Origin of the sequence: Brevibacillus brevis, assembly GCF_022026395.1 — a bacterium.
Taxonomy (GTDB): Bacteria; Bacillota; Bacilli; order Brevibacillales; family Brevibacillaceae; genus Brevibacillus.
In genome coordinates, this window is the sequence record NZ_CP041767.1 from 6019040 (window position 1) to 6134382 (window position 115343).

The following is a 115343-nucleotide window of genomic DNA, read 5'->3' on the forward strand; positions in this document are numbered from 1 at the left end:
GGAGCTGACTACCAAAAACGAACTGGTTCATTACATGTTCATTGACGATAACAAAGACCCACTATCCAGTACACTCTTGGCCGATTTCGAGAACGAGAACAAACGAACCGTCATCCTCAAAAACACAGACGATGATACGTATGTCCGAAATGAAATGACCCATTACTGGACGGAACGAAATATTTGGAAAGTAGCGCAAATGAAAGATACGATTATCTCCTATGCGCTCAAAGAGGGTTTCGATTACCTGTTTTTGATCGATTCCGATCTCGTTTTACACCCTCACACCCTGCAACAATTGCTGCAAGCCAATAAAGATATTATCTCCAACATTTACTGGACACGCTGGCAGCCTGATTCGATTGAGCTTCCTCAAGTTTGGCTGATGGATCAATACACGCTGACACGCGAAGGCGCGTCCGAATCAGCGGAGAACCAAAACTTTTTAGAGATGCTGCGTAAGCCGGGGGTGTATGAGGTAGGAGGCCTCGGTGCATGCACGTTAATCCATCGAAAGGTCTTGGAGGCAGGCGTCAATTTTAAACGAATAGCGAACTTGTCTTTCTGGGGAGAAGATCGACATTTTTGCGTTCGGGCTGTAGCTATGGGCTTTTCTTTGCATGTGGATACACACCTTCCTGGGTACCACATCTACCGTCAGTCGGATCTGGCAGGAGTGAGCGCGTATCGCAAAAAAAATGGCATGACAGCGGGGAAAGCAAATCAGATTTCTATCAGCTTATGCATGATCGTTAAAAATGAAGAAGACGCTCTGGAGCGTTGCCTCTCCACCGTTGCGGATCTCGTCGATGAAATCATTATCGTCGACACGGGTTCAACCGACCGCACGAAAGAAATCGCGTCTAACTATGGCTGCACCATTTATGATTTCGAGTGGATTGATGATTTTTCAGCTGCACGCAACTATACATTCAGCAAGGCAACATGCCCTTATATTTTGTGGCTGGATGCAGACGATATCCTTCTGGAAAAAGACCGCCAGCTCTTCCTCGAGTTGAAGTTTACATTGAATTACAGCATCGACAGTGTGACGATGAACTACAACCTTTCTGTAGACAGCAATGGGAATGTGGGATACAGCATTCGCCGCAATCGCCTCGTAAAACGGGACCGCGGTTTTCGCTGGATCGGACCCGTCCATGAGTATTTGGAAGTGAGCGGAAACATCATCAACAGTGACATATCCATCACGCATAACAAGCAAAAGGAATACACGGACCGCAATCTGCAAATCTATCGACGCAGGGATGCCAAAGGGGAAGAATTCTCTCCACGGGACTTATACTATTATGCGAATGAATTACGCGACAATCAGTATTATGAAGAGGCCATTACTTTTTATACGAAGTTCCTGAACACCCAACAAGGCTGGGTAGAGGACAACATTAACGCTTGCTTGAAATTGGCGAGTTGCTATTCCCACCTCTACGAGAGACAAAATGTTCTGTCGTCGCTATATCGTACGTTCAACTACGATCGCCCACGGGCGGAAGCGTGCTGCCAGATTGGAGCCATTCATGTCGAAGATAAAAATTGGCTGCTGGCCATTTTTTGGTATGATCTTGCAACGAAAGTAGAGCGACCGGCTGAAAAGCTCGCACACATCGACCACGTTGCCTGGACCTGGCTACCTCATCTGCAACTCTGCTTATGCTATTCTCAAATCGGGGATAACGAGAAATCACGTCACCACAATGATATTGCTTACTCCTACAACCCCACTCACCCTAGCATTCTCTACAACAAAAGGTATTTTGAGTCTCTGACCTGATTCCCCTCGTGATCATGAAAAAGTTACCCACCCTGTGGGTGAATGTATACATGCCAGAAGCAATGGTGGTCTATTTTTTGATGAGCACGGTGCTTACCAGTAAACACAAAGGTCAATCTGGAAATCAGATTGGCTTTTTTCTGTTTCCATACAGCCAGGCACGCGCACAGATAAATTCTCATAGCATAGTAATAAGTTTTTGAATGTAACAGGAAGGATGAATGCCATGTCTCAAGCCAATATTCCCAATATTACTCCCACCATTACTGTAACGAGAGACGATGCTATCAATCTCCTCCTTACTTCCATCGCCATCGAAGAGCTCAGCCTCGGGCATATAATGAATGCAGAAGCAGAAAAATTGGAATATGCCATTGGTACACTACCAGGCTTGACTGTTCCTGCTTCGGTAAGCGATCTCCTTCTGGTGAATGCAAGCGTTCGCCAAACCTTGCAAGACGTTGCAAAAAAAGAAATGCTCTTGCAATCGAAACTGGAAAACATCCTGTCTGTTCCATCCAGCAGCACAGGTGGCATAACGGGAGCTACGGGCGCGACAGGAGCCACGGGCGTTGGTATTACTGGAGCTACGGGCACGACAGGAGCCACGGGCATTAGTGTGACGGGTGTCACCGGGGCGACAGGTACGACGGGGAATACTGGACCTACGGGTGCCACTGGAGAAACGGGCGCGACTGGGGCCACGGGCGCGACTGGACCTGCTTTCACCACTGAAAACTTCTCAGCCTTCTTATCAACGGTGACCCTTAACGAATCTTCTCAATTAGTTGACTGGTCAACAGCCAGCCCCTATTATGGCAGTCCAAGTTTCAATCCGCTAACTGGCACTTATACAGTACCAGCGACTGGAACTTACGCCATAAAAGCAACCATTAATTATGAAACGACCGCGACCATTACCGATAATTTAGGCCCAGAAATCACCCCTGCATTTGAAGTACAGAGAATCACCCCTACTGCAACAAGTCTCATTATCGGTGACTTCCCAATTCTCAACGTAAACATTGCTCTCGTACTCACATTGAGAGCTATTCTGGGTGCTGGAACCATCACACTCGCAGGTGACGTTCAACTCAATGCAGGTGATACACTCGGTTTGTTCTATGTTGCCAATGGATTGACCATCGACCTCAACTTAGGTGGAGGCGGCGAGGGCATCGTCTGGTCCATTCATCGTCTCACCTAACAAGACCTTGCCTTTATGCAAAAAGCTGACTGCAATCTACCATGCAGTCAGCTTTTTCCTATCCGTTACATTCTCGGCTTACACCTTTTTCACAAATTCCGATTTCAATTTCATTGGACCAAAACCATCGATTTTGCAGTCGATATCATGGTCTCCCTCAACCAAACGAATATTTTTAACTTTTGTCCCGATCTTCACGACCAATGAAGTCCCTTTTACCTTGAGGTCTTTAATGACGGTTACGGTGTCGCCATCGTTCAAGACGTTCCCATTCGCATCCTTGATAACCTTGTTATCTTCACCGTTGTCGCTATCTGCTTGCAAAGTCCACTCATGGCTGCATTCCGGGCATACCAAGGAGCTTCCATCCTCGTACGTGTATTCTGACTGGCATTTTGGGCAATTTGGCAATTGACTCATCTTTGATATAACCTCCATTCGATACTGTCCATTCTACCATAACTAGCCTGAAAATCTGGCCATCTAACCAGTAAGCCCTTCGTCCCGTGCTTTTTTAACGGCCTCTTCGCGATTTTTTACACCCAGTTTTGCATAAATCACTGTGGTGCAATTGCGGACCGTTCCTTCAGAAAGAAAGATTTTCTCCGCGATTGTTTTCATGCGAAGCCCCTCTACTAACGAGGCCAGTATGCCCCTTTCCCGTTCGGTCAACCCATAGGGACACTCGCGCCCTTGCTTTTGGCGAAGTCCAATCAGCTCTTCTTGCTGCAAGCGCATTTCTTTGAAAAGGACATCCGCAATCTTATGGTTAATCAACGCTTCACCCTGATGAACAACTCGTATCGCCTCTACGAGCTCGACCGGACTAACCGATTTTAACAAGTAGCCATTCGCGCCTCTCCCTAGCGTTTCTGCTGCAAGGGCTGTTTCTTCGAAGGTCGTCAACATAATGACACGCATATCCGGCCACCGTTCACGTATCGCTTGTAGTGTCTTCGCCCCGTCCATAACAGGCATTTGAACGTCCAAAAGTACGACGTCGGGCTTTTCCTTTGGAATAATGTCCAGTGCCATCAAGCCGTTCTCTGCGATCCCGACCACCTGCAAATCTTGCTGATTCTGTAAAACGAGCTGCAAGCTTTCCCTCACAATGGGCTGATCATCGACGATCAGGATACGTATGCCTACACTTTGTACAGCCTGCTTAGCTGGCAGACAACAAATGACCGTCACACCTCCTTCGTCCATACAATGGATCGATAATCGTCCCTGAAGAGCTTCCAGCCTTTCCTTCATCGATTGCAAACCAAATCCGAATTCGATCGCCCCATTTCCTTCTCCATTATCTTCGACCTGCAATCGGATCTGGGCTTCTTCAAAGTAAAGTCCCACTTGAATTTGTGATGCTTTTCCGTGTCGCACAGCATTGGTCAGCGTCTCTTGCAAGCAGCGGTACAAAGTCAGCTTCATGGACCGGCTCAATGCATACTCAGCGCCGTACATACGCAGCTTGACGGACACCCCTGTAGCCTCTTGAAATTGCTCGATCAGTTCAACGAAGGCGGACTCCATGGTCGTAGTAGATTCATAGCCATTCTGAGCCCACTTGTGGAAAATCCCTCTGGACTCGTCCAAACCTTGTCGGGCCATCTGCAAAAGCATATCCAGCCGACTAGCCTCCGCATCTGGTATTTTAGACCGAAGCATCTCCATCCCCATAATGAGTGATGTCATCGTGTGTCCGATCGTATCATGCAGCTCTCTGGACATTTTGTTCCGTTCTTCCAGCAGCGTGATTTCCTCCACTTGGGAGGTGTATTGCTCCAAGATTTGGTTCTGGTGTTGAATAATCAGGCCTTGCTTGTGCATACGGCTAAGCAATTGAAAGGCAAAACCAAGTGCATATGCCGCGAAATGATACACAATTAGATCGCTTACGGCTATAGGCTCGAAATCAAACCCAATTGCCTCGCCCACAAGAAACGGAATCGCCAAAATCGCCAATGGTCCCGTCCAGCGATAAGATCGTTCCACACTGTGATATCCGATGAGAAAAGCGATGGGGATGAACTGCCATCTTACTCCTTCAAAAAAGAAGTTCAAGGCAATACACAAGCTTCCACTCACTATAATCTCAGCGAACAAATATAGGTTACGAGAGTATCGACGCAAACAACTGGGGACGACAAGCACGAAGAACAAAACGATCAATGTCATCACTATCGGATAGGGCAATTGATCGTGATGGCGGACAAAGCCGAGAATAATCGTCAATCCCCACATAAAGTGGATGATGAAGATCATCCAGTCGACCCATAACCATCGTTTAACAAATGCAAGCAATTGGCACACCTCATCTACACCCAAACTTTCTCTCCATTATATTCTCAGATGACGCCCAGCTACTATCACGATAAACAATGACATTCCGTTACTTCTCACCGTGACACTCATCCCCCTATACTCATCCCTGTCGCTGGCTTACAACAATTGACGGACGCAAAACGCGAAAGGTGATGAACATGACATTATTAGCTCTACGAAATTGGTTTGCCGTTCTGCTCGTATCCTGCCTCATGCTGATACAGCCCCTATCTGTGGTCAATGCTCGCTCCCCTCTTACCGCTCTTTCCATCGAACAAGTAGTTGATCCCGTCATGAAAAATGAAATGAACAACTTGCATATCCCGGGCGCAGCCATTGTCATTACCCAGGGAGATCGCATCATTTTTGAAAAAGGCTATGGTTTTGCCGACGTCGAACAGCAAATCCCCGTTGATCCTGAGCGTACGGTGTTTCGAATCGGTTCCGTGACCAAGTCGTTTACTGCTACTGCAGCGATGCAGCTCGTGGAAAAAGGCAAGCTTTCCTTACGTGAAGATTTGAATACCGTCCTAAAAGACTACAAAATTACCAATAATCGTTACGGCCCGATCACACTCCACCACCTGCTCACACATACAGCTGGCATAGATGAAAAGATTTATAAAAGAGATAACCGCCAGAGTGTGATACCGGAATTCTCGACCGAAACCGTAAATGAAACGCTTCAGATGCAAGAGACGATTTTCACGCCAGGCAGCAAATTTCAATACAGCAATGCGGGCACCGGATTGTTAGGAAGTGTAGTCGAACAAGCTTCCGGTCAATCTTTGCATGACTATATGCGGGAGAATATCTTCCGCCCGCTAGGTATGGATTCCGCCGAATTGTATCTCCCAGAGGACAGGAGCAAGCTGGCTAAAAGCTATTATTACGACGGAAACGGCTATCAAACGATTCCTTACTCGGGGATTATTTTCCCAGGGAGTGGTGCCGCTAATATGACACCAGTCGACTTCGCCCCCTATATGATCTCCCATCTTTCTGGCGGCAGCTATAACGGCACATCTCTGCTCAAACCAGAAACTGTCCAGCTTATGCATGCCCAGCAATTCGCGGCTCATAAGCGCATGTATGGGATCGGCTACGGCTTTTTTAAAGGAGAGACGAAAAACGGCATTCCTACCCTATGGGCAAACGGTGGGATTGATGGCTTTATCTCGAAAATGGTGCTGCTTCCCTCAGAATCAATCGGCATCTTCGTTACGGTGAACGCCACGCATCCGGGCTTGGAGCTGCACAGCAATGTCGTGAACGCGTTTGCCGACAAGCTACTGACAGAGCAAGTCCGAAAGCCCCTAACTCCTGTTGATGGCACCATAGACGAAATGAAAAAGCTGGAGGGTCAGTATCTACTTACCCTGACGCCCGAGAATGGCTGGGGCAAAGGGCTTCGTCTGCTCAGTAGCTACCCTTACACAGTGAAGGCATTGGATGGGCAGACAATATCCGTAACTGGTTTATTCCAGAATGAAGGACAGCAATCCCTTGAGAAAAAGTTTGTGCAAGTAGACGAGCATTTCTTTCAAGAGATCGACGGTGAGGAACAGCTATATTTTCACGAGGAACAAGGGAAATTTTATATGACAGGACCGATGAACTTTTCGCTCCCTCGTATCTCCTTCATCGAAAGTCCACCTGTTCTCTTGGCTCTGTATGTGATTCCTGGAACCATGTTCATCCTTCTTTCGCTCGTCTGGATCGCTCGTTTCGGGCTACGCAAATGGCGCAAACAATCGCACGCTATTTCGAAGATCGTTCCGATTATGGCTCTGCTTCATAGCTTGTTTTTTATCATCCAATTCACCTATGCAAACGCAGAGCTTGTCTATGGCTACCCGGCATTCTACCAAGTCGTTGTCGCATCCCTGCCGATTGTTTCGTTGGCCGCCGCTGCTTATTTGCTCCTGCGAATTGGAACAGCCAAGGAACGGGATCGCTGGAAGGTAGCGAATAGCGCAGCAGCGTTACTCTCCATCCTGTATACTGGCTATTTATTTTACTGGAACTTTCTTTCGATTCATTACTCATAGGACTCCGAGGCCGCAACTGAGTTTTACAGTTGGGGCCTTTTTTGAAGCATAATGTTTGATCCAAAGAACTACCATTAAACAAAGCCGCATAAGGAGGAACGAACCATGAGTACTTCAAGCTTAACAATCGGGATTATTCTGGGCAGCTCTCGCCCAGGCCGAGTCAGTCCCCAAGTAGGTGCGTGGCTCAAAGGAGTTGCCGATCAACGAGGAGATGCAGCGTATGAAATCGTTGATATTGCGGACTTTCACTTACCGTTCTTTGGCGATCCAAGTGGTGAGCAACAAGTAGCCGCATGGGCGGCAAAGCTATCCAGCCTAGATGGATTTGTATTCGTTACCGCCGAATACAACCACAGCATCACAGGGGTATTAAAAAACGCACTCGACCTCGCCCGCAAGGAATGGTACAACAAGGCGGCTGGTATCGTCAGCTACGGTTCATCAGGCGGAACTCGTGCAGCTGAGCACTTACGGGGAATCCTGGGAGAATTACAGGTTGCCGACGTCCGTACACAACCTGCCTTCAATCTTTTTAAGGATTTTGAAAATTACACTGTTTTTAAACCATCGGAATTGCACACCCCACATGTAAACGACATGTTAAATCAAGTGATTAGTTGGTCAATAGCATTAAAATCGGTTCGGGACTAATAAGAAAACCTCTATCGAGGCCTTTTCAAGGAGGAGCGACCGCGTTTTAGCGGAAAGTTTCCATGCGCTCCAGAATTTATTTTATAAATTCCTATACGACAGAAAAATGACTAGCAGCGATTTCTGCTAGTCATTTCTTTTTCGTTCCTCACTCATATCGCAACGCGTCAATCGGATTGAGCCTCGCCGCCTTATGAGCCGGATAGAGCCCAAAGAAAATACCGATGGCACTGGAAAACCCAAAAGCGATTACGATACTTTCCCACGATAATAACGGCGGCACATCGACATATTGCGAGGCAAACATGGCTGTCCCGATGCCGAGCAGCACGCCAATCGTTCCACCAATCAGGCAGACGATCATCGACTCGATCAAAAACTGCAGCATAATATCTCCGTAACGCGCCCCTAACGCTTTGCGAATGCCGATTTCCCGCGTCCGCTCCGTGACGGATACGAGCATGATGTTCATGACGCCAATCCCACCGACAAACAGCGCAATCCCGGCTGCGACACTAAAAATCGTGGTGAGCGTACCGGAAAAGGAATCCATCTCCCCCAGTGCGTTCTCGATACTATCGATTTGGTAATAGTTTTCGCGATCGTGCCTGCGGTTTAAGTATTTCTCTGTCTGCCTCTTGGCTGCTTCCATTGTTTCCTTCGACTTGGCTTTTACGGTTATCGTTTGAACGTATTTGAGCCCGTCCATATTGTGCAGAAAGGTAATCGGCACATAGGCACCCTCGGATCGACCAGCGTCAATCATCAGCTTGGCTTCCCTTACCACGCCAATAACGATGACTGATGCTGTTTGGTAAGTCAAACGCTTGCCAATCGGGTCTTCACGTCCGAAAAGCCCTGCCGCTAGCTTTTCGGTTAAAACGATAACCGGCTTCCCCTCTCTTACTTCCTTCGCAGTAAAATATCTGCCTGCAACAATTTTCAAGTTGGGTTGAACCTTTAACAGATCCTCATTTGTTCCTTGTATATATGCGTCCTTCCCCTTTTTCGGGCCTCGAATCGTTCCAAAAAGATCTAAGAACGGCACGGCCTCTTCAATGTAGGGCGATTGTTGGGGAAGTGCATAAGCATCCTCCACTGTCAAATCAGTAATCTTACTTCCTTGGCCCCACCAAATAGTAACACTGAAATTAGTAGCACCCAGCTTCTCCAACTGATCGGTATAGGCCTGCTGACTGCCGTTTCCTAGTGTAATCACAGCAATAACAGACATGATTCCGATGATGATCCCAGACATCGTCAAGGTAGCTCGGAGCTTATTTGTCCCAATCCCTTCCAGAGCCGTACGAAAGCTTTCGAGTAAATTCACGTGAGGATCACCTCCTCGGACGGAGTAGCAAACAAACGATTCTCCACTCGCTCATCTCGGATGATATGACCATCTCGAAACGTAATGACGCGCTCGGCATGCTGAGCGATATCCGCCTCGTGCGTGACGAGCAGAATCGTTACCCCTTGCGCATGCAACTCCTGAAAAATCGCCATGATCTCAATGCTGGAACGACTGTCCAGATTCCCTGTCGGCTCGTCAGCAAGTAAAATCGCAGGCTGGTTGACCAAAGCTCTGGCAATGGCTACCCGCTGTCTTTGACCACCGGACAGCTGCGTTGGTTTATGATCCATCCGCTGGGCAAGTCCGACACGCTGCAACGCCGCTTTCGCTCTTTTTTTGCGCTCTGTCATGCCGACGCCCGCATACATCATCGGCAACTCTACGTTTCGCAGCGAAGTAGCACGTGGCAACAGATGAAACGATTGAAAGACAAAACCGATTTTTTGATTGCGTACCTGCGCCAGCCCACTATCCTTCAACTTCGTAACATCAATCCCATCCAAGACATACGTGCCCGTGGTTGGCCGATCCAGACAACCCAGCATGTTCATAAACGTCGATTTTCCGGAACCAGAAGGTCCCACGATCGCCACGAATTCACCTTGAGCCACGTGGATATTGATATTTTGCAAAGCGAACAGCTCCAGCTCATCCGTCTTGTACTGTTTGGTTAACCCCTCAATGTTCAGCATATGCATCCTCCTTTACTCCGCAAACTCTTCGGGAGATGCTTGGAAGATCACTTCATTTTCTTGCAAGGTTTCCGGTGGATTCGCTACCAATTCTTCACTGCCATCCAATCCGCTTTCAATTTGGATAAACAATTCACTTTCAATTCCAGTCGTCACTTTTTTCTTCTTGGCCTTGCCATTTTCCGCTACCCAGACAAAAGAAGATCCATCTTGATCCGTCACGACTGCCTCAATGGGGACTTGCATGGCGTTTGCTGCTTTTTGCAGGACGATGTTCACATCCACGTGAAAACCTGGCTTCAAATACTCCCTCGTCTCATTTAGATGGACAGCGACCGGCACTCCCGTACTCTCTCCACCCGGCTCTTTGCTGGTTACAGCCATAGGGGATATGCGCGACACCTTACCTTGCAACTGTTCTCCGCCTAAGGAAATGCCTGAGACCACCGCATCCTGTCCGATTTTGATTTTACGCAAGTCAGTTTCTCCGACTGCTGCTTCGACCATAACATCATTGGTATCTCCAACCGTGAGAATTTCCTCGCCTTTACTTAGGTACTTCCCTTGTTTCACCTTCATGGAGAGCACCGTCCCGTCAATCGGAGACACGATACTGCTTTGCACACGTTGCTTTTCATATTTTGCTTTTTCCAAATTCAGCTTTTGAATTTGTGCCTCGTAGGAGCGAATCTCTGCCTTGTCTGGCCCTTTTTGCTTCAAAAGTAAGTCTTGCTTCGCGACCTTTACTCTTGATTCCGCGGTCTGTAGCTTTTGCTTCGCCTCCTCTACAGCCTGTTGGGTAGACACGCCTGCGGTAAACAGCGATTGCGTTCGCTGGTAATCTTTTAATGCCGTTTGGTATTCCCGTTCATGCTGGGAAAGCTGCTCCTGCATTTTCGTGACTTCCTCGGGTTCCACACCTTTGGAGAGCCTTGCGATATTCGCTTCCTGAATGGTGATTTGCGCCTCGATATCCATGATTTCATTGCTGACATCGGACATGTCGATATTGCCGATCACCTGTCCTTTCGTTACTTTGTCTCCCTCCTTGATGGAGAAATTCCGCAGTTCGCCTGCATAGTTGGCGAACAATGTATGTTCATTTCGTACTTTGACCATTCCCGACGTCAAAATCGTACTTTCCAAGTCGGCCGTTACCACCGTTGATAACGTGACAGGAACGCCACTCTTCTTTTCGCCCGAAGAAGCCGCATAGCCGCCAAGCCCAGCGGCAAGTACGCCTACCCCCAGCCAGATCCACAAACGTTTTTTCATATTCCTTACCTCCCCAAAAACTTTAAACCCCGACCATTCTTAGCCAATCAAAAAACCCCACTTTTTCTATTAGGTTCCACCCTGGCTCGTCACCCGATCAGGATAAGGAAAACTTTTAAAAGAAAAAGTGGGGTAATCCTTAAATTTTTTTAAAGTGAGGGAGTCTGTTCGTAAGGTAAGCGTATTTCAAAAACGGTGCGGATCAAATTGCTCTGCGCAGAAATCGTCCCTTCGTGGCGCTCGACGATATTTTTGGCGATAAATAGCCCGAGACCTGTACTTCCGTTTTGATGGCTTCGGGCCTTGTCACCTGTATAAAACACCTCGAAAAGATGCGGCAGATCTTCCGGGGGAATCTCGTGACCATAATTGATAATCTGCACAACGACCTCGTCACCCGCAAGAAAACCGTTGATATCAACAAACTGACCATCGTGCCCGTAACGGATGGCATTTGTCATGATGTTCTCGAAAACGCGTGCCAAGAGCTCGCCATCCCCGCAAACCGTCAATCGTGAGGCCACATTCATTCTCGTTTCCAACTGATTTTTCTCCAAGGAAGGATATAGCTCTTCGTTTAACTGCATGAGCAGTTCACTCAGGTCAATCAGGTTCTGTTGGATGGTGAGCATGCCGTAGTTCATTCTCGTAATTTCGAAGAGCTCATCAATCAGCTTTTCCAAACGCTGCGACTTGGTAAAAGCAATATTCGTGTAATGTCGGGCTTGTTCCACCGTTAACTGCTCGTTCCGCAAAATGATGTCCAAATACCCTAAAACAGAAGTCAGTGGCGTCCGCAGGTCATGCGCCAGGTTTAAAACCAACTGATCCTTGCTGCTTTCGGCAAAATCTCCTCTTTGTACGGCTTCCTGCAATTTTTCACCCGCCAGATTGATGTCCTTGGCAATATCTCCAAATTCATCGTTTGACGGTATTTGAACATGATGGGTAAAGTCGCCGTTTGCAAGATGATGAATTCCTCTTGAAATCTCCTGAAAGTAGACGGCATAGCGTTTGGTTAGCAAGAAGAAAAACAGTATGGCGAGTGGAACAAAAATAATCAGAAAGAAGTAAATGTCCCCTATTTCTCGCATAAAATGACGAATCGGCGCTAAAATGCTTTCCATTTTCACCTGTGATCGATAGTAAAACTGTAGCGCTTTAAAGATCACATAGGTAACCGAACCAGATAGAAGCAAACTTATGCCCAATAGCTTGACCATTTGGAACCGAAAGCTTCGTATCATGCTATCCATGGAATGAATACCCGACGCCCCAGACCGTTTTGATCCACTTGTTTTTGGTTTTTTCTTCTCCCAGCTTCTTTCGCAAGGTGCGAATGTGCACCATGACTGTATTGCAGCCTTCATAGTACGCTTCGCCCCACACCTGCTGGAAAATATTATCCGCGCTAAACACCTTCTTTGGATAGCTGGCCAGCAGGTAGAGAATATCAAACTCTTTTGGCGTTAACTCAATCGTTTCTCCGTACAGGCTCACGGTTCGCTGCTCTGGATAAATGATAAGTCCACCTGCCTCTACCACCTTGTTACTCGCTACTGCTACTGCCGGTTGGTTCAGCTGCTTAAAGCGTCGCAGCTGGGCATTCACACGAGCGACCAATTCCATTGGGTTGAATGGCTTGGTCATATAATCATCTGCGCCCATCACCAATCCCGAAATTTTATCCAGATCAGACGTCTTGGCACTCAAAAAGATAATCGGCATATTGTGCTGTTCGCGAATGAGACGGGTGACCTCATAGCCATCCAGCCCAGGCATCATAATATCGAGAATCGCCAAATCAATCGAATGCGTCTGCACAGCTTGGAGGGCTTCCTTTCCATCCGCTGCAATAATTGTGTGGTAACCTTCTTTTTTCACATGCAAGGCAACGAGCTCCGCAATCTCCGCTTCATCGTCGGCGATCAATATGGTGACATGCTTCATCGTTTTTCCCATCCCTTGTATACATTTCCTACCATTATAGCAGGTATAAAAAGTCTTTTCTGTTATCTAACCATGATATCATTCATACAATTATGGATAATAATTACTTTCGGTTTGTTTTGACTTTGCAGACTTTTCTATATTAATATATTCATGTCCATATCATATCTAATATAAATATACTTGGGGGTAATTTATGAGAAAACTAATGCTTGCTGTGGTTTCTGGTTTGTTGGCACTTACGGTAAGTGCGTGTGGCACTGGCACAGATCAGGCTGCCTCAACATCTGGGCAATCCGGTGCAAAAAAGTACGTGTTTGGTACAGATGCAACATACCCTCCCTTTGAATTTGAAAAAGACGGAAAATACGTGGGAATTGACATCGATCTGATCAATGCGATCGCTAAAGAAGAAGGCTTTGAGGTAGAAATTAAGCCGATGGACTTCAAAGGAATCATTCCAGCTGTTCAAGCGAAGCAATTGGACGGTGCCATTGCGGGGATCAGCATCAATGATAAGCGCAAAGAAATTTTGGATTTCTCTGAACCTTACTATCAAGCAGGTCTTTCCCTGGTCGTACGTGAGGACAACACAACGATCAATGGAGAGGCAGATTTGGCTGGCAAAACGATTGCGATCAAAAAAGGCACGACTGGCGCGACCTTTGCTGATGAGCTCGGTAAAAAGTACGGAGCGACTGTCAAATACTTCGACGATAGCCCTTCCATGTTCCAAGAGGTTCAAAACGGCAACGCAGATGTAACCATCGAGGACTATCCGGTCATCTCTTATAAAATTACGGTAGACCCTGCTTCCAAGCTGAAAATTGTAGGTGATCGTCTCAATGGTGACCACTACGGCATCGCGGTTTTAAAAGGGAACAAAGAGCTGCAGGACAAACTCAACTCCGGTCTGAAGAAGCTGAAAGAGAACGGGAAATACGACGAAATCATCAACACATACTTGAGCACGAAAAAGTAAAAGGCGCAAGACGCGCCTTTTTTTCAACTTAGAAAGAATGGAGTTGTCCAAATGAGCAGTAGTTGGGATGTCATTGTCGATGCTCTTCCTGTCTTGGCCCAAGGCTCTGTGGTCACGTTAAAAATAACGGTCATTTCCCTGTTTTTCGCTCTCTTAATCGGATTGCTTTTTGGGTTAATGAGCACCAGCCGCTCCAAAATACTCCGCGGTATTGCAACCGCTTACGTTGACTTTCTCCGCGGCACACCGCTGTTGGTTCAAATCTTCTTTATTTATTTTGGTTTGCCGCCTGTCCTTGATATCAAAATTCCAGAGACAACCGCAGGTATTCTTGCGCTCAGCCTCAATGCCGGAGCGTACCTGGCTGAAATTTTTCGCGGAGGGATTCTCTCCATCGATAAAGGACAGATGGAAGCTGCTCGTTCCCTGGGACTCTCGCACGGAAAAGCCATGCGCCTGGTTATCTTGCCACAGGCTGTTCGCCGTATGATTCCTGCTTTCGTCAACCAATTCATCGTGACGCTAAAAGACACCTCGCTCTTAACGGTCATCGGTATCCGAGAGCTGATGAACAGTGGCGAGATTATCATTTCTAGCAACTTTCGCTCATTCGAAATTTGGGCTGTAGTAGCGGTCTTCTATTTCCTGATGATTTACATCCTCAGTCTGCTGTCCCGTTCCCTTGAGAGGAGGTACGCGAAATGATTCATGTAGAGAATTTGAAAAAGAGCTTTGGCTCGTTGGAGGTCTTAAAAGACATCTCAACTACTATTCAAGAGCGTGAAGTTGTCTGTGTCATTGGTCCCTCCGGCTCGGGAAAAAGTACGTTTCTGCGCTGTCTGAACCAGTTGGAAGAAGTAACGTCTGGCAAAATCACCATTGAGGGCATGGAGGTTACTTCCCCCAAAGTGGACATTAACAAGCTGCGGGAGCGTGTCGGCATGGTGTTTCAGCGGTTCAATCTCTTCCCGCATCTCACTGTTTTGGAAAACATCATGCTAGCGCCCAAGCATGTCAAAAATTCAGAGCGCCAGCAAAATGAACAAAAGGCGCTGCAACTCCTCAAAAAAGTAGATTTGGCGGACAAGCGAGACGTGTACCCCGATCGGTTGTCTGGTGGTCAACAGCAACGCGTAGCCATTACTCGTGCGCTCGCCATGGACCCTCACATCATGCTGTTCGACGAGCCTACCTCTGCACTCGACCCGGAAATGGTCGGAGAGGTTCTTCAGGTGATGAAGGATTTGGCCAAAGAAGGAATGACGATGGTCGTGGTTACGCATGAGATGGGCTTTGCCCGTGAAGTAGCTGATCGCGTGATTTTCATGGATGGCGGATATATCGTAGAAGAAGGCACACCAGCCGAGCTTTTTGACAATCCCCAGCATGAGAGAACCAAGGCGTTTCTCAGTAAAGTGCTGTAGACAAGCAACGGGCATGATGCGATTTTTCATCCATCATGCCCGCTTGTTTTTTCCTATGAAACTACTTTACACATACTCATGCGCCAACATCAAAAACACACTGGACGTCCACGTAAAGGCCCGGTCCCTCAAACCATCACCTGTCAGCGCATCGAAGTTTTCCGCCATGCCACTGCGTGCTGCCATTCGGCAAAAACGTCTGGCAATCTCCTGAGAAAATTCTGCTTCACCTGCTCGCCGCAATCCATCGACCAAAAGCATCGTCACTGGCGCCCAGATCGGGCCTAGCCAGTAGCCATCAGCGCGGTAGAAAGAGCTGGTTGGACTCTCCGTAGCCAGTCCATTCTCGGTCAAAAACCGCTCCTGCAAATCGGCAATCAGCTTGGCCCGGATGTCCTGCGGCAGCTTTTCGCCAAGCACGAGAGGCATATAGCGAATCAAGCTGTCCCCTCGGGTAGGCTGGTCGCTGCCGGAGTGGGTCGCGAAGAAGTTTTCGCCATTCCAGTGCTTCTCCAGCAGTCGTTGCAGTGTCATTTCGGCCTTTTCCTGCCACTTCGCCGCCTCTTCCGAACGCCCCATCCTCTTCGCCAAATCCGCCAGCAAATCCGTTTGCAGAATCAAATACGCAGGCAAATCCGGGCTTTCAATCGGCGCCCCATCGAGGAAAATCGTGCTGTTGTCCCAACCGCAGTCATAACCGTGATTGTACTGCGGAATCCCGTCCTGATCATCATCGCGGTAACGGAACCACCAATCGGTCCATCGACAAAGCGGCTCGTACACCTCTTCCAGCATCTCGTTTGTAATTGCGTCGTTCCGATTCAGCATCCAGCGCAGCGTCCAGCCGTGAATCGGAGGCTTGCAGCAATTCCACAACGCATACCGATCATTGATAAAATCGGGGAAAACACCACTCTCATCCTGCCTGTCGATAAATATCATGAGCTGATCCCACGCCAGCGGCAAGTTTGCTCGCGTCAGTGCCATCGCATTGAAGCAATGATCCCAGCTCCAGATATTCGTCATCCAGTTTTTGGACATGTACATCGCGGACCGTGGCAGATAGCCTTCAGGTCTCACCACACAAGACCAGGTGATGTAGGCCGCGAGTTCTCTTGCTTCGTTCAAGCCTTCGCCATGCTCCTCAGATACAGAGAGTGTCCGTTCCAGCCACTCGTCGTACTCTTTTTTTACCTGCTCCCATCCATCGGCAAAGGCAGGATAGCTGCGCTCCTTCCATACCGTGTGGAACTCCTCCCATACGCCTTCCAATACACCCGTTTCCTCGTCGGGAAGAAAGGTTACGGCGACTTGCTGTTCACGCGATGCCTTCGTAAGGTTGACAGCAAGTGATCCAGCAAGCGGAGTCAATCGCAAGCGAATTTCTGTGGAAAAGTGATTGATTTCCCAGCATCCGGCTCCAGCTTGAATCGCATAATCTGCCGCTGTCGATTCGAGCACCAGGCGCAAACCAACGCCTTGACCACGTACCTGCACCAGCTGCGGCTCGCTCATGCACAGCTTCACTTCGCCTTTATCCCCGTAAAGACGCAGCAAGGTTGGCGTAGCCTCCGTTTCAAATGGAATCGCCACATCATCGGCTACCATTTCGATTCGAAAAATCGCGCCATCGTGGTTGTCTCCTCCACGAATATTGCGCAAATATAGTCCTTCTTTTCGCTTGGCGTTACCCAGACGCGAGAGTACGAGATACGACCCGTATCGGCTAAAAGGAACCATTCCCAAATCAAACTGCATATGTCTCACCTCGAGGTTGCTTCGTCGATCGTGTACGATCGCGCTTTTCCAGCAGACGACTCATTCTGGCGTTCATCCACCAGACGGGCAGGCTCGCTCCCAACAAGATCGGCAAAACGGGAACCGCCAGCAAAAGAATCAAGAGAAGGAGCAAGCCTCCCATCGTGACGAGCGAATGCAACGGAAAGGCCGCGACTAGCCAAAACGATTGCTTGAGCGTCCGCTTCACGTCTGCATCCTCCCGAACAAGCAGGGAAAAAGCGTGGCAAGAAGTAGCCGCATGCAAGAATCCAATCCCCGCAAAAACGGCCGCAATCGAGAGCCCCCACAGGGTGCCCATTCGAAGGAAAAACACCACATCGACCCACAGGATTGCCCCCGATAGCACCGTCCCTACGCCAAGCCATTGGCTCCTCCAGAAGTAGTGGCGAAAAGCATGCCAGAAAGCGGACAAAAGCCCACGGTCATTCCACTTGCCGCTAAGTACGTCGTGTAGAGCAGCTGTCGCTGGGAAGATTCCAAAGACGATGCCTCCCAAGAGCGTGCACACCACCCACATGAGATGCGCTGCCGCCATCCGCAACAATCGCTCACCAAATTGATGAAATGACCATGCCCAGCCTTCCCACTTCGCCCGATTCCCCACTGTAGCTCCCTCCCTACTTGATAACTTCTTACTTAATGGCAACGCCAGCTGAATTGTCTACGATATATCGTTGTGCGAGGAAAAAGAGGAGTAACGGCGGAAGCGAAATCAGGAACGTTACCGCCATCAGCCCGGTAGCCTCTACTTCATACATCCCTTTAAATTGCGCCAGTCCCAGCGTCAGCGTGTACTGACTTTGGTCATTCAAGAAAATGAGTGGACCCAAATAGTCGTTCCATGTGCCCAAGATGTTGAATACACTCACCAAAATCAGAGCAGGCATCATTAACGGCATAATAATCCGGGCGTAAATCTGAAACGAACCAGCACCATCAATACGCGCCGCTTCATCCAGCTCACGCGGAATGGTCAAAATAAACTGCCGCATGAGGAAAATATAAAACGCTGACCCAAAGAACGAAGGCACAATCAACGGCTTGAGCGTGTTGATCCAGCCCAGATAGTTGAACTCCATGTACAGTGGGATCATCGTCACTTCCCACGGAATCATCATCGTCGCCAGAACGACCATGAACAGGAAGTCCCTTCCTTTAAACGTAAACCGGGCAAAGCCGTACGCGACCAGCGAAGACGAAATCAACTGGCCAATCGTGGTCAGGATCGTCACCGTCAATGAGTTTTCCAAATACAGATGAAACGGCTGTGACATCCACGCATTCCCGAAGTTCTCCCAATGCAGCACATCCGGAATCCATTTGGGTGGATACTGCAAAATCTCATCATCCGACTTGAGCGCAGTAGAGATCATCCAGTAAAACGGTGCGAGAAACAGGAAAGAGAAAAAGATCAAGCTCGAATAAGCGATCGTTTTGCGTATCAAGCTTCTTCCCCTCCCCTTCGGTTGTCGCCCTCGTAGTACACCCATTTGCCGGACGTTTTAAATACGAGGAAGGTCAATACCAGAATGATCACAAACATAAACCAGGAGTTCGCCGAAGCATACCCCATCTTGAAGTATTTGAAGGCGTTGTCATACGCGTACATGGCATAGAAATACGTAGACTGCAACGGTCCGCCTCCTGTGAGCAAGAGTGCTAGACTCAGCTGCTGGAACGCACTAATGATCGTCATAATCAGGTTGAACAAAATCGTTGGGCTGACCATCGGCAGTGTAATGCGGAAAAACTTTTGCACCGCCCCTGCCCCATCAATCGAAGCCGCTTCATACAAGCTCTCCGGGATACTTTTGAGCCCCGCCAGGAAAATCAATACCATGGAGCCCTGCCCCCACAGACTCGCAATCACCATGGCAACGAGCGCCCACGACGTATCGTTTAGCCAATCTGGACCTGTAATTCCAACCAGACTGAGCAAATAGTTGAAAATGCCGTATTCCCCGTCGTATACCCACGCCCAAATCATCGCCAGCGCCACACCGGAAATCACGCTCGGCAAGTAAAACACTGTGCGGAAAAAGCCGCTGCCTTTTACCTTCTGATTCAGCATCATGGCCAAAAACAACGCGATGAACAAATTCAACGGGACAAACAACAGCGCAAATTTAATCGTGACCCAGAGCGATTGCCAAAACAATGGATCATCCGTAAACATATTGACGTAGTTGTCCACGCCGACAAACGTAACCTCACCAACGACAGGCCAATCAAAAAAGCTCATGACGAGTGAAAACAGCATCGGTCCCAGTGTAAAAGCGAGAAAGCCGAGAATCCAAGGCAAGATAAAAAGATAGGGCGTAAGAAACGCCCTTCCCTTGAGTTTTTTCGGTTGAACGGTCATGGCAGGCTGTTTATGTGTCACAACACTCTCTGTATTCAATTTCCTGACCCCTTCCCGTTATTTCAAGAATTTCTGGGAGTCTTTGACTGCCTTGTTCAGTAATTCCTCGGCGTTTTGTCCCATCATGATCGCATTGACCGCTGCGGAAAGGTTCCGGTTGATTTCGTTCCAATGCGGATTCAACAGGAAGGCAGGCGTGTCAGTCGATTGCTCCAATGTCTTGTAGAACGGCGCGTAGAGCGGGTCCTGATCGAGCTTCTTCTCTTGTACGACACTAATACGGACAGGCAAATCAGATGTACGCATCTTGATCGCATCGCTGGAAACGAAGAACTTCAAAAACTCCCAAGCAAGCTCTTTGTTTTTGGAATCCTTGGCGATCGATACAGAGGAGGTTGCAATGACACCCTTACCAGGCTTGCCAGGGAATTGCGGCATCACGACCGTACCAAAGTCGACATTCGCCTTCTTGTACGACTCGAGCGACCATACGCCGTTGTCATACATCGCGAGCTTGCCCGCTTTGAACAAGTCATTCCCGCTCTGCTGGTTTTTGCCACCAACGAGCAAAGCGCTCTTGTCTTTCGTCAAATCACTGAAAATTTGCAGGGCTTCTGCCGTTTCCTTGCTGTTCATGTAGCCTTCGATTGTTTTTCCATCAGGACTGATGAAGCTGCTGCCGTTACTCCACACGAACTGCTGCAAATCGTACGTATCCGGCTCTGAACGAACCGCGAAGCCGTACTGCTTCTTGTCGCGAACGGTTAGCTGTTTGGCTGCCGATTTGAAATCCTCCCACGTCCAGTCGTCTGTCGGAAGTGGTACATTTGCTTCGTTAAACAGCTTTTTGTTGTAGAAGACGACCCGTGTCGAGAAGCCCGCCGGGAGACCGAACAATTTTCCATCGAAGCGATTATAGTTTAGGAGGCCTTGGTAAAAGTCGTCGATTGCCACGGATGGGTCCTTCTTTACGTACTCATCCAATGGCTCGAGTGAGGCGTGGTACGTGGGGAAATCCCACATGTACATGACATCGGGCGGGTTTTTGGCTCCGAATGCCGCTACCAGCTTCTGATCAAAACCATCTGCATATGCCTCTACTTGTACCTTCACACCCGGATTTTTCTGTTCGAATTGTTTCGCGATATCTTGTTGGATCTTCAGCATTTGGTCCGTGTCCCATGTCGCGAAACGCAATGTAACCGTTTCCTTTTTATCAGACGACGCTGGCGTTGTCGTACCTGTGTTGCTAGACGTGCCGTCTGATCCTGCTGGCTGGGCTTGTGAACAACCAGCTACGACGGCCAATAGAAGTGCCATGCCAGCTGCCATCCATTTTGACGCAACCTTTTTCATCTGTGATCCCCCCTAGATTTACCCCTCATTTTTCTTTATTTTAATGAAGGGAAAAAAACGGTGAAACCGCCAACTGTTCGCAATAGTGTGTGAATTTGTTTCCTTTTTTTCGCTTCGTTCAGGTTTGCGCGGTGGAGTGGACGATTGTTCGACTGGACTCCTCCTTTTGTTTGAAACGGTAGTGGCTCGGGGTCATCCCTGTATATTTTTTGAACCACTTGCTGAAGTATTTCGCGTCAGGAAGACCGACTCGCTCTGCTACCTCCTGAATGGACAGAGCTGTTTCATCCAGCATCGCTCGGGCCATTTTTACCCGGCGTTTGTCGAGGAACTCCCCAAAGCTCTCGCCCACTCCCTTTTTAAACATCACACTAAAATGACTGCGGCTCAGTCCCACCTGTGAAGCTACCTCACTGACCGTCAATGGGGTATCGAGACGATCGAGTGCGTAATGAACAGCCCGCTTGATCGGTTCCTGCCACGGGTCTTGAATGACGCCGTACTTGCGCGCCCGCTCCTTGCGCTGGTAGAGCATCCGTACTGTCTGCATCCACGGTTCGAGTCCAGCAAACGGGCTTGTTGTCTCCCAGCTCGTCACTTTTCCTGCCAGCTTCCACTCCACGAGCAAGGATTCTACCTGCCTGCCAGTACCTGCGGGGGTCAGCAAAAACCGGATATCGCCACATGCAATCCATTCCCATTCGCCTTCCAGCTCACTTGCTACCCATGCGCGCTCCTGCTCCTCCCGGTTCGCACTGCCCATCCCTTCCAAGAGCCATACACGCATGGAATCGTTCATCCACGACCAGTGTGATTGCAGGAGGGAGGCCAAGCTTTGCTCGAAATCCCGGCTCAAGCCAGTCAACCACGCACCGAATTCCCGCTTCCATTCATCAGGGCGTTCACGAATCTGCTCGGGTCGCGCACTCTCGCCTGCCAGCTCATTCCGCAGCTTTTCCAACAACGTACCCCATTCCTCATCCTGGAATTCGGTCTTCAACAAATATCCCGACACCCCGAGAGAGATTCCCTGCTGGGCAAAAGAAAAATCGCGGTGACAACTGAGCAGAAGCACCTTTGTTTGTGGTGCGTGCTCCTTCACCCGCCTGCACAGCTCCAACCCATCCATTTCCGGCATAACGATGTCCGTAATCACCAACTCGGGCTGTACTTGCAAGAAAGCCTCCCAGCCTTTCCGACCATTCGGTGCATCCGCCACCACTTCCATCCCATAGCGACTCCATGGCACCATTGCCTTCAGTCCTCTTCGCACCAGCACTTCGTCATCCACAATCATTACCTTGATGCTCATCAGGAAGTTCCTCCCTTTTCGGCCATGTGATTTGAATTGTGGTTCCTTCTCCTCTGACAGATGAAATCTTCATGCCGTGCTCCATACGGAAATGAAGCTTGAACTTCTGATCGACGTTGTACACGCCGAGTCCCCGTTTGCTAGAACGCTCCAGATCAGGATCGAGAAGTTTGGCCAATCGCTCCGGTACAATTCCTGCGCCGTCATCTTGCAACAGCAGCGTCACAAGCCCTTCTTTTTCACTGACACTGATCCGAATCGTTCCCTGCCCGTCTTCGAATGCGTGGAAAAAGATATTTTCCAAAAGCGGCTGAAGAGTCATTCGCGGGATCAAATAGCGACGGCAAGCCTCTACTCCAGTCTGTTCAAATTGAAAAACAGGCCCGTACCGCAGCTCTTGGATTTGCAGAAAATGCTCGACGGTTTGCAGTTCCTTTTCCAATGGGACGAGCTCCTGCGTGATGTCGAGATTGCCCTCCAGCACCTTGATGAGATGATAGAGCATATTGCCGATTTCATTGGCACCAGATAATCTTGCTTTCCACTGGATGGAATTGAGTGTATTGAACAACAGATGCGGATTGATTTGGTAGTGAACAGCTCGCAGCTCTGCTTCCTTTTTCAACTGCTCGGTGCGACTCACCTCGGCGATTAGCGTCTGAATCCGCCTCACCATTTGGTTGAAGCTCACCCCTAACCGCCCCAGCTCGTCTTCCGTGTCTACTTCTGCTCGCGTCTGCAGCTCGCCTGTTCCTACCAGCCGCATCGTTTCTTGAAGCCGTTTGATTTTTCCTGTAATTCTTCTGGAAAATAAAAACGCCAAAAGGAGTGCCAGCACTGCCGAAAGTATCAGCGCAGCGATAAAGAAGGATTGAATCACCTCCGCAGAGCGGTTCATTTGCTCGTAAGGCAAACGCACTTGAATCATCCAGTTGTTGGACTCCAGCGGTTTGTTCCAGACGATATCGCTCTCTTGCTGGACGAACGTACCCGCAGTCTGGTAAATCAGCTCGCCACTTTTGGCTGTAATCGTCACATGCGCACTCATGTCCTTTTCCAGCTGAGAAAACAATTGAAACAGCTTGCCCGCTTTCATCTCGATCAAAATCCGGCTGTCCTTCAACACGCCATAACCGCTGAGAACGGGAACGACCAGACCAAGCACCTTCTCCTGATTGCGCAGCTCCGCCTCATCCTGAAACCCGACATAATGCCGTGGTGTGTAAAAGCCGATCCATCGCTCCTCATCCAGCTTGGCGGGCAGTGCCTTCCACCACGATTCCCGCATCAGATCCTGTCCATTGATGACATTTTCCCCGAAAAAATAGCCCGAGGGCGTCACGATAAAAATGCCTTTTGTATCAAGGTTGCGGTGCGCCCCCAGGTATCGCTCGAAGTTTTTTTGTTCCAGGAAGCCCGTGTAGGTCTTCGGCTGTTCCTCCCGCATGACGACCAATGTCGGGTCTGACACGTACGTATTGATGTCATAGGCCATGTATCTCATTTGACTCAGGTAGTTATCGATCTGAATTTGCAGCTGTGTCGCAATATACTCGCCTGACTTGCTAAATTGCTCGCGAACGACCATCGACGATTTCCAATACGCCATACTCCCCAGAGTAATCAGCGGAATAATAGCTGCAATCAGCATAAAAGCGAGCAACTTGGCATGAATGCTTCTGCGCGGGAAGAGCGACCATGACTTCATGTGACAAACCACCACCGTATTCCGATTAGTTGCACTATTCAATCTTTAACTAGATTGTACAACGTTTCGGCGATGCCTTCGAGAATAACATCGTTAGTCACACAAATTCCGCTTATACAGCTGAACCGGAGAAATCGTATCCTTCGAAAAAGGCGTCAACCTCATCTGGAACTGGAACTCCTCTGGACGCAGGGCATGCTGCTCGGATTGCTTGGGTCCGCAGCTATTGCTACCCAGCCCGTTTTGTCGATAATCGAGATGCAGTGTGACATACTCCCGTTTTACGAGATCTGTCGTGTGCTTTGCTTGCTCCAGATCGTCCGTATCATAGCGAAGTGCGCTAAATTCCAGTGTCGGTTGACCCATCGCGAAAAGTCCAATGCCTCGCTGATCCGTGATCGACATCCATTTGACGTCCGTGCGATTGCCATTTTCCTGTGGAAATACATATGGCGTGTACAACTCATCCACTCTCGCGTTATACACCCCGATACGATTGGCTTCCTTGCTGTCGATATACGCCTCTCCCGGACCACGACCATACCACGAGACGCGCTCCATATCTTTGGCGACCAATAGCTTCAAGCCGATTCGCGGCAGCATCGCTGGCGGGGTGCCTTTGGGTGTGCCTTGAACATTTACTTGCACTTCGCCATTTCCGAACACGGTGTAGGTATAGCGGCACGCAAATCCCCAGTCGTATACAGGCGGAGCAATCCGCACATCGCAGGTAATGACCACACGATCTTCTCGATCCTGCTGGATGCTTACATGCTCCACCCGGTTTTGCAAACGATCGAGGTACACCTTGCGCCACTCTTCCACTACGTACATGTCATTGTCAATCGGAGCACGCCAAAACGTGAGACGAGGTCCTGCCACCAACAGCTCCTTGCCTGCAAACACCCAGCTCGTCGGCACACCGCTCACTTTGTCAAAAACGAATTGAAAATCTGCTCCAGTTAGAATCACGTCCGTTTTCGTTTCTTTTCTATCCACTCTGCCTAACACAGATTGGTACGGAGCGACCGTAACCTGTTGCGCAGCAGTCATTGGCAAGGCAAATTGTGCCCAAGCCAGCTCATGTCCAGCCTGTACCCAGCTCTCATCTTGATCCAGCACAAAGGAGAGCGTCAGCCAGTAGTCGGTTCGATCCTGCACCTGCACAGGCAAGGTATACGGAACTGCTACAATCGTGTGACTTCCCGCTTCTGTATGTGGCAGCGACAGCGTGCCGCTCTGCACCACTTGTCCGTCTGCTGTCACACTCCAGACCATTCTCACGTGCGCAAGCGTACGGAAATCATAACGATTCGTAATGGTGACGAGACCGCTTTCCAAATCAGTCGCTTCTACGACGATCGGCTCAATCACTTTTTTGTATTCGAGCAGCCCTGGAGATGGCGTGCGATCTGGACGAATCAGTCCATCGATGACGAAGTTGCCATTCGTCGGGTAGTCCCCGAAGTCTCCCCCGTAGGCATAATACTCTCGCCCATCCGGCGTATATTGGCGCAAGCCGTGATCAATCCATTCCCACACAAAACCGCCCTGCAAGCGTTGATATTTGTCAAACACATTGGCGTAGTCGCGCAAGCCACCGGGTCCATTCCCCATGGCATGAGCATATTCGCACATGATATGCGGCTTTTGCAGATGTTCATTTTCACCATGCTGGATCATTTTTTCAACCGAGGAGTACATGGTGGAAAATACGTCGCACACTTCTGCTTCGCGATCCTCCTCGTAGTGGATGAGACGAGTCGGGTCCGCTTGTCGGCACCAAGCTGCCATTGCCCGGAAGTTGCAGCCGAAGCCGGATTCATTGCCAAGCGACCACATGATGATCGACGGATGGTTTTTGTCGCGCTCCACCATGCGCTCCATACGCTCCACGTACGTCTGCTCCCACTCTGGATCATCGCTCAGTTGACTAATGTTGCCCGTCAACTGGAAGCCATGTGTCTCCAAATCGGTTTCGTCCATGACATACAATCCGTACTGGTCGCACAAATCGTAAAAACGCGGATCGTTCGGATAATGCGCGGTACGAACAGCGTTGATGTTGTGACGCTTCATCATGAGCACATCTTCGCGCATCGTTTCATACGGGACTGCTCGCCCAAGATCGGGATGATGATCATGGCGGTTCACACCGTTTAGACGAATCGCTACACCGTTTACGAAGAAGTTGTTTCCTTTTACTTCGATCCGTCGGAAGCCCACGCGGATCGGGATGACTTCTGTCTTTTCGCCCGACTCCTGCTCAATCGCAAGCAGCAGGTGATACAGGTTCGGCTCCTCCGCCGACCATTTTTTCGGCTCCTGCACCGGAAGCTCCAAGGTCACGACCTTTTCCTGTCCGGCTGCCAGTTCGCCTGCTTCGGTGTCGGTTAGCGAAGCGATAGGCGTGTAGGATTGATCCAGCAGCTTTGCGGTCACGCTCACCCCGTCATAGGCAGCAGCGGAACTGTTTTCTACATGGACACGTACGCGAAGCACACCATGGCGAAATTCATCATCCAGATCAGCCACGACTGCCAGATCACGTACATGCAACTTCGGTCTGGCAATCAGGGAAACATCCCGAAAAATCCCGCTCAAGTACCACATATCCTGATCCTCAACATACGTGCCGTCCGACCATTGGTACACTTGAACAGCCAAGCGGTTCCTGCCTTCCTGCAACAGCTCCGTCACATCAAACTCAGATGGCAAGCGGCTTCCTTGGCTATAGCCGACTTCCTTCCCGTTCAGCCACACATGAAAAGCGCTGTCGACCCCTTCAAACCGCAGGATCACCTGCTGATTTTGCCACGCAGACGCTACCGTAAACTCTCGCAAATAGCAGCCTGTCGGGTTATCTGACGGGACATGCGGCGGATCGACTGGAAACGGATAGTACAAGTCCGTGTAATGCGGTTTTCCGTACCCTTGGAGCTGCCAATGCCCCGGTACCTGAATCCGGGCCCACTCGGTCGCATCATAATCGGTAGCAAAAAAGTTTTCCGGCACACGCAGTGGTGATTCTGCGTATGCAAACTGCCAATGCCCATTCAACAACTGAAACCACGGTGTCGCTCCTCTTTCATACGTCAGTGCTCCCGACTCTTCCGGGTAAGACAAAAAGTAAGCCCGCGCCGCCAAGCGATTTCGCTCTAGCAGCTGATGATTTGCCCAGTCATACCGTTGCTGCATCGATGTACACTCCTCTTTTTACATTTTCACGGTTCCTTGTTCCCTGTTCATGCCTTGCAGGGCCAAGGCGCCAGCACCGAGCATGCCTGCATCCGCACCGAGCTCGGCCAAAACGATTTTTGTCTGTTGATGAACGACTTCCATGGCGTACCGTTGTACACTTGCTTGTACGGGGGCCAGCAATAGCTCTCCAGCCCGGCAGACGCCACCGCCGATCACTACGAGTTGCGGGTTGCACACGTTCACCAACACAGACAAGGCCCAGCCAGTTACTTCACACGCTTCGTTCCATGCGCAGGTCGCCACCGCATCACCTTGTTCCACTGCCGTAGCCACCTGCTCAGCCGTAATCCGCTCGATCTGTCCATCGCATAGAGTAAACAGAGGAGAGGCTTTTGCTTGCTGCGGATTTGCATCGAGCTCCTGGTCCAAGCGCTCACGAGCCAATCTGGCAATACCTGTGGCAGATGCGACCGTCTCCACACAACCGAGCTTGCCGCAATTGCATGGAGCGGTAAGCCCTGGATAACGCACATGACCAATCTCTCCCGCGAATCCGTGACTGCCCCGAACGAGCTTGCCTTCGTTTACAATCCCTGCCCCCACCCCTGTACCAAGCGGCACAAAAATGAGGTGGCTTACCTTCCTGCCCGCACCGAATATGGCTTCTCCGAGCGCAGCCGTCCGTAAATCGTTTTCAAAAAAAAGCGGCAGCTCCACCAGCTTCGCGAGTGGTGTCCGCAAGTCTGCCTGATGCAATTGAAAGTTGGGCGAGTGAACCGATATCCCATTTTCCGCATCAAAAGGACCAGGAAATCCGATCCCTACTGCCTCTATTGGAACGGGTGATTGAACCCGCAGCTCTTTAATCAAGGCAGCCATTCGCTCAATCAAGATGGGCAAGTTGTTATGGACTTTTGTCTCCTTGGCAGCCCGGAGGAGAATTTGCCCATTCTCGTCTATGACCGCCCCTTTCATTGTCGTACCACCGACATCGAGGCCAATTACATGACGCATGCTACTCCTCCCTTCTGAACCAGCTATTCTACTCGACTCGCTCCACATGCATCGGCTGACTCCTCAACTGCTGCACATCATCGAGCTCGATCATGCCTGCTCCAAACGACCGTGTATTCGCCGCGCCGCATGCCATCCCCAACCAAATCGCATCTGGCCAAGCCAAGCCCCGCAGCTTTCCGACAAGGACACCCGCAAGCATGGAATCACCGCAGCCCACTGTATTTTTCACTTCGGCATCTGCTAACGGGATCGCGGAAATACGCCACGTCTCCTGGCCATCACCAAACCACGCGCCCTCCTCCCCTAACGAGAGAAGGACTCGCTGCGCACCGCGCTCACGCAGCTCGCGTATCGCTCTGCAACGTGCCTCGTCGCTATCCAGCGAAAATCCAAGAATCGCTTCCGCTTCCGGTCGATTGGGCTTGATGAGCGTGGGCGTTGCCTTTATTCCTTCTAACAGTGCCTGACCGCTCGTATCCAGCACGCATGCGGTTCCTTTCCTGGCGACACCTCGAATGAGTGCAGCGTATGTTTCGGCTGGAACGCCACCTGGCAAGCTTCCGGAAAAAACCATGTACTGTGCCTGATCCGCCAGCTCGATCAAACGCATTTGCAAGCGACTGATCTCTTCTTCACTGGGCAAGGGACCCTGCTCTAGCACTTCTGTCACCGTTTTTTCCTGTTCGTCGAGAAAAGCGAGACACAGTCGGGATTCTCCGCGCGTTTCGATAAACGAGGACGTGATCCCCTCACGTTCGCAGCCTTCCGCGATGAACCTCCCGTTATGACCGGCGACAAAACCGCTTGCGACTACATCCTGCCCCAATGCTTTCGCTACACGCGCTACATTTATCCCTTTTCCGCCGGGCAAGCTCAGTACATCCCCCGTGCGGTGTAGCTCTCCAGAACGAAAATGCGAGAGGCGATACGTCTTATCGATGGCCGCGTTCAGCGTTACCGTTACCAGCATGCTATCTCACCTGCACAGTAACGAGCGGCTGCCCCATTTTTTGTTTGAACAAATTGATCACTTCTACCGGGGTTGGATCGACGCCGCGAATCAGGGCAGCGTACAGCGACACGAAGTCAGCCAAGTACACGATAGAAAACAAACGAGCCATTCGGGACACGCCGTGGGAATGAACCACGCTTACCCCACCAGCGCGCTCACGCAAAATGTCAGCGCTGATCTCTACACGTTGGATCGTCTTCTCGCTGTCCTCCAGATCGCGAATGAGTGTAAAATGAACACCCTTCAGCAGAGCAGACGGCGAATCCCAACCCACAGCCTCGTCGTGGTGCAGGCTCGGTATGGCGTTCCAAAATGCCATCAGTTTGCTGTTTTCCCCTAGCTGGTTTTTCCAACGCCACGCAGGGGCATCGAAAAACGGAAGCGTTCCATACACGACAGGTATCAGCCCATCCATCTCGATAGCGATTTGTTTGGCTTCATTTTTCGCGATCGGAGAATCCGTTCCGTAGATGTGCTTCCACTCCTCGAACAGGGCAATCGTCTCCTCGACCTCCGCACGCTTGTCGGAAATCAGCCCGAGCTTCGTCAGGATGGCGAGAATCGGCAAGAAAATATAGCCGAGTACGATCCGCGGCATCATTCCGCCTGGCACGAGCAAGCACGCATGATTGTGTTCACGGGCCATCTCCAATACTTTTCCGCCCGCCGTAATGACAGCGATTTGTGCTCCTTTGGCGATAGCTGCTTCGTAGCCGCTGACGACTTCTTCTGTATTGCCGGAATGGCTAACGACGATGACGAGCGTCTTCGCATCCACAAAAGCCGGGATCGTATACCCTTGATTTAACTGAAGCGGCACTTGCAGCTCGTCAAACAAATACGACTTGATCAAATTGACGCTCGCAGCCGAACCGCCCCCAGTGCCAAGCACCACAATATTTTCAATTTTAACAGAAATATTAGACACATCTAAACTATCAGATAATTTTAAGCCTGTTTTAAACTGTTCATCGTAGCTTTCCGTATCTTGCAGGGCAGAAATCGTGTCCAGTTCGCGCAACGCTTTCGCATCATCGAGGTTTATACGCATGTAAAATCGTCCCTTCCTGTCTTTTTGGATTAACGTACATTCGCTTTTCCGATACAACCGCACATCTCCATTTTGGCGAGTGCGACTTCTTTAACCGCCTGCTTGGCCTGCTTCATATAGGTGCGCGGGTCGTTTTCCTGCGGGTTGTTGTCAAAAACGCCCTTGATCGCTTGCGAAAACGCGATACGCAGCTCTGTCGCTACGTTCATCTTTGCCATGCCGAGCTGAACCGCCCGCTTCACCTGCTCCTCGGGAATTCCCGAGCCGCCGTGCAACACAAGTGGCACAGAAACACGACGGGCAATCTCCTCGATGCGAGCAAAATCAATGCGCGGCTCCCCCTTGTAAATCCCGTGAGCCGTACCAATCGCCGGTGCCAACGTATCCACGCCAGTCAACTCGATAAACCTCTCGCACTCAATCGGGTCAGCCAGTGCAGCATCTGCATCATCGACGACAAGATCGTCCTCCACGCCCCCAACCTTGCCGAGCTCTGCCTCCACATTGACACCGCGCTCCCGAGCCAGCTCCACTACACGCCGCGTCATCTCCGCATTTTCTGCAAAAGGATGCATCGACGCGTCGATCATGACTGATGTATAACCCGCTTCGATACATCGCATGATCAGTTCCTGTTCATGACAGTGATCCAAATGCAGGGCAATCGGCACCCGGGCCTCTTCTGAGGCTACCCGGGCGATTGCTGCTACATACTCCGATCCAAGATGCCGGACCGTTCCGACTGTGGTCTGTAAAATGAGCGGTGCGTTTGCTTCGCAAGCCGCCTCCACTACTGCTTGGAGCATTTCCATCGTGTGTACGTTGAAGGCGCCTACACAATATCCTTGCTCCCTTGCTGTGCGCAGCATCTGTGTCGATGATACCAACGCCATATCGATCCCTCCGTTTCTCTCTGATCTGGTAGTTTACCTAGTTACGCCCTGCAAGCTCGCCAGCTCCAGGTTGATGCCCAGCTCCGCATACTTACTGACAAGATGCTGTGCCGCCGCATCCGTAATAATCCGATCGACATCGGACACCCCAGCGAACTTCGCCAAATGCGTCTCTCCGAACTTGCTATGGTCAGCGAGCACATAGACTTTTCTGGCGCGTTCCATCATGACTTGGTTAATTTGCGCTTCGGCCAGATTGAGCGTCGTCAGTCCATTTTCCGGATGAACCCCATCTGCCCCGATAAAGCATTTGAAAACAGAAAGTCCTCGCAAATTGTCCGATGCGACAGAACCAACGAGCGCAAATGACTTGTGGCGCATCTCTCCCCCGATCAAGATGACGTGATGCTTGCCTTGACTGTTCAGCTCCATCGCGATATTGACCGCATTCGTCACGACCGTCAGATCATTCAAGCCGCGCAGCAGCTTGGCGAGCTCCATCATCGTGGTCCCTGCCCCGAGAATAACCGTGTCCCCCGGCTGTATGTGCGACAGCGCTTGATGAGCAATCGCTTGCTTCTCTTCGCTTCTCTCTTCCAGCTTCTCTGTGAAACTGCGCTCCAATGGCAAGAAATTCGTAATCGTCGCGCCCCCGTGAATGCGCGTCAGCAGACCATCATTTTCGAGTTTGATCAAATCTTTTCGGATCGTTACTTCAGACACATCCAGCGCCAGACTTAATTGGCTGACGGTTACGCTCTGTTCTGCCTTCAATTGTTCGAGGATCTTGCTATGCCGTTCGGCTGCCAGCATATTGCTTCACTTCCTTACGATCATAAATTGTATGGTTTCGTTTTGTTTCTTTTTATCTTTCGTTTAATTTCACTTCGATCTTAGCATTGTAGAAAAACGAATGTCAATTCAGTTATGTAATTTTCAGAAATTTTCCCAAACAGTCATGCAATGAAAACGTTTTGCCGATTTTACATCAAAAGGGAATTGCACGAAAAATCCGTACAATTCCCTTTTTCTTACTTTCTAATTTTTTTCATCCACCGATTGTGCTTTTATTAACTCAGCGACAATATCTTGTTGCTGTGGAATGTCTTCAATAAACATTACCTGGTAGCACAAATCATTCTCTACCCAAAAATAACTGATATTGTCGTGCTCGTCTGGGGAACTCAATGCTTCGTCTATTTTATATTTTTCTGTTTTAAATACTTCCTTCCCCTCTAGTTGCAGACGAGTTGCTTTCACGTTGAATTTTTGACCATCTATCCTCTCGAAAGTAGCACTGCCGTTCTTTTTGATCTCTTGAAACATGCTGGTGTCCTTATCTTGATCAACATAGAAGCTTTCTTTAAATTTTGCTTGCTTATTGGTTCTTTCATAACGTACGATAAATCCCTTTGATGTATGGTCCGTATCTCTGTAGTATACATCGGCACCTATCGCTTTAAATGTCCCAAGCAGTTGCAATGGCATCTTAGGAGCAAATCCGAGTGATTCCTGAGCGTAGCGCAAATCCTCTGTGTCATAGACAGGTGTTTTGAACAGGTCATCCGTTTTGTATCGCTTTAACATGTTTTTATCCGGCAATTTCATGGAAGAAATCACGTTTAGCATTTCTTGCTGGGGATTAGATGCAGGACCATCAAGCTTATACTGAAGGCCTTGTTCCTCCCAGAAATATACAGAACGCGAGAACGAATCTTCATTATCCGTCAGTTTTAGGATTTTCAATCCATTCAGGTTCAGGGTTTCCTTCTTGATTTCTGAGGATTGTCTCTGCGTCCATATGATGTCGTTATGCTCAACACCACTTGGGATCACCACGACATCAAAATAAGTCCTTGCATCCCTTCTAAAGTCCATTGCCACCCCGGAAAACTTTTTCCCCGTTAAATCCAGACGAACTGCTTTAAGCTTTAACTCTGGCAAATCGGGCACTTTAAACGCAGTAGGAGATACCTTAACCGCTTTCTCCAAATTGTTATAGATTCGGTGAGAGGAATCAAAGAGAATTTGGTCTCCTCCCGTTTGTGCAACACTGTCAGAACTGCTTGCCGGAGCTGATGTGGCAGCGTTGGTTAACGTCGCTGAACCCAGACCGATCATGCAGACTATCGCGAGCGCAGAAAACTTATACGAACCCTTTTTAAATGTTTTTATCATGGTGATTCTCCTTACCATTTCATTTTGGTTGTTTGTTCCCCCGAAATACAGCAGTTGGGGGTGTGCGGATTTGGACGAAAACAGCTTCAAAAAATCAATCATCGTCAATCCATAAGGAGTAGCTTCATTTTCTCCGAGAACATCCAGCACGTAGGCGTCGCATGCGATCTCCCTGTCGGCTTTCATTCTCTTTATACATATCCAAACAATCGGGTTCATCCAGTGAATCGCCAGGACAAAGCAACTGAGCACATTCCACCACGTATCTTTTCTTTTCAAATGGGCCAGCTCGTGCGAAAAAATATGCAGCAGCTGAGTGGAGGTCAGCTCTTTTACGACTAATTCAGGAACAAATATCCACGGATGAATCAATCCAGAAATACATGGGCTTTTTGCATAGTTACCTGTATACAACGGGACTGGCTTTTTGATGTCGAATTTCCTTTGACATTCTTCCAAGACTGACAAGATCCGCGGGTCTGTTACAAGGGTGAGCCTTTTCGCTCGTTTTCTCATCCTCAAAAGATAGGAGCACAAATAGGTGATTAACGTAACTGTCCCACCAAACCATATTGTTGATATGATTGGCAAGACTAACGGATATATATCGGAAAAGGAGAGGAGTGGTTGCTCTACTTCCTGCACTGATAACGTTTCAGGTATGGCATGATTTATTTCCGTTGCCATGTTAAGATCATTTTGTTGTATTTTTTTCTCTTCGCTGTTTCGAGAGATTTCATTTGATGAGTGGTATGCATCCAAATGAATGATCGAAACGGCATTTTTTATGTGTAAGGCAACATTAAATATACTTGCATCGCTATTGGGGAAATCCGGCAATAGCAGTCTGACCAACACAATGAGCCACAGTGCATGCTGAAGGCGCGCACTCAAATGATGATGAAACAATTTTTGAATGGCTATCACTAGCAGGGCAACGGTACTCGCCGCTAGTGTAGAATAGAAAAACCATAAAAAAATGTTGCATAGGATCTCCATGTTTGTTTACCTCTAACGATGGACTCTAGGAGGTTGCAATCTATGTAGCTGCTATCGTTTTTCTTCCTTTTTTTCTTCCAGTATCTTTTGTAGTTGCTCAATCTCCTTCTTGGACCAATCCACCTCTTCCAAAAAGTTGGTTACCATCAGCTTTGCGGCTCCGCCAAACACTCGGTTTAAAAAGGATCTGCTTTCCGCTTTGACACAATCTTTTTCGGAAACTAGCGGGTAGTACAGGTAGCTTCTTCCCGACCGCTCAAACCTGATCGCCTTTTTTTTCAGCAGTCTGTTCAGAAAAGTACGGACCGTCTGATCGCTCCAATCGATATCATTCGGCAGTTGAACAGCGATTTGCTCAGCGGTAATCGGATTTTGCTTCCAAATCACCTTCATAATTTCCCACTCAGAATCAGATATTCTCGGAATATTGGACATTGTCTTCACCTCCTATCACTAGGCAATTTTGATTTACAAATGTAAATGCAAATAACGATGTAAATTTTACAAATGTAATTTTATTTTGTCAAGCAATGCAGCATCTTCCAACTGAAACCTCTATAAAGCATTGCTGCGGAATAAAGCCAGCCTGCTTAGGTTTTCATACCCAAACAGGCTGGTTGCTTGCCTCTCTACTCTATATCCCGACTTTCCAGCATGAAATCAATAAACTTCTTATGCGCCCGTGAAAGCCATTTGTTTTTATGGTAGGCAATTTGCGCATAGAACAACAGCTCTTCCTCGCACGCTATCATTTTCACTTTTTGCTCATTCAACAAGGCTTCGACACTAATATACGGCATCAAGCTCACGCCTAGCCCGTTTGCCACGCTCTGCTTGATCGCTTCCATACTGGAGAACTCCAGGTGATGCTTCGGCTTGATCTCCCTTTTTTCCAAGAAGCGTAGGAAAAACCGCCGCAGAGCACAATGCTCTCCACTGAAAATCATACATTCCTCGCCAGCATCCTCTATTTTTTCAAACGAATGATCCCGCCCACCGATAAAAACCAGTCGCTCGGTAGAGAACGGCTCCACGACCAGATTCGGATCATCGAGCTTTGGCTCCAGCGTGATCACGATATCCAATAGACCATCATGCAGCTTTTCCCGCAGGCGAATGCAGTCGTCCATTACAAATGAAATATTCACGCCCGAATAGCACGCTCTGTACCTGGACAAAATGTCACCCAGCCGATAGATCGTGATCGTCTCCGAGGCCCCGATGCGTAACTCGCCTTGCAGTGATTGCTCATTTGCCGATATATCCTTGATCTTCGCATACGAAACCAGCAGCTCCTCGACGTACGTATACAGCTCACGGCCATAAGCAGTTAACTGAATTTTCTTCCCCAGTCGATCAAACAGCGGGACACCCATTCCTTCTTCCAGCTGCTGAATATGGGATGTAATCGTCGCCTGTGAATATTGCAGTGCCTGTGCGGCCTTCGTAAAGCTGTTGAAATCGACGACTGCCTTAAAGGTTTGAAACTGGCGAATCTCCATCCCGGCTCCCCCCTGCTCGCATGTTTATTATTAGAAATCCTGAAGATCATCTTCAGAACTTTCATTTTTACTAATAACTAATGATAGCATATGATTCTTGATAAGTACCGGTACGGCTTGAACGATTCGAACAGAGGAGCTGATTTTCTATGAAAAAAGTGTGCTTGTTATTACCGAATGGCTTTGAGGCAGTAGAGGCTAGCGTATTTACAGACGTAATCGGCTGGAACAAGGAAGAGGGCGACGGAACAACGGAGCTGGTGACGGTGGGCACGCGCAAGGAGCTGAAATGCACGTGGAATTTTACTGTGATCCCCGAGATGGTGATCGACGATGCGGATGTAAATGACTTCGATGCGCTGGCACTGCCTGGCGGTTTTGAGCATGCAGGCTTTTATGAAGATGCTTATCGCGAGGACGTTCTTGCTTTCATACGTGAATTTGAAAAGCAAGGCAAAGTGATTGCCTCCATCTGCGTGGGTGCTCTGCCCCTCGGGAAAAGCGGGATTTTGCAAGGACGAAACGCAACGACCTACAACCTGAACAACCAGTTGCGGCAAAAGCAACTAGCTGCGATGGGTGCCAATGTCATCCCTGACCAATCCATCGTCATCGACAACAATATCATCACCTCTTACAATCCATCGACCGCTTTTGATGTGGCATTCACCTTGCTAGAGTCGCTGACATCCCGCGAAAACACCGACCATGTGAAGCGCTTGATGGGGTTTCTTGTATAATAAAACCGGCATTTTGCCCAATGCTCTTGGGTAAATGCCGGTTTCTTTCTGCTATTTAACGAACAAGCTCGCCAGCGCTCACTGTGTCTAAATGAATGAGAATATCAAATGCTTGCCCAAGCGAAGTTGTTATCGTGTTTGGTTTGCTTGGATCAGCAGAACCGAATCCGATCAAAAACGGCCGTTCTTCCTCTAACCATTTTTGGGTGAGACCTGTAGCATTCCGTAAATCAACAAAGTATTGATCCTTTGAGACTTGATCCAGAGTATGATTGAATGTTTTTGGATCATTCAATTGAATGGTAGCTGGAACAATTTTATTTTCAAGGTTAAACGCGTTATAATCGCCTTTCCCGAATGAAGTTCCAATCGTTACATATTCCTTTCCATAATGCTCCAGTAAATACTGACCGGCGAGCTTCGGGTATACCTCTTGCAACATATTGTTCTTTGCGATGTGCCCATTGTGACCCCATACGATTGTTTTTCCTAGCTGTTCATGAGCCCACTTCGCATTCTCAAACATCGCGATATCATGCTTCAAAAATAAATCAGATGGATTCTCCGAGAAGTTGAAATACATGCCAGTAAATTGCTCAATGACCTTGGCGTGTTGCTTAATCCTTGCGAACTCCTTGGATTGGCCGTTCAGACTGCTTTTGTTTTGTTCCAATATTTCCGTGATTTCTTTCGCTTGCTCCTGATGTTTTTTCTGAATGGCCTGTGGCAAAGCTGAATAGGTTTCCAGGTCCTTCGTAACTTCGGCAAGTTCCTTCATTTTATTATTCACACGGGGCAGCAGGTCAGGCTTATATTTTTTTATATACTGTCTGATCTCATCGTATACATTTTCGCTGACATTTTGTACATCCATTCCGACCACCCGCAGTTTCGTTTCGTTCTCGGGATCGGCATTGTACTCACGCATCCATTCCAGCATGTCTACGATTTCTTTTGTTTGAAATATAGGCATTAGGAATTTACTCGGATTCCCTTCTCCTGTGAGAACGTAATGATCAAGTTTCAATGCGTTGCCCCAGTTTTCTTCTAATACAAGGGTGGTAAAGCCCATTTCCATGACGAGAAATTCAACAAACCGGTGTTTCATCGTATAAATTTCACGACTTCCATGATTTGCCTCACCTAAACCTACGATTGAAGCAGAACCGATCATTTGGCGCAGCGGTTCAATATCTTTAAAATCAGTCCCAGGCTCAGCGCTATTCAATTGAAAAGAGTTCAGCTCTAACCATTCTTTTGGACTTAGATTTTCTGCCTTCTTCCCTTGTTGTTGTTCGCTGTCCGTCTCGGTTAATGGAGCTGTATTCGTGCATCCTGTTATGAGTAAACCAAAAATCGATACCGCGACGATGCTACTTCTGTAAAAGGCCGTCAAGTTCATTTCTCTTTCCTCCAAACAACTTTGTATGCTCAAAGTATGGCCCGGGCACTGCCTGTACAACAAGTAACGTTTTGTCATAAGGTTCAGACGCCCCGTTACCAACGGTTTCTCCCTACCCCATATGACAATTTGTCATCAAAAAAAGCACCGGATCTTGAAGATCGGTACTTTTGAAATAGCATTTCCTATGTCATATGCTGCAATCGGGGATAAGAATAAGCCATCCATCACACCCTACTGGCAAAAGGAGTGGTGAATCATGGAGAAAAAGCGAGGTTCTGCCGAGCACGAGCCCACAGTAGCGCCAAGCATGTACGGTCATGATCCTTTGGAAGTAAAGGCGACGGAAAAAGAAGTGGAAAAAGGGGATTACACAAAGGTAACGCGGCTGTTCCTCGACCGAACGCCGGAAGAGTAAAGACGGGATTTCTCCCGTCTTTTTGTCATCTATAGGATACTCTCGGTTCGTGCCAGTTCAATTGCTTCTTCCCGGTTGCTGACACCGAGCTTCGAGTAAAGAGTGGAACAGTAATTCCGTACCGTTCCCTCCGATAAATATAGCTTGGTGGCAATTGATTTGTAGCGAAGCCCATCCGTTAAAAGCTGTAAAATCTCCCTTTCCCGTTTCGTCAATCCATACGGATCATTCGGGCTGTACTTCTCTAATTGCTCACGTTGGCGCTTCATCTCTTCAAATACGCGTGTAGCGATCGACTGATCAAGCCACGTTCCCCCGCTATAGATGAGCTTCAGCGCTTCCATCATCTCTTTTGGACGAGTAGACTTCAGCATATATCCTTCCGCCCCGTGCTCCAACGCTGATGCTGCCTGTACCGAATCCTCGAACGTTGTCATGACCACAATCTTCATGTTCGGCCAGCGTTCTTTCATTTGAAGGAAGGTCTCCAGTCCGTTCATCCCTTGCATGTGCACGTCCATTAACACGATATCCGGCTGGTGTCGCTCACACTGTTCCAATGCTTCTCGCCCATCACTTGCTGTACCCACAACGATAAAGTTGTCCTGCTGGCTTAAGATTTGCTGTAAGCTGTCGGCAATCATCACCTGATCATCAACAATAAGCAGACGGATACTTCCCTGTCCAGCTTCTGCCTGTATGGGAACATTACAAATGACAACGGTCCCTTGCCCTGATTGTGAATGAACGGACAGCGTACCTTGCTGTTGCTCAAGCCGTTCTTTTATTCCCTTTAGTTCTAAGCCGAATTCGCTGGATTCTAGTCCGTTGCCATTATCTTCGATTTGTAAACGGAGTTGCTGACTTTCGAAATACAGATCAACAGCTATCACACTTGCTTGGCCGTGACGAACCGCATTTGTAAGCAATTCTTGCAGGCAACGATATAAAGAAATGCTCATTTTTTGCATAACGAGCGTCTCACTGCCGATCACACGGAAGTTGACCGTTACACCTGTTGACTTCATAAATTCTTCCGTCAGTTCCAGGAGTGACTCACTTAACGACTGGTTGAACCGAGCATGAGCATGAGAGAGCTGATGCAAATGCTTTCTGATATCATCCAGGCTGCCCTGTGCTATGGAGACAAGTTTATCAACTCGTTCGACCTGTGAATCAGGAACCGAGGATCGGAGCGACTCAACGCCAACAATCAGAGAGGTTAGCGAATGGCCAATCGTGTCATGTAACTCATGTGACAACCGATTACGTTCCTCGATCAGTGTCAGCTCCTCGATTTGCTTAATATGCTGCTCCAATAATTGCTTCTGTTCTTGAATGATACGGCCTTGCTTATGAGACTCAATTAATATACTAAATGCCATCCCCATCGCAAAACCAAAGCTGCAACTAAACATGAACTCGTACGGGAGACGATTGGTAATCAACCCGTTCAAAACCGGAAAAATAATCCCACTAGAGATGCCCGTCCACATATACGTTCTGCGACTACTGGCCACACCAATAATGATTACTAGTAAAACGAAAGGCCAAGTCCATCCAGGTGCTACAAAGGCCACAAATAGATAAAAAAAGCCTGTCATTACGACTTCGACTGCTAGATACCAATCTTTTTTTCTATATTGAACGATCAATGGAATGGCATAAACCAAAAAAGCAATTAGGATGATGACTCCGAACGGAACGGCTATCATTGCCGGATACATAATATCTGCGATGACGAAGATACCTAGCCAAATCGTTCGCAAGGCAAAAATCACCCAATTGTACCAGAACCATTTTTTTATCATAGATAACATTTGTCATGTACTCCTGCTCGTTTGAATGGTAAGGAATTTCCCGAATGTTTCTGACTCATCATGCCTCACCAATTCCCGATTCGTCAAGCAAAATGCGCCGTGTCATATAGCCTTTATGACATTCTATCATGCCGTAAATATGATCGGTTAGCACGATGTCATACATAGATCGAACGGTATTGTCACTATGTGATTTTACAGCCCTGAGAATAAGGTGGATGTGTAAAGGCAACACAAATCAACTTACAGGAGCGATGAGAAATGAAACCATTCCCTATGCAAAAAGGAGCGTCCCTTACGTTATCTGCACTATTAATAGGGACACTGATACTTCCTACTTACGGTTGTGCGGAAGCAAGTGTGGACCAAGCAATCACGCAACAAAAGAAAACGGATCATGCCAAAATAAAAGAAGCGATTGATAAAGCTGCTGCCAGCGAAAACATTCCAGGTATCCTCTTTGCAGTAAAGAAGGGAAATGATTTCTGGTCGTATGCTTCCGGCGAAGCGAATATAGAAAGTAAGAAACCGATGGAAGCCGACTTTTCATTTCGAATCGGGAGTATAACGAAATCGTTCGTCGGTGTAGTGACCCTGCAACTAGCTGAGGAAAAGAAGCTAAGCCTCGATGACTCGTTGGAAAAATGGCTGCCAGGTGTCGTCCAAGGAAACGGATATGATGGTAACAAAATTACGATTCGTCAGTTATTAAATCATTCGAGTGGAGTGGCAGACTACTTAGATGATGAACTCAAGGAAAGTATAATCCAGAACTCCACTCAAACGTTTACAGCTGAACAACTCATTTCTCGCGCATTAAAGCAAACACCGACCACAGGTGGCTATTCGAATACGAATACAGTGCTGATGAAACTCATTATCCAAAAGGTCACAGGAGAAACGGTTGCCGAACAAATCAAGAAACGAGTGATTGAGCCGCTTCAACTAACAGAAACGTTTTTCCCGGAAAACTCTCAATCCATTCCGAAAAACAGTCCGAATGGATACTTTAACAATGCCGGTACATTAATGGATATAACTGACCTTAACCCTTCGTTTGCAGACGCAGCAGGGGCTATGATCTCGACTACGAAGGATTTAACAACGTTCTTTAGCGCTTTATTGAGTGGAAAATTGTTAACACCTGAGAAGCAGAAAGAAATGTTAACCACTGTTTCTAATCCACACGGAAAATTCGGACTCGGTATTCAGGAAGTAACATTGCCGAATGGCACTACCATATGGGGCCATCAAGGCGGTATTCCTGGATTCACCAACTTCGCAGGTGGAACAAAAGACGGCGAGCACGTGATCGCGATGAGTATCAATGCATTAGGAGATACTGTTTCTCATATGGAGAACATCCAGATGACTGAATTCTCGGGACAAGCCAAGCAACCATCCACCCCGGATCAAGCAGCTCAAAAACATGGGGAAGAAATGAAGGACTTCATTGATCAGAAAGCAAAAGTCGAGGGAGTCCCTGGAATAATTGCCGCTGGGTTAAGAAACGGAGAATACTGGTCTTATGCAGCGGGTGTAGCCAACCTCGATCATAAAAATCCGATGGAACCAGACTTTACTTTCCGTATTGGCAGTGTCACAAAGGCGTTTGTTGCTACCCTTGTCTTACAGTTGGCTCAGGAGAAAAAGCTGAATCTGGAAGACTCGGTAGAAAAATGGCTCCCAGGTGTGGTAAAGGGTAATGGGTATGATGGTAACAAAATCACGATTCGTATGTTATTGAACCAAACGAGCGGGATTGCAAGCTATACGAATACAGACATGCGGTACGCTACCTCATTCCCTCAATATACCGTTGATGACCTTGTACGTATGGGACTGGCTAAGCCGCCAGTATTTCAACCAGGGGCTGGCTTTGACTATTCGAATACAAATACCGTACTGGCTGGTCTTGTTATTCAAAAGGTGACAGGAGAAACGTACGATGTGCAGATGAAGAAACGGATCCTCGACCCGCTTCAGATGACAAATACATCCTTTAGTGGTAGTAATCCAAAAATCCCGGGCCAGCATGCCACAGGCTATAGCATGAATCGGGCAGGGAAACTGTTTGATTTCACAGAGTATAATCCTTCATTCGCGAATGCTGCGGGGGAAATGATTTCGACAGGGAAAGATTTGACCACCTTTTTTAGTGCGCTTTTGGGTGGGAAATTATTAAATGACGAGATGATGAAGCAGATGACAACAGGTGTGGAATCGCCTTTTGGCAAATATGGATTGGGGATTTTTGGGGTGACACTGCCGAACGGAAAGACCTATTGGGTTCATGGAGGCGGCATTCATGGGTTTGAAACGTTAGCGGGTGGTACCTTAGGCGGGAAGGATATTTTGGTGACGAACATCAATGCGGTCGGTCCAGAACCTGTCGTCACTAACCAAGCCATGTTCGAAAAGGAATTTAGTCGTTAAGTTAAAATGGAAAAATGATAGAAGGCTTTTGCCTTGGGAACTCCAAGAGCAATAAGCCTTTTTCCTTTTCAATTATATCGATAAATTTATTTATGTATACGCTATTAAAACATAATTTGTTTTATCGATAACTCGACCTTAGAATAGCAACTGTATCCCAATCAAAAAATACAGGAGGCAATATAGTATGACCCCATCAATTAAATCAAGTCCCGTAAAATCAGGGTGATATCTATAACATTCTGAAAGATGACTGCATTCGCTACAAGATCGTTGTACTTGATGCGTTTTTCCTGTTCTTCTGGATCATTCTCAGCGATCACGCCATCTCCCCCGTCTGATTTGTTCTTTAGTAGGCCATCTATTATGTAGACAGCTTCCCATACTCCGCAGGGAATGAAATGACTAAATAAAGCAATGTAGGTATCTGAAATATGATGATAAGTAATTCCGCCATACCCACCATAACGAATATGATATTCAGATAACAAATTTTCTTCGTACAAATCGAACTTCGTTCCGTCTTTAGCAGCTGTCTTCCCGTCTCCCCATAGTTTAGGCAGGCTTAGTGTATTGTATTGATTCAGAATGTCACGTATGGCTGCATCGATCTTCTGGGCAGTTACATGTCGGCGGTTTACAAATGAGAGCATATGGGGTGTAACTAAACTTCGCATATGTTTGGGATGTTTGGGCTCCGAGATGGCAGCAAGCTGGCACCGGAATAGGAAATTTCCAGTGCCAGCTTGCTGGTGTTCTTAATGTGATGAAGAGCCAATGAGTTGCTCGGCAATGCTTTTGGAAAGAGTCAACGTATTAATTTCAGAAGGCATCGCATTGATATTAAGGGTTTGTACATAATCCCCGCCGCGAGTTCCACCTGTGAACGTTGCGAATCCTGGACAGTTGCCGCCATGCCCCCAAATCGTAATACCATTCGTCAGCTTTGTTCCAAGGATCCCCAAGCCGTATTCACCTACTGGAGTTTCAACCCCAGTTAACATCTGATCTAAAGTAGCTGGTTTTAATAGCTTGCCACTAAGTATAGCACTGAAGAATGTATTCATATCATCCGCTGTGGAGATCATAGATCCCGCAGCATCTGCCCAAGAGGGATTCATTTCGGTTCTGTCTATGAATTGACCGTCGAGTACGAAGTATCCTCGTGCATGTTCACCTGGAATAAACGAGTAGTCGTCGGGTACATAAGTGCTCGTTAGGTTAAGGGGAGCTATGAAACGTTTCCTAATATGTTCCCCGTATGTTTCTCCAGTAGCCTTCTTAATAATCATCCCTGCCAGTACCGTATTCGTATTGGAATAAACCCATTTCTCTCCAGGCTTAGAGGTCGCCTTCATGTTCAGTCCAGTACGAACTAATTCGTCAGCAGTAAAGGAATGTAACGGGTTTGGGAGTAATTTATCGAGAATATCCTTGTGTTCTGAATAGTCAGGAATACCGCTTGTTTGGTTTAATAGTTGCCGAATCGTGATATGATCCCCTTCATATTCAGTACCCTTAACAACATCAGGCAGCCATTTTTCTATCGTGTCATCCAGGCTCAGTTTTTGTTCATCAACAAGCTGAAGAACGACCATTGCAGTAAACGTCTTTGTTAGACTACCGATCCGGAAAGTAAAGTTCGTCTTAACCGGATCAGTACCGTAAATGCTTGCTTCACCGGAAGCATATGCCCATTTTGATCCTTTGTTTGAGGAAGCTACAATTATGCCCGGTATATTTTGATGGTTAGCAGCTTCATCGATAAGTTGCTTGGCTTTGGTCTGCGAATCTTGACTGTAAGTAGTAACGAGGGGATCCGCCTGCTTTGCAAAACCAGTTCCTTGTAATGGCAGTAATAGAGTCGCGGTAATCATTGTCGATACAGTGAGCATAGAAATTTTGTTCATTTCGTTTCTCCTTTTGATTAAAGAATCGTATTATTCATTCATTCGTTGCGAAGCGATTTGTCTCCCCGAGTATTGCAAAGTAATTGTCATACTGCCAAGATGCCATTATGTCACCATGATGCGTTTTTACTGTCATATGACAGCTTATCGCCCGATTAGGACGGGATTATGATGGTATCACTAGAGAATGGAAGAAAATCACAGAAAGTTAATGGAGGATCAATTTTTAAGCCTTCTTTCTTACGTAGCCGAACAGGAACGAAAAAAAATAAGCAACGGCAGGCGGGCGGAAGGAATAGAAGTCGCCAAAAATAACGGAGTGAAATTCGGACGACGTAAGCACAAGATTAATGCAGAGTTCATTCAGTTGTATGGGGAATGGAAGTCCGGATCAATCACAGCCACCGAATGTATGAAGCGCCTTAACCTAAAATCCAATACCTTTTATCGACGTGTAAAGGAATATGAAAATCAGATAGATCCTATGAGGAGAGGAACACATGGCATCTATTGAACGTACTGCCTACCCGCGATTTAAAAGAAACCCTACTTCAAAAGAACTCCATGAAATATATACACCCACATCGGAAGAAATGCAGTTCGCTCATTCAGTAGCCCGTGGATCAGCCCCGGTTATGAGCCTACTGGTCATGATGAAGCGCAGTTATGCTCCCAGCCATGGATCAGCTATGATTTGGATTTGCCGATCATCCGCCGTTTTTGGCGCGAGCATTTCCAAAAACGCTCACAAACGCATCCGACACACGTCGTACCGGATTTGCACAGTGTGCTGATGGCAATCGAGCATGGCGCTGGCATCAGCCTGTTGCCCACGTTCATGCTGGATGACCATTTGTCCAGAAACAAAGTAAAGATCATGTACCCGCCCTACACGGTTCATAACGATTTGTATCTGGCCTACCAGGTGAAAAATCGGAATCTTCCTCACCTGAAAACATTGATTGAAACGTTGAAAAAGACGGTTTAGTCTACACTTTCGTTCCAGCTAGAAAACAGGGCTGTCATCCTTTCCTGGATAACAGCCTACTTTTTATCTCTTTTTTTCAGACAAACGAGATTGCTTGCTTTTTTATCACTTGAGTAGTAAAGTGATAATAAGCTCAGCGAAGGGAGGCAAACTAACATGCGTAATAACACCATAGGTTCATTAATCTGGTTACGCTTGATGCGGTTTACCACCCAGAGCAACCAGCTATCAAATGAGTTTCTCAAACGCTTCGACTTAACAACAGCACAATTCGATGTCCTGATGCAAATTAGCGTCTACCAGCCTCTCACCCAGTCGGAGTTAGCTGAGAAGGTAACCGTTACACAGGGTGGTATTTCTCGGATGCTCGTCAGACTTGAAAAAGAGGGCTACATTGTACGCAAGCAGGATTGGAAAACAAAAACGATCAGCCTTACCGAAAAAGGGCAAGCTGTTCTGGAACAAGCCTTTCCTGAACAACTAGCGTTTCAGTCGTCATTCTTCGATGAGGTACTAAGTGAAGAAGAACAAAAAACACTTTACGCCTTGATGACACGTGTTCATAAGAATAGCCAAAAAAAAGAATTACCACCTGTGTAATTTTTTTTGCACACTCACTTGATTAGTCAAGTTAAACAAGGAGGAAACTGCCATGTACACCATTCCAGGCCATCACCATGTATCTATGTTAACCAAGCATGCTCCAACGAATAATCACTTTTACAAAAACGTATTGGGACTGCGCAGAGTGAAAAAAACCGTCAACCAGGACGACCCGTCGATGTATCACCTGTTTTACGGAGATTTGACAGGCAGCGCCGGAACAGAGTTGTCGTTTTTTGAAATGCCGATGGTAGGAAAAACCGTGCGCGGCACGAACGCGATCACTCGAATCGGACTGCTCGTTCCGTCACTGGAGAGCTTGACCTTTTGGAAAAAGCGCTTTGAGCAACTGAATGTTCACCATGGCGAGATTACCAAGTACGCAGGCCGCGATGCTTTGCATTTTGAAGACCCGGAAGGACTGCGACTAATCCTGATCAATAACAACGGCGAAGGAGTTCCAGCGAATTGGGCTCCATGGGACGAATCCGTGGTCGAAGAAAAGCATCTCATCTTGGGTATCGGCACGGTCGAGATTACCGTCCGCTCCTTGGACAAATTAGCCAATCTGTTGACAGACACATTCGGTTATACCGAAGTATCACGCTCGGAACATGAAGCCATTTATCAATCCGTCCCTGGGAAATCATTCGGAGAAATCGTCATCAAGCAAGAAGAGGGGGCCCCTGAAAAACCGGGTCGAGGAAGTGTTCATCACTTGGCAATTCGCGTGAAAAACGATGAAGAGCTGCAATACTGGGATGACGCCGTACGAAAACGCGGTTTCCGCTCAACAGGGATCGTGGATCGATTCTACTTCAAAAGCTTGTATTTCCGTGAGTCAAACGGCATTTTGTTCGAAATCGCAACAGACGGTCCTGGCTTCACAGTAGATTCCACCGTCGAGGAGCTCGGAAAAGCTTTGGACTTACCTCCATTCCTCGAAGAACGCCGTGCAGAAATTGAAGCGAAATTGACACCTATAGACTAAAAGTAAAAGGAGTGAATCAACATGGAGCAATATCGTATCGATACCAAAAAGGGGCTTGAATTCGGTTTGTATTCGATTGGCGACCATGTCCCGAATCCACACACCGGCTCCAAGATTTCTCCTGAACAGCGCATCAAGGAATTAATTGAGGCAAGTAAGCTGGCAGATGAAGCAGGGCTTGATGTATTCGCTGTCGGCGAAAGCCACCAGACGTATTTTACGACACAAGCACATACCGTCATTCTGGGAGCGATCGCACAAGCTACGAAAAACATTAAAATCGCTAGCTCCGCCACTGTATTAAGCACCTCTGATCCGGTCCGCGTGTACGAGGATTTCGCTACCTTGGATCTGATCTCCAATGGTCGGGCAGAAATTGTTGCCGGACGCGGTTCCCGAGTAGGAGCATATAGCCTCCTCGGCTACGATGTGCGTGACTATGAGGAATTGTTTGAAGAGAAGATGGACCTTCTTCTCAAGCTAAATAATGAGGATCGCGTGACCTGGGAAGGGCAGTTCCGTGCACCGCTACAAAACGCTACGATCCTGCCGCAGCCTTTACAAGGACGTCTTCCCATCTGGCGTGCAGTAGGGGGGCCACCTGCCAGCGCGATTAAAGCTGGTCAAGCTGGCGTGCCTATGATGCTGACCACACTCGGAGGTCCAGCCATCAACTTCAAAGGTTCCGTCGATGCTTACCGGGAGGCTGCGAAGCAAAATGGTTTTGACACAGCGACTCTGCCGGTAGCGACAACGAGTTTGTTTTATACAGCCGACAAAACTTCGGATGCGCTTCGCGAGTTCTATCCGCATCTAAATGGTGGGTTTATCGCATTGCGTGGCGGTGGCTATCCGAAGCAACAGTTTGCACAGTCTGTCGATTATCGTGATGCGTTAATGGTAGGCAGCCCTGACGCCATCATCGAAAAAATGCTTTACCAATACGAAATGTACGGACAACAACGCTTCATGGCGCAAATCGATTTTGGCGGCGTGCCTTTTGATAAAATTGCGAAAAACATTGAACTGATCGCAACGAAAATCTTGCCTGAAGTGAAAAAGCATACAACCAAATCGTAACAAAAAGCCTATGAAAATCGTCGTCTTCAATGACAGTTATCTCAAATTAAAGATACCAAATACAATGCAGCTCTGTTGTTGACACAGCCTGCTGATTGAAAGCTTCCAAGGCGCCGATCTTCTTCTCACCAGGAAAGAAGGTCTGCGTCTTTTTTATTTTTCCATGATAGTTAAAATTATCCTCAGTGGATTATAATCATGAAACAACAGATGAATCACACATAAAAAGGTGGCGTGACGACTTGTGAATATTTGGAGGATACTGGACATTGATCCTACCGAAGATATTTCGACGATTAAAAAAGCCTATGCGAAAAAGCTAAAGCTGCATCACCCGGAAGATGATCCGGGGGGCTACCAACAACTGCGAGAAGCATACGATCTTGCTATTAAAATGGCAAAGCAGGGCCAGGGAAAACTGCGGATGGAGCCAATTCCGGTCGATCCTTCTACACCAGAGGAAGAGGAAGTAGACGAAGAGGTTCCCACGCTGACTGTTCAGCGCGTGTTGCACATAGACGACGTTCACGAGCAACTTGACAGTGATGATCAGGTGGACTCAATCGACGCTTTTATAGAGCAGGTACAAGCTTTGTACGACGACTTTCCCTCCAGAATCAATCCCGAAAACTGGACGAGGCTGCTCCATTCTGACCTGGTTTGGGATATCCAACAGAGCCGACTCGTACGTGAGCGCCTGTTTGATTTTTTAGAAGTGCATCATCATTTGCCAAAAAGCGTGTGGGTGAAGCTGGAGGAATGCTTTCATTGGCGAGAACTCATTGAAAAACCTTACTATATGGACGACCACTCAGAAGAATTTTGTACTTATTATCGAAAACAGCTAGACGAGCCCGGATTGCGTTTTGACACTTTGCTCCAAGCAACCGATATCGATCGTGATTTGTTTTTGTCTTATCGCGATGCAGCTTATCAAGCATTGAAAGAAAATCAATTGGAGCTGGCCGACCGTTCACTCCACGCGGCTATTGCTTTATTTGCCGATGATCCTGATTTGCTTCGACTGCTGGGGGAGTATTGCCAGCGCATCGGCGACATGGATGGCGCGATTGACGCTTTTTCCCGCATCATCAGCCTTCAGCCTGACGCTATCGACAACTACGTGGCCCGGGCCTATATCTGGTACAATCATCAGCACTTCACAGAGGCTCGGAATGAATGTGAATACATTTTATCTCAGGTCCCAAGTCACGCAGAAGCACTCAGCCTGCTTGGAAAATGTCAATTGGAGCTGGGTGACGCCGCTTTGGCCAAAGCCACCTTTCAGCAGTTATTGGCAGCTAATCCAGAAGATTATCAGGCGCTAATCATGCTCACGCAGCTTCGTGCAGACATGGTGAAGCAGGCGAAGACTCTGCCAGCAAAAGATCGGGAGCTGGCCTTGCAACCGCTGATTGCTGAGCTGGGAGAACGAAAAGGCTTGCACACGCAAACGAAGCAAGCTCTTCGTTTTCAAGTAATCTTTACAACGGTGATCCTTGCTCTCATCGTGCTTTTCCATTCTCTTTTCTCAGAGGCGTTTGAGGATCATACGGGATTGGGACCCATCTCCTACGTTAAGCATGTTGTGAATGGACCTATCCACATCACATCTGCATACGAATTCGACCGAATGGAGCCCAACCAATTCATCACTACCAAGATAACGGATGCTCATCCTCTCGGGATTTTTCAGTATCAACAAACGGATGCAGACGGAAACAGCACCATTACGTATGAATCGTACATGTCGGTCGCCAAAAAAGGCCCTAATATTGCCCCCTCAGCCTGGGTGTACATTGGCCACTTGGACGGCGCACCGGTCATACTCTTGGCTACAGCAGAACAAGCGGTAAAGATGAATGAAACCAAAACGCTTGAGATCGAGCTGGGGAACATACAAGAAATGCCAAAAAAAGTACTGGATGACGCAGAGGAGATTCTACAGCAGCCAGGCCTTACGTCTACATACGATGCCAACTATCTCGTAACAGATCATCTGATCGATGCGAAGCAGCATAAGCTCTCGTGGCCACCGTTTTCCGCTGTTTTCTATGGGATCATTCTGCTGCTCTTGTATCGCGTCTTCTTTCGTTCCCTGTACAAGATATACCTCCTCACTCGATTCTGAAAAACAAGGAGTGAACTTTCGCACATGTTCATCTTTACCAGTAAGAAGGAAAAGCAATTTACTTTATTTACTTACAGCATGCATGCAGCCATTACAATTGGATCAGGCACTCGTTTAATCGATGTAAAGGATAACTACACCAAATGGGGCATGAAGGACGCAGCAAGCCAGAGAGCTAGATTAACGTGGATGCTGCAAGAAGGGGAGCGCAAAGAGTTTGCCCGGCTTCACCATTTCATGACTGCCTTGTCGGAATCAGGGCGAAAGGAATATATCGACTCCTTGGAATCAGATCAGGAACGCATCGCCAAGGCGAAGGTTGTTCAATTCTATATGCGTAGGCTCCCGGCGGAAGGGATCGCCGCCTATGATTATACCTGGGCTTCCTTTTTAAGTCGTGGGAAAGGGGACTACGGCTATATCAGCAAAGAAGAAGCGAGACAGTTTCAGCTACAAGCAGTCCGACAAACACAACAAGCCTATAACAATTGGGGCGAGTTTTTTACGGGATATATCGCCGGCTATCAATTTATGACTGCACAGACATCGCTGGATTACCTGCGCGAATATGAGTGGGAATTTACCCGCCACTTTGTTTCTAAGCACAGCACAATTGTAAAAACGGATTGGCATACAGACTTTTACGATCTCTGATGAAAGAAGAAGCTCTCCCCAATTTTTGGGTAAGAGCTTTTTTACTTTCGTCCTACTTCTGCTTCTGTCCAACCAAACCAAAGAAAAACATATCCACCCATTGCTCCATACTCAGCGTTACTCGATCACGATTCGACGCTTCCCAATGGCGTCCCAGCTCATTTTTGTACATCGTGAAGTACATCATCATCATTTCTTCTGTCAAATCACGCTGAATATAACCTTCCTGCTTCCCTAGCGCGACAAACCTCGTAAAAAAATGCCTGATTTTTTGCTCGTATTCGCTTTCGATTCGTTGCAGCAAACCACTGAGTTCAGAAAAGGGGGCGTTCTGAAGCTCGTCCGTGAGGGTATGCAAATTCTTGGCTTCCAACAGCATGATGTCCTTTGTCTTTTCAGGAAAAGAACTCCCCGAATCGAGAATTCTCTCGTACTGCTCTAACTGCTTGTCCATCCAATTCATTAGCATGTCCGCGTAGAGCTGTTCTTTTGTCCCAAAGTAGTTATAAATGGTCGCCGGAGAAACCTTCGCGTTCTGCGCAATTTCATTTACGCTGACTTTTTGAAAGCCATGCTTAGAGAACAATTGAAAAGCGGCGCTGTATATTTGATCGATTTTGTTCTGTTTTCGTCGTTCGAATCCGTTCATCTTCTCCACCTCTTTTTGTAGTGTAGCTCAGGATTTAGAGCAATTCAACGAATTCACTACAAAACGATTGAAATGAACTGACTTCGATAGTTATAATGATTTTGTAGTAAATGAGTATATTTACTACATATTTTAAGGGATAGGAGTGAATTTATCATGAAACAAATACGGATTCCATCTTTTTTGCATGACGTCTTCGGTGAAAAGCAGAGCATTGGCTCGATCGCAGCTATCCTGCTGTTCGGCGGAGTCCTGACCACTGCTCTCTATTTGCGATTCCCTGAACTCACAAAGAGCTTGTCCATTTGGCGTAGCACGCTTGCATTATTGCTTGTATTCGATATATTTTCTGGCTGCCTAGCGAATTTTACGATCTCAACCAGCAATTTTTATGCCGCACGTAAAAAAAATCGCCTCGTCTTCATCGCCATTCACGTCCATATCATCCTGGTTGCCCTTCTCTTACAGCAAAACCTCGCGTATTCCATAGGGGTATGGGCTTATACGATTGTAGGAGCTTTTGTTGTGAATGCACTTTTTAGGCATCGTTCGCAGCTGTTTGTCGCAGGCATTCTCCTGTCTGTTGGTCTTGGCTGGATACCATTGCTGCCGGGCATGCATCCGTTTCTGTTGATCACCTGCTTATTCTTTATGGTAAAAGTGTTATTTAGCTTTGCTGTCAATCATTATGGGAAAGTAATCGACGACACAGGTAAAGAAAAATGAAGACATCCTACCGCCTTTCCAAACTCACAAAGTCAGATAAACCCGCATTCGTATCCCTTATGAGCAGGGCATTTTCGCGTGATCCTTTCTTTCTGCATGTATTTGGGGATTCAGAGCTCGATCATACAGCAAGAAAAAGCATTACAGCTTTTCTGTCTTTTCTGTTTGATAAAAGCTTTCTATTTCACGAGGAAGTGTGGGGCATTTTTAACGAAGACAGCTTGCTCGGCACTTACGTCGTCGAGAAGCCACAAACAAACAAGCATTCGAATATAAAAGGGGGATTCCTGTTAATCGGTAGATTGATCCCGTTAGTATTTCAACTTTCTGGAAAAACGCTGATACTCCTTAATTCCTATATGCGCATCACACGTTCTGCCGCTCCTCCCTGGAAGCATCACTACCTCATTATGATTGGCGTAAAACCGGAGACTCAGGGCAAGGGAGTCGGCAAAACCCTAATGCAACACCTGTTTCAAACCATAAAGGAGGACCACGAATCGCAGGGAATCGCACTGGATACGGAAAAGGAAGAGAATGTGGGTTTGTATCAAAAGCTCGGATTTACGTTACAAGAACGCACCAAAATCGATGATGTCCCTGTGTATTGTATGGTCTATCAAAAAAATCGATAGAATGACGGATACATGCTGCCGCCACTTCGCATTATGTTACAATTATTGTAAGAAATATGTACATCGATGGAAGCGAGTTGAGCTTATGAAAAAGAAAGTGATCCTAGCCGGCGGCACTGGCTTTATCGGCAAGTATCTGGCAGACAAATTCAATCAACTTGGCTACGAAGTCTTGATCATCGCAAGAACTTCCCCTCATATAACATGGGACAATCACGCAAAAATCGTGGAAGCTTTGGAAGATTCCGAGCTGCTCATCAACCTGGCGGGCAAATCCGTCAACTGTCGTTATCATGAGAAGAACAAGGCTGAAATCCTGAAATCCCGGACAGAGACCACTCACATACTTGGCAATGCTGTTTTGGCTTGCAAAAACCCGCCTTCGCTCTGGCTCAATTCCAGTACAGCCACCATTTATAGGCATGCGGAGGATCGTCCCATGACGGAAGAGAGCGGGGAGATTGGGACAGGCTTTTCCGTTGATGTCGCCAAGCAATGGGAAGCTGCCTTCTTTTCCTTTGATTTGCCGCATACGAGACAAGTAGCCTTACGTATGGCGATCGTGCTGGGGGAAAACGGCGGGGTTATCGATCCATACAAAAATCTCGTTCGCTTTGGACTCGGGGGTGTACAAGGGTCTGGGAACCAGCGTTTTAGCTGGATTCATGTTGAAGATATCTTCCAGATCATTCTCTTTTTGAAAGAGCGAACGGACCTAAGCGGCGTATTCAATTGTTCTTCTCCTCATCCCGTCACAAACCGTGAATTCATGCAGCATTTTCGCAGCGTGATGAATCGGAGCTTCGGGCTGCCTTCTCCCAAATGGATGCTGGAAATGGGGGCCATGATGATCGGGACGGAAACAGAGCTGGTGTTAAAAAGCCGCTGGGTCATTCCGGAAAGGCTGGAGCGTGAAGGGTACCAGTTTCGTTTTGCCCATATCGATAAGACGTTGCAGGATATCTTGAAATGACCGACAAGCCTTCTAGGAACTATGTTCTCGAGGCAAAAAATAGGAGCGTTACCTTTATCGACGAGCTACATCTTGTAGCCAAAATGGGGCAAACGCATGTCTTCATGGTAAAGAACTAGGAGAGACCGTTTAATTCTGAACGGTCTCTTTTTTATTCCTAACAAGAAGAAAAGCCTCCGAATGCTCGGAGGTTCTTATCTAGCCTTTCACCGTAGCAATCGGCGCCACCTCAGCCACAATCTCAGCCATCCCATGATCCACATGCGACTGAATCACCGGAGTAATATCTTTATAGGCATACGGCGCCTCTTTTTTCAGCTCTTCTTCCCATTTCTTCAAAATATCGCTCCGTCCACGCAAATCCGCCCGCTTCGGGTCAATCGGATTGATCACGCGGAAGTTAGCAAGAAACTCGCGAAATCGGTCATCGTCCACTTTCACAGCATCGCCGCGAGAAAGCGCTCGACCTGCTCCATGGCTTGCGCTAAACAGGCTATCCCGATTGCCGAGCCCTGCCAAAATAAAGCTGTGCGAGCCCATGGAACCAGGGATAAACACAGGTTCGCCCGTATACTGAAACGGCGTGCCCATCATTTGCTCGGCCGATTTTGCCGTACACGACCCTTTTCGATGCAAAAATCCACCCACCTGCTCGAGCTGTTCCTCCCACAAATAATTATGAGGCGCATCGTACAACAGCTTGTGTTCAAAATCGCCCAACACATCGGAAATCGATTTGTACATCATCAGCCCCAGCATCAATCGATTGGCAAATGCAAAGTTCGCCGCATTGTGCAGGAGACTCCAAAACATTTTCCACTGTGGTTCGAAACGCTCCGAAAGTGGCAGCGGATACATGCCGTTATCCGGATGCTTCAAGGAAGTCGGGTACATCTTTTTCAGCATTTCTTTGATCCATGCACCGCTGTTATAACCAATGGAAACAGACCCAGTATGAATCATGAGGACGACTTGCCCTTCCTTCAGCCCCCACTGACTGGCGATAGAGCCCTGGTGCACTTTTTTGACCACCTGAATCTCAAAAAAATGATTGCCACCGCCAAGGGAGCCGATTTGTGCATCCCGGGAAAGCTCGGCAGGGCCGAGAAAATCATCGAGGCCAATCGTCGATTCCGCGATAAAGGACCCCATTTTATTGACATGGTTCAAATCCAGCTCCTGCTGCTTTTCGTTGTAATAACGCCAAATTCCCTCGCCATTCGCTTCCTTGTGGCTGTCCAGTACACCGATCAGGCCTTCCTTGAACATTTTTTCGCGCATATGCCGCGTCATGGGAATATTGCGGCCCCCTTCGAAAAAAACATGGCGAACATTTCGTTCAATCGCATCCAAATGCATGCGAATCTGTTCTTCGCACAAATCTGTGACATATAGGCGCATTCCGCAGTTAATATCGTTGCCAATCGCTTGCGGCAGCACAAACCCGCGTGTAAACAGCGTCGTGCCTACAGGAATGCCGCTTCCTTTGTGAAAATCGGGCGTAATGGCTACCTCCAAAACCCCAGTATTGGGATCGTCAAAATAATCGGGTGAATGCTTTTGCAGCGTTTCAATTGTTTCATTCACCTCTAAAAGTCGATGAAGCTCCTCTACCGCATTGTTTTCTACTTTTACTTCCGGATTGATGAAATATTTGATCGGCGTGTTGCTCAATGTATAACCACCTTTGTTTGTTTTTCAGGAACATATGTTCTGTAATTATCAATAGAAAAAGCCGCTTCTAAAAGCTCATTTCTTCATGCGGAGATGAGAAAATGCAGCCTTGATTGCAGCCTTTACGCTTGAGGCTATTCAGTTATCGTAGGGGCGTTATCCGCAGTCTATGGGAAACGGAGCTGGCTCACCCTTAAACAGCGCAATTGCGTAAAAGGCATACCTATGGAGTTGGATTTTATCGCTACATGGCTTTGTTTCATGCTTGGTTACGTATGCGAACATGTTGGAATCCTCCTCCTTTCGTTTCTTGCTCACGATCTTATCATTGGATAAAATTTACTGTCAAGCCCCCGAATGATCGAGGGCCCGTGTGATTTTTCCCTTTTACATCGAATCTAATTCGCCTTCCATAAACTTGATCAGGTACACCTCCGGCTGCGCGAGGAACTCCGTAAAGCTGCACAAGTCCGCATACTCCTTATGCTCCTCATCATAGCAGCCTATGCTTCCTTTTTTCTTCGGATTCCACACAAGATGAAGATGGGAGTAGTTGTCGATTTCGGCAGACAAGCGCAGCAGCTTTTGCCGACCGATTTTCATTTCAATCGTATCGGTCAATGTGAAAAAGTCGATATACGCGATGTCATACTCATTTTCCGCCAGCTCAAGATGCAGCTCTTCTCCGGTAAGGAAGCTCATCAGTTCTTCGGTCAGTTTATATTTTTGCAGTTCGTACTTTTTGTTCTCTACATCATGCAGCTCGGCAGGTTCCAGCGATTTCAAATACGCAGCCAACTCCGTATCTTTATTGCTGACCGCGATGGTATAAGGTCGCTCCCCACCCCTTTCTGCTACCATAACGTCCGCACCACGTTCAACCAAATACTTGACCATGGCGGCATTCCCCATGCGCGTGGCAACTGTTAATGGGGTCGCTTGGTACGGATACACCATATTCGGTTTGTTATAATTGATGTCCACTCCATGATCGAGAAAATAGGCCGTGGTTGTAAGATCATGATCCGACACGGCTTTACGCAATACATCGCCGCCATGCAGTCTTATATCCAGTCCCAGCTCTTGAATGAGCGGGATGTTCTTTTTGTTGCCGTAGTAGGCCTCCGAATAAGCGTTTGAGCGCACCTGATTGACCATCTCCAGCTTGGCGCCTTGCGCTACCACATAACGAACGAGCTCTTCCTTGCCATAACGTACGGCCATCAAAAAAGCTGGATTATTTTTGACATTCAGATTAACGCCATGCTCTACCAGCAGCTTAACAACTTCTAGCTTCTCTGATAAAATCGCCAGATCCAATGGGCTTAGCGTCGTATATTTGCTAAGCACAATGCCCTTTTCTATATCCCAGCCAGCCGAAATCGCATCTTGCAAAGCCGGGGCATTTCCTTGATAAATATGCATCGCGATTTCTGGCAGCTCTTCGAAACTCCCGATATCTTTCAACTTGATCATCCATTACCCTCTCCTGCCCTATGTCTTATGAAAAATATAGAAAATAAAATGGCAAGAAACAACAAATATTTACTTGATTCCCTTTTATTCGATTGAAAATACAGTAAATTTTGTCTATTTTTGACGAATCTGCTCGATAAAAAGTTTTTTCCCAATAAAAGGAGTAATTTTACGAGAAGAGAAATACTTATGCAAATCGTCTTATACATATTTTTTAAGGAGAGTGGTCTGATGAAGAAGATGCGTACTCTCGCTTCTCTTACGCTTGCAGCAACACTCATACTGAGTGGCCTTCCTTACAATGCCTTGGCAGCTGCGGAGTTTAGCGAACGGGATTGGGAAAAAGTAAACGAGTATACCAACGCGGAAGTAGAGCTTGGCTCCGAAGTCTCGAAAATCTCCCCCCTGCTGAACACCAGTTCTAGCAAAAACGTCAGTGTCATTATTGAGCTGCAAAGTGAACCTTCGATCACAGCTAAACATAGTGAAGGTTCAGAATCTTCCGTTAGATCATTGCGAGCGAAAGTAGAGGACGAGCAGGCCTCCTTCCTCGACGAGGCAAAAGACAACAAGGTCAAACTGAAGGTAAAGCGCAAGTTTGAGCATGTATTCAACGGGATGGAAGTGACGGTGTCAGCCGACGAGTTGGAAGAGCTGGCTGAACTGCCACAGGTGAAACGCATTTATCAAAATACGTATTATGAGCTTCCCGAAATTGATGCCGTCAGCGAGAAAGCATCGTCTACCAAATGGGATCAAGCCCCTCTCCAACAAATCGGTGTTCTCGATATGTGGAAAGCAGGTCTGACAGGGAAAGGATTGAAGGTCGGCGTCATCGATACCGGTGTCGATTACAAGCACCCTGATCTCAAGGATGCTTATAAAGGCGGATATGACTCCTTCGACAATGATAAAGACCCTTATGAAGAAGCACCAATCCCTGTGGAGGATGACCGCGATGGAAAAGGATATGAAGGCTCCAGCCATGGAACTCACGTCTCCGGTACCATCGTAGGACGCGCCAAAAACAAGACCTCGGACGTGCAGGTAAAAGGGGTAGCCTACGGTGCAGACCTCTACGTCTACCGCGTATTGGGCCGGGGAGGCGGTAGCTCCGCTCAGGTCATCGACGGTATCGAAAAAGCGGTGAAAGACGGCATGGATGTCATTAACCTGTCGCTTGGCTCCGCTATGGAGAAGAACTCTGACTCCCCAGATGCCATCGCTGTGAATAACGCAGTGCTGTCTGGTGTGATTACGGTTGTATCGGGGGGAAATTCAGCCGACGATGAGCGCGGCAGACATTTCTACACGGCTGGCTCCCCTTCTGGCGCGAGGCTGCCGATCACAGTTGCAGCGGTAGACTCTCCTACCGTGCAATATGACGGCTCCGCAACCTCGTCCTTTGGAGCCAATTACGAATTCCCTGTGATGGCGTGGCAGGTGAGAAAGGATAACTTCGCCTCTATCATCGGAACCAAACCACTGCCAGTCGTCTATGCCAACCTTGGCTCGCGCAGCGATTTTGAAAAGGCAAATGTAAAAGGCAAAGTCGCTCTCGTTTCCCGTGGTACTCTCGGCTTCACGGAAAAAATCGAAAATGCCCGAAAAGCTGGCGCTGTCGCTATCGTGGTCTTTAACGGTAACGACGCCGACGGGGATGGCGTAGCTGACCTGGATATCCGTGATCGCGAGGGCTATGTCAACACGATCCTGGGTGACCAAATCGAAGCGATCCCTACCTTTGACATGAAAGGTCTGGAAGGCCGGACACTGGCAAAAGAGCTGCTGGCTGACCCTGAAAAAGCGAAAACACTGACGTTTACGTTCTCAGGAAACTACCCAAGCACAAATGATCCGGGCGACCGCATCGCCGGATTTAGCTCACGCGGCCCGATCATGGGCGACGATTACAGCATCAAGCCGAATCTGGCTGCGCCAGGTGTAGCTGTTCTGTCCAGCTATCCATCTTGGAGCAAGCTGATCCCTGACGCCAAGTACGACAAGGCATACGCCCGTCTAAACGGTACAAGCATGGCGGCTCCGCACGTTTCCGGTCTTGCCCTGCTGTTGAAACAGGCACATCCGGACTGGACACCTGCCGATATCAAGGCAGCACTCGCGAACACCTCCAAGCCGCTCTATAGCCCAGACGGCACACTGTACGATGTATACTCCCAAGGTGCTGGCCGCGTAAACGGCTACGCCGCATCGAAAACACCTGCTGTTCTGACAACGGTAGAGCAGCTCACCATTTTGGGCGAAGATTTTGAGCCGAAAACCATTCCGTACTATGCGGATAATGTTTCCTTTGGCTTGCTGAAGGCTGGCAGCAATACCGTCACGAAAACGCTCCAGCTGAAAAACCTGTCCAAAAAGGAAGTTTCTTACGATGCAAAAGTGATCATGCATCCATCCGTCACGACAGATCCGTACAAGCCAGGCTCCAAAACGCCAGATGTCGATGACATCGATGTGGAAATCTCCGATGATTCCATCTCCGCTAAAAAAGGCGATGCGACCACATTTGAGCTCAACCTGTCCGTTGACTCCGATGCAAAAGACGGCGTGTATGAAGGGGAAGTCCTGCTGACAGCGAAAGGCAACCCTGACCTGCGCCTGCCGTTTGCTGTACACGTGGGAGACAAGCGTGAGGATACTAACTTTGGTTTCGACAACCTGAAGCTGTCCGATACGACAATCACGCCTGATGGTGATGGCAATGAGGATTCGTTCACACTCGAAGCCGAGCTGCAAGCCAAAGACGTGAACCAGATCTCCGTTGAGGCATGGGACATGGACGATAAATACGTCGGTACGCTCGCATCTGTATTCAACAATTACGCGCTGATTGCGCCAGGCCCTATCACCTTCTCTAATCTTGATGGTACTTACTACGATGGTACCCAAGTAGCGAAAAAGCTTGATCCAGGCAAATACAAGCTGAAGCTCGTCGGTCGAGTCGTTGACCAAAACAAGCCGAAGGGTGAACAGATTGTAAAAGAATACGAGGCTTGGAAATCCTTCATGATTAAGACATCTGATAAAAACGCAGTCTTGTCCAAGGTAGTGGAAGAAGCCGAGGAGCAATTTGAATTTGAGGTTGCGAACACCACAGAGCTCGATCAACCAGTGCTTTCCCTGCCGGAAGAAAGCGATGATGTGACTTATCAGGTGACGAAGAGCTCTGATGAGACGTTTATCGACGATGAAGGGATTTTAAAGGAGCTGCCTGCCGAAGGTGAAGAGACAGTTACGCTGTATGTGACGATTACTTCCAAGGAAGATGAGTCGGTTACGCGGACTGTGAAGGTGGATGTGACATTAGAGGCGGTAGTAGAGTAGTGTTGGTTTAACGTTTTTAGATGGATGAATGAAGGCTCCGCCAGACATCATGGCGGAGCCTTATCATTTTGCCAACTATACCGGCCATTACAGCTTGTTCAAAATTTCCTCTTTGATAAAGGCTCTGATCTCTTCGCCGCTCTCCAGGGTGAGGACGTGTTGAGCTGTTTCCTGTAGCGACTTGTAATCCAGCTTTCTCAGCAAATCGCGGGCCCGGAGAACGGAAGTGGCACTCATGCTGAATTCATCCAGTCCCAGCCCGAGCAGAATCGGGATCGCCAATTCCTCCCCGGCCATTTCTCCGCACATGCCGACCCATTTGCCTTCCTGATGGGCCGCCTTGATTACCTGATTCACCAGCCGTAAAATGGCGGGATGGTACGGATCGTACAAGTAGGCGACCTGCTCGTTCATCCTGTCCGCTGCCATCACATACTGAATCAAATCATTGGTCCCGATGCTGAAGAAATCGGCTTCCTTGGCGAGCTGGTCTGCAATCATTGCGGCAGCTGGCACCTCGATCATGATTCCTACTTCCAAATGATCGTTAAACAAAATGCTTTGGTTGCGCAGCTCTACCTTCACTTCGTCCAAGATCTGGTTCGCTCGACGCAGCTCGGCTATAGTGGCGATCATTGGATACATGATCTTGATGTTTCCGTATACACTTGCCCGGAGCAAGGCGCGTAACTGCGTCTTAAACAGTTCTACGCGGTCCAGGCAAAGCCGGATGGCTCGATAGCCTAGAAACGGATTCAATTCTTTCGGCAGATCGAGGTAGGAAAGCTCCTTGTCCCCGCCGATGTCCAATGTTCGAATGACAACTGGTCGATCCTTGCCCATGGTTTCTGCTACTGCTTTGTAAGCCGCAAACTGCTCTTCTTCCGTGGGGAACTGCTCCCGCCCCATATAGAGAAATTCAGTACGAAACAGTCCGATCCCCTCGGCGCCGTTTTCAACGGCCTGCACGGCGTCCTGCGGATTCCCGATGTTGGCTGCCAATTCCACGCGGTGCCCATCGGCGGTAACACTTTCTTCATGAACCAGACGAGCCCAGTCCTCTTTTTGTTTCCAGTAGGCCTGCTGCTTGGCTTCATAGGCTGCGACGACAGCTTCGTCCGGTCGAATGTGTACCTCGCCCTCAAGGCCGTCGACGATGACCAGATCCCCGGTTTGCAGCTGCTCTGTAATGTCCGACATGCCTACCACCGCCGGGATTTCCATGGTGCGTGCCATGATGGCGGAGTGAGACGTGCGGCCGCCTATATTCGTTGCAAATCCTTTTACCTTTTCCCTGTCCAACTGTGCCGTATCGGATGGCGTCAGATCGTGTACAACCAGCACCACCGGCTCAGTGAAATCAGCTTGCAACTGATCGTGTATGCCGAGCAAATTCTTCAGCAGACGCTGGCTGACATCGCGCAAATCCGCCGCCCGCTCCCGCATATACTCGTCGTCCATGCTTTCAAAAATGGCGACAAAGCTGTCACGAACCTCCTCCAGAGCTGCTTCCGCATTCACTCTTTCCCGTTCCAGCTTCTCCTCAATGGCACCAATAAACTCCGGGTCCTGCAAAAAAAGCTGGTGGGCTTCAAAGATTCTCGCTTCTTCTTCGCCCATCTCGTGGCGGACCTTCTTCTTGACTTGCTCGAGCTCCAGATCTGCCGCTCTCACACTTTCCCGAAATCGCGCAAGTTCTGCGGCCACCTCATCTTGGTCAAGAATGCGTCGTTCATACCGAACCATCTCTTCCTTTTGTACAACAGCTCGTCCAATCACGATTCCGGGAGCTGCAGCGATCCCTTTTTGCAGCATTACAATCGCTCCTTATCGAAGCCGCACCCCCTGGTGTCCAGAGGGGGCTTCCTGTCATGTTACCCGTGAACTGACATAAGCAATTGGCCAAGCTCCTCCATTGCTTGCTCTGCCTGTTCTCCAGTGATTTCAAGGGTGATTTGCTCCCCCATCTTTGCACCCAGTGTCATCAAGCCCATGATGCTTTTGCCATTGATCTTTTTCGTGCCCTTGATCACGTTTACCTCACAAGGAAACGAAGTAGCCTTTTGTACAAATAACGTTGCCGGACGGGCATGCAGTCCAGTCGGATTTTGAATGGTGAAAGTTTTGGTTAACATCTGGTTCCAGCTCCTTTTACTCTACCGCATCTTTTTTCAGAACTTTTAGCATGAGTGCCGTAACCATTGTTCCGGCAAGAATGGAAACAAGGTAAAGCGGCCAGTTGCCGATTACCGGCAAAACGAATATTCCGCCATGAGGGGCTGGCAATGTGCACCCAAACAGCATCGATAACCCGCCAGCTACGGCAGAGCCAACTACGAGCGAAGGAATGACGCGTGTCGGATCAGCCGCCGCAAACGGGATCGCCCCCTCCGTAATGAAGGATGCTCCCAGGACGTAAGCGGTTTTACCCGCCTGCCGCTCTTCCGTGGTAAATTTCTTCTTGAACAACGTCGTCGCCAAAGCGATTCCGAGCGGTGGAGTCATCCCTGCCGCCATAATGGCTGCGTGAGGGGTATAGTTTCCATCAGCAATCATCGCAATCCCAAACGTAAATGCTGCTTTGTTGACAGGGCCACCCATGTCAAAGGCCATCATTGCACCCAAAATCACACCAAGGATGACGGCGTTACCAGTGCCCATGTTTTTCAACCAGTCACTCAGCGCCGTATTGGCGGCAGCGATCGGGTCAGATACTACGTACACCATGACAAAGCCTGTAAGCAAAATCCCAAGCAGCGGATACAACAGCATCGGCTTGATACCTTCTAACGATTCCGGTAGTCCAGCCAACACTTTTTTCAATCCGACCACAATATATCCGGCCAGGAACCCTGCGATGATTCCTCCGAGGAACCCCGAGCCGGAAGTAGCCGCCAACAAGCCTCCTACCATACCGGGAGCAAAACCCGGGCGGTCAGCGATGCTCTTGGCGATAAACCCGGCCAATACCGGGATCATCAGCTTGAACGCAGTTCCTCCACCGATATCCATCAGGACTTTAGCCAGCGGATGGAAGGACGGATCGTTTGGATCAAACGCCTTGATCCCAAACATAAAGCTTAGCGCAATGATAATCCCGCCACCCACGACAAACGGGAGCATGTTGGATACACCGTTCATCAGGTGCTTGTAAAAAGCAGGCTGCTTCGCTTTTTTCTCCGCCTTTGCTTCTTGGATATCGTCCTGATAGCTGGTCCCGCCTCCGCGGTAAATGCTTCCCTTTTGCTCTACTGCGCGCTGAAGCAGTTCTTCGGTATTGCGTATCCCTTCCGCAACCGGCACTTCAATCACGATCTTGCCAGCAAAGCGTTCCATCTCTACTTGCTTGTCAGCAGCTACAATCACCGCTGTCGCTTCCTCAATATCCTGCAAAGAAAGCTTGTTTTTCACACCCCCGGAACCGTTCGTCTCTACCTTGATGGCAATCCCCAGCTCTGCTGCTTTTTTCTTCAGCGCATCGGCGGCCATGTACGTATGGGCGATCCCGGTCGGGCAAGCGGTTACCGCAACTACTTTTATCGGCTGTTTCTTTGAGGTCTCTTGTCTTTCCTGTTGCTCTTCTAGCTCCTTGCTCTCTACAACGCTTTCATTTTCGCCCTGGATTTCTTTTTCTTTGCGCGTGATAATCTCGAGAACCTGTTCCTTGGTTTCTGCGCGCGTCAGCTCCTGACGAAATGCTTCATCCATGAGCATCTGAGAAAGCAATGCCAACGTTTCGAGATGGGCCTGGTTGGCGTTCTCGGTAGCCGCAATCATGAAGAAAAGATGTGCTTTTTGGTTATCCAACGAGTCAAAATCAACACCCTCTTTGGAAAAACCGTACGCAATGCTAGGAGTTTTGACTGCTGCTGTCTTGGCATGCGGGATGGCGATTCCTTCTCCAATTCCGGTGGAGCCTTGTGCCTCGCGGGCGAGAATGGCCTGCTTCATTTCTTCCTTGCTGTTGAGCCGTCCAGCTTCGTCCAATTTTTCAATCAACTCATCTAAGACCGCTTCCTTGGAGGAAGCAGACAGAGGGAAAAGAATCGTTTCAGCTTTTAGCAAATCGGCAATGCGAATCTCGTTATTCATCGTTGAACCCCCTTTATCAAATGGCGGTTATTGTGATTTCCGGAAGAAATGCTTTTATCTTTTCATGTGTACAGAAGCCTTCCGACAGGGCAGTCGTGCTCCCAGCGGCGACAGCAAAACGAAACGCCGCTTCCGTATCCATTCCCTGCCTATAGCCATAAAGGAAACCAGCAACCATCGAGTCTCCGGCACCGATTGAATTGACTGGTTTGCGCTGCGGAATCTGGGCGACATAGGCCGCTTGCCGATTGACAAATACAGCACCCTGACCAGCCATCGACACGATGACGTTCTGTGCGCCCATTTGCAAAGACTTACGCGCCATGTCGATCGCCTCTGCTGGTGTGGCAATCGTCACCCCAAACAGTTCCCCCAACTCATGATGATTGGGCTTGATGAGAAACGGCTCTTCCGACAAACCGGTTTCAAGCGCTTTCCCCTTTGCATCGAGGAAGATACGTACGCCCTTGCCACGCAGCCGGTTCATGATCGTCTGGTACATATCAGACGGCAAGCTTTTCGGCACGCTTCCCGCGAGTACCAGATAATCGCCGCTTTGCAAGCTGTCGATCTGTTGCATCAGCTTTTGGAGCGCTTCTTCCGGGATGTCCGGCGAGACTCCGCTGATATCCGTTTCGGTCTGCGCCTTTATTTTTAAATTGATTCTGGAATCCTGTCCGATTTGGATCAAGTCATGAGAGATGTCGGCTTGCTCGATCTGCTGTTGAATAAACGCTCCCGTAAACCCACCGACAAACCCCAGCGCCGTGCTGTTTTCCCCGAGTATGCGGAGAACCTTTGATACATTTATGCCTTTTCCGCCAGCGACCTTCCACTCTTTTTGCGCCTGATGAATGGTTCCTTGCGACAGAGCAGTGATCCACAAGTGGTAGTCAATCGATGGGTTCAGGGTTACTGTGTAAATCATGCTTTCACCACTTTAAGAGTTGATAGTCTGCCGTAAACTTGTTGTTCCTCTTCGCTCAAACCGTCATCCGTGATTACCGTGATGCCTTGCAGGTCTCCTACTTTGGCAAAGGTGACCCTGGAAAACTTGTCAGAGTCGGTCAAGACAAATCGCTCGTCAGAAAACTGCAAGGCCAGTTGCTTGACGTATGCCTCATCTGGGTCAGGTGTGGTCAGACCGTGATGCTGGTCAATGCCGTTGGTTCCGAGAAAGCATTTGTCGAATCGGTATTGACTGAGTGCAGTAATCGCATCACGCCCCACCATCGACAGTGTAGCCGCTTTCAATTCTCCGCCCAGCAGGATCGTTCTAGTGTTTCGTTTGATAAGCTGAAGGGCAATGTCCACCCCGTTGGTAACGACCATAATATTTTCGTAAGGTAAATAGGGCAGCATCTGATACGTCGTAGTTCCCGCATCGATGAAAATCGAGTCGTGTGGTTTTATCAAACTGGCGGCATATTTGGCAATCGCCAGTTTCTCCCGCTCATGTTTGACTGATTTTTCCAGAATCGTCGGCTCTTCGATTTTGCTCTGCAGCACAGACGCCCCGCCGTGCACGCGTTTAAGCAAGCGCTGTTCTTCCAATTCGCTTAAATCTCGCCGGATCGTCGATTCCGATGCCCCAGTTGCTTCCACAAGCTCATGAATGCGCACAATATCTTTTTCTTTCACTAAAGCTACTATCAGTTGATGACGTTCAGGGGTTAGCATCGTATCCTCCCTTCTCCTAGTTGCACCAGGATTGATTTTGATTATACATCCAAATTCAATCAAAAACAATCATTAATAGTCACAATCAGTCAGGGATCGTTCACTCCTTCGGATAACAGACAAAGCCACCCCAAATCATCGGAGTGGCTTCCATATGAATCTATGCATAAACTTAGCTTGCCGAATGAACGCGGTCCTGACTTACTCTGCTTTCATTTTTTCAAGGACAAGCTCTATCGATTTCTCCTTGATGTGGGGGAAATCACTGATGATCCAGTGAGGAACGACATATACATGATTGTTTTTGACTGCTTTTAACTGCTTCCATAATTCGCTGTTAGTCAACTCTTGGAATCTCTTATCGGATTCTTTGTCTGGACCTTTGGCTGAATTTCCGACCTGAATGAAAATATGATCTGGATTCAGCTCCGGCAATTTTTCCATAGAAATAACTTCAAACTTTTTCATAGCTTCCACTTGCGGCAACGGCTTCAATCCCAAATCGCGGGCAAGCGTCGCGCCAAACAGTTGATTCGGTCCGTAAACCCGATATTCTTTTGCCATGACCCGCATGTAGAGCACAGTTTCATCTTTGCCAACTTTTTTCGCCAGCTTTTTCTTGGCTTCCTCGGCTTTTTGATCATAACGTGCCAACCATGTGTCAGCTTCCTTTTCCTTGCCAAGCATGCTCGCTAATTCACGGAAAGCAAGTCGCCAATCATCCTGGTCTGGTAAAATGATTGTGGGAGCTATTTTTGATGCTTCGTCATAAATTTTAGCATGGACTTCCCTGCCTATGATCAAATCAGGTTCTGCCTCCAGAATGGCTTCCAGATTCGGGTCATCTCCCAGATTTTTCACGCCTTCAAACGGGTTCCCCTCCATGTATTCCAAGTTCGTTTCTCCCTGGTAGGATGCCATGGCATAGGGCTTGATGCCAAGAGCGTAAAGAGAGTCAGCCAGCCGATAATCAAGCACTGCAATTTTCTTTGGCTCCCCTTTTATCGTCGTTTTTCCGGAATAGTGTTCAATGACCCGCTGTGCAGATGATTGATTGTTACCGGCAGTAGACATTTGTTCCTGGCTAGCACCGCAGCCGGTGAGGAACAAGCAGCTTGCCAGAATGAAAGAAAGTGCTGCGAACAAATTAGTGCTATTCTTTTTCATAAATCAGTGTCTCCCATTCCTATTCTCTTTTTGGTAATGATAATCATTTTCATTATATCGTAGCACAGTATAGTATATTTATTTCTTTTTATTTTTTCAAGCTTTTCATCCTTGCTCTGCTTTCCTCTTGAATTTTGTCCTTTAGCCTCCTATGAAAAAAAGAACCTCCAATCCAAAAACGGATCGAAGGTTCACTGTAAGATTGCTATTAACTAATTAACTATAAGCCAGTTCCTTTTTGCTTAGACCCAGCGCCTCGTCTGTCGAACGTTGAATCTCGTGGAGAAGCTCTTGGTTTTGCATGAGTGACACGCCATAAGAAGGAATCATTTCTTTGATTTTCGGTTCCCACTCTGCCATACGTTGCGGGAAGCATTTTTCTAATACCTCAAGCATAACCTGGACAGCTGTAGAAGCACCTGGAGATGCGCCGAGCAATGCAGCTACGGAGCCATCAGCGGCACTAACCACTTCTGTACCAAATTGAAGAGTACCTTTACCCGCTGGTGTATCCTTGATAACTTGCACGCGTTGGCCCGCTACCACGATATCCCAATCCTCGCTTTTCGCATTTGGAATGAACTCTCGTAGTTCTTCCATGCGCTTTTCATGCGATAACATTACTTGCTCGATCAGGTATTTGGTCAATGCCATTTCTTTTACGCCTGCCGCCAACATCGTCATAACGTTGTTCGGCTTTACGGAAGTGATCAAATCCATATTGGAACCTGTTTTTAAGAACTTTGGCGAGAATCCCGCAAAAGGTCCAAACAGCAAGGATTTTTTGTTGTCGATGTATCTGGTATCCAGATGCGGTACCGACATTGGAGGAGCGCCGACCTTAGCTTTACCGTACACTTTTGCATGGTGCTGCTCAACCACTTCCTGATTTTTACAAACCATAAACAATCCGCTTACCGGGAAACCGCCGATATGCTTGGACTCTGGAATACCGGTTTTTTGGAGCAGATGCAAGCTTCCGCCGCCACCGCCGATAAAGACGAATTTGGCAATATGCTCTTCGATGTTACCAGTGCCCATATTGTACACTTTCAATTTCCACATGCCGTCGCTCGTACGTTTGATATCCTCAACAGCATGGTTGTAGTTAATCGAGACGTCTTTCGTCTTCAAGTATTCAAACAACATACGTGTCAAAGCACCAAAATTGACATCCGTACCGGAATCGATTTTGGTTGCAGCTATTGGTTCATTCGATGCGCGGCCTTCCATGATGAGCGGAATCCATTCCTTCAGTTTTTCAGGGTCATCGGAGTATTCCATCCCTTGAAAGAGAGGATTGTTTGCCAGCGCTTCAAAACGCTTTTTCAAAAAGCTTACATTTTTTTCGCCTTGCACCATACTCATATGAGGTATTGGCATAATAAAGTCTTGCGGATTTTGGATGAGATTGTTTTTTACTAGGTAAGCCCAGAATTGTCTGGACAGCTGAAAATGTTCATTGATTTTAATGGCTTTGCTAATATCTATAGACCCGTCAGCTTTCTCGGATGTATAGTTCAGCTCACAGAGTGCCGCGTGGCCAGTACCCGCATTATTCCATTCGTTCGAGCTTTCTTCGCCTGCTTTTGCGAGTTTCTCAAAAACTTTGATTTCCAACTCCGGTGCCAATTCTTTCAGTAATGCTCCCAGAGTTGCGCTCATGACACCTGCACCAATCAAAATAACGTCTGTTTTTTGCTGTATGGAGCTCATAATACCCTTCCTTATCTACTGTTTTTGTAAAAAAGAAGTAGTAGCTCCTTGCCCCGTTGCAAGACGCTACGAAAACATCTTACCTTTCACAACTATAACTATATCATAGAAATTATTTATTGATTCAATTATCTATTATAATTAGAGGATTAATAACTATTTAATGTTGGTAAAAAAGGGAGGATTCCGCAAACAGTGCCTGATAAACCCGTAAAAATCATGGTCTTGCCTCAGTTTCTTGCAGGGGTTTAGGATTTGGTTTGTTCTTACCAGTGAGGAGCTTACCATATAAATTTCCCGTTACCAATGGTAAAAAACGGCAAAACAGATGCCTTAATCTCATATCTAAGGAGAGCTGGAGATGAACTCTTTGACCCACCTGACGAACAACATTCCGTGGCCGCGTTTGACGACAGCCTATGGCAGAGGGACGGACATTCCTCGGCTTATAGAGACCGGGCAATATGAGGAGTTGGCCAATCTAATCGAGCACCAAAGCACCTTGTGGCAGACGACGCCGTGGGTGCTGCTAATACTCTTGCAGGAGCTTGCCAAACAGCAACCAGAGCAGGTTTCTTCGCAGGAAATTCAGTTGTACTTGGCTGTAGCTTCTGCTATAAACGTGGACGAAATGGATTCGCAAAATGCGGTTGAGACCATGAACGAGCTATTGGACGAAAAGTACTTGTGGCCAGAGGACGAGGAAGACGATGAATTATGGTGGGAAGAAGAGGAGCCGCGGGGTTATGAGCAGGAAGCATTTTTCAGCTATTATTCCTTCAGTTATTTGCTGCTAAAAGATGCCATTCCCGTTTTTACCGCGATTATGAAAGGGAATGATAAGCTCGCTCCCTCTATTCAAGAGCTGCTGCTTATGCTCCAGTCAAAGGATGTTAGTACTGTCGAATAGGTATCGGAGTCTCTTTGATAGTACCCACCCCCGTCACCTTATGATGGGGTGGGTATTCCTAGCTGCTGTACATAATATCGATGGGCAACCTCTGCAATGCGATCCTGGTCTTCCCAGAAGCTCTGATCAAGCTGATCCAGCCGTTCTTCCTCTTCCTCTGTAAGGAACCGTGGAATATCCCAGAGTTGGGTGAGGCGGTTGTCCTCCGATAGATGCTCGATGCAGGCATATCCCGACTGGACGATTTCGAGTGCATGGACTGCCCCGATGGCTTGTAAGGCCCGTACCGCGTAGATATATGCCTCTTCTCCCCAGTTGCAAAAAAACTGCAAAAACCCGCCGTTATATACATCAGCTTCTAGTAGCCATAAGGCGGCAATCTCTTGTTCCTGTGAGGTCAGTGTGTTCCAACCCGAAGCATTCTTTTTCTGCACAAAGGCAGCGGCAAAATCGAACCATACGTCATGGATATCCAACTTGCTCAAAATGTACGCCCCCTAAATGTTTAATCCCTTCAAGATTAGATGTGCACAAATCACACGAAATAAATTAATCTTATATGAATACATAATGATTTGGTAGATGGTGGTAGATTCGCGTGGCTGGGATCTAAGAAAAAGAATCGTTTAGGAGGTTTGCAATGGATCAGGTACTTATCGAACAATTGAATTGCTGGCATGAAGAAGACGAACACCAGCAAATTGTGGACTTGCTGCTAACCGTTCCTGAGGAGGAGCGAGAGTATGAGGCGGTCAGCCGACTGGGAAGAGCTTATAACAACTTGGGTCTATATGAAGAAGCTCTCAACCAATTAAAGAAAATTGCTGAAGCAGGTCAACAAGACCCAGTCTGGCACTTTCGGGTAGGCTATGCCCTCTATCATTTGAAACGATTTGAAGAGGCGGCACAGTCATTCCGTACCTCAGACAAGTTCGAAACCGGTAATCAGAATACTGAATCATGGTTAAGGTGGAGCTTGCAAAAAGCGGAGAAGCAGCAAAGACAAGAGCTTCGGATGGCTGCTAAAAGGGCAGCGGCTGTTGAAGGTTCAGCATCGGAGGAAGTTCCTTTTTCAAACATGTCACTTGAAGACTTTTGGGATGACAGCGAGTACGCGAAAAAGGCATATCAATCCGCGCCACCCACGGATGAACTGATCGCATCGATTGAGGAAGAGCTGGGATACAAACTCCCTGCCTCCTATCTTGCACTAATGAAGCAACAAAATGGCGGCGTTCCGAAGAACACGTGCTTTCCAACAGAAGACCCTACCTCCTGGGCTGAGGATCACATTGCCATTACGGGTATTCTGGGCATTGGTCGAGAGAAAAGCTATTCGCTCTGTGGGGATCTTGGCAGTCGATTTATGATTGAGGAATGGGGATATCCCGACATTGGAGTCGTCATCTGCGATTGTCCTTCAGCAGGTCATGACGTAGTGATGCTGGATTACCGGGCATGCGGTAGAGATGGTGAACCCGAAGTCATCCACGTCGATCAGGAAAGCGATTATGAAATTACGTTCTTGGCTGAAAATTTCGAGGCGTTTATCAGAGGCTTGGTGAACGAAGAAGAATACGATACCTCCGAGGAGGACAAGGAAGCGGCTCTTTACAAAGTAGCCCACGGGAAATTCTCTTCTTTGCTGGAGGAGCTGTGCACGCCCGTATCGGAAGTGGAACAAATTGAACAGAAAATACGCAGCATTTGTACACGGATTGTAGAGGAAAAAGGCTTTTTCTCTTTTCATGCGGATGAACTCTCGTATCTGATGTACGATGTGCAGTTTTGGCTATACACAAAGTCATACCCCGATACCACTCGTGAACAGTACCTCGCTGTCTATGAGAAAATGATTGCCTTTGGCGGGGAATTCGGTCAAGGCGGCTATGCTCCGGGCTGGATTAGCGAATGGCTGGATCGTCGCAAGGAGGAAGGCCGGATCGTACAGGAAAATGGACACATCCGTTTTACAGATCAGTTCGCTGCGGAAGTGATTCAGCAGCTGCGAGAAGCCTAAAATACTTGGGAAGCAACAAAGAGCCCACATGGTCGCGGGCTCTTCTTTTATTTCCACTGATTGCGAGCGAATCCCTGATTGCTATGCCGTACTACTCATGAAAATCGAGCCCTGATCTGACCTCTTTCACATACCCTGCCCGAATGACGAAATCTCCGAAATGTTCGCCTTCCTCACGTTCTTTCGCATACCGATTTAAGATCGGCCGCAGTTCATTCAGTATTTCTGCTTCTCCGATGTTTTCACGATACAGCTTGTTCAATCGATTCCCGGAGAAACCACCGCCCAAATACATGTTGTATTTACCGACAGCCTTCCCAATAAAAGAGATTTCCGCGAGTGCAGGTCTTGCGCATCCATTTGGGCATCCTGTCATGCGAATGACGATCTCCTCATCGCGCAAACCCGCCTCATCCAAGATCAGCTCGATCTCATCCAGCAATGTAGGCAAATAACGCTCTGCCTCAGCCATCGCGAGTCCGCAAGTCGGCAACGAAACACAAGCCATGGAGTTTCTCCGCAGTGCAGAATAGGCAGCTCCATCGGTGAGCCCGTATGCTTGAATGATCTGTTCAATTTCCGGCTTCTTTTCACTGGTGACATTTCCAATGAGGAGATTCTGATTCGGCGTCAGGCGGAAATCCCCTGTATGCACCTTAGCAATTTCCCGCAGGCCAGACTTCAGGAGGTAGTTGTCCTCGTCTTTTACACGGCCATTCTGAATGAAAAGGGTAAAATGCCAGTTATCGTCGCTCCCTTTTACCCAACCGTAGCGATCGCCATTATGCTCGAAGCGATAGGGGCGTGCCTGCTCCAGCTCCCAGCCCAGTCGCTGCTCCAGTTCATGGATAAACCATTCAATACCGCGGTCGTCGATCGTATATTTGAACCGAGCGTGCTTTCGTACCGCGCGATCCCCGTAGTCTCTCTGGATCATGACCGTTTTCTCGGCGACCTCCAATACTTGTTCCGGTGTAACGAAGCCGATTACCCGCGCCACCTGCGGATACGTTTTGGGATCGCCGTGGGTCATTCCCATTCCGCCCCCGACCGCTACGTTGAAGCCCAGCAATCGACCTTCCTCATGAATGGCGATAAAGCCCAAATCCTGTGAAAAAACGTCAACATCATTGGCAGGCGGTACGGCGATGCCGATCTTAAACTTGCGCGGCAGATAGACAGGGCCGTAGATCGGTTCTTGCTCTACCCCATCCCGACTGTCGACAACCTTTTCCTCATCCAGCCAGATTTCATGATAGGCGCGGGTTCGGGGGTCCAGATGATTGCTTATTTTTTTGGCCCACTCGTAAACCTCTTGATGAACTTCCGACTCGTACGGATTTGGATTGCACATGACATTGCGGTTGACGTCCCCACAAGCAGCCAATGTACTTAACAAGGCCTCGTTTACTTCTTGAATCACCTGCTTCATATTCCACTTAATCACGCCATGCAGTTGAAAAGACTGACGAGTCGTCAGGCGAATCGTCCCATTCGCAAACTGCTGGGCGATATCGTCCATCATGAGCCATTGCTCTGGCGTGACAACGCCACCAGCGGCACGCACACGCACCATGAATTGATAGGCTGGCTCCAGCTTCTGTTTGCTCCGTTCGTTGCGAAGATCCCGGTCATCCTGCATGTAGCTGCCATGAAATTTCATCAAGCGATTATCATCCTCAGGAATCGACCCAGAAATCCTGTCTTCCAGCGTTTCCGCCAGACTTCCCCGCAAGTAATCGCTTCGGCGTTTAATGTCCTCTACATCGCTGTGAGGAGCACTGTTTGGCGAAAGCAAATGATTTTCTGACATGGTTACATCTCCCCTCTCATTCTTTCTCAACACTCAGTAGACATCTCGCTGATAGCGTTTTTCCTGCTGCATCCGTTTCAAATACGCAACAGCTTCCTCTGAATCAAGTCCGCCCTCTTGTTGAAGAATGCTGACCAGGGCAGCGTGAACGTCGTGCGCCATCTTTTTCTCGTCTCCGCATACGTAAACGTGCGCCCCATCCCGCAGCCATTGGTAAAGCTCTTTGCTCTTTTCAAGCATCCGGTGCTGAACATACACTTTTTCGCTCGTATCTCGAGAGAACGCGACATCCATATGCGTCAGTACGCCCTGTTTGAGCCAACGCTGCCATTCGAGCTGATAAAGAAAATCTGTGGAGAAATGCTGGTCACCAAAGAAAAGCCATGTCTTGCCCGTCGCTCCAAGCTCCTCCCGTTCCCCCAGAAAAGCGCGGAATGGAGCGACACCCGTTCCGGGACCAATCATGATCAGCGGAATGTCCGGGTTAGCCGGTAGCTTAAAGTTGGGGTTATGCTGAACAAATACTGGCAGCGTATCACCCGTCTCCAAACGATCCGCGATATAGCTGGAGCAAACGCCGTAGCGATCTCGGCCATTAGCCTGATAGTGAACATTGCGAATTGTCAGATGAACTTCGTCCGGGTAGGACTTTAAGCTGCTTGAGATCGAATAGAGACGCGGCGGTAGCTTTCTCAGGATGGAGACAAATTCTTTGGCAGGCACGCCCTTCAAATCGTAGTCCTCCACCAGATCTAGCAAATCGCGATTTCGAACATAATCACGAAGCTTTTGCTCCTGTCCTTCCGCAAGCAGTTCCTGTAACCCGGTTCCTGATGATAGCTTTCCCGCTTGTTCCAAGAGAGGCTTGGTGAGAACCGTGATTTCAAAATGACTGGACAAGGCCTCTTCCAACGGGAGCTCTTCCCCGTTTTTGTTTATCGTAACAAGCTCTTCCGGCTTCCAACCCATTGCGTCAATCAGCTCACGGACAAGGCCAGGATGATTTTTAGGATAGATCCCCAAACAATCACCCGGTTCATACTCGAGATTGGAACCCTCAAGGGAGATTTCCAAGTGACGGGTTTCCTTATCTGATCCCCGTCCGTTCAGATTCAAGTTCTCCAAGACCACAGCCTGAAATGGATTGGATCGTGAATATTCGGTCTGTGACCCTGACCCCACTGCACCGCTCACGATTGCGCTTGCAGCAGCAACTTGGGTCGCCGTAGTTTCGCTCAGAGAGGCCAGGACCTGATTCATCCATTCAGAGGCTTGTTCATCGTAATCCACATCGCAATCGACCCGTGGAGTTAGACGCTTGCCGCCTAGCTCTTCCAACCGCTTGTCGAACTCTTTGCCAGTTTGGCAGAACAATTCATAGGAGGTATCGCCCAATGCCAGCACAGAAAAACGCAGGCCCTCCAATTTAGGCGCTCTTTTGCTGTGCAGGAACTCATGGAAGGAGATGGCGTTATCGGGTGGTTCACCATCCCCGTGTGTGCTTACCACGACAAGCAGGTTTTCAACCTTTTTCAACGCATTCGTCTTGAAGTCGCTCATAGAGGAAAGAGTTACGTGGAAGCCGTGCTCCTGAAGCTTTCCAGTCAGCACCTTGGCCAGCTTTTGGCTGTTCCCGGACTGAGACCCGAAAAGCACTGTCACCTCTTTGGAAATGACTTGCCCATTCGTAGCTGAAGTGGCTGGAAACCCAGCGGACATCGGTGCTTCCACTTTGTGAAGAGCTGCAAGATACCCGCTCAGCCAAACCTTTTGCACCTCCGAAAGCGTAGGCAACAACCGATTTAGGAGCTCTACTTGTTCCTGACTGAAAGGACTGTCTGTCACCTTAAGTACCAACGATATGCACCTCACACGAGAAAAAATTAATTCCGAGTAATCTTATATGATTATTTACTTTAAGCTACCACAGCGAGTAGAATCCGAGCAATTGGAATTCGTTATTGTCATCATAAGTTTTACTAATCGTTGGAAAACAGCATAAAAAGGCCCGGTCCACAGAGTAGGAACCGGGGTGGTACCATAGAAAAAGCTACGGTTATCTGAAAGACACCGTAGCTAATCAAATAGAGTTACATGCAGTTTTCTATCCCTACCAAAATAAGTCTCGACTCTATGTAGTGGCGATCAGGAATTCTTCTCCGTTTGGCAGTGAAAGACCATCGGTGCGGCCAGTAAAGTAACGCTGGTTAAGTTCTGCGGAGGAAACATGCCGGACTTCTCGAAAACCTGCTTCGCGGGCCAGCGCCAGCATCTCCGGCGGTGTGAAAAAGCTAATGAAAGGCGTGCCGCTTGACCGCGCTCCCTTTTCTGCCTCTTCAACTTCGGGCCGCTCCTTAGTTTCTGTAAAGTTGAAGGGGAGCAAAAACGTCATAGCCAGCGTGGAGCCCGGAGCAAGCGTCGCTACTTGACGCAGCGTAGCCACAATCGCATCCTGGGTAAGGTACTGAGTGACACCAGTGGATGCTACCACAGCTGGTCGGCTAGCATCAAAGCCGGAGTTCTTGAGTTGCTCCCACCAGGACCAGCCTGCCTCAAAGTCAACAGGCACAAATCGTAACCACTCGGGGATGCCAAAGCCCAGCTCGCTCAAGCGTTGCTTCTTCCAACCCTGCGTGTCTGGCTGATCGACCTCGAAGATCCGCATCTGAGAGGCGATTTTCGGTCGGCGCTGAGCAAAGGTGTCGAGGCCAGCGCCGAGGATGACGTACTGGGTGACGCCTTGCCCGAGCTGTTCGGTGACCAAATCCTCAATAAAACGAGCACGGGCCACAATAGATGCTCGAAATCCGCTAGTGCTCCCCTTATAATCAAGGGGAATTTGCCATGTCCCAGATCGCGGCAACGAGTACGTAAAAGAAGCCGGATACCCATGAATGATCCTGTTGAGGTTTGCAAAAACTGAGTCACATCCCATTGTGCTACAAAGCGATCCCCATTAGTATATTATGGAAGGGGGTAGAATTCCGTTGAAAACAGCGAGTGAGATACTTTCGATCATCAGTCATGACCGTTTTTTAGAGAATGTCTTCCATAAAGATGTTGATTGGGACGCTGAATTAGACGCTAGGGATGCTGTTGAATTTGATACGGCATGGAGTTCTGGTTACAAAAAAGTTGATGAAATTGACCCCTCTGAAAATACTGTGATCAGAGAAATTAGGGAATTTGTATTCAAGCAAACTTTTCGGATAACCCAGAATTCAGAGCTGGCAGGGTATGCGTCAGATGACTTTGGTCTTATTTCCAAGGCGTTTGAAAACAAGATCAATATTGAATTTATCAATAACCTATGGGATTCCTACCTGCAAGGGAATTTCCCGAATTGCAGTATATGTGAATGAATCTTCATACATAGCGATTATGAGAGTAGTCAAAAAAGACCGGAGAAGCATATAAAATATGCACTCCGGTCTTCTTGGATTAGGAAAGAGAGTTCTTTTTACTTTTTGGTTGCTGCTTCAATATCTTTGTACGCCCAATGAGTTGGAGGTACATCCGGCCAGCTTTGTCCTATTACTGAACTTAATTGCGAATGGTTCAGCAAACGATTGATGATGGTGACCGTTTCTGCTCGAGTCAATGTCTTTTGGGGTTGGAATGTACCATCAGGATAGCCGGCCAAGTAGCCTTCTTTACTTACTGCCGCAATAATCTGAGTTGCCCAGTGATCTGCTGGCACATCGTAGAAGTTGTTCGGCATGCCGTCTCCATTTAATCCCAGATATTTGTATACGATGGTCGCCATTTCCTTGCGTGATTCCGCCTCCCGGATTGAACGTGCCATTCGAAAAATCGTTCATCAGCCCTGCTTCATTCGCTCTTCTAATCGCATCTGCCGCCCAAGGATTGTTTTTAAGAGGTGTCCTGAATATCTTGTCGAAAACTATTCTTTATGAGAATAATGAAACTGTCCCAAACATAGACAAGTATTGTTTATTGCCAACCTGTTCTTCAACTTGCTAATAACCGAACCTAGAGGGGGGCATGACTTACATCCATAATTGGGGGATTAAGAGGTTGCTACTATTACGAATTGAGGGTACGGAATGAAATGAAAACAGTCGCCTGGAAATGGACGAAAATGATCGTTGTTGCTCTACTAATGGTGACAGCCATTCGCTTACTCTGGATGAGTTTTCTCACCACCTTTGACTACGCTGAAAAACCAGTCGCTGTACAAGGGGTGCTTGATTTACGCGGGTGGGAATTCTCGGGATACCAAACATTACGGTTGGATGGGGAGTGGGAGTTCTACCCTTCTCAGTTCATAGAGGGAAACGTTCTTAAGAAACCTGAGGAAAAGACATACCTCCAAGTGCCCAATCGATGGGATGAAGCATTTGTTGAGGAGGAAGGTATACCGGACTCGTTCCGCTTCGGCACGTATCGACTACGCATCTTGCTTGATCCGGAACAGGAACAGACACTTGGGATCAGGATCAATGAGCTTCGAACTGCCTCGGCCATCTATGCCAATGGGAAGTTAGTATCCCAGGTGGGACACCCGGCAACCAGCTTCATAGAGCACCAAGCACGCAATATCCCCTATACTGTCAAACTGACACCAGAACAAGGCCAAATAGAGTTGGTTATCCATGCTTCCAATGATGCCGGAGCAGGAGGAATCACAAAACCCATTCGCTTCGGTACGATAGATGCAGTACAGATGCGGACGATCCTCTCCATCAGTTTGCAATTATTATTACTCGTCGTGTTTCTGATCCATAGTTTATATGCCTTGCTCCTGTACTTCTTGGGTGCCAGAAATAAAGGCTTGGTATATTTCTCTTTGGTCATGATTTGTGGAGTATTGACTGTGGTGACAGCCGATGACAAGTTGTTATTTGTCTGGTTGCAACTCGATTATGATTGGACAGTTAAGTTGACGTATCTCGTCTATGTTGGTGCAGTCGCCTTCATACCTGCCTTGTTTCATCATCTACTTCCTGCCTATCTGAACAGAAGGATTTTACAAGGTTTCGGTGGCTTGTGCAGCTTATACGCCATGTTCATCCTCTTCGTACCTGCTGGAACTATCTTAGCGGTGAGAATGCTCTCTATCGTGATGCTCCTATCCGTCCTTATTTCTGCCTACATACTCTGGAAAGCCATTCGGGACAAGGAAGACATTATATTTCTCCTGCTAGCTTGCTTGTTTGTAGGGGTGAATGTGATCTGGACGATTGCTTATGGCATATTAGGCTTAGAATTTATTCACTACCCCTTCAACCTGATCTTTGCCGTACTTGCTTTTGCGGCATATTGGTTTAGACGATTTTTCCGGGCAACGACTGAGACGAAACATCTTGCTGAGAAATTACAGCAAGAGGATAAGCGCAAGGACGAATTTTTGGTGAATACTTCTCATGAACTGAGAAACCCATTACACGGCATCATCAATATCACACAAGCGATTATCGAGGATAAAAACAATCCCCTTCATGAAGAACACAAAAAGCGTCTGGATATTCTCCTGCATGTCAGTAGACGTCTGACGCTCATGCTAGATGATCTGCTGGATGTAACCCGATTAAAAGAGAACACCATTCGCCTGCATGAGAAAAAATTAAACCTGCAGTCTATCTTCGCTGGTGTTTTCGATATGGCGAAACTGATGCTGGACGGAAAGCCGATTGCTTTAAAAGTGGAAATAGACGATTCGTTTCCTTCTGTTCGGGGAGATGAAAACCGGCTGATTCAAATTCTTTTCAATTTGGTGCATAACGCCATTAAATTTACAGATGAAGGAACCATCACAATTCGCGCGACAACGTCTAACGGATTTGCGCATATCCAAGTAGAGGATACTGGGGTTGGTATCGAGGAAAAAGCTTTGCAAACCATTTTTCAACCTTATGAACAAGCGGAACTGAATTCAATCAGAGCAAGTGGCGGATTCGGGCTTGGCTTACATATTTCCAAACAGTTGGTCGAGCTGCACGGCGGTACGCTATCGGTTCAGTCCACCCTGGGAAAAGGCTCTGCCTTTACCTTTACACTCCCACTAGCTACAGATTCCGTTCCAATAGAAGAAAACAGCGCTCAGACATGGATGCAGACTTCCCTAGAAATGGTCGCTGCAACGACGGATCGAATCACGACACCGATAGAAACGGTTTCTTCTATGAATAGAAAAGCAAAAATTATCGTTGTGGATGACGACAGTATTAACCTGAACATCCTCCGCAAAATGCTTGAATCAGATCAATATGAAGTAAGTACGGCAACCAGCGCTCAGCAAGCCCTGTCCATACTGGAACGCAAACCGGTGGATCTGGTCATCTCAGACGTCATGATGCCTCACGTATCCGGCTATGAACTAACACGCATCATCCGGGAACGATTCTCTGTTTTAGAACTGCCTGTCCTGCTCTTGACCGCGCGCAATCGCTCCGAGGATATTGTAGCCGGCTTTCAAGCAGGGGCGAACGACTATGTTAAGAAACCCGTCGATGCTTGGGAATTAAAGGCGAGAGTAAAAGCCTTAACAGAGTTTAAAATATCCTTCGATGAACGTTTGCGTATGGAAGGAGCATGGTTACAATCACAAATCGAACCTCATTTTTTATTTAACGCATTGAATTCAATTGCCGCCTTGGGACTCCAGGACTTCACGAAAATGCAGGCACTGCTTGATGAGTTTAGCAACTATTTGCGTTTGAGCTTCGACTTTCATAATTCTGAACCCATTATTTCGCTTCACGATGAACTTGATCTCGTTCGATCTTATTTGTATATCGAGAAGCAACGATTTGGCGATCGATTGCAAGTGGAATGGGATCTGGACCCTGATCTTGATTTTGGCTTACCGCCCTTATCCATACAACCACTAGTCGAAAATGCAATCAAACACGGCTTAATGCAACGCACAAGTGGAGGAACACTCTGGATTCACATCAAAGACAAAGAGGAGTATTTCGAAGTTTCAATCCAAGACGATGGGGAAGGGATAACAGAGGAAGATCTGAATCAACTTTTCAGCCAAACAAGGCATGGCAAAAAAAGAGCAAGCGTAGGTCTGCGAAATATTGAACGGCGTCTAAAACAACTATATAACCAGGGATTAATGATTGATAGCTCACCTGAACAAGGTACGAACGTCACTTTTAGAATCCCGAAATAAGGAATAAGCCACTTGGTTTATTCCTTATTTTTCTGCTTCCAAAGTTCATACCATTCTGTAATAGCCGGATTAGGCTGTTCTTGCAATTCGTTCCATAACACACTCGTTAGTTGATCATATTGCTTGTGAACGGAAGAGTGCCTTCCCATGTCAGCAAATATTTTCATAAGGAAAAAATAAGCTTCTTCCTCGAGCGGATAACGCTGACAAATGTCCAAACATAGCGTGATGGCTTTGTCCCATTCATTATTGACGTAATACCAATCCACCATTTTCACGGCGGTTTGCACCCATTGCAGTTGTAATCTTTGACGCTCGCTTTCTGCCCATATGTAATGATGCTCTTGCAAATAATCTCCTTTACACAGAGCTATGGCTTGTTCATATTCGCCAATCGTCTCCGCAGATAAGGATAAGTCAGAACGAAAAAAACGCTCAAACTGATCCACATCCAAGATGGTTTGTTCTAGTCTTACCTTATACCCTTCTGATGTATTGCTGATTTGAAAGTATTTACTAATTGGCGCCAACGTTTTGCGAATATGATAGATAGCCGTATACAATTGATGATAGGCTTTTTCCGGTTCAAGCTCTGGCCAAAGCAACTCAATGATCGCCGTTTTATTAACCGCTGTTCCCCTGTGTTGAACCAAATATAAAAACAACTGCTGCACCTTGGCAGTTCGCCAACGAAGTGGGATTTCCTGGCCTCCATCTACAATCGTTACTTGTTGAAACAGAGTCATTTGTAAATTCTCCGATTTCTGAAGGGAGAAGGTCGCCTGTTCCTCCATCATCGATTGAATTCGTTTCATTGTATTTTGCAGACGTTGCTTGCCTACTGGCTTTAAGACATAGTCAAGGGCGTTCAGCTCAAATGCTTTAATCGCATATCGCTCATATGCGGAGACGAAGACAATTTGTAATTGAGGTTTCACTTCCAAAAGCTGTTCGGCCAACTCGATACCGTTTAGCTTTGGTATTTGAATATCCAAAAAGACAATATCAATCTCATTTTTTTCAATCTCACGTTTACCAATCATCGGATCTGTAAACTTGCCAACAATTTCAAAATCGCCGATATTTAATAACTGATGCTCTAAATAATTTAGTGCCAACTCTTCATCGTCGATTAAGATCGCTTTCATCATGTTCCCCACTTTAATATTCTACCTATTTTCTAAACTATTCCCTCCCTGAACTTTTACTCAAACATTCCCGCTCTTCGGTTACTGCTCAACTTGCCTTTCACTCTCTTCCTCTTGTATCGCTGGATTTTCATTAAGCCGGACTTTATAGGACTCGCCCCATACTTTCATTGACATAATGACTGGTTCCAGAGTCCTTCCGAAATCAGTAAGGGAGTATTCCACTCTTGGAGGAACCTCTTTATATATTTCGCGATGGATAATGCCATCCCGTTCAAGCTCTCTTAACTGCAATGTGAGCATAAACTGCGTGATTCCCGGATTGAGGCGCCTGAATTCATTGAATCTTTTCGTTCCGTTCAGGAGCTGATAGAGAATGATCCCCTTCCACTTCCCACCAATAACATCCAGCGTTGTTTCAACCGGACATGCTTGCATATCTGGACTTGCTCCATATTTCTTTCTTCGGTCTCCCATCAGCTTATCCCCCAATGGTTTGATTTTTAATACTATACCATAAAAATATGCGTACTTACTTAAAGTAATTGAATCGATTTACAATGCTACTATACAACATTTCCTATTTGAGAGGATGAATACACATGAATACTCACCAAAAGATGAAAGCTGTCGGTGCTTACCAGTACCTCCCTATATCCAATCCGGAAAGCCTTGTTGATCTGCACTTGGATAAACCGGAACCTACAGGCCGCGATTTGCTTGTACGGGTAAAAGCAATCTCCGTCAACCCAGCAGACGTAGGCGTCCGCGAAAGTCATAACTACGAAGCCGATTCACCGAAAATTCTTGGTTGGGATGCCGCTGGAATCGTAGAACAAGTCGGTCCTGACTGCCAATTGTTTAAACCTGGGGACAAAATCTATTATGCGGGCAGTGTGTCTCGACCAGGCAGCAACAGTGAATTCCACTTAGTTGATGAACGAATTGTGGGAAATATGCCGCGAAGCTTGGATTTCGCTGCCGCCGCCGCATTACCACTTACTTCGATAACTGCATGGGAGGGCCTTTTTGATCGCTTAGGAATTAGCCTAAATAATGCAGGGGAAAACAAAAGCATACTGATTATCGGTGCAGCTGGAGGAGTAGGATCGATTGCTATTCAACTTGCAAAATTAGCAGGTTTGACCGTCATCGGTACTGCTTCACGTCCAGAGTCAATTCAATGGGCTAAAGGTCTCGGCGCAGATTTTATCATAAACCACAACAACCCGTTTCTCCCTCAACTCAAAGAAGTTGGTATTGACGCCGTAGATTATATCTTTTGCTTGAATGATACTGTTCAACATCTTGAAAATATGGCGGAAGTCATTGTCCCCCAAGGTAAAATTTGCGCTATCGTTCCTACAAATAAGGCTACCTGGGCAGGGAGCTTGAAAATGGACTTGCTGTTTTCTAAAAGTGTAACGTTTGTATGGGAGTTCATGTTTACACGGTCCTTGCTTCAAACCAATGACATGATCAAACAACACGAATTGTTAAATGAACTGGCAGACTTCATCGATGATGGAAAAATAAAAACTACGCTGACTGAACGACTGGAGCCGATCAATGCTGCAAACCTGCGTCTCGCGCATGAGAAGCTGGAATCTGGACGGGCCATTGGAAAAATTGTTTTAGAAAACTTCTGATAGGACGAAGACGAAGTAGGCACGTTTGGTTCCAAAAAGCAGTAATGTGAATAAACAACGCTAAGGCCCCTTGCTACTATGGGGCCTTTTTGAATACAAAGATAAAAATTTTCCTTTACTAGTGATACAGCAATTCGTCAACTATATCCTGCCGTGTTGAATTTCCTTCCCGATCCTCCCGTGCTCCGGGATTATCCAGAATCATCATAAGTGGAGCCTTCGGATTTCCTTCACCCCAGATGACACGATTCCGCTGCTTGGATAGTTCGCAAATCTCACAATGCTCTATACCATTGGGCGCTTGTTCTTCAGGTAAGATTACATAGGGATGATCCATTCTCTTATGGTGCAGCTCCTTTCTAATCCAGGAACTTCAAATCTCTATTTTTGTCTCCAGAAACTCAAGGTACTTTGGATCATCTTCCATAAAGATCGCAATCCCGGCACCCATATAAGCCCGGGTCAGTTCATCTGCTGCTTTTTCAAGGTTTTCCTGCTCGTAATACAACTGCCCTAGCCGCAGATGAATGTAGGGATTGCCCAACCCCTCCGGACACTGTACAGCATTAAAGAAACACTTGAATGCTTTATCGTAATTCTTCATTTGAAAATGGACATCCCCAATAGCCACATATATCCACGTTGCGGCCTTCCATTCTCGATGATTTTCCGGCAATAATCGCAGGGCCGCGACGTACTTATTCTTGCCCTCCTCAAGATTGCCTGCTCTCACCAAATCATCGCCTTGTTTACACAGCACGGTAATTTCGGCATGGGTGGAATCTGAAAGTTTCACCGTAATTCTCTCCTATCCTGTGCGATTTGAAGCCGCTGTAGGTATTCGCCTCTCAGCAACGCACTATTGTTTTTTGACTTTCATCAAAAATAATTGCGCCTGGTATCGCCGACAAGTAGTCTATCGCCCAAATAATATGATTCGTGAAATCCCGTCCTTCATCAGGGGAGAATACGAAGCGAATGCGTTCGGCACAATCTTTGATTTCAGGCGGACAATCCTTGGTGACGCTCGCAATGTAATTTACATCTTCAGCTACACTACGGCCAGTTTCAAAATGAGCTGTAAAATTCCATCCCGGCCAACGGAGAATCAAGTACTTCTCGCGCGTAAACGGATTTGCTGATACTCCTATTTCCAATCCGTTCTTTGTTTCAAAATCAAAGTAGGCGCTTAACTCAGAAGCAAGACGCTCATGAGAGTAAGGATCGGAAGACTTCGCAAGGTAGGCATGTATTACCGACATAATTTTCTCCCCAATCTACTGGATATGCTCAACCGCCAATCCAATTCCGAAATTCTTCAGCAAGTTCATTTCGGTTCAAGCGGGCAATCCAATCACATTCCAGTGCATTTGTGTCATCCGATACAGTAAAGACCAATACTCCAGATTCACTCATATCGGAGAAAAAACCTTCCTTTTTCAGTGATTCAAGCGCAGCCACGCAACACTCATAAACCTTCTCTTTATATTCCCTGTGTCTTTCCGCCGACTGCATACTCATCACTTCGTTATACAAGTGGTTGGATATATCTTTAAAGCACTCAGCACCTTCAAACTCATGATCCCATTCTGCTGGACTCCAGCGATAATAAATAGCATCATCAGGGTCTCCGGCAATCATTTTGTTCAAGTGATCGGTTGAGTTTACCGCCGGACATACGGTGATTGCATCCGAGTCGGAATACAAGGCGTAACCACAAAAGCTTTGTCCTGCATATTTGTTTCTTACATGCTCGAATGCAGCCTTAGCAGCCGCCTCGATTTTTAATTGCAGCACTTGAAAATCCATGTTCTCTCCTTTGTCCTACTTTAGTCGAGCCTGTAACGACAGGATTAGAGGAGACTTCCCCCCTCCGGCTTCGAGGCAACCCTCGCGGTTAAGGATAAAAATTTCCCCATTACTTGTGGTATGGTCAGCTTAACGGTGCCAGCTCATCTGCGATCATTTTTGCCTTTTCCGCAAGCTCTCTCATTTCATCGGCCGGAACAAGCTCGGCTAATTCGTAAGCCAGCGGATCACGGGAAAACTTGTACAACTCATCCCGAAGCAGGTTCCTTTTTTCTTCGGAGGCATCTATATAAAGTTTGAGCGGCTGCCTATCCTCATCCAAATCATGCAAATCGACATAGCCTGATTCCGCCAGTAGGGGCTGAACCTCATGCAATATCTGCTCCCGCGTAAAGGGTGAGGCTTTCATCGACTTTTTGCCTGCGGCACTCCCCGCAGATTTGGAACTTTCAACCCTAGTCCTGCCCGGCCGATAATCCAGCATGATAAAGTTAAAGATGCCTACTTGCAGCGTGGTGCGTAAGACCACTTCTTCTGCATTCTTTCGAGTTTCCTGTTCGTCAAACCATTTATGAATCGCCGTTTTCATCTCTTCCAGCGCTTCTTTTTGTAATTCGTTCATTGTCTCCCGCCTTTTTGCGTGTTCGATCTTTTTTCATATAATCATACTATGAAATTGGAAAAGCTTGTTGGAATTGTATACCTGTCCCTGAGATGGGCTAAAGCTCAATAGCAAAAGGGAGAACGCCATATAGGCCGTTCTCCCTTTAGTTTATCTGACATATGCAACACTTTTACGATTTTTCGCCGTCACTTATGATAAGGCTCACCTTAACGGATCTATCGGCGAAAAGTAAGAAGGAGCTGCCACAGAGCTTCTCATTCCAGCAAAAGTAGTTTTAGCTGTGTGTCTATGAATAGAGTTTTCGCATTGGCTGCTGTTCATTCGGACTCAGTACCGCCAGTGTTTATTACGCCTCTAGGCTCCACCAACATGATATGGCATTCCTTTTCGGTGAAAGGCTTATGATCGGCTCCCCCCGGGACAATAAACATCTCACCCTTGGAAATTTTCACTTGGCCATCACGAAAAGCAATGAACATCTCTCCTTCGAGCACAATAAATACCTTATCCGTCCCTTGATGCCCGTGCCACATAAAATCCCCAGCAATCTTAATGAGCTTAAATTGATAGTCATTTATTTCAGCAACGACTTTCGGAGACCAGAGATCGTTGAATGTAGATAGCTTCTCATTCAGATTAATAGCTTGGTAATGCATGTGAATCCCTCCTCATTTTTCTCGACTTTTTAGAGCTTACGCAAGGCACTTGTTATATTTTGTAAAGCGTATTCGATAGCTAATGGGCCACCAGTAATAGCAGACGTATCCATTAAATGAACATTTCCTTTCTTAACGGCATTGAGATTATTCCACACATTGCTTTGTTTTAAGTCATTCATTAATTTTTCCTTTTTGGTAATGTCACCGATAAGGAAAATATGGTCTGCTTCAACCGTTGATATTCCTTCAAACGTAGTAAATTTATTAGTCGTACCTTTAAATATATGGTCTGGTGTAAGTCCCAGTCCCTTCTCTTTATCAAACGCAAGTATATAGACCGGATTTCCTTCACCCAGGACATTAAACGTTTTTCCATCCCACGACAATATAAGGGCTACTGACTCTCCTTCAATCGATTTTAATGCTTCGCGCCCAGTTATGATTTCTTTCATCATTTTATCAATGACTTTTTCCGCTTCATCTTCTTTTCCAATAATCTCGGCTACTGTTCGGAGTCCATATTGCCAATCGTCATAGATGTCCTTGGATTTTAACGTAATGACTGGCGCAATCTTTCCTAGTGAATCATACATTTTTTCATGATTCTCAGTTGCTAAAATAATGTCAGGCTCTATCGATAGGATTTTTTCAATATTAGGTGATAATTTTTCTCCTAATTCATCAGCAGAATCCAGCTTTCCTTTTAAATAGGTTAAAGAAGATAGATACTCTTTTTCAGTAGAAGCAGCAGGCGACTCACCTAATGCAACTAGTATTTCAGGATAAAAATACCATAATGAAGCAATATTTTCTGGTTTTTTCTCAATAACAATTTCTTTACCTAAGGCATCCTTAAATGTTCTTGGCCATTCAGTTGTATCTACCTTACCTGCTGTTGTAGATGCGCCTTCTGTCGTTGATCCTTTATTTTCAGCAGGTGTTTCATTACAACCTGCCAGTATGCCTGCTACTAATAACATGGAGATTAGCAGGCCTTTCATCTTTTGCATACGAAAATTCCTCCAACATCATGTTATCTTTCGTTTGCCATTAGTATAGAAAAGGAATTTTTAGATGAGAATGGATGCCTGTTGAAATTAGCATGGATTATTGATGAACTTCTCTCGATATTCAGTAGGAGAGATACCAAGTTGTTTCTTGAACACTCTACTAAAATAAAACGGGTCAGCAATTCCAACCGTTTGCGCAATTTGTTGTACAGACGCTTCACTTGTAAATAGCATTTCTTGCGCCATGTTTATACGATGTTTTAATATGTATTCCGCTGGTCCCATACCTGCATGTCTTCTAAATACATAAGACAGTCGATTTCGATTCACGTTATATTGTTCTGCAAGCGATGCTATTGTAAGGCTTTGATCATAGTATTCATGAATATAATGAGATACCCGTTCGAACAAAGTTTGTGATTCACAGCTATTCTGCCTATTCACAACACATAATAAGGTTTCATTCAGTACATCACGAAACAGCATTTCGGTCTGAAACATCGAAATGCCACCAGGCTGATTATACACATGCCAAAGGCGCATAATTAATTCAATCAGACGAGGAGATTGACCCGTTGATAATTCAAAATGCTGATGGGAAAAGCTTGTCTCTTCTAGTTCTGAGTTATATATCCGGTATAAAACAAGGATATATTCCCAGTTTGTGTTACCGAACATTTTTTGAGCTAGTTTCATTCTTGCACCGCCATGCACAACTTTTCCTGGCGAAAAGATATAAGGCGTTCCATTAAATTGAAATTGTACCTTCCCTGTAAGTGGAAACACAAATCCAGGAAAAGAATCTGTATATTCAGCGTAAGGTACACCTGGATTTTTCGCATATCGATATACTCCTTCTACTTGAAAAGGAATGTGTGCCAAATGCTCCGCTAACTGATTAACGTCGATTTTCACGTTGCATACCTCGTTTCAATAGTCGTTTGCCAGTAATACGTAAGATCGATCGTTGTACATCCTGTGCAGCTTCTTGATCTGAAGCAGCTCTTGTTTATTTTACCATTATTGATAACGATTATCATTATTAACCTGTGAAGACAATAAAAATGCCGCACCCGCTAATGTTCAAACAGCGGGTAACGGCAAGTGTAAAGATAACTTTTCTGCTCACGGAACTTTGGACCAAAAAAGACATCCTATTGGACGCTTTGGCTAGTTTTTCCCTCCGACAAATATTGTTCAAGCTGATCAAAAGTTCCTCCGAAGCCCTGCTTCATGGAATCGAACATCCCCTCAAAGAAGTTGCGCTCTTCTTTAGTAGCATTGATCGGTCGGCTGCAAAGGGTTATTTGGGTTGTACCATTATTATCGCTCATTGTTACCTCATTGCGAATTTCGAGCGGGATCCAATCACTGAATGGAGACCTGACAATGTTTCCTGCCTCATCTGAAAAGCAGTTGATCCAGACAATCTTCTCGGGAGCCTTGATCTCCTGGTACACAAATTTACCCCACATTTGACTGCCATCAGGAGCTTGCATACTGTAGTGGAAAAATCCGCCCTCACGAAAATCGAGATGCTTTACACTTATTTCAAACCCTTTCGGCCCCCACCAGTGCTTCAGGTGCTCTGCTTCAGTCCATACTTGAAATACAAGTTCGCGTGGCGCATGAATCTCACGCGTTATTACTAACTCTTTGCTTTCCGAGTTGGGCGTCATATCGATTCCTCCATCAATCAGTATTCACTTTTAATTTATATAAGTGCTTGGACGAGATGCCGTGCCCAACCGCGATTACTAACACCGCCAATATTATTAAACAAAGTTAATACCTTTAAACATACCCACCCAGTTAAATATATAAATCTAATCATTACGAACTTTATTTCAAGGCAACTACTTTGTTAATGCTTGTAAATACTTGCCGTTACTTATGATAAGGCTCACCGCATAGCATGTAACAGTAAGACCAGATAGATTTTTGATGACTGCAATATAAATATAATGCTTCTGCATTGAACCACGTCATCCGTATCTACTCCATGCGTTGGGACATAGAAGTCTTCTTTACGTGCGCTAAATCCTTGTTACCCTTGCAAAAGGAGTTTCAAAGACTTTCAAGGACTTTCATACAATCTGCTCGTCAGTCATACGACAATCGTATTTTCCAGATACATTCTGCTCGCATAACTGCATCGACAAAGCATCTACCACCGTACACTCGGAGGGTTGTTTTATTTGCTTTACGATGAAGTTAGCTCCTTAGATTGGGTGGTAGCCTTGCAATAACTTCTGAATTGATCAATGAAGTAATCAAGGCTATCAAGAAGCTTACAAAACTGATCCAAAGTCAACTTCAACAATGGATTGCCGGTTTGTCAAGTTATCTCAAGGCTTATCTGCCTATTTCAAGCTGCGAAGTTTGAGTTACTGAGAAATGGTTGCATGATAGCTGGCTGCAACAAGAAAATTATGATTACATAAGCGAGAATTAACGCGTATGGCGGCAATTTTGATGCTAGCGGCAGCTTCTACCACATTGACCGGGCTTTCGATCTTAGATTCCGTAAGCAAGCATTTGTGGAAGCCAGCGATAATAGACGACGCAACTCAACTATTGAAAACGAAATAGAGATGTGCTAACGCAAAAAGAGACCGATCGGTATCTTTTTGCGTTAGCATAGAAGCACACATTTTTCTAACACAAAGGAGAGTAATACATGACTTCACTGTTTATTATTCCAGAAAGCAAGCTGTCGGTTGATGCCACTCATTATGTGCGAGAACTTTCAACCCAAACACTATTCAATCATTTGATGAGAACATATGCTTTTGGATATATGATCGCTCAGAAGAATGATCTGAACATTGACATGGAATTGCTATATCTCGGTGCCATCATGCATGACTTGGGCTTGACCGAACCATTTGCAGACAGAGAGCGTACTTTTGAAATCGAGGGCGGAGAGGCGGCTTGCCATTTCTTGGTTCAACATGGTTATCCAATCGAAAAAGCGGAAATCGTACAAAAAGCGGTCGAACTGCACGCCACGGTCGAAGCAGAAAAAAACCAACCTGAGATTGCTCTGGTACATTTAGGGGTTATGGTTGATGCAGGTTTTCGGGTCGATCTTTTTCCAAAGGATCTTCTCCAGCAGATCATCGAAGACTATCCACGACTCGGGATTAATCAAAAAATGATCGAGCATTTTACTTACCAACTTCAGAAAAAAAACGATACGAAATTGATTCCGATTATCGAAGCAGCGAAACATCACTCCCATTTCAGTGAGTGATGCAAACTGGAGGTGAAGGATATGAAAAAAGGTGAGCAAACCCGAAGACACATCATTTGCAAATCAGCCGAGCTTTTTAACCTTCAAGGATATGCTGGTGTCTCTCTCAACGAAATCATAAATGCTACGGGAATTCAGAAAGGGGGCATCTATAAACATTTCGTCAATAAGGATGAAATTGCGATGGAAGCCTTTGAATATGCCGCCGACACTGTATTCGAGCAATTTGTAGCAGCTGTCAGTTCTCGGCAATCTGCTATGGAAAAACTGATCAGTATGTTTGAACTGTACAGTAATGTGGTTGACTCTCCTCCATTTGTGGGAGGCTGCCCCGTGATGAACGCGGCCATTGAGTACGATGATGGGCATCCATTGCTGCGCGAGAAAACCCAGAATCGCATGCGAGACTTTATATCATTTATAAAGAACATCTTGCATGAGGGCATAACGAATGGGGAATTCAAATCGAGCATCGATCAAGATGGCGCAGCCTCTTTTCTTATGGCCGCGCTTGAAGGCGGGATTATGTTGAGCAAACTGGAAGCTGATAATCGGCATATTCATTACATTAAAGATCATGTATCTGCTTTTTTGAAGACATTGGAAGCCTAAGCCTCTGCATTTAGTTGACAAGAGCGCTGACCCCGGGAAGAACAGCATCTTGTCAAAAATTGAAACAGAAGGTTACGATCCATTGAATAACACCAAATCACGTTACCGACTATTGGTCGGAATCAGTATGTTATTGGTCCTTTACGTCATTGTAAAAAACTATATTATCGATCCTGGAGCCGAGGGATTTTTAACTCAAACTTCGCTAGTGACAACTAATACTTAAAGCTAATCCTTTGGAGTAACGGAAAGCGCTAGTTCAACAAAAACAGCGGCGAACAAAAGCTTTATTTATATTCTTTGTTCGCCGGACAACTAACACTATCGTCTTAATCTGCTGACATAGCTACTATCAAGTACAATTTCTTTCCTAATCTTGTGTACCATCACTTATGATACGGTTCACCGAACATACTCTAAGCACAAAATCCAAAATGAGCACAGAATATATTTTATAATCTAAAATACAGAGCCTACCTCTCATTTGAAGTAGGCTCTTTCTGGTTTACTTTTTACATTTTCAATTAACTTTCAGTGAAAATTTTTCTTTAGTAATTTCTAAACTATCCCCTTTTTTTACAATGCTATTCCAAATAGTATACCTCTTCTTCCCATCATTTTCGCTTACTAAATCGTTTATTACAAAGCTTATCTCTATATCATTTCTACCTTCATTTAATAGTTTCTTTATATCTACATTAGCCCTATATAACACATTTGCTCCATTATACAGTTGCTTAGCAATATTATTATCATTGAATAGTATTTTTCGATTCTCAGAGAACATAATGCTTGAGCCAGCAGTCATAAAATCGCTCTTTTTTATCTTTTTTTCTTTACCGTTAATCTTATATGTAACCTCCTTTGGCATCATATCAGTTGTTGTGTCAGTGTACGCTATTTCCATTTCACCTGTTTTACTTGAAAATTCAACAGCTATATTGGCATTAAGATTACTTTGTAAACCAAGTAGAGCAATAATTATAGATAAGGAAAATAAAGACAAGAACCAATAATAGATAATTTCTAATTCAGTTCTTGCTTTCATCATCCTTTTTACCTTTGAAAACAGTTTATCCAAAAAAGGGTACTTTCCCCATTTAATATATGATAAAGAAATAACAATTATCATAAAGAATATCACTATTCCAAAAAAAACAACCGTTACTCGATTAATTATCGGAAACTGTATCATTAAAAAGAAGAATATGAATGTAATAATAAAACATACCTTTATTGAAGTTAATAACTTATGATAGAAGAGATTAGCTTTTTGAATATATTTGTTTAATTTCCCCTCTGAATAATTGCAGTATGTCTGAGCTTCAAAATAGCAATATAACATTGCAATGATAAATACCATTAATAAATTTGAAATTAATGCATGTGAAAATACATGGTCTACACCAATTGGAAACAAATCTCCTACATAGACTGATGAATATATATTTTTTACGAATGAGAATACTTTTGTTATTAAAAAAGTTAGTGTACCTAGTAGTGTAATTACTAAAACTAACCTACTATTTCTGTCTGAAAAACTCATGCTTTCACCTCAGTTTTCATTTAATCATAATCGTTTTAAATAAATTGCCACCTATAATTTAGAGCCAGAAAACAAAAGAATTACTTCTTGATAGGAATGTCAAGGAGATTGAATTGTTTTTTGATGCTTCCACTAAATACGACTTTGTAGAGTCTGTAAAATATTCTGTGTAAACTCTCAACCTCTAAACTACAATTAGTCTTAGAAAGGTTGGGAGATTTTTATGATGTCAAAAGAGCAGATCAAGCAGTGGATCAAGGAGAAAAACATGAAGTCTGTGGACGATGTTCAGTCAGCCTTGAAGGATTTGTTTGCTGAAACGATCCAAGAAATGCTCGAAGCTGAGATGGAGTCCTCACTTGGATATGCCAAGCATGACATGAAAAACAAGCGAACAACCAATAGCCGCAACGGTTATAGCAAAAAAACGGTTCGCTCCGAGTATGGCGAAGTCGATATTCAAATTCCTCGTGATCGTGAGGGAGAATTTGAGCCTGCCATCGTAAGGAAGCACCAGTCCAATGTAACAGGGATCGAAGATCAAATCCTCGCGCTGTATGCAAAAGGCGTATCCACACGTGATATTCAAGATCATCTACAGCAGCTCTATGGCATCGAAGTCTCACCAACACTCATTTCTAATGTCACGAACAAAATCGTTCCACTGATTAAAGAGTGGCAAAATCGCCCCTTGCAATCGGTATATGCCGTTGTTTTCTTAGACGCTATTCACTTTAAAGTAAAACAGGACGGGGCTATCGTCAACAAGGCTGCCTATATGGTCATTGGCATTGACCTTGACGGTCATAAAGATGTCCTTGGTATCTGGGTTGGCGAGAATGAATCGGCTAAATTCTGGCTACATGTACTCAATGAACTGAAAAACCGTGGAGTCCAGGATATTCTCATTACTAGCGTCGATAACCTCCGAGGCTTTACGGAGGCTATTTCAGCATGTTATCCAAAGACAGAGATTCAGAAGTGTGTCATCCATCAAATACGTAACTCTATTAAATATGTTTCCTATAAGGATTTAAAGAGAGTGACAGCTGAACTAAAGCCTATTTACAAGGCTCCAACGGAGCAAGCTGCACTGGAAGAATTCGATCAGTTTGAGCAAACTTGGGGGAGTAAATATCCCTTAATGGTACGCTCCTGGCGTTCCAACTGGGAGGAGATTGCGACCTTCTTTAAATATCCTCCAGAGATTCGAAAGCTGATCTATACAACTAATGTTATTGAAAGTTACCATCGTCAACTTCGAAAAGTAACGAAGGGAAAAGCTATATTTCCGACAGACGATGCCCTTCTAAAGATGTTATATCTCGTAACCATGGATGTCTTACGAAAATGGACGGGAAGGGTCCACAATTGGGGACAGATTCTCATGCAGCTATCTGTTTTCTTTGAGGATCGCGTACGGCCACACATCCGTTAACAAGTAAAAGAAAGGCTTCATCCCCGAAGGGATTGTCTTTTTCTACACCCACGTGTCAAGGGTTCGCTTTGCCTTACGCCCTTGACCCTGTTGGCTTCGAAAAAGATGTCCTAATTAGGGGGATGAAACCTTTTCATATATCGGTTGATTGAGTTTACACAAAAATCTTGACAGACCCACTTTGTACTACTTATGATAAGGCTCCCCCCGACTAATCCGAAACGCCCGATAAACCTGCTCAAGCAGCACCAACCTCACCAACTGATGCGGAAACGTCATCTTCGAAAACGACAACAAAGCATCCGCCCGCTTCAACACCTGATCCGCCAACCCCAACGACCCGCCAATCACAAACGCCACCTGACTGCGCCCATGCAAAGCCAGCTTGTCCATCTCCGCAGACAGCTTCTCCGACGACCACATTTGCCCATCAATCGCCAGCGCAATCACATACTGATCCTGCTTGATCTGCGCCAGGATGCGCTCGCCTTCCTTGCGCTTCACCTGCTCCATCTCCGCCGCGCTCATCTCTTCTGGCGCCTTTTCATCATTGACCTCGATCACTTGCAGCTTGCAGTAAGCAGACAGACGCTTGCTGTATTCATCAATGCCCTCACGCAAATATTTCTCCTTCAGCTTCCCTACCGTAATAATCGAAATTTGCATGGTCCTACATTCCCTTCTCTTTCAAAAGCGCAATCTGCCCAGGCTCTCCACATTCCCGGCAACGCTTGTCTACTCCATCGCCCTCAATCGCCTGTGCCGCATACGTATCCGGCGCCGCCTCAAAATCATTTACGTAATCATCCAACTCCTGCTCCAAATGCTCCATACAAGCAAACCGCACCGGATATTCCGCCAACAGCTCAACTTCTTTTCCTTCTATTTGCAAGCTTTTCATCTTCATGTCCATATCAAATGCCTCTTTTCCGTTCATTAATATCGCTTCCTATTCTACCCCAGAACAGCCACAAAACAAATGAATCAGGCAAAAAGTCATCGCTTGAGTTTGCAATCATACGCCTTTTTATTTTATAGCTTTTATTTTTTTACTTCCGACGGACATGTAAAGCTGTAGAGAGAAAAAAGAAGAAAACGGCGAAAGTCTTTGGGATACCAACCGAAGCGCAATGGAAAAAAAGAAACCTGCCTTTAGCGTCCACCTCTGAGACACTACGTAGCTGCCCGACTTTGGACGCGGGTTTCTTTTTTTACATGGAGCTGGGCAGAACCGCCTCACGGCAGGTAGCCCAAGAACTTGAGCGTTTTCTTCTTTTTTCTCTCCTCCACCGAAAGCCCGTCTAACAAAAAAAGAGAGCGCCGTATCAGCTCGGCGCTCTTAAGAAGGGATCTATTTAAAAATAGATAGAGGGGGGAACTTAGGATACTGCATATATGCAAACGGGACAAAATGCATCCCGGAATTGCCCGTCAACGTTTGATTCCTTCACATACCTGCCCACAAAATGGTCAGTGTTTTTTACTGCTGTGGCGGAGCGGTCAGCTTCACTTTGGCAGTCTTCTGGATACCGTCACGATAGTACGTAACGTCCATCGTATCGCCCGGCTTTTTGTTCATCGTCAAATACTTGCGAAGCTGAGCGCTTGTGGAAATGTTCTTGTCATCCAGCTTGACGATGACGTCGAATTGTCTCAAGCCTGCTTGACCCGCAGGAGAGAATTTGCCTACCTCTGTTTGCACGACGACGCCAGTATTCACATTGTCAGGCAGATTCAAGGTTTCTTTCCATTCGTAACGCGGCACATTGGCCAAGTCGAGTGGCTGCACACCGAGGTAAGAACGTTGCAGCGTGCCTTTTTCCATCAGTTGGTCCACGATTACTTTGACATCATTGATCGGGAGGGCAAAACCTAACCCTTCGACACCTGCTTTGGAAATTTTCAAGGTGTTAATTCCGATGACCTGACCCTCGATATTTACGAGGGCTCCACCGCTGTTACCAGGGTTGATCGCTGCGTCTGTTTGAATGACATCCAGCTCCCAGTCGTCCTGACCATCTTCGTTAAAGTCCATGGGCATGGAGCGTTCCTTGGAACTGATGATACCTTGTGTAACCGTCCGGGAGAACTGCATGCCCAATGGGTTCCCAATAGCAATGGCCGGCTCGCCCACCTGTAAGGTAGAGGAATCACCAAACTCGGCAACGTCCGTAACCTTGGAGGCGTCGATTTCCAGTACAGCCAGATCGGCGTAACCATCGGCGCCGACCACTTTTGCCGATACTTTTTCACCAGTTGGCAGGGCGACCTCCAGTTTTTGCGCCTTATCGATTACGTGATAGTTCGTAACGATGTAGGCCTTTCCGCCTTTTTTCTGAAAGATGACACCAGAGCCTTGGCCCTGCTCTACATCCATCGAATTCTGCATCCAACTGTTTCTGCGCTGACCGATGTTGATTACACCAACGATTGCATTTTCTACTTGTTTCACCGCATCTACTGTACCCGATCCCACACTAACAGATACTGGCTTGGCAAACAGGTTAGAAGCAGAAGCGGAGGCATTGCTGCTTATCGCATTTTCTGTTCCAGGCTTAACCATATTAATATATCCCGCATTGGAGAGAGTCGGCAGCGTGAGCAGGACGACCATCCCCCCAATTACCGCGGACGTCACCGACGTCACAACCATACGCCCAATGTTAGAACCGCGTTGTTTTTTTCGCTCCACGTGAGTGAAATCATCATAAAAACCCATGATTCATACCTCTCCTTTCTATCTTCTACCATTACTAGCTTTGCAGGTTTTTCATGCTCGTATACACAATGACATGCGCCATAGTTGGTTTGCATGATTGATTTGGTTGATGTCTGTTTCCTTTTGACACCCTTAGTATACGACCCGCTTTCGGCAAAATGGCGTGAGAATTATGGAAAGGTTGTGGAATAGAAAAAAGCTCCCGGAATATTTCTCCGAGAGCACGGATATGATAGATTAAAAGCTTTTCCTGCCAGACCAAATAGAAAGGATTGATAGACTTGAAAGAAGTCCACCTCATCGCCAAGCTGGCTGACCTTCAGGAAGTAGACTACCACAATACGCTTGTCCTGCATGCCTTGATCGAGTTGCTCGTAGCCAAAGGACTGCTAACTCACGACGAGCTGACTGCCAAAGTGAATGAGCTCGATACACAATTAACTTTCCATATCGATACGTATGCGAAGCTCACAGAGCGTCTCGCCAGTCGTCAGGCAGGGATCAAACCGATCTTATAGCTTTATAACTCTTCCAGCTTGGTAGGTCGATCCGGGTACGTATCGCGCAGATGCACATCGTCACCAACAGACATGCCCCGCTCCTCCAAGATGTTTTTGACCGTCAGTCTGGCCAAATCAATCATGTTGTTTTCCTTACTCAAATGGGCGAGGTACACGCGTTCTGCCCCGCCTGTTAGACAATCGAGCAAAGCATCGCCCGCCGCTTCATTGGACAAGTGCCCGACATCACTCAAGATACGTCTCTTGATGCTCCAAGGGTACTGAGACATGCGCAACAGCTCGACATCATGATTGGACTCGAACACATACGCATCTGCTCCACGAATCGTCTCTTTAATGCGATCACTCACATACCCCAAGTCAGTCGCGACACTGAGCTTTTTCTTGCCATGATAAAAACAGAAGCCCATCGGCTCGGCGGCATCGTGCGAGATTCCGAATGACTCGATGCCCAAATCCTCCAACTCTTTCTTTTCCCCCACAGAAAAGAAGCGTCGCTGATCTTCCTTGATCGTCCCGATTTGCCCATCCAGCTCCGACCACGTCTTTTCATTGGCGTAAATCGGCAATCCATATCGCCGCGCCATGACGCCGACCCCTTTAATATGGTCGACGTGCTCATGGGTGACGAGAATGGCGCTGAGATCCCCTGGATTGACACCAATGGTCTCCAGTGCCGCTTCTGCCTGCTTTCCTGTAATGCCTACATCGATTAATACGGAAATACGGTCTGTTGCCACATAAATGGCGTTGCCCGTACTCCCGCTTGCCAACACACTAAATCTCACCGAACATCCCTCTTCCCGTATCTTTCCCAGGCTGTCTATCTTTTTAGAGCTGCGTAACCATCGGACGCTCCAGAGCTCCTGTAATCGCATTGACAAAATGCCATTTGCCATCGTGAACCACACGCCATACAGGCACCAGCGTCTGAATATCCGCATCGTAAGAACCGTAATAACCCAAGCTCACATTCTCAATCCGTTCCCCTGGTGAAATGATTTGCTTGTCCACCAGAGAGCGTAGTGCCGCATAACCAGAGATCACCTGTCGTTCCCCCTGCTGCTTGCGAAGGTGGAAAAAGGTCTGCCTGTAGCCAAGTATCGCTCCGTTGTCCAAATACATTTCCAACGGCGCGACGAATACTGGCATTTTATCATAGACCTGCCAATACAAAAGCCGCGCTTGATTCGATTGATACGGATCGGCTACGTATTGATCGGAATAAATCAGCCTTGGACCAATTTGACGCAAGAACTCCTGAGGATTCAGTTGACCTCGAATCTGCATCGGTGGGTCCAGCTTGGCAGCCAGCGCCATCTTTTCTACCGTCGCCTGAAGCCCCGATATCTCATGCAAGGAAATCGGATTAATTCCGATATACTCCGCATCCAAATTGGACATTTCCGGTGTATCCTGCGGCACTTCTGTATCCAATGTGATATTTTGCTGATTCAAGTACAGCTCTGTATTCCATTTCTCGCTCTGCGCGACTTCCTTGTCATTCCACAGGCTAATGCGCGTCACATACACCTGATACAGGAGAAACAAATCGAGGAGAAGAAAGGCCCAGATCAGAATCGTCTTGGTCCTACTCCAATCCATGCGCCTTCCCTCCTCCCTGTTTGGTGTGCGCAGAAATATACAGGTTCGCCTGATTCGCCAATTCCACTACCCAGATTGGCATCAGGTCCACGTATCCTTCGCCTACTTTGGTATGGTAAGCCAAATAAGCGTTCGTGATTTTTTCTGTGTCCGCCAGCTTTTTGTCGCGGATATATTGATACAGCTCAGGACCAGACATGATCGTCCACTCTTTATTGTCGATATACTTGTCCAAATCCAGCAGCGAACGACTCATCGTCACAACCTGGCCTGCTTCTGAGGTAATTTGGATCGTATCGATTTGCTTGGCTTCCCCATCACTGATCAAAGGATACGCCCCCAAGTACTGGCGGAATGTGATCAAGTCTTTTTCATTGTAGCTCTTCTTGATTCGTTCAAAATGGTACTCATCGAGCCAGCCCAAGTGCTTATTCATGAAGGTAACGGCACTCTGCACTTTTTCTTCATCTGACAGCACCTGATCCCGCTGTTGGTACGCCGGGTCGGTAAACGTGAACGCCTGCTGCTCTGATCTCAATTGAATCGATCTGCTGCCATCTGTAAAAATAACCGTTTTGTCCCGCTCCATGATTTGTCTGACGAGCGATTGATCGATAAAGTAGGACTCGATTAGTCTTTCATTCGTAACAGGTACGTAGCTGTAGCGGAATTGCTGCATGCGCAACTGATTCTTGGGCAAATAGTAAGTGCTCCACATCAGCGCAGGTCCTTCCAAATCTACGAAGCTTCGCTCTGGTTTGACGATTTTCATGATTTGCTCAGGCATTAAATCACCAGAAGCCAAATACGATTCTCGCAAATCCTTTGGGCTGATAGACGTTCGAGAACGCATCATTCGACCTTCCTCAGTCGACAGAAACAACGCGTAGACGACATCCTCGTCCTTCTCGTAGTACACCCACAATCGGTCAATCCCTTTCAATCGGTTGTCAAACTCATCCCGAAAGGTTACCAGCCGACCTACAATTGACAAGGGAACCGTGCTCCGAAAGCGCACTTCCAACCCCATCTTTTCCCGGGCAATATCTTCCCATTTCTCGTTGGAGATGGTGAGCGGAGAAAAATCGAGGAAGATCCATTTCGACATTTCTCGCACGATCAAACTGTAAGGAGCATCGGTTGCGGATGCTTTCGTATGGCGATCTTCCCCATAGTGAAAAACAACGGATTCCGGCGTAACGAGCTGTTCGAGTTGTTTTTCCTGAACTGGCTTTGACTGCGTGTATTCTGCCGGTTCAATAAATTGAAGGTTAGGTTGATTCGACCACAACATCGCTGTCAAAACAAAGCTGGCTAGCACTAGCAGATTGAGTAAGACGGTCTTGGCAGGCTCTAGCATCCGCTTCATCCCGTTTTTCCTCCTTGGGCAAATGGCACCCAGAACGTGACTGTCGTTCCAGCGTTCCATTCGCTCGTAATCTCGATATCTGCACCGTGTGCCTGTACTAATTCGCGGGCAATCGCCAATCCCAGACCTGTTCCACCCTGGCCGCGCGAACGCGCCTTGTCTACGCGGTAGAAACGCTCAAAGATTCGCTTCAAATCGCGGCTGGGAATACCGATTCCTGTGTCGGTGATGGAGATTTGGACCCGCTTTTGCTTGTGGTTCTCTCTTGCCATGAGAACCACAGTGCCCCCTTGAGGCGTATACTTGATCGCATTGGACAAAAGATTATCCAATACTTGATTGATCGCATCCAGATCAATGTAAACCGGCGGAAGCTTGCTCGGCATATCCAGACTGAGCTGGACCTCCTGTTGCTCACTGAACATGGAAAAACGATCAGCAGCATAGTGAAGCAATCGATTGAGGTCCGCTTCCTTGCAATGCAGACGAACCCCTTGCGAATCAAAACGCGATAGCTGCAATAAATCGTTTACCAAGCGAATCATGCGCTCTGTCTCGGACGACGTAACCTTCAAGAAACGTTGGGACAGCTCTGGATCCTCCACTGCGCCATCCAGCAGCGCTTCCACGTAGCTTTTAATAGTCGTCAGTGGTGTCCGCAGCTCATGCGACACATTCGCTACGAATTCGCGGCGCTGCTGCTCCAGTCGCTGCTGCTCCGTCACATCGGCTACGACAGCTATGATCCCGCCCATTTTTTTGCTATCGTGCTGCAAAGGCGTAAACGTCACACGCAGAATTACCTCTTCCTTATTCGGCAACGTCATCTCAATAATAAGCGGTTCTTCCTGCGCATAAAGCGACATCTCATCTTCTGGCGGCAGGCCCAACAAATCATACAAGGTGCGTCTCTTGAGAAGGACGTCAGCCATCGTCACCTGCAACATATCTTCTGCGGCCCGATTAAACAGGATGATCTGTCCATTCCGGTTAGCGGCAATAACACCGTCCGTCATGTTGCTCAAAATTCCCGCGAGCTTCTCACGCTCTTCCTCTTGCTGCAAGATCGCTTCCTGCAAACGCAAGGTCATATGATTAAAGGCCATACCGAGTTGGCCAATTTCATCATCGCTATAGACTCTTACACTACTATTAAAATCCCCATCTGCCACCAATCGTGCCTGACGGGTCATCTCCTTCACTGGCTTGGTGATGGTGCGGGCCAATACGACCCCGAGTACCGCCGTAATGGCCATAGCGATCATCGTACCCGTCCCCAGGATGCCGTTCATTTTCCCAATCGTCGCATAAGTACCTTCCATCGAAGCAATCATGTAGACCGCACCGTATACAATCTGATCGCCCTTAACAGGTAACGCCAATACTTTCACCCGCGCCCCCGTCTTCGGGTCGATCCGCATTGATTCACTACGCGTCCCGAGTAAGGCAACCGTCACTTCAGGCTGCGAGGTCCGCTGTCCAATTGTACTTTTGTCCTCTGTCGTCGCAACCACCGTTCTTGTCTGATCGATGACCTGCACATTGGCTCCATTGATTTTAACTAGGTTATTGATCAGGTTGTCGATGTCCTGGCGGTTTTGTTCGGCGTTGGATTCCTTCCCGTCATGCGGACGCAAATCGCTTTCCAGCAAACTCGCTAACAAACTAGCTTGTCCATTCAAAGCCTCGGAAAAGTTGTTGATGTAGTAGCTCTCGACTTCCCGGGCAAAGTAGGCGCTAATAAATTGCATCGCAAGCAAAATCAACAGCATGTAAATGATGACCATTTTCCACTGAACGGTTTTGAACAGCCGCCTCATCCAGGCTGGCCTCCCATGCCGGGATTGCGTAATGTATAGCCCAAACCACGCCGCGTAATAATGTACCTCGGCTGGCTTGGATCATCCTCGATTTTTTCCCGCAAACGACGAATGGTCACATCTACCGTCCGCACATCTCCAAAATAGTCAAATCCCCAGACCGATTGCAAGAGATGCTCTCGCGTCAGTACTTGTCCCTGATGGCGAGCGAGGTACACCAGCAGCTCAAACTCACGGTGCGTCAGCTCTAATGCTTCTCCCACCTTTTCGACGGTATACGAGTTCAAATCAATTTCCAGCTCATGTACGCGCAGTACATGCTGGCTATCCTTCTCTTCCACTTTCGAGCGGTTACGGCGCAAATGGGCCTTTACACGAGCTACCAGCTCACGCGTACTAAATGGCTTCGTCACGTAATCGTCTGCGCCCAATTCCAGCCCGAGTACCTTATCCAATTCAGAGTCTTTGGCAGTCAGCATGATGATCGGCACATCATACGTTTGGCGAACGGTTCGGCATACGTCCATTCCGTCTCTGCCTGGGAGCATAACATCCAGTAAAATCAAATCCGGTCGTTCATCCTTGACCACGACAAGTGCCTCATCACCATCGTAGGCGCATACGACCTGATATCCTTCTTTTTCAAACGTGAATTTCAAAATATCTGCAATCGGTTTTTCATCATCAACTACGAGGAGTTTTGCCATCCTGCGCCCTCCTTTTTCTGTAAGTACGTGTTCAACAGTCTTCTGTTTCCTCTTAAACTACTTCTTCAAGGATTCCACTTCGACCGCCACTATTCCTCTACAATACACCATGTACGCCATGTAAAGAAGGACTTGGCATTCAATCCCTGCCAGCAAAAAAAGGGCCCCTCCTAAGAGTTGCCCTTTCTTATCCAGAAATTACTAGTCTATTTTAAGTAACGAATCGGGTTTTGATTTCGTCCATTTTGTAGAACCTCAAAATGCAGGTGGACGCCGGTTGACTGCCCAGTAGAACCCTTTACGCCGATTTTCTTTCCTTGGCTAACAACATCGCCGGCTTTCACATTAATGATACTCATGTGACCGTACAATGTCTTCATTCCATTGCCGTGGTCGATGATAACCGATTTTCCGTAGTCACCATTCCAACCAGCGAATGTGACACGTCCATTGTCTGCCGCCATGACAGAACCAGCACCGGCAATATCAATTCCTTTGTGCATGCTGCCCCAGCGTTTGCCGAAGCCGCTGCTAATATACCCGCTAGCAGGCCAGCTCAAACGACCTGTGCCGCGCGATGGGATAACTTTTGTACCGCGCTCCATAATTTGGGTTACAGGCTGCACAGTTACATCTTGTTTGATGACTTTGCGATTAACGACTTGTCCATTTTCTTTCACAACTTCGTACTTCACTGTTTTACTGCCGTTTTTACCTTCTTGTACGACCTTCGTTTCGCCTTTAGGAACCTTGTCATTGTTTTTAATTTGGGTATTAAAAGCAATAACCTCTTGCTGATCTACTTCTTCTTTGACTTGAACAGTAACCAGTGGACGCACTGCGGTTACATTGATTTCTTGCCCCAATTGAAGGACGGTATTTTCCGTAACACCTGGGTTGTTGGCGTAAATATCTTTTGATGTAATGCCGTATTTCTTCGCGATGCAACCGATGCAATCGCCTTCTACGACCGTATGCTTCATATCTTTGAAGGTGCCTTTTACCAGCAACTCCTCGAGTTTATCGGCAGACAAAATTTGAGATGCATCGACTGTTTCGGTTTGCATCTCTACGTTTTCTTTAAATGCGACTTCTTTTACCGGATTTGGTTTGACTGGGACTGTGGATGCTGCTGCCACAACAGCCTTTTTCCCTGTCGTTGCAGGAACTCCGGAATATTTTTGCTTCACTTCAGCCAGTGCTTGATCAACCGATTGCTGGTCTGGCAGGTAACCTACTACTTTGCCGTCAATTGTGAGCTTTACGCCCTGAACCTTGATATCCGCTACGGATGCCAAAGCTTGTACAGCGGCATCGTTATTGAACGGTGCCTTGAATTCACGCTCTTCTTCGAATGTGATATAGTCAGCCATTTGCAAGTTGAGGCCTGTTTTTGCCTTTTCCTCTTCCAGCTTTGCTGCTGTCCAGTTATGTATCACATTTGGATCATTTACCACGCCAATCTCTTTGCCGTTCACACTGACATGGTAGACAGAATTGACATTGCTTGTGTAGTAGTATTGTGCAGATGCCCCAGCAGCAATCGTCAAAACTAGACCTGCCGCAATTGAAAGCGATTGTTTTTTATGCGACTGGATATAAGAGCTTGTACGTTTCATTGTACGTTTCGCCAGATCACTGCAATCCCGAACGATTCGTGATGACCGTTCCTGCAGCTTGGCCTTCCATTCTGACCAATGCATAACTTGTCCCTCCTGAAAACAGATACAACTTGCTCGTTCCATTTCCTGAAAATTTTTAATTTATTGACTAGGTCGTAAATCCCATAATTTAGTTTCCATTTATCTGCCAAATTGCCTAAAGAAACCAACTATGTCGACTTTACCATAAGATTAACGACAACATCAAGTGTAAATTGCTGTCGAATAAAAAAATAGACACAGAGTCACTATATGTACAAACAATTGGTAGCATTTATCATATCTGGAGGCTGATAGACGTGAAGGAACGTAACATTCTTGCTGGATTTCACACCGAAGATGATGCCCAAAAGGCAGAAAAAGCGCTTCGACAAGCTGGTTTTTCCATCATTCAGATCGACAGAATCGGACAATTCCCTGGTGACGGGAATGAACAAATCCTGAATCCCATAACCGGAGATTTTCCCAGCTTGGGCAACCTTACACTGGCAGGTGACTTCCCAAGCGGCAGGGATGCAAGCGTCATGGCCGCAGTAGATCCAGACGCCAGCGGCATGGCCGACCGGGGTGATGACAATATGAATCGCAGTGTCTTGTTAACGGCAGTCGTACCAGAGGAACAAGGTGATCTTGCGACAGAGATCATCCGATCGTATGGGGGCATGATCTAAAATAAATATAGCCATCTTCCTAAATATCTAGGAAAGATGGCTTATTTCGTTATGAGCATCTGTGACTCACACCTCTTGCATCGAGGTAACGTCTTTTAACGCAAGTCTGCGTATTTTCGTTTTCTCGGCGTCATTTGGTTGTTTGTATGTGGTGATAAAGCATAAGTATCCATTGTTGAAATGTGTCATGGTTCCCTTGATGACGACGCCATTGATCATTTTTACCTGTACATTTTTGCCCAGCAGCTTCATGGCCTTTTGGTCAAATCCAAAACCCATCATCACCATCACCTCTCCATTTCTCCCTATGTCTAACCATATGCCCAGAGGGTGTCGTTTCGTGTCTGTCCCTTGCAAAAAAAGAAAAGCTGCCGAATACTCGACAGCTTTCTTCTATTATATAGTCGATAGCTTATCCGTAAATGCCACGGACAACGACAGTTTGTTCACGATCTGGTCCTACGGAGAAGATCGACATTGGAATACCAGTCAGTTGCGTGATGCGCTCAATGTAGTGACGAGCGTTTTCTGGCAAGTCGTTCAGATTGCGAACGCCTGTAATATCCTCTGTCCAACCTGGCAGTTCCTCATAAACTGGCTCGCATTTCGCCAGCAGGTTGAGGTTCGCCGGGAACGACTCGATGATTTCACCATTGTATTTGTACGCTGTGCAAATACGCAGTGTCTCAATGCCAGACAAGGTATCCAGCTTGGTGATCGCCAAACCAGTGATACCGCTGACGCGACGAGCATGACGAACAACTACACTATCAAACCAGCCTACGCGGCGTGGACGACCTGTTGTTGTACCATATTCGAAGCCAACCTCACGAATATGATCGCCAGTAGCATCATTCAGCTCAGTCAGGAAAGGACCGTCACCTACACGCGTCGTGTAAGCTTTTGCCACCCCGATTACTTGGTGAATCTTGGTTGGTCCTACACCAGAACCAATAGTCACACCACCCGCGATTGGGTTGGAGGACGTTACGTAAGGATACGTACCTTGGTCAATATCGAGCAATACGCCTTGTGCGCCTTCAAACAATACGCGGTTGCCGTTATCAATGGAGTCATTGAGGACAACAGATGTATCAGCTACGTAAGGACGAATGATTTCTGCCAGAGCCAAGTATTCATCCAGAATTTCTTGAAGCTCAAAGCCAGTTGTGTTGTACAGCTTCTCCAGCAGCAAGTTCTTCTCTGCCAGGTTGCGCTCGAGCTTGCGAGCAAACTCATCGCGATCCAACAAATCAGCGATACGAATACCGATACGTGCTGCTTTATCCATGTATGCAGGTCCGATACCTTTACGGGTCGTACCGATTTTGTTAGCACCGCGGCTATCTTCCTCTACGCCATCCAGCTTGATGTGGTACGGCAGAATCACATGTGCGCGATCACTGATTTTCAAATTGCTTGTAGAAAAACCGAAGCTGTGAATGTACTCCAGTTCTTTTACCAATGCTTTCGGATCGATTACCATACCGTTTCCGATTACGCAGGTCTTGTCACTATAAAAAATTCCGGATGGAATCAAATGCAGCTTATACTTGTTACCATCAAAAATAATGGTATGGCCTGCGTTGTTACCGCCTTGATAACGAGCCACTACCTCTGCACTTTCAGCTAGATAGTCTGTAATTTTACCTTTACCTTCATCGCCCCACTGGGTTCCGACGACAACGACTGTTGACATCGAAAAACACCTCCTGATATTATCATGTCTTTTCGGGCCTGAAACAATCTAAGTTTACTAAACGAGACTCCCCATGTCAACGCTAAATACGAACATTCATATTGTTAGTTCTTAATATGTTCGGCAATTCAATATAGAAAAAAAAGCCGGAATATCTCCGGCTTTTCTTCCATTCCAACTATTAACCTGCTTGATTTCGAAAGCGATGATCCAAGTTAACGAATTTGTTGAATTCTTTCAGGAACGCCAACTCCACCGTTCCGGTTGGGCCGTTACGCTGTTTGGCGATAATGACTTCGATGACATTCTTGTTCTCTGTTTCCTTGTCATAGTAGTCATCACGGTACAAGAAGGCAACGATATCGGCGTCCTGCTCAATCGAACCCGATTCACGGATATCAGACATCATCGGTCGCTTGTCCTGCCGTTGCTCTACACCACGGCTCAACTGCGACAGGGCGATAACCGGCACGTTCAGCTCACGCGCGATCCCTTTTAGCGTACGAGAGATCTCAGATACTTCCTGCTGACGGTTATCTCCTTTGCCTCGTCCATGAATCAGCTGAAGGTAATCGATCAGGATCAAGCCCAAGCCCTTCTCTGTCTGAAGGCGACGGCATTTCGCCCGGATGTCCTGTACAGTAACCCCCGGTGAATCATCGATGTAAATCGGCGCTTTCGCCAGCGTACCAATTGCCATCGTCAACTTTTGCCAATCGTCTTCCTCCAATGTACCGGAACGCATCCGGGACGCATCCAGATTGCCCTCCGCACAAATCATACGCTGAACCAGCTGAGAAGCACCCATCTCCAAGGAGAAGATGGCTACGGTCTCTCCTGCACGGGCTGCTACGTTTTGCGCGAGATTCAAGGCAAAAGCCGTCTTCCCTACAGAAGGACGGGCTGCCAAGATAATCAGGTCACTGCGCTGCAATCCTGCTGTCATCTTGTCCAAATCCGTATATCCCGTAGAAATCCCCGTAATATCACCGCGTCGCTGACTCAAAAACTCAATCCGCTCATACGTTTCCAGAAGGGCATCACGAATCGGTGTAAAACCGCCACTGTTGCGATTTTGACCGATCTCCATGATGTACTTCTCCGCATCCGCGATGATCTGCGTGACATCATCCTCACGGGAGTATCCGTCATTGGCAATCTTCGTAGCTGTATGAATCAATCGCCGAAGCAGCGATTTTTCTTCTACGATTTTTGCGTAGTATTCGATGTTGGCTGCCGTTGGAACAGAGCTGGCAATTTCCGTGAGATACGTAACCCCACCGACTTCATCCAACAGCTTGTGATCCTGTAAATCCGCTGTAACAGTAACCAGATCGACAGGTTCGCCTTTTTCATACAGGTCCACCATCGTTTGAAAGATGCGCTGATGCGCTGTCTTGTAAAAATCCTCCGGACGGAGAATTTCAATGGCCGTGATTAAAGCTTCCTTAGACAAGAACACGGCACCCAGTACCGATTGTTCCGCTTCCTTGTTCTGTGGCGGCACACGATCCAAAAACAGGTCGCTCACGTCACACCCCCCACAATTGAGACATTATTCTTCCACAACGTGTACTTTCAGAGTAACCGTTACTTCGTTGTGCAGTTTTACTTTAATTTGCGTCACGCCCAAAGCACGGATTGCATCCATTTCGAGCTTACGCTTGTCTACTTTGATTTTAAACTGATCTTCCAGCGCTTGCGCTACTTGTTTGCTGGAAATTGCACCGAACAAGCGTCCGCCTTCGCCTGCTTTTCCTGTTACTTTCACTGTCAGCTCTTCCAGCTTTTTGCCGAGCTCCTGAGCATCCAGCTTTTCTTGCTCCTTGCGCTTATCTTCGCTGCGCTTTTGAGCGTCGAGCGTTTTCACGTTGCTATCTGTCGCTTCTTTTACCAGCTTCTTTGGCAACAAGAAGTTGCGTACATAGCCCTCTGACAAATCCTTAACTTCGCCTTTTTTCCCTTGGCCTTTTACATCTTGAAGAAAAATGACTTTCATCATCGTTTCCCCCTTTATATTTTGGCCTATACGACCGAGTCAATCGCTTCTTTCAAACGACGTGTAGCTTCTTTAATTGATATGCCTTGAATTTGTGTTGCAGCACCAGTGAGGTGACCGCCTCCACCCAGCAGTTCCATGATCGACTGAACATTGATGTCGCCCAGTGAACGTCCACTGATCAAGATCGTATCATCGGATCGCTCTGCAACAACAAACGACGCCTGGATACCTGACAAAGTGAGTAGCTGCTCAGCAGCTTGCGCCACCTGTACCTGCGTGTAATCCTCGGACGGGTCGCCTATGGCAATCGCCATGTTGTCGCGGTACGTTTCCGTGTTCATGATAATTTTTGCTCGCTTCACATACTGTCCCAGATCTTCCTTCAACAGACGCTGGACGGCCGCGGTATCGGCCCCGTTACGACGAAGGAAAGACGCCGCTTCAAAGGTCCGTGAACCTGTGCGGAAGGCAAAGCTTTTGGTATCCACCACAATTCCGGCTAACAGTGCCGTTGCAATCAGATTGTCGATATTCAATCGCTCACTCTGATATTGCAAGAGCTCCGTAACAAGCTCGGCAGTCGAAGAAGCATACGGTTCCAGATACAAGAGTACTGGCTCAATAAACTCCTCGGAACGTCGATGGTGGTCGATCACTACAATTCGGCTCGTTTCCGTCAACAGCTTCGGCTCAATCACCAGCGATGGTCGATGCGTATCGACGACTACCAGCAATGTGCGACCGGAAATGAGTCGGATCGCCTGTTCTGGCGTGATAAAGGTCTCAGCCAACTCTTCATTGGCATAAATCTCCTTCATCAGACGCTCGACAGAATGATTGCCTTCGTCCATGACAATATAAGCCGTTTTGTTGTGCAGCTGCACAGCCTTCAATACACCAAGTGATGCCCCAATCGAATCCATGTCAGGTTGTTTATGCCCCATGACGATGACGTGCTCCGCCTCATGAATGAGATCACGCAAAGCATGTGCAATAACACGAGCCCGGACACGTGTCCGCTTTTCTACCGCATTCGATTTCCCACCGTAGAAAGTGAGCTTGTTGCCAATCTTGACAGCGCACTGGTCGCCACCGCGTCCCAATGCGATATCCAAGCTTGATTGCGCCATTTGTCCCAGCTCAATGTAAGTGGTGGCGGCCGCTCCAACCCCGATACTGAGCGTAATCGGAATTTTATTGTCCGCTGTCATCTCCCGTACCACATCGAGAATATCAAATCGCGTCTCTTCCAATTTATCAAGTGCTTCCCGTTCCATCAGAGCCAAAAACTTGTCGGCCGTGATTCGGCGAAGATATATGCCATGTTTGTTGGCCCACTCTGTAATCACACCAGCCACGCTTGTAGAGAGCAGCGTACGGCTCTGATCATCCATGACTTGTCCGACCTCGTCCAAATTGTCGAGGTGAATGATGGCAAGTGCAGCCTTTTCTCGATGGTAACGAGTCGTCAATTCTTTGAAGTCCGTAATGTCCTTGAAATACAAAAGGCGCTCATCGGATCGCACAATGACCTCGTATACCCGCTCGTTATAAGTAAACTCCAGCCGTTTTTGCTCCGGCTTCCAAACCAGTTGGGGGAATACCTCTTGGAGGCTTTTCCCGATCATGGATTCATCCCCGGACATATGCGTCATATACGGGTTTACCCACTCAATTGCCTTTTCCTCGTTGTATAAAAGAATTCCGATCGGCAGTTCCTGGATAACGCCTTCTCCCGCCTTCTTCACGCGATGGGTTACCGTCGCCAAATACAGGCGCAAGTCTCGTTGGAACCCCTTTTCTGCTTGAAGAGCGTAAAGAACCAAGCCAATCAAGCAAATTATGCCGATCGCCCCGTACATCCAATGAAACAAGGTCAAAATCCCCAACAACAGCAAGCTAAAGCTGAGTGCCAGGACCATGTGCATCCCGTACCAACGCTTTAACAGGAACTTGGGCATTTCCTCAGCCCCTCTTCACTCTTGTTTCCAGTTTTTCACGCAAACGAATTCCTAGGTCAAATATCCCTACTAGACTAAGTATAGTACTTAGGGGTGGAAAAATAAATAGACAGACAATAAGCACAGGAGTCAGTCTCTTCCAGCCGTACAAATAGGCTGCAAATAGACAAAAACTCAAGCCTTGCAAAACAAAAATCGCATCCAGCATGACTTTCAGGTTCATCAAGGCGATTTCCCAAAACGTTCCCTGCATGCTTTCGGCAAACAACAAAAGACTAATCATCGCAATGAAGTAATAATAAAGCAATGATCGTGGGAAGCTCCATTCCCGAATGGGCTTCAATGCTGGAATCGGTCTACGCAGACGTCGTCCAATCAGACTCGCCAACCCATGAATAATGGCGCTCGATAAAAAGCTGAACATGACAAGACTCGTAGGCAAGACGATTTTGCCCAGTTCAAGAAGCTGATCAAACTGCTCTTTTGGCACCATTGCTGGACGTAGCTTAGCAACTTCTTGCGTGATGGCATTAAAATCAACGTTCATCCCGAATGCCATAAATGCCATCATAGAAACGACACTTAAAAAGGCAACGCCTGCCCCTGCCACAATCGCCGAAAGAGCTGTTCCTTTTCTCGCATAAAAAATCCCCATGACTGAACCCCAAACTGCACTTGAAAAAGCAAGTGTAGCCGCAAACGGACCCGTAATGATCCAGCCCAGAAACGTAAAGGCAAGGGAAATCCATACCATGTTACGTACTGTTCGATTTACTGCCAAAAGGATAAAAGGCAGAGGTATCAGGAAACTGACGAGTCCTCCCAGTATGGTATATGTACCGAGAAACAGCAGCACCAGTGCGATACCCAGCATAAGGGCATTTTCAGCCAAGTGTTTCGTTTTGGACGGCATGTCAGCACCTCATTATTCATGTCTCATGTACACTATCCATAGAAAACTATGGAAAAAAGAGGGCCACGCAATTGTGCCCCCCTTTTTATAGCTTTTGCAACTTATTCAGCAGTGTAAGGCAACAGTGCTACTTGACGGGATCGCTTGATTGCGATTGTCAGTGCACGTTGATACTTCGCAGAAGTACCAGTTACACGACGTGGCAAGATTTTGCCGCGCTCGCTGATGAACTTTTTCAGCAAGTCAACATCTTTATAATCGATGTGCTTGATTTTGTTCACTTTAAAGAAGCATACTTTACGACGCTTATTAGGACGTCCTTTGCGTGCCATGATAGTCCCTCCCTCTTAGGAATGTGAAAGTTATACGATACTAGAACGGCAAGTCATCATCTGAAATGTTGATCGGCTTGCCTGCACTCGCGAAAGGATCACCAAACGGATCGTAGTCATTGTTTCTTTGACCGGATGGTTTGTTACCGCCACCCATGCCAGGGCCTGGATCGTATCCTGAATTATCTCCGCCAGCTTCATTGCCTCGACCGCCCAAAAATTGAACGTTCTCCGCAACAACTTCCGTCACATATACTCTTTTACCTTCTTTATTATCGTAGGAGCGTGTTTGCATACGTCCTTCAATAGCTGCTTGTCTACCTTTACGCAAGTAGCTTGCGCACAGATCGGCAAGTTTTTGCCAAGCGACAATATTAATGAAGTCCGTTTCTCTCTCACCCGCTTGATTGGTGCGGGGACGATTCACGGCCACAGTAAAAGTAGCAACGGCAACGCCATTTGGCGTGTAGCGAAGTTCTGGATCTTTCGTCAGGTTGCCGATGAGAATGACTTTATTCATCTTGGTTCCCCCTCTGAACGCGACAATGATTACTTCTCATCACGAACAAACATAAAGCGGATTACGTCGTCATTGATTTTCATCAGACGCTCAGCTTCCGCAACAGCATCGGAGTTCGCTTTGAAGTTCATCAAAACGTAGTAACCTTCACGGAACTTGTTGATTTCGTACGCAAGACGACGTTTACCCATTTCTTGAAGCTTGGAGATTTCTCCACCATAGTTAGTTACAACTTCGCTGTAACGAGCTACATTGGATTTTACTTTCTCTTCTTCAAGGTCTGGACGCAATACATACATTACTTCGTATTGACGCATACCTTTTCACCTCCTTATGGACTTTGCGGCCCTAAACGGGCAAGGAGCGAGTGCTAAAAACGAAACGCACAATACATGCACTCCATAAATACTCGCATTATCGTATTATAGCAAAACGCCTATGCCGAATCAAGAATTTCGTACTAAACGTTGAAGCGGAAATGCATAACATCTCCATCTGCCACTACGTACTCTTTCCCTTCAAGACGGTACTTCCCGCGATCTCTGGCTGCTGCCACAGAACCAGCATCTACCAGATCATCATACGCAATCACTTCCGCTCGAATGAAGCCGCGCTCAAAATCGGTATGAATCACGCCTGCCGCTCCTGGAGCCTTTGTACCCTGACGGATGGTCCAAGCGCGTACTTCTTGTACACCGGCTGTGAAGTACGTTACCAATCCCAGCAGCTTGTAAGCAGCACGAATCAATCGGTCGAGACCAGACTCAGAAAGTCCCAATTCTTCCAAAAACATTTCTTTGTCTTCGCCCTCGAGCTCAGCAATTTCTGCTTCTACTTTCGCGCTGATAACAACCACTTCTGCGCCTTCACTCGCTGCATGCTGGCGAACTGTTTGCACATGCGGGTTGCTGTCTGCATCGTTAATGCCATCTTCCGCTACGTTGCACACATACAGCATTGGCTTGATTGTCAGCAGATGCAAATCGCGAATCCATTTGCGCTCTTCATCATCGAGTTCTACACTGCGAGCAGATTGCCCCTCTTCAAATGCTGCTTTCAATTTCTCCAGCACGTCCAGCTCTTGTTTGGATTCCTTATCGCCGGACTTCACTTTGCGTGCAATGCGGTCAATACGACGATCAACAGAGTCCAGATCAGCAAAAATCAGCTCCAGGTTGATTGTCTCGATATCGCTCAAAGGATCGACACGACCTGCTACGTGAGTAATGTTCTCATCTTCAAAGCAACGGACAACATGGGCAATCGCGTCCACTTCACGAATGTGTCCAAGGAATTGGTTGCCAAGTCCTTCGCCTCTGCTCGCGCCTTTTACCAAGCCTGCAATGTCTACGAATTCAAACGCAGTTGGAACTACCTTGTTTGGTACAACGATCTGTGTCAGCTTTTCCAGACGCGGATCTGGTACCTCTACGATCCCTACGTTCGGGTCAATCGTACAGAACGGGTAGTTAGCCGATTCAGCGCCCGCTTGTGTAATAGCATTAAACAATGTCGATTTTCCTACGTTAGGAAGACCTACAATCCCGCATGATGCACCCATCTATATACACTCCCTCATCATCATCCTGACATCCTTTTAAGTATATAGATTTGGTTTTCAGATTACAATTGTCTCCTTGTGGAAGCTTTTTTACTTGTCTCTTCCTGTGCTCATCATAGCTCCAGGTGGTGGGACAAAAAAAGAAATGCTAGACTAGACAAACAGAATCTGTTTGCTACGGTAAAATAAATGGTACGAGGTGACTACAAAAATGAAGCTCTTACTCCTTGGTGCCACTGG

102 protein-coding genes and 4 pseudogenes (2 of these 106 running past the window's edge) are annotated in these 115343 nt (G+C 47.1%); 32 read left to right on the forward strand and 74 right to left on the reverse strand.

What is annotated here, in order from left to right; genetic code table 11:
- Together FO446_RS28245 and FO446_RS28250 are read left to right on the forward strand one after the other, a co-directional pair.
- Positions 1–1792 carry the 3' portion of a glycosyltransferase gene (locus tag FO446_RS28245; RefSeq protein ID WP_237899658.1) on the forward strand. It extends 80 nt beyond the left edge of the window, so the window shows 1792 of its 1872 coding nt (coding positions 81–1872); the start codon falls outside the window, past its left edge; its stop codon occupies positions 1790–1792.
- A gap of 226 nt (positions 1793–2018) precedes the next feature.
- Positions 2019–2999, forward strand: coding sequence for an alpha-helical endospore appendage domain-containing protein (locus FO446_RS28250; RefSeq protein ID WP_237899660.1), 981 nt, complete (start codon positions 2019–2021; stop codon positions 2997–2999).
- Between the two features lie 78 nt (positions 3000–3077).
- Here FO446_RS28250 and FO446_RS28255 read toward each other — a convergent pair whose 3' ends face one another.
- Both FO446_RS28255 and FO446_RS28260 read right to left on the reverse strand, forming a co-directional pair.
- Entirely contained in the window at positions 3078–3419 is a 342-nt protein-coding gene (locus FO446_RS28255; RefSeq protein WP_173611731.1) for a zinc ribbon domain-containing protein YjdM, read from the reverse strand.
- A 63-nt stretch (positions 3420–3482) separates the two neighbouring features.
- The gene (locus FO446_RS28260) at positions 3483–5327 is read right to left on the reverse strand and encodes a helix-turn-helix transcriptional regulator (RefSeq protein WP_237899662.1); all 1845 of its coding nucleotides are present in this window, start codon (positions 5325–5327) and stop codon (positions 3483–3485) included.
- Positions 5328–5482: 155 nt separating this feature from the next.
- On the opposite strand from FO446_RS28260, the gene FO446_RS28265 reads away from it, so the two are divergent.
- Together FO446_RS28265 and FO446_RS28270 are read left to right on the forward strand one after the other, a co-directional pair.
- Entirely contained in the window at positions 5483–7375 is a 1893-nt protein-coding gene (locus FO446_RS28265) for a serine hydrolase domain-containing protein (protein ID WP_237899664.1), read from the forward strand.
- Between the two features lie 105 nt (positions 7376–7480).
- Positions 7481–8029, forward strand: coding sequence for an NADPH-dependent FMN reductase (locus tag FO446_RS28270; RefSeq protein WP_237899665.1), 549 nt, complete (start codon positions 7481–7483; stop codon positions 8027–8029).
- A gap of 148 nt (positions 8030–8177) precedes the next feature.
- Here FO446_RS28270 and FO446_RS28275 read toward each other — a convergent pair whose 3' ends face one another.
- From FO446_RS28275 to FO446_RS28295, 5 genes are all read right to left on the reverse strand, one after another.
- A complete protein-coding gene (locus FO446_RS28275) occupies positions 8178–9359 on the reverse strand; it encodes an ABC transporter permease (protein WP_237899667.1) in 1182 nt (393 codons plus the stop codon).
- Positions 9356–10075, reverse strand: coding sequence for an ABC transporter ATP-binding protein (locus FO446_RS28280; protein ID WP_237899669.1), 720 nt, complete (start codon positions 10073–10075; stop codon positions 9356–9358). The genes FO446_RS28275 and FO446_RS28280 overlap by 4 nt, the downstream gene beginning before the upstream one ends.
- Before the next feature lie 12 nt (positions 10076–10087).
- Positions 10088–11350 carry an efflux RND transporter periplasmic adaptor subunit gene (locus tag FO446_RS28285; protein ID WP_173611725.1) on the reverse strand — a complete coding sequence of 421 codons (1263 nt, stop codon included), beginning with the start codon at positions 11348–11350 and terminating at the stop codon, positions 10088–10090.
- A 149-nt stretch (positions 11351–11499) separates the two neighbouring features.
- Positions 11500–12606, reverse strand: a complete 1107-nt coding sequence (locus tag FO446_RS28290; protein ID WP_237899671.1) for a sensor histidine kinase — start codon at positions 12604–12606, stop codon at positions 11500–11502.
- Positions 12599–13300 carry a response regulator transcription factor gene (locus tag FO446_RS28295; RefSeq protein WP_173611723.1) on the reverse strand — a complete coding sequence of 234 codons (702 nt, stop codon included), beginning with the start codon at positions 13298–13300 and terminating at the stop codon, positions 12599–12601. Before FO446_RS28295 ends, FO446_RS28290 begins: the two co-directional genes overlap by 8 nt.
- A 196-nt stretch (positions 13301–13496) precedes the next feature.
- Between FO446_RS28295 and FO446_RS28300 the strand changes: the two genes are divergently transcribed.
- The 3 genes from FO446_RS28300 to FO446_RS28310 are packed head-to-tail and all read left to right on the forward strand — an operon-like array spanning position 13497 to position 15706.
- Entirely contained in the window at positions 13497–14282 is a 786-nt protein-coding gene (locus tag FO446_RS28300) for a transporter substrate-binding domain-containing protein (protein ID WP_173611722.1), read from the forward strand.
- Between the two features lie 51 nt (positions 14283–14333).
- Complete coding sequence (locus FO446_RS28305) at positions 14334–14987, forward strand: amino acid ABC transporter permease (protein WP_173611721.1); 654 nt, start codon at positions 14334–14336, stop codon at positions 14985–14987.
- Positions 14984–15706, forward strand: a complete 723-nt coding sequence (locus tag FO446_RS28310) for an amino acid ABC transporter ATP-binding protein (RefSeq protein WP_173611720.1) — start codon at positions 14984–14986, stop codon at positions 15704–15706. The genes FO446_RS28305 and FO446_RS28310 overlap by 4 nt, the downstream gene beginning before the upstream one ends.
- Before the next feature lie 66 nt (positions 15707–15772).
- Here FO446_RS28310 and FO446_RS28315 read toward each other — a convergent pair whose 3' ends face one another.
- The 16 genes from FO446_RS28315 to FO446_RS28390 form a co-directional block, all read right to left on the reverse strand.
- On the reverse strand, positions 15773–17464 hold the full coding sequence (locus tag FO446_RS28315) for an amylo-alpha-1,6-glucosidase (protein WP_237899673.1): 1692 nt from the start codon (positions 17462–17464) through the stop codon (positions 15773–15775).
- Entirely contained in the window at positions 17454–18110 is a 657-nt protein-coding gene (locus FO446_RS28320) for a YesL family protein (RefSeq protein ID WP_237899675.1), read from the reverse strand. Before FO446_RS28320 ends, FO446_RS28315 begins: the two co-directional genes overlap by 11 nt.
- Before the next feature lie 28 nt (positions 18111–18138).
- A complete protein-coding gene (locus FO446_RS28325; protein ID WP_370646674.1) occupies positions 18139–18951 on the reverse strand; it encodes a carbohydrate ABC transporter permease in 813 nt (270 codons plus the stop codon).
- Positions 18948–19868, reverse strand: a complete 921-nt coding sequence (locus FO446_RS28330) for a carbohydrate ABC transporter permease (RefSeq protein WP_221868746.1) — start codon at positions 19866–19868, stop codon at positions 18948–18950. Before FO446_RS28330 ends, FO446_RS28325 begins: the two co-directional genes overlap by 4 nt.
- Before the next feature lie 57 nt (positions 19869–19925).
- Entirely contained in the window at positions 19926–21224 is a 1299-nt protein-coding gene (locus FO446_RS28335) for an ABC transporter substrate-binding protein (protein ID WP_173611716.1), read from the reverse strand.
- Positions 21225–21342: 118 nt separating this feature from the next.
- On the reverse strand, positions 21343–22536 hold the full coding sequence (locus FO446_RS28340) for a response regulator transcription factor (protein ID WP_237899677.1): 1194 nt from the start codon (positions 22534–22536) through the stop codon (positions 21343–21345).
- Positions 22508–24244: a cache domain-containing sensor histidine kinase gene (locus tag FO446_RS28345; protein ID WP_232773691.1), complete on the reverse strand. Its 1737-nt coding sequence runs from the start codon at positions 24242–24244 to the stop codon at positions 22508–22510. The genes FO446_RS28340 and FO446_RS28345 overlap by 29 nt, the downstream gene beginning before the upstream one ends.
- A gap of 93 nt (positions 24245–24337) precedes the next feature.
- A complete protein-coding gene (gene ebgA, locus FO446_RS28350) occupies positions 24338–27442 on the reverse strand; it encodes a beta-galactosidase subunit alpha (RefSeq protein WP_221868690.1) in 3105 nt (1034 codons plus the stop codon).
- Positions 27443–27460: 18 nt separating this feature from the next.
- Positions 27461–28459 (reverse strand): ROK family protein, encoded by a 999-nt coding sequence (locus FO446_RS28355; protein ID WP_173611712.1) that lies wholly within the window; start codon positions 28457–28459, stop codon positions 27461–27463.
- Positions 28460–28487: 28 nt separating this feature from the next.
- Positions 28488–29432: a 1-phosphofructokinase family hexose kinase gene (locus FO446_RS28360; RefSeq protein ID WP_173611711.1), complete on the reverse strand. Its 945-nt coding sequence runs from the start codon at positions 29430–29432 to the stop codon at positions 28488–28490.
- 1 nt (position 29433) lies between these two features.
- Positions 29434–30525, reverse strand: coding sequence for a bifunctional phosphoglucose/phosphomannose isomerase (locus tag FO446_RS28365; RefSeq protein WP_173611710.1), 1092 nt, complete (start codon positions 30523–30525; stop codon positions 29434–29436).
- 29 nt (positions 30526–30554) lie between these two features.
- The gene (fba, locus tag FO446_RS28370) at positions 30555–31418 is read right to left on the reverse strand and encodes a class II fructose-1,6-bisphosphate aldolase (protein WP_232773695.1); all 864 of its coding nucleotides are present in this window, start codon (positions 31416–31418) and stop codon (positions 30555–30557) included.
- Positions 31419–31451: 33 nt separating this feature from the next.
- Entirely contained in the window at positions 31452–32231 is a 780-nt protein-coding gene (locus tag FO446_RS28375) for a DeoR/GlpR family DNA-binding transcription regulator (RefSeq protein WP_232773696.1), read from the reverse strand.
- Positions 32232–32456: 225 nt separating this feature from the next.
- Complete coding sequence (locus tag FO446_RS28380) at positions 32457–34595, reverse strand: M56 family metallopeptidase (protein ID WP_237899679.1); 2139 nt, start codon at positions 34593–34595, stop codon at positions 32457–32459.
- A gap of 51 nt (positions 34596–34646) precedes the next feature.
- Positions 34647–35030 (reverse strand): BlaI/MecI/CopY family transcriptional regulator, encoded by a 384-nt coding sequence (locus tag FO446_RS28385; protein ID WP_237899680.1) that lies wholly within the window; start codon positions 35028–35030, stop codon positions 34647–34649.
- A 194-nt stretch (positions 35031–35224) separates the two neighbouring features.
- A complete protein-coding gene (locus FO446_RS28390; protein ID WP_237899682.1) occupies positions 35225–36097 on the reverse strand; it encodes a LysR family transcriptional regulator in 873 nt (290 codons plus the stop codon).
- A 149-nt stretch (positions 36098–36246) separates the two neighbouring features.
- Between FO446_RS28390 and FO446_RS28395 the strand changes: the two genes are divergently transcribed.
- Positions 36247–36837: a DJ-1/PfpI family protein gene (locus FO446_RS28395; RefSeq protein ID WP_237899684.1), complete on the forward strand. Its 591-nt coding sequence runs from the start codon at positions 36247–36249 to the stop codon at positions 36835–36837.
- A 55-nt stretch (positions 36838–36892) separates the two neighbouring features.
- Here FO446_RS28395 and FO446_RS28400 read toward each other — a convergent pair whose 3' ends face one another.
- On the reverse strand, positions 36893–38239 hold the full coding sequence (locus tag FO446_RS28400) for an erythromycin esterase family protein (protein ID WP_237899686.1): 1347 nt from the start codon (positions 38237–38239) through the stop codon (positions 36893–36895).
- 259 nt (positions 38240–38498) lie between these two features.
- On the opposite strand from FO446_RS28400, the gene FO446_RS28405 reads away from it, so the two are divergent.
- Positions 38499–38657: a hypothetical protein gene (locus FO446_RS28405; protein WP_237899688.1), complete on the forward strand. Its 159-nt coding sequence runs from the start codon at positions 38499–38501 to the stop codon at positions 38655–38657.
- A gap of 29 nt (positions 38658–38686) precedes the next feature.
- On the opposite strand, the gene FO446_RS28410 is transcribed toward FO446_RS28405, so the two are convergent.
- Positions 38687–40477: a response regulator gene (locus tag FO446_RS28410; protein WP_237899689.1), complete on the reverse strand. Its 1791-nt coding sequence runs from the start codon at positions 40475–40477 to the stop codon at positions 38687–38689.
- 261 nt (positions 40478–40738) lie between these two features.
- On the opposite strand from FO446_RS28410, the gene FO446_RS28415 reads away from it, so the two are divergent.
- Positions 40739–42913, forward strand: coding sequence for a serine hydrolase domain-containing protein (locus FO446_RS28415; RefSeq protein ID WP_237899690.1), 2175 nt, complete (start codon positions 40739–40741; stop codon positions 42911–42913).
- A 206-nt stretch (positions 42914–43119) separates the two neighbouring features.
- Here FO446_RS28415 and FO446_RS28420 read toward each other — a convergent pair.
- Positions 43120–43578, reverse strand: a pseudogene (locus FO446_RS28420) (Tn3 family transposase); the annotation flags it as partial.
- 93 nt (positions 43579–43671) lie between these two features.
- Entirely contained in the window at positions 43672–44823 is a 1152-nt protein-coding gene (locus FO446_RS28425) for a serine hydrolase domain-containing protein (RefSeq protein WP_173611702.1), read from the reverse strand.
- Positions 44824–45517: 694 nt separating this feature from the next.
- On the opposite strand from FO446_RS28425, the gene FO446_RS28435 reads away from it, so the two are divergent.
- The 6 genes from FO446_RS28435 to FO446_RS28460 all read left to right on the forward strand — a co-directional run bounded on the left by FO446_RS28435 (position 45518) and on the right by FO446_RS28460 (position 51270).
- Positions 45518–45811 carry a LysR substrate-binding domain-containing protein gene (locus tag FO446_RS28435; protein WP_237899691.1) on the forward strand — a complete coding sequence of 98 codons (294 nt, stop codon included), beginning with the start codon at positions 45518–45520 and terminating at the stop codon, positions 45809–45811.
- A 156-nt stretch (positions 45812–45967) separates the two neighbouring features.
- A complete protein-coding gene (locus FO446_RS28440; RefSeq protein ID WP_173611701.1) occupies positions 45968–46411 on the forward strand; it encodes a MarR family winged helix-turn-helix transcriptional regulator in 444 nt (147 codons plus the stop codon).
- Positions 46412–46463: 52 nt separating this feature from the next.
- Positions 46464–47405, forward strand: coding sequence for a ring-cleaving dioxygenase (locus tag FO446_RS28445; RefSeq protein ID WP_237899692.1), 942 nt, complete (start codon positions 46464–46466; stop codon positions 47403–47405).
- Positions 47406–47426: 21 nt separating this feature from the next.
- Positions 47427–48485 (forward strand): LLM class flavin-dependent oxidoreductase, encoded by a 1059-nt coding sequence (locus FO446_RS28450; RefSeq protein WP_232773702.1) that lies wholly within the window; start codon positions 47427–47429, stop codon positions 48483–48485.
- A 244-nt stretch (positions 48486–48729) separates the two neighbouring features.
- Positions 48730–50616 (forward strand): tetratricopeptide repeat protein, encoded by a 1887-nt coding sequence (locus tag FO446_RS28455; RefSeq protein ID WP_237899693.1) that lies wholly within the window; start codon positions 48730–48732, stop codon positions 50614–50616.
- A 24-nt stretch (positions 50617–50640) separates the two neighbouring features.
- Positions 50641–51270 (forward strand): DUF1266 domain-containing protein, encoded by a 630-nt coding sequence (locus tag FO446_RS28460; RefSeq protein ID WP_221868679.1) that lies wholly within the window; start codon positions 50641–50643, stop codon positions 51268–51270.
- Between the two features lie 52 nt (positions 51271–51322).
- Here the strand turns inward: FO446_RS28460 and FO446_RS28465 are convergent, their stop codons facing one another.
- Complete coding sequence (locus tag FO446_RS28465) at positions 51323–51919, reverse strand: TetR/AcrR family transcriptional regulator (protein ID WP_173611696.1); 597 nt, start codon at positions 51917–51919, stop codon at positions 51323–51325.
- Between the two features lie 156 nt (positions 51920–52075).
- Between FO446_RS28465 and FO446_RS28470 the strand changes: the two genes are divergently transcribed.
- From FO446_RS28470 to FO446_RS28480, 3 genes are all read left to right on the forward strand, one after another.
- Positions 52076–52645 (forward strand): hypothetical protein, encoded by a 570-nt coding sequence (locus tag FO446_RS28470; RefSeq protein WP_237899694.1) that lies wholly within the window; start codon positions 52076–52078, stop codon positions 52643–52645.
- Positions 52642–53280 (forward strand): GNAT family N-acetyltransferase, encoded by a 639-nt coding sequence (locus tag FO446_RS28475; RefSeq protein ID WP_237899696.1) that lies wholly within the window; start codon positions 52642–52644, stop codon positions 53278–53280. Before FO446_RS28470 ends, FO446_RS28475 begins: the two co-directional genes overlap by 4 nt.
- A gap of 85 nt (positions 53281–53365) precedes the next feature.
- The gene (locus tag FO446_RS28480; RefSeq protein WP_173611693.1) at positions 53366–54253 is read left to right on the forward strand and encodes a TIGR01777 family oxidoreductase; all 888 of its coding nucleotides are present in this window, start codon (positions 53366–53368) and stop codon (positions 54251–54253) included.
- Positions 54254–54451: 198 nt separating this feature from the next.
- On the opposite strand, the gene FO446_RS28485 is transcribed toward FO446_RS28480, so the two are convergent.
- Both FO446_RS28485 and FO446_RS28490 read right to left on the reverse strand, forming a co-directional pair.
- Positions 54452–55927 (reverse strand): RtcB family protein, encoded by a 1476-nt coding sequence (locus FO446_RS28485; protein ID WP_237899698.1) that lies wholly within the window; start codon positions 55925–55927, stop codon positions 54452–54454.
- A 387-nt stretch (positions 55928–56314) separates the two neighbouring features.
- Positions 56315–57403, reverse strand: a complete 1089-nt coding sequence (locus tag FO446_RS28490) for an ankyrin repeat domain-containing protein (protein WP_237899699.1) — start codon at positions 57401–57403, stop codon at positions 56315–56317.
- Positions 57404–57634: 231 nt separating this feature from the next.
- On the opposite strand from FO446_RS28490, the gene FO446_RS28500 reads away from it, so the two are divergent.
- Positions 57635–60748, forward strand: coding sequence for a S8 family serine peptidase (locus FO446_RS28500; RefSeq protein WP_330873231.1), 3114 nt, complete (start codon positions 57635–57637; stop codon positions 60746–60748).
- Between the two features lie 87 nt (positions 60749–60835).
- On the opposite strand, the gene ptsP is transcribed toward FO446_RS28500, so the two are convergent.
- The 7 genes from ptsP to FO446_RS28535 all read right to left on the reverse strand — a co-directional run bounded on the left by ptsP (position 60836) and on the right by FO446_RS28535 (position 69403).
- On the reverse strand, positions 60836–62563 hold the full coding sequence (gene ptsP / locus FO446_RS28505; RefSeq protein WP_173611689.1) for a phosphoenolpyruvate--protein phosphotransferase: 1728 nt from the start codon (positions 62561–62563) through the stop codon (positions 60836–60838).
- 59 nt (positions 62564–62622) lie between these two features.
- Positions 62623–62883: an HPr family phosphocarrier protein gene (locus FO446_RS28510; RefSeq protein WP_173611688.1), complete on the reverse strand. Its 261-nt coding sequence runs from the start codon at positions 62881–62883 to the stop codon at positions 62623–62625.
- A gap of 16 nt (positions 62884–62899) precedes the next feature.
- Positions 62900–64840 carry a PTS fructose transporter subunit IIABC gene (locus FO446_RS28515; RefSeq protein WP_237899702.1) on the reverse strand — a complete coding sequence of 647 codons (1941 nt, stop codon included), beginning with the start codon at positions 64838–64840 and terminating at the stop codon, positions 62900–62902.
- Between the two features lie 16 nt (positions 64841–64856).
- The gene (pfkB, locus tag FO446_RS28520; protein ID WP_237899703.1) at positions 64857–65768 is read right to left on the reverse strand and encodes a 1-phosphofructokinase; all 912 of its coding nucleotides are present in this window, start codon (positions 65766–65768) and stop codon (positions 64857–64859) included.
- Positions 65765–66520: a DeoR/GlpR family DNA-binding transcription regulator gene (locus tag FO446_RS28525; protein ID WP_237899704.1), complete on the reverse strand. Its 756-nt coding sequence runs from the start codon at positions 66518–66520 to the stop codon at positions 65765–65767. Before FO446_RS28525 ends, pfkB begins: the two co-directional genes overlap by 4 nt.
- A gap of 201 nt (positions 66521–66721) precedes the next feature.
- A complete protein-coding gene (locus FO446_RS28530) occupies positions 66722–67687 on the reverse strand; it encodes an ABC transporter substrate-binding protein (RefSeq protein ID WP_221868672.1) in 966 nt (321 codons plus the stop codon).
- A gap of 216 nt (positions 67688–67903) precedes the next feature.
- Complete coding sequence (locus FO446_RS28535) at positions 67904–69403, reverse strand: malate:quinone oxidoreductase (protein WP_173611684.1); 1500 nt, start codon at positions 69401–69403, stop codon at positions 67904–67906.
- Positions 69404–69764: 361 nt separating this feature from the next.
- Between FO446_RS28535 and FO446_RS28540 the strand changes: the two genes are divergently transcribed.
- Complete coding sequence (locus FO446_RS28540; protein ID WP_237899705.1) at positions 69765–70313, forward strand: hypothetical protein; 549 nt, start codon at positions 69765–69767, stop codon at positions 70311–70313.
- Positions 70314–70351: 38 nt separating this feature from the next.
- On the opposite strand, the gene FO446_RS28545 is transcribed toward FO446_RS28540, so the two are convergent.
- The gene (locus FO446_RS28545; RefSeq protein ID WP_173611682.1) at positions 70352–70798 is read right to left on the reverse strand and encodes a DMP19 family protein; all 447 of its coding nucleotides are present in this window, start codon (positions 70796–70798) and stop codon (positions 70352–70354) included.
- A gap of 155 nt (positions 70799–70953) precedes the next feature.
- Between FO446_RS28545 and FO446_RS28550 the strand changes: the two genes are divergently transcribed.
- Positions 70954–72333, forward strand: a complete 1380-nt coding sequence (locus tag FO446_RS28550; protein ID WP_237899706.1) for an SMI1/KNR4 family protein — start codon at positions 70954–70956, stop codon at positions 72331–72333.
- 91 nt (positions 72334–72424) lie between these two features.
- Here FO446_RS28550 and cysI read toward each other — a convergent pair whose 3' ends face one another.
- From cysI to FO446_RS28565, 3 genes are all read right to left on the reverse strand, one after another.
- Positions 72425–74146, reverse strand: coding sequence for an assimilatory sulfite reductase (NADPH) hemoprotein subunit (cysI, locus tag FO446_RS28555; RefSeq protein ID WP_173611680.1), 1722 nt, complete (start codon positions 74144–74146; stop codon positions 72425–72427).
- A gap of 33 nt (positions 74147–74179) precedes the next feature.
- On the reverse strand, positions 74180–76003 hold the full coding sequence (locus FO446_RS28560; protein WP_237899707.1) for an assimilatory sulfite reductase (NADPH) flavoprotein subunit: 1824 nt from the start codon (positions 76001–76003) through the stop codon (positions 74180–74182).
- A 274-nt stretch (positions 76004–76277) separates the two neighbouring features.
- Positions 76278–77081, reverse strand: a complete 804-nt coding sequence (locus tag FO446_RS28565; protein ID WP_237899708.1) for a class I SAM-dependent methyltransferase — start codon at positions 77079–77081, stop codon at positions 76278–76280.
- A 52-nt stretch (positions 77082–77133) separates the two neighbouring features.
- Here FO446_RS28565 and FO446_RS28570 point away from each other — a divergent pair, with 52 nt between their 5' ends.
- Entirely contained in the window at positions 77134–77508 is a 375-nt protein-coding gene (locus tag FO446_RS28570) for a hypothetical protein (RefSeq protein ID WP_173611678.1), read from the forward strand.
- 98 nt (positions 77509–77606) lie between these two features.
- Here FO446_RS28570 and FO446_RS28575 read toward each other — a convergent pair whose 3' ends face one another.
- Together FO446_RS28575 and FO446_RS29135 are read right to left on the reverse strand one after the other, a co-directional pair.
- Positions 77607–77951 (reverse strand): S-layer homology domain-containing protein, encoded by a 345-nt coding sequence (locus FO446_RS28575; RefSeq protein ID WP_173611677.1) that lies wholly within the window; start codon positions 77949–77951, stop codon positions 77607–77609.
- A 10-nt stretch (positions 77952–77961) separates the two neighbouring features.
- A pseudogene (locus FO446_RS29135) lies at positions 77962–78054 on the reverse strand (hypothetical protein); the annotation flags it as partial.
- Between the two features lie 164 nt (positions 78055–78218).
- Here FO446_RS29135 and FO446_RS28580 point away from each other — a divergent pair.
- The gene (locus tag FO446_RS28580) at positions 78219–81290 is read left to right on the forward strand and encodes a hybrid sensor histidine kinase/response regulator (protein ID WP_237899709.1); all 3072 of its coding nucleotides are present in this window, start codon (positions 78219–78221) and stop codon (positions 81288–81290) included.
- 17 nt (positions 81291–81307) lie between these two features.
- Here the strand turns inward: FO446_RS28580 and FO446_RS28585 are convergent, their stop codons facing one another.
- Entirely contained in the window at positions 81308–82441 is a 1134-nt protein-coding gene (locus tag FO446_RS28585) for a response regulator (RefSeq protein ID WP_237899710.1), read from the reverse strand.
- 78 nt (positions 82442–82519) lie between these two features.
- A complete protein-coding gene (locus tag FO446_RS28590) occupies positions 82520–82915 on the reverse strand; it encodes a winged helix-turn-helix transcriptional regulator (RefSeq protein ID WP_173611675.1) in 396 nt (131 codons plus the stop codon).
- 125 nt (positions 82916–83040) lie between these two features.
- Between FO446_RS28590 and FO446_RS28595 the strand changes: the two genes are divergently transcribed.
- Positions 83041–84087: a zinc-binding alcohol dehydrogenase family protein gene (locus FO446_RS28595; RefSeq protein WP_237899712.1), complete on the forward strand. Its 1047-nt coding sequence runs from the start codon at positions 83041–83043 to the stop codon at positions 84085–84087.
- A gap of 157 nt (positions 84088–84244) precedes the next feature.
- Here FO446_RS28595 and FO446_RS28600 read toward each other — a convergent pair.
- The 9 genes and pseudogenes from FO446_RS28600 to FO446_RS28640 form a co-directional block, all read right to left on the reverse strand.
- A pseudogene (locus FO446_RS28600) lies at positions 84245–84424 on the reverse strand (uracil-DNA glycosylase); the annotation flags it as partial.
- Between the two features lie 36 nt (positions 84425–84460).
- Positions 84461–84883: a tetratricopeptide repeat protein gene (locus FO446_RS28605; protein ID WP_237899714.1), complete on the reverse strand. Its 423-nt coding sequence runs from the start codon at positions 84881–84883 to the stop codon at positions 84461–84463.
- A gap of 52 nt (positions 84884–84935) precedes the next feature.
- On the reverse strand, positions 84936–85349 hold the full coding sequence (locus FO446_RS28610) for a hypothetical protein (RefSeq protein ID WP_237899716.1): 414 nt from the start codon (positions 85347–85349) through the stop codon (positions 84936–84938).
- Positions 85350–85377: 28 nt separating this feature from the next.
- On the reverse strand, positions 85378–85896 hold the full coding sequence (locus FO446_RS28615) for a DUF4303 domain-containing protein (RefSeq protein ID WP_237899717.1): 519 nt from the start codon (positions 85894–85896) through the stop codon (positions 85378–85380).
- Positions 85897–86020: 124 nt separating this feature from the next.
- Positions 86021–86518 (reverse strand): DUF6138 family protein, encoded by a 498-nt coding sequence (locus tag FO446_RS28620; protein ID WP_237899718.1) that lies wholly within the window; start codon positions 86516–86518, stop codon positions 86021–86023.
- 320 nt (positions 86519–86838) lie between these two features.
- On the reverse strand, positions 86839–87177 hold the full coding sequence (locus FO446_RS28625) for a cupin domain-containing protein (RefSeq protein ID WP_237899719.1): 339 nt from the start codon (positions 87175–87177) through the stop codon (positions 86839–86841).
- Positions 87178–87206: 29 nt separating this feature from the next.
- Entirely contained in the window at positions 87207–88190 is a 984-nt protein-coding gene (locus FO446_RS28630) for an ABC transporter substrate-binding protein (protein WP_173611672.1), read from the reverse strand.
- 87 nt (positions 88191–88277) lie between these two features.
- A complete protein-coding gene (locus tag FO446_RS28635; RefSeq protein WP_232773722.1) occupies positions 88278–89105 on the reverse strand; it encodes a helix-turn-helix transcriptional regulator in 828 nt (275 codons plus the stop codon).
- A gap of 239 nt (positions 89106–89344) precedes the next feature.
- Positions 89345–89869 (reverse strand): SRPBCC family protein, encoded by a 525-nt coding sequence (locus FO446_RS28640; protein WP_232773723.1) that lies wholly within the window; start codon positions 89867–89869, stop codon positions 89345–89347.
- Between the two features lie 305 nt (positions 89870–90174).
- Between FO446_RS28640 and FO446_RS28645 the strand changes: the two are divergent.
- The 3 genes and pseudogenes from FO446_RS28645 to FO446_RS28655 form a co-directional block, all read left to right on the forward strand.
- A pseudogene (locus FO446_RS28645) lies at positions 90175–90576 on the forward strand (IS4 family transposase); the annotation flags it as partial.
- 294 nt (positions 90577–90870) lie between these two features.
- Positions 90871–91446, forward strand: coding sequence for an HD domain-containing protein (locus tag FO446_RS28650; protein WP_173611669.1), 576 nt, complete (start codon positions 90871–90873; stop codon positions 91444–91446).
- 21 nt (positions 91447–91467) lie between these two features.
- Positions 91468–92058: a TetR/AcrR family transcriptional regulator gene (locus FO446_RS28655; protein ID WP_047070252.1), complete on the forward strand. Its 591-nt coding sequence runs from the start codon at positions 91468–91470 to the stop codon at positions 92056–92058.
- A 520-nt stretch (positions 92059–92578) separates the two neighbouring features.
- Here the strand turns inward: FO446_RS28655 and FO446_RS28660 are convergent.
- Positions 92579–93604 carry a hypothetical protein gene (locus FO446_RS28660; RefSeq protein WP_237899720.1) on the reverse strand — a complete coding sequence of 342 codons (1026 nt, stop codon included), beginning with the start codon at positions 93602–93604 and terminating at the stop codon, positions 92579–92581.
- Between the two features lie 223 nt (positions 93605–93827).
- Between FO446_RS28660 and FO446_RS28665 the strand changes: the two genes are divergently transcribed.
- The gene (locus FO446_RS28665) at positions 93828–95042 is read left to right on the forward strand and encodes an IS256 family transposase (RefSeq protein WP_221869331.1); all 1215 of its coding nucleotides are present in this window, start codon (positions 93828–93830) and stop codon (positions 95040–95042) included.
- Positions 95043–95228: 186 nt separating this feature from the next.
- Here the strand turns inward: FO446_RS28665 and rlmH are convergent, their stop codons facing one another.
- The 3 genes from rlmH to FO446_RS28680 form a co-directional block, all read right to left on the reverse strand.
- Entirely contained in the window at positions 95229–95708 is a 480-nt protein-coding gene (rlmH, locus tag FO446_RS28670; protein WP_015894066.1) for a 23S rRNA (pseudouridine(1915)-N(3))-methyltransferase RlmH, read from the reverse strand.
- A 4-nt stretch (positions 95709–95712) separates the two neighbouring features.
- Positions 95713–95979 carry a CxxH/CxxC protein gene (locus FO446_RS28675; RefSeq protein ID WP_232773731.1) on the reverse strand — a complete coding sequence of 89 codons (267 nt, stop codon included), beginning with the start codon at positions 95977–95979 and terminating at the stop codon, positions 95713–95715.
- A gap of 543 nt (positions 95980–96522) precedes the next feature.
- Entirely contained in the window at positions 96523–97761 is a 1239-nt protein-coding gene (locus FO446_RS28680; RefSeq protein ID WP_221868193.1) for a S1C family serine protease, read from the reverse strand.
- A gap of 281 nt (positions 97762–98042) precedes the next feature.
- Here FO446_RS28680 and FO446_RS28685 point away from each other — a divergent pair, with 281 nt between their 5' ends.
- Entirely contained in the window at positions 98043–98279 is a 237-nt protein-coding gene (locus FO446_RS28685; RefSeq protein ID WP_173611656.1) for a hypothetical protein, read from the forward strand.
- Between the two features lie 2 nt (positions 98280–98281).
- On the opposite strand, the gene FO446_RS28690 is transcribed toward FO446_RS28685, so the two are convergent.
- The 6 genes from FO446_RS28690 to FO446_RS28715 all read right to left on the reverse strand — a co-directional run bounded on the left by FO446_RS28690 (position 98282) and on the right by FO446_RS28715 (position 105486).
- On the reverse strand, positions 98282–99070 hold the full coding sequence (locus tag FO446_RS28690; RefSeq protein WP_173611655.1) for an MBL fold metallo-hydrolase: 789 nt from the start codon (positions 99068–99070) through the stop codon (positions 98282–98284).
- 43 nt (positions 99071–99113) lie between these two features.
- Complete coding sequence (locus FO446_RS28695) at positions 99114–99887, reverse strand: two-component system regulatory protein YycI (RefSeq protein ID WP_237899721.1); 774 nt, start codon at positions 99885–99887, stop codon at positions 99114–99116.
- A complete protein-coding gene (locus FO446_RS28700; protein WP_173611653.1) occupies positions 99874–101256 on the reverse strand; it encodes a YycH family regulatory protein in 1383 nt (460 codons plus the stop codon). The genes FO446_RS28695 and FO446_RS28700 overlap by 14 nt, the downstream gene beginning before the upstream one ends.
- Positions 101253–103076, reverse strand: a complete 1824-nt coding sequence (walK, locus tag FO446_RS28705) for a cell wall metabolism sensor histidine kinase WalK (protein WP_221868191.1) — start codon at positions 103074–103076, stop codon at positions 101253–101255. The genes FO446_RS28700 and walK overlap by 4 nt, the downstream gene beginning before the upstream one ends.
- Complete coding sequence (gene yycF / locus FO446_RS28710; protein ID WP_173611651.1) at positions 103073–103783, reverse strand: response regulator YycF; 711 nt, start codon at positions 103781–103783, stop codon at positions 103073–103075. The genes walK and yycF overlap by 4 nt, the downstream gene beginning before the upstream one ends.
- Positions 103784–103989: 206 nt before the next feature.
- Positions 103990–105486 (reverse strand): LysM peptidoglycan-binding domain-containing M23 family metallopeptidase, encoded by a 1497-nt coding sequence (locus FO446_RS28715; protein WP_237899723.1) that lies wholly within the window; start codon positions 105484–105486, stop codon positions 103990–103992.
- A gap of 173 nt (positions 105487–105659) precedes the next feature.
- Between FO446_RS28715 and FO446_RS28720 the strand changes: the two genes are divergently transcribed.
- The gene (locus tag FO446_RS28720) at positions 105660–106115 is read left to right on the forward strand and encodes a hypothetical protein (RefSeq protein ID WP_173611649.1); all 456 of its coding nucleotides are present in this window, start codon (positions 105660–105662) and stop codon (positions 106113–106115) included.
- A gap of 66 nt (positions 106116–106181) precedes the next feature.
- Here FO446_RS28720 and FO446_RS28725 read toward each other — a convergent pair whose 3' ends face one another.
- The 10 genes from FO446_RS28725 to ychF all read right to left on the reverse strand — a co-directional run bounded on the left by FO446_RS28725 (position 106182) and on the right by ychF (position 115103).
- Positions 106182–106397, reverse strand: a complete 216-nt coding sequence (locus FO446_RS28725) for a hypothetical protein (RefSeq protein ID WP_007720197.1) — start codon at positions 106395–106397, stop codon at positions 106182–106184.
- A gap of 130 nt (positions 106398–106527) precedes the next feature.
- Positions 106528–107814: an adenylosuccinate synthase gene (locus tag FO446_RS28730; protein ID WP_173611648.1), complete on the reverse strand. Its 1287-nt coding sequence runs from the start codon at positions 107812–107814 to the stop codon at positions 106528–106530.
- A 181-nt stretch (positions 107815–107995) separates the two neighbouring features.
- Positions 107996–109345 carry a replicative DNA helicase gene (dnaB, locus tag FO446_RS28735; RefSeq protein WP_047070269.1) on the reverse strand — a complete coding sequence of 450 codons (1350 nt, stop codon included), beginning with the start codon at positions 109343–109345 and terminating at the stop codon, positions 107996–107998.
- 24 nt (positions 109346–109369) lie between these two features.
- Positions 109370–109813, reverse strand: coding sequence for a 50S ribosomal protein L9 (rplI, locus tag FO446_RS28740; protein WP_088910104.1), 444 nt, complete (start codon positions 109811–109813; stop codon positions 109370–109372).
- Positions 109814–109839: 26 nt separating this feature from the next.
- Complete coding sequence (locus tag FO446_RS28745) at positions 109840–111777, reverse strand: DHH family phosphoesterase (protein ID WP_173612504.1); 1938 nt, start codon at positions 111775–111777, stop codon at positions 109840–109842.
- Positions 111778–111781: 4 nt separating this feature from the next.
- Entirely contained in the window at positions 111782–112690 is a 909-nt protein-coding gene (locus FO446_RS28750; protein WP_237899725.1) for a DUF2232 domain-containing protein, read from the reverse strand.
- Positions 112691–112791: 101 nt separating this feature from the next.
- Entirely contained in the window at positions 112792–113022 is a 231-nt protein-coding gene (gene rpsR, locus FO446_RS28755) for a 30S ribosomal protein S18 (protein ID WP_016739387.1), read from the reverse strand.
- A gap of 40 nt (positions 113023–113062) precedes the next feature.
- A complete protein-coding gene (locus tag FO446_RS28760; RefSeq protein WP_047070273.1) occupies positions 113063–113542 on the reverse strand; it encodes a single-stranded DNA-binding protein in 480 nt (159 codons plus the stop codon).
- Positions 113543–113571: 29 nt separating this feature from the next.
- Positions 113572–113859 (reverse strand): 30S ribosomal protein S6, encoded by a 288-nt coding sequence (gene rpsF, locus FO446_RS28765; protein WP_047070274.1) that lies wholly within the window; start codon positions 113857–113859, stop codon positions 113572–113574.
- 143 nt (positions 113860–114002) lie between these two features.
- Positions 114003–115103 carry a redox-regulated ATPase YchF gene (ychF, locus tag FO446_RS28770; protein WP_173612506.1) on the reverse strand — a complete coding sequence of 367 codons (1101 nt, stop codon included), beginning with the start codon at positions 115101–115103 and terminating at the stop codon, positions 114003–114005.
- A gap of 211 nt (positions 115104–115314) precedes the next feature.
- Between ychF and FO446_RS28775 the strand changes: the two genes are divergently transcribed.
- Positions 115315–115343 carry the beginning of an NAD(P)-dependent oxidoreductase gene (locus tag FO446_RS28775; protein ID WP_237899727.1) on the forward strand. 595 nt of this gene lie beyond the right edge of the window, so the window shows 29 of its 624 coding nt (coding positions 1–29); its start codon is at positions 115315–115317; the stop codon falls past the right edge of the window.

Coding starts and splice junctions, on each gene's coding strand:
- FO446_RS28250 (WP_237899660.1), top strand. CDS start 2,019: ATGTCTCAAGCCAATATTCCCAATATTACTCCCACCATTACTGTAACG.
- FO446_RS28255 (WP_173611731.1), bottom strand. CDS start 3,419: ATGAGTCAATTGCCAAATTGCCCAAAATGCCAGTCAGAATACACGTAC.
- FO446_RS28265 (WP_237899664.1), top strand. CDS start 5,483: ATGACATTATTAGCTCTACGAAATTGGTTTGCCGTTCTGCTCGTATCC.
- FO446_RS28270 (WP_237899665.1), top strand. CDS start 7,481: ATGAGTACTTCAAGCTTAACAATCGGGATTATTCTGGGCAGCTCTCGC.
- FO446_RS28280 (WP_237899669.1), bottom strand. CDS start 10,075: ATGCTGAACATTGAGGGGTTAACCAAACAGTACAAGACGGATGAGCTG.
- FO446_RS28285 (WP_173611725.1), bottom strand. CDS start 11,350: ATGAAAAAACGTTTGTGGATCTGGCTGGGGGTAGGCGTACTTGCCGCT.
- FO446_RS28290 (WP_237899671.1), bottom strand. CDS start 12,606: ATGGATAGCATGATACGAAGCTTTCGGTTCCAAATGGTCAAGCTATTG.
- FO446_RS28295 (WP_173611723.1), bottom strand. CDS start 13,300: ATGAAGCATGTCACCATATTGATCGCCGACGATGAAGCGGAGATTGCG.
- FO446_RS28300 (WP_173611722.1), top strand. CDS start 13,497: ATGAGAAAACTAATGCTTGCTGTGGTTTCTGGTTTGTTGGCACTTACG.
- FO446_RS28305 (WP_173611721.1), top strand. CDS start 14,334: ATGAGCAGTAGTTGGGATGTCATTGTCGATGCTCTTCCTGTCTTGGCC.
- FO446_RS28310 (WP_173611720.1), top strand. CDS start 14,984: ATGATTCATGTAGAGAATTTGAAAAAGAGCTTTGGCTCGTTGGAGGTC.
- FO446_RS28315 (WP_237899673.1), bottom strand. CDS start 17,464: ATGCAGTTTGATTTGGGAATGGTTCCTTTTAGCCGATACGGGTCGTAT.
- FO446_RS28330 (WP_221868746.1), bottom strand. CDS start 19,868: ATGACCGTTCAACCGAAAAAACTCAAGGGAAGGGCGTTTCTTACGCCC.
- FO446_RS28335 (WP_173611716.1), bottom strand. CDS start 21,224: ATGAAAAAGGTTGCGTCAAAATGGATGGCAGCTGGCATGGCACTTCTA.
- FO446_RS28340 (WP_237899677.1), bottom strand. CDS start 22,536: ATGAGCATCAAGGTAATGATTGTGGATGACGAAGTGCTGGTGCGAAGA.
- FO446_RS28345 (WP_232773691.1), bottom strand. CDS start 24,244: ATGAAGTCATGGTCGCTCTTCCCGCGCAGAAGCATTCATGCCAAGTTG.
- ebgA (WP_221868690.1), bottom strand. CDS start 27,442: ATGCAGCAACGGTATGACTGGGCAAATCATCAGCTGCTAGAGCGAAAT.
- FO446_RS28355 (WP_173611712.1), bottom strand. CDS start 28,459: ATGCGTCATGTAATTGGCCTCGATGTCGGTGGTACGACAATGAAAGGG.
- FO446_RS28360 (WP_173611711.1), bottom strand. CDS start 29,432: ATGCTGGTAACGGTAACGCTGAACGCGGCCATCGATAAGACGTATCGC.
- FO446_RS28365 (WP_173611710.1), bottom strand. CDS start 30,525: ATGCGTATAAACCTCGATGATGCGAAAGCGTTGCGCGAACTGGACACG.
- fba (WP_232773695.1), bottom strand. CDS start 31,418: ATGGCGTTGGTATCATCGACACAGATGCTGCGCACAGCAAGGGAGCAA.
- FO446_RS28375 (WP_232773696.1), bottom strand. CDS start 32,231: ATGCTGGCAGCCGAACGGCATAGCAAGATCCTCGAACAATTGAAGGCA.
- FO446_RS28380 (WP_237899679.1), bottom strand. CDS start 34,595: ATGGAGATCCTATGCAACATTTTTTTATGGTTTTTCTATTCTACACTA.
- FO446_RS28385 (WP_237899680.1), bottom strand. CDS start 35,030: ATGTCCAATATTCCGAGAATATCTGATTCTGAGTGGGAAATTATGAAG.
- FO446_RS28390 (WP_237899682.1), bottom strand. CDS start 36,097: ATGGAGATTCGCCAGTTTCAAACCTTTAAGGCAGTCGTCGATTTCAAC.
- FO446_RS28395 (WP_237899684.1), top strand. CDS start 36,247: ATGAAAAAAGTGTGCTTGTTATTACCGAATGGCTTTGAGGCAGTAGAG.
- FO446_RS28400 (WP_237899686.1), bottom strand. CDS start 38,239: ATGAACTTGACGGCCTTTTACAGAAGTAGCATCGTCGCGGTATCGATT.
- FO446_RS28405 (WP_237899688.1), top strand. CDS start 38,499: ATGGAGAAAAAGCGAGGTTCTGCCGAGCACGAGCCCACAGTAGCGCCA.
- FO446_RS28410 (WP_237899689.1), bottom strand. CDS start 40,477: ATGTTATCTATGATAAAAAAATGGTTCTGGTACAATTGGGTGATTTTT.
- FO446_RS28415 (WP_237899690.1), top strand. CDS start 40,739: ATGAAACCATTCCCTATGCAAAAAGGAGCGTCCCTTACGTTATCTGCA.
- FO446_RS28425 (WP_173611702.1), bottom strand. CDS start 44,823: ATGAACAAAATTTCTATGCTCACTGTATCGACAATGATTACCGCGACT.
- FO446_RS28440 (WP_173611701.1), top strand. CDS start 45,968: ATGCGTAATAACACCATAGGTTCATTAATCTGGTTACGCTTGATGCGG.
- FO446_RS28445 (WP_237899692.1), top strand. CDS start 46,464: ATGTACACCATTCCAGGCCATCACCATGTATCTATGTTAACCAAGCAT.
- FO446_RS28450 (WP_232773702.1), top strand. CDS start 47,427: ATGGAGCAATATCGTATCGATACCAAAAAGGGGCTTGAATTCGGTTTG.
- FO446_RS28460 (WP_221868679.1), top strand. CDS start 50,641: ATGTTCATCTTTACCAGTAAGAAGGAAAAGCAATTTACTTTATTTACT.
- FO446_RS28465 (WP_173611696.1), bottom strand. CDS start 51,919: ATGAACGGATTCGAACGACGAAAACAGAACAAAATCGATCAAATATAC.
- FO446_RS28470 (WP_237899694.1), top strand. CDS start 52,076: ATGAAACAAATACGGATTCCATCTTTTTTGCATGACGTCTTCGGTGAA.
- FO446_RS28475 (WP_237899696.1), top strand. CDS start 52,642: ATGAAGACATCCTACCGCCTTTCCAAACTCACAAAGTCAGATAAACCC.
- FO446_RS28480 (WP_173611693.1), top strand. CDS start 53,366: ATGAAAAAGAAAGTGATCCTAGCCGGCGGCACTGGCTTTATCGGCAAG.
- FO446_RS28490 (WP_237899699.1), bottom strand. CDS start 57,403: ATGATCAAGTTGAAAGATATCGGGAGTTTCGAAGAGCTGCCAGAAATC.
- FO446_RS28500 (WP_330873231.1), top strand. CDS start 57,635: ATGAAGAAGATGCGTACTCTCGCTTCTCTTACGCTTGCAGCAACACTC.
- ptsP (WP_173611689.1), bottom strand. CDS start 62,563: ATGCTGCAAAAAGGGATCGCTGCAGCTCCCGGAATCGTGATTGGACGA.
- FO446_RS28510 (WP_173611688.1), bottom strand. CDS start 62,883: ATGTTAACCAAAACTTTCACCATTCAAAATCCGACTGGACTGCATGCC.
- FO446_RS28515 (WP_237899702.1), bottom strand. CDS start 64,840: ATGAATAACGAGATTCGCATTGCCGATTTGCTAAAAGCTGAAACGATT.
- pfkB (WP_237899703.1), bottom strand. CDS start 65,768: ATGATTTACACAGTAACCCTGAACCCATCGATTGACTACCACTTGTGG.
- FO446_RS28525 (WP_237899704.1), bottom strand. CDS start 66,520: ATGCTAACCCCTGAACGTCATCAACTGATAGTAGCTTTAGTGAAAGAA.
- FO446_RS28530 (WP_221868672.1), bottom strand. CDS start 67,687: ATGAAAAAGAATAGCACTAATTTGTTCGCAGCACTTTCTTTCATTCTG.
- FO446_RS28535 (WP_173611684.1), bottom strand. CDS start 69,403: ATGAGCTCCATACAGCAAAAAACAGACGTTATTTTGATTGGTGCAGGT.
- FO446_RS28540 (WP_237899705.1), top strand. CDS start 69,765: ATGAACTCTTTGACCCACCTGACGAACAACATTCCGTGGCCGCGTTTG.
- FO446_RS28550 (WP_237899706.1), top strand. CDS start 70,954: ATGGATCAGGTACTTATCGAACAATTGAATTGCTGGCATGAAGAAGAC.
- cysI (WP_173611680.1), bottom strand. CDS start 74,146: ATGTCAGAAAATCATTTGCTTTCGCCAAACAGTGCTCCTCACAGCGAT.
- FO446_RS28565 (WP_237899708.1), bottom strand. CDS start 77,081: ATGGGATGTGACTCAGTTTTTGCAAACCTCAACAGGATCATTCATGGG.
- FO446_RS28575 (WP_173611677.1), bottom strand. CDS start 77,951: ATGGCACGTTCAATCCGGGAGGCGGAATCACGCAAGGAAATGGCGACC.
- FO446_RS28580 (WP_237899709.1), top strand. CDS start 78,219: ATGAAAACAGTCGCCTGGAAATGGACGAAAATGATCGTTGTTGCTCTA.
- FO446_RS28585 (WP_237899710.1), bottom strand. CDS start 82,441: ATGATGAAAGCGATCTTAATCGACGATGAAGAGTTGGCACTAAATTAT.
- FO446_RS28590 (WP_173611675.1), bottom strand. CDS start 82,915: ATGGGAGACCGAAGAAAGAAATATGGAGCAAGTCCAGATATGCAAGCA.
- FO446_RS28595 (WP_237899712.1), top strand. CDS start 83,041: ATGAATACTCACCAAAAGATGAAAGCTGTCGGTGCTTACCAGTACCTC.
- FO446_RS28610 (WP_237899716.1), bottom strand. CDS start 85,349: ATGTCGGTAATACATGCCTACCTTGCGAAGTCTTCCGATCCTTACTCT.
- FO446_RS28615 (WP_237899717.1), bottom strand. CDS start 85,896: ATGGATTTTCAAGTGCTGCAATTAAAAATCGAGGCGGCTGCTAAGGCT.
- FO446_RS28620 (WP_237899718.1), bottom strand. CDS start 86,518: ATGAACGAATTACAAAAAGAAGCGCTGGAAGAGATGAAAACGGCGATT.
- FO446_RS28625 (WP_237899719.1), bottom strand. CDS start 87,177: ATGCATTACCAAGCTATTAATCTGAATGAGAAGCTATCTACATTCAAC.
- FO446_RS28630 (WP_173611672.1), bottom strand. CDS start 88,190: ATGCAAAAGATGAAAGGCCTGCTAATCTCCATGTTATTAGTAGCAGGC.
- FO446_RS28640 (WP_232773723.1), bottom strand. CDS start 89,869: ATGACGCCCAACTCGGAAAGCAAAGAGTTAGTAATAACGCGTGAGATT.
- FO446_RS28650 (WP_173611669.1), top strand. CDS start 90,871: ATGACTTCACTGTTTATTATTCCAGAAAGCAAGCTGTCGGTTGATGCC.
- FO446_RS28655 (WP_047070252.1), top strand. CDS start 91,468: ATGAAAAAAGGTGAGCAAACCCGAAGACACATCATTTGCAAATCAGCC.
- FO446_RS28660 (WP_237899720.1), bottom strand. CDS start 93,604: ATGAGTTTTTCAGACAGAAATAGTAGGTTAGTTTTAGTAATTACACTA.
- FO446_RS28665 (WP_221869331.1), top strand. CDS start 93,828: ATGATGTCAAAAGAGCAGATCAAGCAGTGGATCAAGGAGAAAAACATG.
- rlmH (WP_015894066.1), bottom strand. CDS start 95,708: ATGCAAATTTCGATTATTACGGTAGGGAAGCTGAAGGAGAAATATTTG.
- FO446_RS28675 (WP_232773731.1), bottom strand. CDS start 95,979: ATGAACGGAAAAGAGGCATTTGATATGGACATGAAGATGAAAAGCTTG.
- FO446_RS28680 (WP_221868193.1), bottom strand. CDS start 97,761: ATGGGTTTTTATGATGATTTCACTCACGTGGAGCGAAAAAAACAACGC.
- FO446_RS28695 (WP_237899721.1), bottom strand. CDS start 99,887: ATGGATTGGAGTAGGACCAAGACGATTCTGATCTGGGCCTTTCTTCTC.
- FO446_RS28700 (WP_173611653.1), bottom strand. CDS start 101,256: ATGAAGCGGATGCTAGAGCCTGCCAAGACCGTCTTACTCAATCTGCTA.
- walK (WP_221868191.1), bottom strand. CDS start 103,076: ATGAGGCGGCTGTTCAAAACCGTTCAGTGGAAAATGGTCATCATTTAC.
- yycF (WP_173611651.1), bottom strand. CDS start 103,783: ATGGCAAAACTCCTCGTAGTTGATGATGAAAAACCGATTGCAGATATT.
- FO446_RS28715 (WP_237899723.1), bottom strand. CDS start 105,486: ATGCATTGGTCAGAATGGAAGGCCAAGCTGCAGGAACGGTCATCACGA.
- FO446_RS28725 (WP_007720197.1), bottom strand. CDS start 106,397: ATGATGGGTTTTGGATTTGACCAAAAGGCCATGAAGCTGCTGGGCAAA.
- FO446_RS28730 (WP_173611648.1), bottom strand. CDS start 107,814: ATGTCAACAGTCGTTGTCGTCGGAACCCAGTGGGGCGATGAAGGTAAA.
- rplI (WP_088910104.1), bottom strand. CDS start 109,813: ATGAAAGTCATTTTTCTTCAAGATGTAAAAGGCCAAGGGAAAAAAGGC.
- FO446_RS28745 (WP_173612504.1), bottom strand. CDS start 111,777: ATGCCCAAGTTCCTGTTAAAGCGTTGGTACGGGATGCACATGGTCCTG.
- FO446_RS28750 (WP_237899725.1), bottom strand. CDS start 112,690: ATGCCGTCCAAAACGAAACACTTGGCTGAAAATGCCCTTATGCTGGGT.
- rpsR (WP_016739387.1), bottom strand. CDS start 113,022: ATGGCACGCAAAGGACGTCCTAATAAGCGTCGTAAAGTATGCTTCTTT.
- FO446_RS28760 (WP_047070273.1), bottom strand. CDS start 113,542: ATGAATAAAGTCATTCTCATCGGCAACCTGACGAAAGATCCAGAACTT.
- rpsF (WP_047070274.1), bottom strand. CDS start 113,859: ATGCGTCAATACGAAGTAATGTATGTATTGCGTCCAGACCTTGAAGAA.
- ychF (WP_173612506.1), bottom strand. CDS start 115,103: ATGGGTGCATCATGCGGGATTGTAGGTCTTCCTAACGTAGGAAAATCG.